This window comes from Nocardioides sp. Root1257 (assembly GCF_001425175.1).
Taxonomy (GTDB): Bacteria; Actinomycetota; Actinomycetes; order Propionibacteriales; family Nocardioidaceae; genus Nocardioides.
The window spans coordinates 900,312-1,011,734 of sequence record NZ_LMDV01000008.1; the positions used below are offsets into that span (position 1 = coordinate 900,312).

114 protein-coding genes (2 of these 114 running past the window's edge) are annotated in these 111,423 nt (G+C 72.1%); 70 read left to right on the plus strand and 44 right to left on the minus strand.

The genetic code is table 11. The features are described 5' to 3' along the window. A protein-coding gene (locus ASC77_RS12345) for an alpha/beta hydrolase (protein WP_056152879.1) crosses the window boundary here: on the plus strand, positions 1–184 show its end. It extends 1,484 nt beyond the left edge of the window; the window shows 184 of its 1,668 coding nt (coding positions 1,485–1,668); its start codon lies off the left edge, out of view; its stop codon occupies positions 182–184. Here ASC77_RS12345 and ASC77_RS12350 read toward each other — a convergent pair. After that, positions 174–1,625 carry an MFS transporter gene (locus tag ASC77_RS12350; RefSeq protein ID WP_056152882.1) on the minus strand — a complete coding sequence of 484 codons (1,452 nt, stop codon included), beginning with the start codon at positions 1,623–1,625 and terminating at the stop codon, positions 174–176. The genes ASC77_RS12345 and ASC77_RS12350 overlap by 11 nt on opposite strands. 90 nt (positions 1,626–1,715) lie before the next feature. Between ASC77_RS12350 and rlmC the strand changes: the two genes are divergently transcribed. Together rlmC and ASC77_RS12360 are read left to right on the plus strand one after the other, a co-directional pair. Further along, positions 1,716–2,858, plus strand: coding sequence for a 23S rRNA (uracil(747)-C(5))-methyltransferase RlmC (rlmC, locus tag ASC77_RS12355; RefSeq protein ID WP_056152886.1), 1,143 nt, complete (start codon positions 1,716–1,718; stop codon positions 2,856–2,858). Next, on the plus strand, positions 2,855–3,211 hold the full coding sequence (locus tag ASC77_RS12360) for a TraR/DksA family transcriptional regulator (protein WP_056152889.1): 357 nt from the start codon (positions 2,855–2,857) through the stop codon (positions 3,209–3,211). The genes rlmC and ASC77_RS12360 overlap by 4 nt, the downstream gene beginning before the upstream one ends. Here the strand turns inward: ASC77_RS12360 and ASC77_RS12365 are convergent. Next, on the minus strand, positions 3,180–3,512 hold the full coding sequence (locus tag ASC77_RS12365) for a TfoX/Sxy family protein (protein ID WP_056152892.1): 333 nt from the start codon (positions 3,510–3,512) through the stop codon (positions 3,180–3,182). The genes ASC77_RS12360 and ASC77_RS12365 overlap by 32 nt on opposite strands. Positions 3,513–3,570: 58 nt before the next feature. On the opposite strand from ASC77_RS12365, the gene ASC77_RS12370 reads away from it, so the two are divergent. The 4 genes from ASC77_RS12370 (at position 3,571) to ASC77_RS12385 (ending at position 7,447) form a co-directional block, all read left to right on the plus strand. Continuing rightward, entirely contained in the window at positions 3,571–4,407 is an 837-nt protein-coding gene (locus ASC77_RS12370) for a methyltransferase domain-containing protein (RefSeq protein ID WP_056152895.1), read from the plus strand. Positions 4,408–4,496: 89 nt separating this feature from the next. Next, a complete protein-coding gene (locus tag ASC77_RS12375; RefSeq protein ID WP_056152897.1) occupies positions 4,497–5,129 on the plus strand; it encodes a hypothetical protein in 633 nt (210 codons plus the stop codon). Beyond that, positions 5,129–6,304 carry a PrsW family intramembrane metalloprotease gene (locus ASC77_RS12380; RefSeq protein ID WP_056152900.1) on the plus strand — a complete coding sequence of 392 codons (1,176 nt, stop codon included), beginning with the start codon at positions 5,129–5,131 and terminating at the stop codon, positions 6,302–6,304. The genes ASC77_RS12375 and ASC77_RS12380 overlap by 1 nt, the downstream gene beginning before the upstream one ends. Before the next feature lie 141 nt (positions 6,305–6,445). Next, positions 6,446–7,447, plus strand: a complete 1,002-nt coding sequence (locus ASC77_RS12385) for an aldo/keto reductase (protein WP_056152903.1) — start codon at positions 6,446–6,448, stop codon at positions 7,445–7,447. 29 nt (positions 7,448–7,476) lie between these two features. Here the strand turns inward: ASC77_RS12385 and ASC77_RS26635 are convergent, their stop codons facing one another. Next, positions 7,477–7,635, minus strand: a complete 159-nt coding sequence (locus ASC77_RS26635; protein ID WP_156391053.1) for a hypothetical protein — start codon at positions 7,633–7,635, stop codon at positions 7,477–7,479. 160 nt (positions 7,636–7,795) lie between these two features. On the opposite strand from ASC77_RS26635, the gene ASC77_RS12390 reads away from it, so the two are divergent. Further along, entirely contained in the window at positions 7,796–10,909 is a 3,114-nt protein-coding gene (locus ASC77_RS12390; protein ID WP_235547614.1) for a heavy metal translocating P-type ATPase, read from the plus strand. Positions 10,910–10,916: 7 nt separating this feature from the next. On the opposite strand, the gene ASC77_RS27210 is transcribed toward ASC77_RS12390, so the two are convergent. Beyond that, complete coding sequence (locus ASC77_RS27210; RefSeq protein ID WP_056152906.1) at positions 10,917–11,339, minus strand: SHOCT domain-containing protein; 423 nt, start codon at positions 11,337–11,339, stop codon at positions 10,917–10,919. A gap of 30 nt (positions 11,340–11,369) precedes the next feature. On the opposite strand from ASC77_RS27210, the gene ASC77_RS12400 reads away from it, so the two are divergent. Continuing rightward, positions 11,370–11,795 (plus strand): hypothetical protein, encoded by a 426-nt coding sequence (locus ASC77_RS12400; protein WP_056152909.1) that lies wholly within the window; start codon positions 11,370–11,372, stop codon positions 11,793–11,795. 115 nt (positions 11,796–11,910) lie between these two features. Here ASC77_RS12400 and ASC77_RS12405 read toward each other — a convergent pair whose 3' ends face one another. Next, the gene (locus ASC77_RS12405; RefSeq protein ID WP_056152911.1) at positions 11,911–12,540 is read right to left on the minus strand and encodes a maleylpyruvate isomerase N-terminal domain-containing protein; all 630 of its coding nucleotides are present in this window, start codon (positions 12,538–12,540) and stop codon (positions 11,911–11,913) included. A 185-nt stretch (positions 12,541–12,725) separates the two neighbouring features. Here ASC77_RS12405 and ASC77_RS12410 point away from each other — a divergent pair, with 185 nt between their 5' ends. The 8 genes from ASC77_RS12410 to ASC77_RS12445 all read left to right on the plus strand — a co-directional run bounded on the left by ASC77_RS12410 (position 12,726) and on the right by ASC77_RS12445 (position 23,037). After that, the gene (locus ASC77_RS12410) at positions 12,726–13,706 is read left to right on the plus strand and encodes a LacI family DNA-binding transcriptional regulator (RefSeq protein ID WP_056152914.1); all 981 of its coding nucleotides are present in this window, start codon (positions 12,726–12,728) and stop codon (positions 13,704–13,706) included. After that, positions 13,703–14,983, plus strand: coding sequence for a sugar ABC transporter substrate-binding protein (locus tag ASC77_RS12415; RefSeq protein WP_056152917.1), 1,281 nt, complete (start codon positions 13,703–13,705; stop codon positions 14,981–14,983). Before ASC77_RS12410 ends, ASC77_RS12415 begins: the two co-directional genes overlap by 4 nt. A 1-nt stretch (position 14,984) precedes the next feature. After that, entirely contained in the window at positions 14,985–15,887 is a 903-nt protein-coding gene (locus tag ASC77_RS12420) for a carbohydrate ABC transporter permease (protein ID WP_056152920.1), read from the plus strand. 5 nt (positions 15,888–15,892) lie between these two features. Then, entirely contained in the window at positions 15,893–16,789 is an 897-nt protein-coding gene (locus tag ASC77_RS12425; RefSeq protein ID WP_082574662.1) for a carbohydrate ABC transporter permease, read from the plus strand. A 22-nt stretch (positions 16,790–16,811) separates the two neighbouring features. Continuing rightward, the gene (locus ASC77_RS12430; protein ID WP_056152922.1) at positions 16,812–18,371 is read left to right on the plus strand and encodes a glucoamylase family protein; all 1,560 of its coding nucleotides are present in this window, start codon (positions 16,812–16,814) and stop codon (positions 18,369–18,371) included. Then, positions 18,368–20,191 carry a GH39 family glycosyl hydrolase gene (locus ASC77_RS12435; protein ID WP_056152925.1) on the plus strand — a complete coding sequence of 608 codons (1,824 nt, stop codon included), beginning with the start codon at positions 18,368–18,370 and terminating at the stop codon, positions 20,189–20,191. The genes ASC77_RS12430 and ASC77_RS12435 overlap by 4 nt, the downstream gene beginning before the upstream one ends. Before the next feature lie 102 nt (positions 20,192–20,293). Then, a complete protein-coding gene (locus tag ASC77_RS12440; RefSeq protein WP_200944972.1) occupies positions 20,294–20,800 on the plus strand; it encodes a DUF4234 domain-containing protein in 507 nt (168 codons plus the stop codon). Positions 20,801–20,841: 41 nt separating this feature from the next. Then, positions 20,842–23,037, plus strand: coding sequence for a glycoside hydrolase family 15 protein (locus ASC77_RS12445; protein ID WP_056152926.1), 2,196 nt, complete (start codon positions 20,842–20,844; stop codon positions 23,035–23,037). On the opposite strand, the gene ASC77_RS12450 is transcribed toward ASC77_RS12445, so the two are convergent. Then, entirely contained in the window at positions 23,025–23,636 is a 612-nt protein-coding gene (locus ASC77_RS12450) for a hypothetical protein (RefSeq protein WP_056152929.1), read from the minus strand. The genes ASC77_RS12445 and ASC77_RS12450 overlap by 13 nt on opposite strands. A gap of 29 nt (positions 23,637–23,665) precedes the next feature. Here ASC77_RS12450 and ASC77_RS26640 point away from each other — a divergent pair, with 29 nt between their 5' ends. The 3 genes from ASC77_RS26640 (at position 23,666) to ASC77_RS26645 (ending at position 25,436) form a co-directional block, all read left to right on the plus strand. After that, entirely contained in the window at positions 23,666–23,821 is a 156-nt protein-coding gene (locus tag ASC77_RS26640) for a hypothetical protein (RefSeq protein ID WP_156391054.1), read from the plus strand. Between the two features lie 29 nt (positions 23,822–23,850). Further along, the gene (locus tag ASC77_RS12455) at positions 23,851–25,221 is read left to right on the plus strand and encodes a glycoside hydrolase family 30 protein (protein ID WP_056152932.1); all 1,371 of its coding nucleotides are present in this window, start codon (positions 23,851–23,853) and stop codon (positions 25,219–25,221) included. Between the two features lie 71 nt (positions 25,222–25,292). Further along, positions 25,293–25,436: a hypothetical protein gene (locus ASC77_RS26645; protein ID WP_156391055.1), complete on the plus strand. Its 144-nt coding sequence runs from the start codon at positions 25,293–25,295 to the stop codon at positions 25,434–25,436. 96 nt (positions 25,437–25,532) lie between these two features. On the opposite strand, the gene ASC77_RS12460 is transcribed toward ASC77_RS26645, so the two are convergent. From ASC77_RS12460 to ASC77_RS12485, 6 genes are all read right to left on the minus strand, one after another. Beyond that, positions 25,533–25,835: a contact-dependent growth inhibition system immunity protein gene (locus ASC77_RS12460; RefSeq protein WP_056152936.1), complete on the minus strand. Its 303-nt coding sequence runs from the start codon at positions 25,833–25,835 to the stop codon at positions 25,533–25,535. After that, a complete protein-coding gene (locus ASC77_RS12465; protein ID WP_056152939.1) occupies positions 25,832–27,211 on the minus strand; it encodes an RNase A-like domain-containing protein in 1,380 nt (459 codons plus the stop codon). The genes ASC77_RS12460 and ASC77_RS12465 overlap by 4 nt, the downstream gene beginning before the upstream one ends. A gap of 10 nt (positions 27,212–27,221) precedes the next feature. After that, complete coding sequence (locus ASC77_RS12470) at positions 27,222–27,512, minus strand: WXG100 family type VII secretion target (RefSeq protein ID WP_056152943.1); 291 nt, start codon at positions 27,510–27,512, stop codon at positions 27,222–27,224. Continuing rightward, complete coding sequence (locus ASC77_RS12475) at positions 27,512–27,799, minus strand: WXG100 family type VII secretion target (protein WP_162249823.1); 288 nt, start codon at positions 27,797–27,799, stop codon at positions 27,512–27,514. Before ASC77_RS12475 ends, ASC77_RS12470 begins: the two co-directional genes overlap by 1 nt. A 78-nt stretch (positions 27,800–27,877) precedes the next feature. Beyond that, complete coding sequence (locus ASC77_RS12480; protein WP_056152949.1) at positions 27,878–29,020, minus strand: acyl-CoA dehydrogenase family protein; 1,143 nt, start codon at positions 29,018–29,020, stop codon at positions 27,878–27,880. Positions 29,021–29,029: 9 nt separating this feature from the next. After that, positions 29,030–30,205, minus strand: a complete 1,176-nt coding sequence (locus ASC77_RS12485; RefSeq protein WP_056152952.1) for an acyl-CoA dehydrogenase family protein — start codon at positions 30,203–30,205, stop codon at positions 29,030–29,032. Positions 30,206–30,410: 205 nt separating this feature from the next. Between ASC77_RS12485 and ASC77_RS12490 the strand changes: the two genes are divergently transcribed. The 4 genes from ASC77_RS12490 to ASC77_RS12505 are packed head-to-tail and all read left to right on the plus strand — an operon-like array spanning position 30,411 to position 33,985. Continuing rightward, positions 30,411–31,658 carry a hypothetical protein gene (locus ASC77_RS12490; protein ID WP_056152955.1) on the plus strand — a complete coding sequence of 416 codons (1,248 nt, stop codon included), beginning with the start codon at positions 30,411–30,413 and terminating at the stop codon, positions 31,656–31,658. Between the two features lie 10 nt (positions 31,659–31,668). Beyond that, positions 31,669–32,166 (plus strand): gluconokinase, encoded by a 498-nt coding sequence (locus ASC77_RS12495; protein ID WP_056154097.1) that lies wholly within the window; start codon positions 31,669–31,671, stop codon positions 32,164–32,166. Then, positions 32,166–33,557, plus strand: a complete 1,392-nt coding sequence (locus ASC77_RS12500; RefSeq protein WP_056154100.1) for a GntP family permease — start codon at positions 32,166–32,168, stop codon at positions 33,555–33,557. Before ASC77_RS12495 ends, ASC77_RS12500 begins: the two co-directional genes overlap by 1 nt. 47 nt (positions 33,558–33,604) lie before the next feature. Then, on the plus strand, positions 33,605–33,985 hold the full coding sequence (locus ASC77_RS12505) for a DUF427 domain-containing protein (protein ID WP_056152958.1): 381 nt from the start codon (positions 33,605–33,607) through the stop codon (positions 33,983–33,985). On the opposite strand, the gene ASC77_RS12510 is transcribed toward ASC77_RS12505, so the two are convergent. After that, complete coding sequence (locus tag ASC77_RS12510) at positions 33,970–34,638, minus strand: hypothetical protein (protein ID WP_056152961.1); 669 nt, start codon at positions 34,636–34,638, stop codon at positions 33,970–33,972. The two genes, ASC77_RS12505 and ASC77_RS12510, sit on opposite strands and share 16 nt — an antisense overlap. Positions 34,639–34,667: 29 nt before the next feature. On the opposite strand from ASC77_RS12510, the gene ASC77_RS12515 reads away from it, so the two are divergent. Beyond that, positions 34,668–35,936: an MFS transporter gene (locus ASC77_RS12515; protein ID WP_056152964.1), complete on the plus strand. Its 1,269-nt coding sequence runs from the start codon at positions 34,668–34,670 to the stop codon at positions 35,934–35,936. Positions 35,937–36,027: 91 nt separating this feature from the next. Here ASC77_RS12515 and glgA read toward each other — a convergent pair whose 3' ends face one another. Continuing rightward, on the minus strand, positions 36,028–37,215 hold the full coding sequence (gene glgA / locus ASC77_RS12520) for a glycogen synthase (RefSeq protein WP_056152967.1): 1,188 nt from the start codon (positions 37,213–37,215) through the stop codon (positions 36,028–36,030). 37 nt (positions 37,216–37,252) lie between these two features. Between glgA and glgC the strand changes: the two genes are divergently transcribed. After that, on the plus strand, positions 37,253–38,494 hold the full coding sequence (glgC, locus tag ASC77_RS12525) for a glucose-1-phosphate adenylyltransferase (RefSeq protein WP_056152970.1): 1,242 nt from the start codon (positions 37,253–37,255) through the stop codon (positions 38,492–38,494). 8 nt (positions 38,495–38,502) lie between these two features. Here the strand turns inward: glgC and ASC77_RS12530 are convergent, their stop codons facing one another. Together ASC77_RS12530 and ASC77_RS12535 are read right to left on the minus strand one after the other, a co-directional pair. After that, the gene (locus ASC77_RS12530; RefSeq protein WP_056152973.1) at positions 38,503–39,411 is read right to left on the minus strand and encodes an NAD-dependent epimerase/dehydratase family protein; all 909 of its coding nucleotides are present in this window, start codon (positions 39,409–39,411) and stop codon (positions 38,503–38,505) included. Between the two features lie 23 nt (positions 39,412–39,434). Next, the gene (locus ASC77_RS12535) at positions 39,435–40,013 is read right to left on the minus strand and encodes a mismatch-specific DNA-glycosylase (protein WP_056152977.1); all 579 of its coding nucleotides are present in this window, start codon (positions 40,011–40,013) and stop codon (positions 39,435–39,437) included. A 37-nt stretch (positions 40,014–40,050) separates the two neighbouring features. Here ASC77_RS12535 and ASC77_RS12540 point away from each other — a divergent pair, with 37 nt between their 5' ends. Further along, positions 40,051–40,488 (plus strand): hypothetical protein, encoded by a 438-nt coding sequence (locus tag ASC77_RS12540; protein WP_156391056.1) that lies wholly within the window; start codon positions 40,051–40,053, stop codon positions 40,486–40,488. A gap of 9 nt (positions 40,489–40,497) precedes the next feature. On the opposite strand, the gene ASC77_RS27440 is transcribed toward ASC77_RS12540, so the two are convergent. Beyond that, positions 40,498–41,727: a phosphodiester glycosidase family protein gene (locus ASC77_RS27440; RefSeq protein WP_056152983.1), complete on the minus strand. Its 1,230-nt coding sequence runs from the start codon at positions 41,725–41,727 to the stop codon at positions 40,498–40,500. A gap of 70 nt (positions 41,728–41,797) precedes the next feature. Between ASC77_RS27440 and ASC77_RS12550 the strand changes: the two genes are divergently transcribed. Beyond that, positions 41,798–42,994 (plus strand): site-specific DNA-methyltransferase, encoded by a 1,197-nt coding sequence (locus ASC77_RS12550; RefSeq protein ID WP_056152986.1) that lies wholly within the window; start codon positions 41,798–41,800, stop codon positions 42,992–42,994. Here ASC77_RS12550 and ASC77_RS12555 read toward each other — a convergent pair. After that, positions 42,975–43,844, minus strand: a complete 870-nt coding sequence (locus ASC77_RS12555) for a LysR family transcriptional regulator (RefSeq protein ID WP_056152989.1) — start codon at positions 43,842–43,844, stop codon at positions 42,975–42,977. The two genes, ASC77_RS12550 and ASC77_RS12555, sit on opposite strands and share 20 nt — an antisense overlap. 83 nt (positions 43,845–43,927) lie before the next feature. Between ASC77_RS12555 and ASC77_RS12560 the strand changes: the two genes are divergently transcribed. Then, the gene (locus tag ASC77_RS12560) at positions 43,928–44,818 is read left to right on the plus strand and encodes an EamA family transporter (protein ID WP_056152991.1); all 891 of its coding nucleotides are present in this window, start codon (positions 43,928–43,930) and stop codon (positions 44,816–44,818) included. On the opposite strand, the gene ASC77_RS12565 is transcribed toward ASC77_RS12560, so the two are convergent. Next, the gene (locus ASC77_RS12565; protein WP_056152994.1) at positions 44,762–46,171 is read right to left on the minus strand and encodes a WS/DGAT/MGAT family O-acyltransferase; all 1,410 of its coding nucleotides are present in this window, start codon (positions 46,169–46,171) and stop codon (positions 44,762–44,764) included. The genes ASC77_RS12560 and ASC77_RS12565 overlap by 57 nt on opposite strands. 88 nt (positions 46,172–46,259) lie before the next feature. After that, positions 46,260–47,603: a serine/threonine-protein kinase gene (locus ASC77_RS12570; protein WP_056793431.1), complete on the minus strand. Its 1,344-nt coding sequence runs from the start codon at positions 47,601–47,603 to the stop codon at positions 46,260–46,262. 143 nt (positions 47,604–47,746) lie between these two features. Between ASC77_RS12570 and ASC77_RS12575 the strand changes: the two genes are divergently transcribed. From ASC77_RS12575 to ASC77_RS12595, 5 genes are all read left to right on the plus strand, one after another. Then, positions 47,747–49,624, plus strand: a complete 1,878-nt coding sequence (locus ASC77_RS12575; RefSeq protein ID WP_056152999.1) for a hypothetical protein — start codon at positions 47,747–47,749, stop codon at positions 49,622–49,624. A gap of 101 nt (positions 49,625–49,725) precedes the next feature. Continuing rightward, a complete protein-coding gene (locus tag ASC77_RS12580; protein WP_056154104.1) occupies positions 49,726–50,379 on the plus strand; it encodes an HNH endonuclease family protein in 654 nt (217 codons plus the stop codon). A gap of 149 nt (positions 50,380–50,528) precedes the next feature. Beyond that, a complete protein-coding gene (locus ASC77_RS12585; RefSeq protein ID WP_200944973.1) occupies positions 50,529–50,858 on the plus strand; it encodes a hypothetical protein in 330 nt (109 codons plus the stop codon). Positions 50,859–50,883: 25 nt separating this feature from the next. After that, positions 50,884–51,984 (plus strand): FUSC family protein, encoded by a 1,101-nt coding sequence (locus ASC77_RS12590; protein ID WP_082574664.1) that lies wholly within the window; start codon positions 50,884–50,886, stop codon positions 51,982–51,984. Continuing rightward, positions 51,981–53,069: a DNA polymerase IV gene (locus ASC77_RS12595; RefSeq protein ID WP_056153002.1), complete on the plus strand. Its 1,089-nt coding sequence runs from the start codon at positions 51,981–51,983 to the stop codon at positions 53,067–53,069. The genes ASC77_RS12590 and ASC77_RS12595 overlap by 4 nt, the downstream gene beginning before the upstream one ends. Here ASC77_RS12595 and ASC77_RS12600 read toward each other — a convergent pair whose 3' ends face one another. Beyond that, complete coding sequence (locus ASC77_RS12600) at positions 53,070–54,197, minus strand: glutamate--cysteine ligase (protein ID WP_082574665.1); 1,128 nt, start codon at positions 54,195–54,197, stop codon at positions 53,070–53,072. 20 nt (positions 54,198–54,217) lie between these two features. Beyond that, entirely contained in the window at positions 54,218–54,757 is a 540-nt protein-coding gene (locus ASC77_RS12605; RefSeq protein WP_056153004.1) for a DUF402 domain-containing protein, read from the minus strand. 38 nt (positions 54,758–54,795) lie between these two features. Between ASC77_RS12605 and ASC77_RS12610 the strand changes: the two genes are divergently transcribed. Further along, a complete protein-coding gene (locus ASC77_RS12610; protein ID WP_082574743.1) occupies positions 54,796–56,151 on the plus strand; it encodes a threonine/serine ThrE exporter family protein in 1,356 nt (451 codons plus the stop codon). 4 nt (positions 56,152–56,155) lie between these two features. Here the strand turns inward: ASC77_RS12610 and ASC77_RS12615 are convergent, their stop codons facing one another. Continuing rightward, positions 56,156–56,992, minus strand: coding sequence for an SDR family NAD(P)-dependent oxidoreductase (locus ASC77_RS12615; RefSeq protein ID WP_056153010.1), 837 nt, complete (start codon positions 56,990–56,992; stop codon positions 56,156–56,158). After that, a complete protein-coding gene (locus ASC77_RS12620) occupies positions 56,989–58,494 on the minus strand; it encodes a flavin-containing monooxygenase (RefSeq protein WP_056153013.1) in 1,506 nt (501 codons plus the stop codon). Before ASC77_RS12620 ends, ASC77_RS12615 begins: the two co-directional genes overlap by 4 nt. Positions 58,495–58,543: 49 nt before the next feature. Between ASC77_RS12620 and ASC77_RS12625 the strand changes: the two genes are divergently transcribed. Further along, a complete protein-coding gene (locus ASC77_RS12625) occupies positions 58,544–59,143 on the plus strand; it encodes a TetR/AcrR family transcriptional regulator (protein ID WP_235547618.1) in 600 nt (199 codons plus the stop codon). Here ASC77_RS12625 and ASC77_RS12630 read toward each other — a convergent pair. Together ASC77_RS12630 and ASC77_RS12635 are read right to left on the minus strand one after the other, a co-directional pair. After that, the gene (locus ASC77_RS12630; protein ID WP_056153017.1) at positions 59,094–60,539 is read right to left on the minus strand and encodes a sensor histidine kinase; all 1,446 of its coding nucleotides are present in this window, start codon (positions 60,537–60,539) and stop codon (positions 59,094–59,096) included. The two genes, ASC77_RS12625 and ASC77_RS12630, sit on opposite strands and share 50 nt — an antisense overlap. After that, positions 60,536–61,246: a response regulator transcription factor gene (locus tag ASC77_RS12635; protein ID WP_056153020.1), complete on the minus strand. Its 711-nt coding sequence runs from the start codon at positions 61,244–61,246 to the stop codon at positions 60,536–60,538. The genes ASC77_RS12630 and ASC77_RS12635 overlap by 4 nt, the downstream gene beginning before the upstream one ends. Before the next feature lie 117 nt (positions 61,247–61,363). Between ASC77_RS12635 and ASC77_RS12640 the strand changes: the two genes are divergently transcribed. Beyond that, the gene (locus ASC77_RS12640) at positions 61,364–61,666 is read left to right on the plus strand and encodes a hypothetical protein (RefSeq protein WP_056153023.1); all 303 of its coding nucleotides are present in this window, start codon (positions 61,364–61,366) and stop codon (positions 61,664–61,666) included. On the opposite strand, the gene ASC77_RS12645 is transcribed toward ASC77_RS12640, so the two are convergent. Beyond that, positions 61,663–63,198 (minus strand): FAD-dependent oxidoreductase, encoded by a 1,536-nt coding sequence (locus ASC77_RS12645; protein ID WP_056153026.1) that lies wholly within the window; start codon positions 63,196–63,198, stop codon positions 61,663–61,665. The genes ASC77_RS12640 and ASC77_RS12645 overlap by 4 nt on opposite strands. A 145-nt stretch (positions 63,199–63,343) precedes the next feature. On the opposite strand from ASC77_RS12645, the gene hrpA reads away from it, so the two are divergent. From hrpA to ASC77_RS12665, 4 genes are all read left to right on the plus strand, one after another. Continuing rightward, entirely contained in the window at positions 63,344–67,093 is a 3,750-nt protein-coding gene (gene hrpA, locus ASC77_RS12650; RefSeq protein WP_056153029.1) for an ATP-dependent RNA helicase HrpA, read from the plus strand. A gap of 10 nt (positions 67,094–67,103) precedes the next feature. Then, on the plus strand, positions 67,104–67,700 hold the full coding sequence (locus ASC77_RS12655) for a hypothetical protein (RefSeq protein WP_235547620.1): 597 nt from the start codon (positions 67,104–67,106) through the stop codon (positions 67,698–67,700). 129 nt (positions 67,701–67,829) lie between these two features. Further along, complete coding sequence (locus tag ASC77_RS12660) at positions 67,830–68,264, plus strand: type II toxin-antitoxin system PemK/MazF family toxin (RefSeq protein WP_056153036.1); 435 nt, start codon at positions 67,830–67,832, stop codon at positions 68,262–68,264. A gap of 73 nt (positions 68,265–68,337) precedes the next feature. Further along, positions 68,338–69,711, plus strand: coding sequence for an ABC transporter substrate-binding protein (locus ASC77_RS12665; RefSeq protein ID WP_056153039.1), 1,374 nt, complete (start codon positions 68,338–68,340; stop codon positions 69,709–69,711). 90 nt (positions 69,712–69,801) lie between these two features. On the opposite strand, the gene ASC77_RS12670 is transcribed toward ASC77_RS12665, so the two are convergent. From ASC77_RS12670 to ASC77_RS12680, 3 genes are read right to left on the minus strand one after another with little or no spacing between them, the layout of a single operon-like run. Next, a complete protein-coding gene (locus tag ASC77_RS12670) occupies positions 69,802–70,158 on the minus strand; it encodes a YciI family protein (protein ID WP_056153042.1) in 357 nt (118 codons plus the stop codon). Between the two features lie 49 nt (positions 70,159–70,207). Continuing rightward, entirely contained in the window at positions 70,208–71,476 is a 1,269-nt protein-coding gene (locus ASC77_RS12675; RefSeq protein ID WP_056153044.1) for an HRDC domain-containing protein, read from the minus strand. A gap of 4 nt (positions 71,477–71,480) precedes the next feature. Further along, complete coding sequence (locus ASC77_RS12680; protein ID WP_056153046.1) at positions 71,481–72,119, minus strand: DUF3000 domain-containing protein; 639 nt, start codon at positions 72,117–72,119, stop codon at positions 71,481–71,483. Positions 72,120–72,189: 70 nt separating this feature from the next. On the opposite strand from ASC77_RS12680, the gene hemE reads away from it, so the two are divergent. Further along, a complete protein-coding gene (gene hemE / locus ASC77_RS12685; RefSeq protein WP_056153049.1) occupies positions 72,190–73,233 on the plus strand; it encodes a uroporphyrinogen decarboxylase in 1,044 nt (347 codons plus the stop codon). On the opposite strand, the gene ASC77_RS12690 is transcribed toward hemE, so the two are convergent. Together ASC77_RS12690 and ASC77_RS12695 are read right to left on the minus strand one after the other, a co-directional pair. Beyond that, positions 73,190–74,164 carry a DUF4349 domain-containing protein gene (locus tag ASC77_RS12690; RefSeq protein ID WP_056153052.1) on the minus strand — a complete coding sequence of 325 codons (975 nt, stop codon included), beginning with the start codon at positions 74,162–74,164 and terminating at the stop codon, positions 73,190–73,192. The genes hemE and ASC77_RS12690 overlap by 44 nt on opposite strands. Then, complete coding sequence (locus ASC77_RS12695) at positions 74,161–75,108, minus strand: LysR family transcriptional regulator (protein ID WP_056153055.1); 948 nt, start codon at positions 75,106–75,108, stop codon at positions 74,161–74,163. The genes ASC77_RS12690 and ASC77_RS12695 overlap by 4 nt, the downstream gene beginning before the upstream one ends. Before the next feature lie 219 nt (positions 75,109–75,327). On the opposite strand from ASC77_RS12695, the gene sfnG reads away from it, so the two are divergent. The 7 genes from sfnG to ASC77_RS12730 all read left to right on the plus strand — a co-directional run bounded on the left by sfnG (position 75,328) and on the right by ASC77_RS12730 (position 82,042). After that, on the plus strand, positions 75,328–76,443 hold the full coding sequence (gene sfnG, locus ASC77_RS12700; RefSeq protein WP_056153056.1) for a dimethylsulfone monooxygenase SfnG: 1,116 nt from the start codon (positions 75,328–75,330) through the stop codon (positions 76,441–76,443). Then, on the plus strand, positions 76,440–77,648 hold the full coding sequence (locus ASC77_RS12705) for an SfnB family sulfur acquisition oxidoreductase (RefSeq protein WP_056153059.1): 1,209 nt from the start codon (positions 76,440–76,442) through the stop codon (positions 77,646–77,648). The genes sfnG and ASC77_RS12705 overlap by 4 nt, the downstream gene beginning before the upstream one ends. 57 nt (positions 77,649–77,705) lie before the next feature. Next, the gene (locus tag ASC77_RS12710; protein WP_056153062.1) at positions 77,706–78,863 is read left to right on the plus strand and encodes an LLM class flavin-dependent oxidoreductase; all 1,158 of its coding nucleotides are present in this window, start codon (positions 77,706–77,708) and stop codon (positions 78,861–78,863) included. Further along, positions 78,860–79,393, plus strand: a complete 534-nt coding sequence (locus ASC77_RS12715) for an NAD(P)H-dependent oxidoreductase (protein ID WP_056153065.1) — start codon at positions 78,860–78,862, stop codon at positions 79,391–79,393. Before ASC77_RS12710 ends, ASC77_RS12715 begins: the two co-directional genes overlap by 4 nt. After that, positions 79,390–79,884 (plus strand): flavin reductase family protein, encoded by a 495-nt coding sequence (locus ASC77_RS12720; protein WP_056153068.1) that lies wholly within the window; start codon positions 79,390–79,392, stop codon positions 79,882–79,884. The genes ASC77_RS12715 and ASC77_RS12720 overlap by 4 nt, the downstream gene beginning before the upstream one ends. A 26-nt stretch (positions 79,885–79,910) precedes the next feature. After that, on the plus strand, positions 79,911–81,251 hold the full coding sequence (locus ASC77_RS12725; protein ID WP_056153072.1) for a protoporphyrinogen/coproporphyrinogen oxidase: 1,341 nt from the start codon (positions 79,911–79,913) through the stop codon (positions 81,249–81,251). A gap of 98 nt (positions 81,252–81,349) precedes the next feature. Continuing rightward, entirely contained in the window at positions 81,350–82,042 is a 693-nt protein-coding gene (locus ASC77_RS12730) for a hypothetical protein (RefSeq protein ID WP_056153074.1), read from the plus strand. 53 nt (positions 82,043–82,095) lie between these two features. On the opposite strand, the gene ASC77_RS12735 is transcribed toward ASC77_RS12730, so the two are convergent. Next, positions 82,096–82,995, minus strand: coding sequence for an aminotransferase class IV (locus ASC77_RS12735; RefSeq protein WP_056153076.1), 900 nt, complete (start codon positions 82,993–82,995; stop codon positions 82,096–82,098). Next, positions 82,992–83,717: a sulfotransferase family protein gene (locus ASC77_RS12740; protein WP_082574668.1), complete on the minus strand. Its 726-nt coding sequence runs from the start codon at positions 83,715–83,717 to the stop codon at positions 82,992–82,994. The genes ASC77_RS12735 and ASC77_RS12740 overlap by 4 nt, the downstream gene beginning before the upstream one ends. 62 nt (positions 83,718–83,779) lie before the next feature. Here ASC77_RS12740 and ASC77_RS12745 point away from each other — a divergent pair, with 62 nt between their 5' ends. The 6 genes from ASC77_RS12745 (at position 83,780) to ASC77_RS12770 (ending at position 89,592) form a co-directional block, all read left to right on the plus strand. Further along, the gene (locus ASC77_RS12745) at positions 83,780–84,484 is read left to right on the plus strand and encodes a hypothetical protein (RefSeq protein WP_200944974.1); all 705 of its coding nucleotides are present in this window, start codon (positions 83,780–83,782) and stop codon (positions 84,482–84,484) included. A gap of 10 nt (positions 84,485–84,494) precedes the next feature. Then, complete coding sequence (locus ASC77_RS12750; protein ID WP_056153081.1) at positions 84,495–86,516, plus strand: sensor histidine kinase; 2,022 nt, start codon at positions 84,495–84,497, stop codon at positions 86,514–86,516. Then, positions 86,513–87,166, plus strand: coding sequence for a response regulator transcription factor (locus tag ASC77_RS12755; RefSeq protein WP_235547622.1), 654 nt, complete (start codon positions 86,513–86,515; stop codon positions 87,164–87,166). The genes ASC77_RS12750 and ASC77_RS12755 overlap by 4 nt, the downstream gene beginning before the upstream one ends. 20 nt (positions 87,167–87,186) lie before the next feature. Further along, positions 87,187–87,894, plus strand: a complete 708-nt coding sequence (gene hemQ / locus ASC77_RS12760; RefSeq protein WP_056153084.1) for a hydrogen peroxide-dependent heme synthase — start codon at positions 87,187–87,189, stop codon at positions 87,892–87,894. Positions 87,895–87,930: 36 nt separating this feature from the next. After that, positions 87,931–88,536 (plus strand): hypothetical protein, encoded by a 606-nt coding sequence (locus ASC77_RS12765; protein WP_056153087.1) that lies wholly within the window; start codon positions 87,931–87,933, stop codon positions 88,534–88,536. Positions 88,537–88,653: 117 nt separating this feature from the next. Then, a complete protein-coding gene (locus tag ASC77_RS12770) occupies positions 88,654–89,592 on the plus strand; it encodes a hypothetical protein (RefSeq protein WP_056153090.1) in 939 nt (312 codons plus the stop codon). Between the two features lie 72 nt (positions 89,593–89,664). Here the strand turns inward: ASC77_RS12770 and msrB are convergent, their stop codons facing one another. Continuing rightward, positions 89,665–90,066: a peptide-methionine (R)-S-oxide reductase MsrB gene (msrB, locus tag ASC77_RS12775; protein WP_056153094.1), complete on the minus strand. Its 402-nt coding sequence runs from the start codon at positions 90,064–90,066 to the stop codon at positions 89,665–89,667. Positions 90,067–90,143: 77 nt separating this feature from the next. Here msrB and ASC77_RS12780 point away from each other — a divergent pair, with 77 nt between their 5' ends. The 8 genes from ASC77_RS12780 to ASC77_RS12815 all read left to right on the plus strand — a co-directional run bounded on the left by ASC77_RS12780 (position 90,144) and on the right by ASC77_RS12815 (position 96,165). Beyond that, positions 90,144–91,232: a ferredoxin reductase gene (locus tag ASC77_RS12780; protein WP_056153096.1), complete on the plus strand. Its 1,089-nt coding sequence runs from the start codon at positions 90,144–90,146 to the stop codon at positions 91,230–91,232. 53 nt (positions 91,233–91,285) lie between these two features. Further along, positions 91,286–92,494 carry a fatty acid desaturase family protein gene (locus ASC77_RS12785; RefSeq protein ID WP_056153099.1) on the plus strand — a complete coding sequence of 403 codons (1,209 nt, stop codon included), beginning with the start codon at positions 91,286–91,288 and terminating at the stop codon, positions 92,492–92,494. Next, the gene (locus ASC77_RS12790; protein WP_056153101.1) at positions 92,491–92,772 is read left to right on the plus strand and encodes a hypothetical protein; all 282 of its coding nucleotides are present in this window, start codon (positions 92,491–92,493) and stop codon (positions 92,770–92,772) included. Before ASC77_RS12785 ends, ASC77_RS12790 begins: the two co-directional genes overlap by 4 nt. 38 nt (positions 92,773–92,810) lie before the next feature. Continuing rightward, a complete protein-coding gene (locus ASC77_RS12795; protein ID WP_056153104.1) occupies positions 92,811–93,209 on the plus strand; it encodes a DUF6855 family protein in 399 nt (132 codons plus the stop codon). A 1-nt stretch (position 93,210) separates the two neighbouring features. Beyond that, positions 93,211–94,293: a DNA polymerase domain-containing protein gene (locus ASC77_RS12800; RefSeq protein WP_056153106.1), complete on the plus strand. Its 1,083-nt coding sequence runs from the start codon at positions 93,211–93,213 to the stop codon at positions 94,291–94,293. Positions 94,294–94,303: 10 nt separating this feature from the next. Further along, complete coding sequence (locus tag ASC77_RS12805) at positions 94,304–94,825, plus strand: DUF664 domain-containing protein (protein ID WP_056153109.1); 522 nt, start codon at positions 94,304–94,306, stop codon at positions 94,823–94,825. 213 nt (positions 94,826–95,038) lie between these two features. Continuing rightward, entirely contained in the window at positions 95,039–95,683 is a 645-nt protein-coding gene (gene tsaB, locus ASC77_RS12810) for a tRNA (adenosine(37)-N6)-threonylcarbamoyltransferase complex dimerization subunit type 1 TsaB (protein ID WP_056153111.1), read from the plus strand. Continuing rightward, positions 95,680–96,165: a GNAT family N-acetyltransferase gene (locus tag ASC77_RS12815; RefSeq protein WP_056153113.1), complete on the plus strand. Its 486-nt coding sequence runs from the start codon at positions 95,680–95,682 to the stop codon at positions 96,163–96,165. The genes tsaB and ASC77_RS12815 overlap by 4 nt, the downstream gene beginning before the upstream one ends. On the opposite strand, the gene ASC77_RS27220 is transcribed toward ASC77_RS12815, so the two are convergent. Both ASC77_RS27220 and ASC77_RS12825 read right to left on the minus strand, forming a co-directional pair. Further along, positions 96,153–97,961: an HAD family acid phosphatase gene (locus tag ASC77_RS27220; protein ID WP_056153116.1), complete on the minus strand. Its 1,809-nt coding sequence runs from the start codon at positions 97,959–97,961 to the stop codon at positions 96,153–96,155. The two genes, ASC77_RS12815 and ASC77_RS27220, sit on opposite strands and share 13 nt — an antisense overlap. 77 nt (positions 97,962–98,038) lie before the next feature. Beyond that, positions 98,039–98,449: a DUF2000 domain-containing protein gene (locus ASC77_RS12825; RefSeq protein WP_056153120.1), complete on the minus strand. Its 411-nt coding sequence runs from the start codon at positions 98,447–98,449 to the stop codon at positions 98,039–98,041. 50 nt (positions 98,450–98,499) lie between these two features. Here ASC77_RS12825 and ASC77_RS12830 point away from each other — a divergent pair, with 50 nt between their 5' ends. Together ASC77_RS12830 and tsaD are read left to right on the plus strand one after the other, a co-directional pair. Then, the gene (locus tag ASC77_RS12830) at positions 98,500–99,297 is read left to right on the plus strand and encodes an AraC family transcriptional regulator (protein ID WP_056153123.1); all 798 of its coding nucleotides are present in this window, start codon (positions 98,500–98,502) and stop codon (positions 99,295–99,297) included. 17 nt (positions 99,298–99,314) lie between these two features. Next, complete coding sequence (tsaD, locus tag ASC77_RS12835) at positions 99,315–100,361, plus strand: tRNA (adenosine(37)-N6)-threonylcarbamoyltransferase complex transferase subunit TsaD (RefSeq protein ID WP_056153127.1); 1,047 nt, start codon at positions 99,315–99,317, stop codon at positions 100,359–100,361. A gap of 75 nt (positions 100,362–100,436) precedes the next feature. Here tsaD and ASC77_RS12840 read toward each other — a convergent pair whose 3' ends face one another. The 6 genes from ASC77_RS12840 to ASC77_RS12865 all read right to left on the minus strand — a co-directional run bounded on the left by ASC77_RS12840 (position 100,437) and on the right by ASC77_RS12865 (position 106,765). Next, positions 100,437–102,596, minus strand: a complete 2,160-nt coding sequence (locus ASC77_RS12840) for an MMPL family transporter (protein WP_056153129.1) — start codon at positions 102,594–102,596, stop codon at positions 100,437–100,439. Between the two features lie 60 nt (positions 102,597–102,656). Further along, positions 102,657–103,823, minus strand: a complete 1,167-nt coding sequence (locus ASC77_RS12845; protein WP_056153132.1) for a hypothetical protein — start codon at positions 103,821–103,823, stop codon at positions 102,657–102,659. Continuing rightward, on the minus strand, positions 103,820–104,326 hold the full coding sequence (locus ASC77_RS12850; protein WP_056153135.1) for a SigE family RNA polymerase sigma factor: 507 nt from the start codon (positions 104,324–104,326) through the stop codon (positions 103,820–103,822). Before ASC77_RS12850 ends, ASC77_RS12845 begins: the two co-directional genes overlap by 4 nt. A 70-nt stretch (positions 104,327–104,396) precedes the next feature. Further along, the gene (locus ASC77_RS12855) at positions 104,397–105,098 is read right to left on the minus strand and encodes a hypothetical protein (protein ID WP_056153138.1); all 702 of its coding nucleotides are present in this window, start codon (positions 105,096–105,098) and stop codon (positions 104,397–104,399) included. A 39-nt stretch (positions 105,099–105,137) separates the two neighbouring features. Beyond that, positions 105,138–106,289: a hypothetical protein gene (locus ASC77_RS12860; protein ID WP_056153141.1), complete on the minus strand. Its 1,152-nt coding sequence runs from the start codon at positions 106,287–106,289 to the stop codon at positions 105,138–105,140. Continuing rightward, the gene (locus ASC77_RS12865) at positions 106,286–106,765 is read right to left on the minus strand and encodes a SigE family RNA polymerase sigma factor (RefSeq protein WP_235547626.1); all 480 of its coding nucleotides are present in this window, start codon (positions 106,763–106,765) and stop codon (positions 106,286–106,288) included. Before ASC77_RS12865 ends, ASC77_RS12860 begins: the two co-directional genes overlap by 4 nt. Before the next feature lie 98 nt (positions 106,766–106,863). Between ASC77_RS12865 and ASC77_RS12870 the strand changes: the two genes are divergently transcribed. The 3 genes from ASC77_RS12870 (at position 106,864) to ASC77_RS12880 (ending at position 109,298) form a co-directional block, all read left to right on the plus strand. After that, a complete protein-coding gene (locus ASC77_RS12870; protein WP_056153144.1) occupies positions 106,864–107,964 on the plus strand; it encodes an S-(hydroxymethyl)mycothiol dehydrogenase in 1,101 nt (366 codons plus the stop codon). Further along, positions 107,964–108,572 (plus strand): MBL fold metallo-hydrolase, encoded by a 609-nt coding sequence (locus tag ASC77_RS12875; RefSeq protein ID WP_056153146.1) that lies wholly within the window; start codon positions 107,964–107,966, stop codon positions 108,570–108,572. The genes ASC77_RS12870 and ASC77_RS12875 overlap by 1 nt, the downstream gene beginning before the upstream one ends. 129 nt (positions 108,573–108,701) lie before the next feature. Beyond that, the gene (locus ASC77_RS12880) at positions 108,702–109,298 is read left to right on the plus strand and encodes a hypothetical protein (protein WP_056153150.1); all 597 of its coding nucleotides are present in this window, start codon (positions 108,702–108,704) and stop codon (positions 109,296–109,298) included. Between the two features lie 92 nt (positions 109,299–109,390). On the opposite strand, the gene ASC77_RS12885 is transcribed toward ASC77_RS12880, so the two are convergent. Then, complete coding sequence (locus tag ASC77_RS12885) at positions 109,391–110,548, minus strand: THUMP-like domain-containing protein (RefSeq protein WP_056153153.1); 1,158 nt, start codon at positions 110,546–110,548, stop codon at positions 109,391–109,393. A gap of 196 nt (positions 110,549–110,744) precedes the next feature. Between ASC77_RS12885 and groES the strand changes: the two genes are divergently transcribed. Both groES and groL read left to right on the plus strand, forming a co-directional pair. Further along, entirely contained in the window at positions 110,745–111,038 is a 294-nt protein-coding gene (gene groES / locus ASC77_RS12890; RefSeq protein ID WP_056153156.1) for a co-chaperone GroES, read from the plus strand. A 130-nt stretch (positions 111,039–111,168) separates the two neighbouring features. Next, positions 111,169–111,423, plus strand: partial view of a chaperonin GroEL gene (gene groL, locus ASC77_RS12895; RefSeq protein ID WP_056153159.1) — the 5' portion only. 1,365 nt of this gene lie beyond the right edge of the window; the window shows 255 of its 1,620 coding nt (coding positions 1–255); it begins with the start codon at positions 111,169–111,171; its stop codon lies off the right edge, out of view.

Below are 111,423 nucleotides of genomic sequence, written 5' to 3' on the forward strand. Positions count from 1 at the left end.
CGACTACCTGCTCACCGGCGCGCTGCCGGACCGGGTGCGCGGCAACCGCTCCGACGTGCAGTGCGAGCCGGTGCCGCCGCCGGACGCGACGGCACCCGCCGCCGCGGCACGCAGGTCGGTCACCGGTCAGGACCGGCTCGGCACGCTTCGTGACCTGATCACGAACGCACAGCTCAAGCGGTAGTCGTCGCCACCGCGTCGTGCTCGGCCTCCGCCTGGGGGCCGGGCACGACGTGCGTCGCGGCCTTGACGACCGGCACCAGCACCGAGACCACGGCCGCGGCCGTCGAGGTGATCGCGAGCAGCAGGAAGCCGTGGGTGTAGCCGGACTCGGTCGGCACGCCGATCGGCAGCAGGTTGCTGGTGACGACCGTGGCGATGACCGCGGACCCGATGGCGCCGCCGACCGTGCGGATGTTGGTGTTCATGCCGCTCGCGACACCGGTCTGGCTCTGCGGGACCGCGGCGACGACCAGGTTGGACATCGCGGCGAACGCGAGGCCGAAGGCCAGGCCGAGGATCGAGGTCTCGATGATCACCATCCAGAGCTCGCTGTGCGCGAACGCCATCCCGAAGGTGCCGACCGCGGTCAGGGTGGCGCCGACGACGAGCAGGGCCTTGGAGCCGAAGCGGGCGGCGAGCCGGCCCGCCGCGATGCCGCCGATGAAGGTCGCGACCGTCTGTGGCAGCAGCAGGAGTCCAGATTCGCTCACGCTGACGCCGAAGCCGTAGCCCGCCACCTCCGGGGTCTGCAGGAACTGCGGCACGAAGGCGAACATCGCGTACATGCCCATGCCGAAGAGCAGGGCGACCAGGTTGACGGTCCAGACGGTGGGGATCCGCATCATCTGCATGTCGATCAGCGGCTCCTTGCTGCGGGCCTCGGCGATGACCCAGACGGGCAGCATGACCGCGGCGACCACGAACAGGCCGATGACCTTGCCCGACGTCCAGCCCCAGTGGTGGCCCTGGCTGACGCCGACCAGCAAGGCGACCAGCCACGTCGACATGAGGAACGCCGTGGCGACGTTGATCCGACCCGGCGTGCGCTCCGGGGACTCGGGGACCCAGACCGCAGCGGCGATCGCGGCGAGGATGGTCATCGCCATCGGGATCCAGAACAGCCAGTGGTAGCTGAGTGCGTCGACCAGCGGGCCGGCGATCACGAGGCCGACGCCGCCGCCGACGGCGAGCAGCGCGGCCGCCATGCCGATCGCCGAGGCGACCTTCTCGCGGGGGAACTCGTCACGGATGATGCCGAAGGTCAGCGGCAGCACGCCGCCTCCGATGCCCTGGATGACCCGGGCGGCGATCAGCACGCCGATGGTGCCGGCGACCGCGGCCAGCAGCGAGCCGACGGCGAGCGCGCCGAGCGCGACGACGAGCATCCGCTCCTTGCCGACCTTGTCGCCGACGCGGCCGATGATCGGGGTGAAGATCGAGGCGGACACGAGGTACGCCGTCAGCACCCACGTGACGGTCGCCTGGTCGGTGTGGAGCGCGGCCTGGATGGTCGGCAGCACCGGGTTGACCATCGACTGGAGCAAGGAGAAGGACGCGACACCGACGCACAGCACCAGGAAGGTGAGGCGGTAGTCGGTACGGCGTTCGAGGGCGGACGTCATGCCGTAGGCAACCCCACGCCGGACTGGTTGATTCCGACAACCGTCGATGGATCTGTGTGACCTGGCTCGCGCCCGTAGCCTGGGCAGGCCATGACCGCGACCCTCTGCCACCACTTCGACGCCCGTCGGTGCCGCTCGTGCAGCTGGTTGGGACTTCCGTACGACGTGCAGCTGGAGGACAAGCAGCGCCAGGTCGCGGCGCTCGTCGGCACTGATCTGGCCTGGGAGGCACCGGTCGCGAGCGCCCAGCTGGGCTTCCGCAACAAGGCGAAGATGGTCGTCACCGGCACGGCCGACGAGCCGGTCCTCGGCATCCTCCGCGTTGATCGGGACGGGGCTGCCGGCGGCGGGGTCGACCTGCGGGACTGCCCGCTGCACACCCCGGGCATCCAGGCGGCCCTCCCGCTGCTGGCCGACTTCGTGCGCACGGCCGCGCTCACGCCGTACGACGTGCCGGCGCGACGCGGCGAGCTCAAGCACCTGCTGGTGACCGAGTCGCCCGACGGTGGGCTGATGGTGCGCTTCGTGCTGCGCTCGCAGGAGCCGGTCGCCCGGATCCGCAAGCACCTGGCGGGGCTGCAGGAGGCGCTGCCCGCGCTGGTCGTGGCGTCGGTCAACCTCCAGCCCGAGCACAAGGCGGTGCTCGAGGGCGAGCGCGAGATCGTGCTGACCGAGCGGGAGACGCTGCTGATGCGGGTCGCCGGTCTCGACCTGCACCTGCGGCCGCAGAGCTTCTTCCAGACCAACACCGCGATGGCCGCCGAGCTGTACGAGCGGGCCCGCGCCTGGACCGGTGAGCTGGCGGCGGCGTCGGTCTGGGACCTCTACTGCGGCGTCGGCGGCTTCGCACTGTCGCTGGCGCGGCCGGGCGTCGCCGTGACCGGCATCGAGGTCAGTCGCGAGGCGGTGGCCAGCGCGTCGCTCACCGCGGCCGAGGCAGGCCTGGCGGACGTGCGCTTCGAGGCCGGCGACGCGACGGCGTACGCCCTGGGTGCGGCGACGCCGCCCGACCTGGTGGTCGTGAACCCGCCGCGACGGGGGATCGGGCCGGACCTCAGCGGCTGGCTCGGGTCGTCGGACGTCGACCACGTCCTCTACTCGAGCTGCAACGCCGCGACGCTGGCGACGGACCTCGCCGCGATGCCGTCGCTGCGACCGGTGCGCGCCCAGCTGCTCGACATGTTCCCCAACACGAGCCACTACGAGGTGCTCGTGCTGCTGGAGCGTCGATGAGCGCCCGGGACCGGCTGGCGGAGGAGCGCCGGCGGGCGGTGTCGCGGCTGGCGGCGCTGCGTGCCGACCACCGTGGCTTCGTCGAGGCGTCGCGGGACACGAACGCCGACGACGAGCACGACCCCGAGGGCGCGACGATCGCCTTCGAGCGGGCGCAGGTCGGTGCGCTGGTGCGCCAGGCCGAGGAGCACCTGGCCGCCGTCGACGCCGCGCTCGCCCGCGTCGCCGCGCGGACCTACGGGGTGTGCACGACCTGCGGGACGATGATCCCGGAGGGCCGGCTCGAGGTCCGTCCGACGGCGGCGACCTGTGTCGCGTGCGCTACTTCGGCGGGAGGGCCGCGGCGTGGCTGAGTCCGATCTGCGCCCACCGCTCGACGTCCGCCGGCGTCGTCAGGCCCGGCGGATCGACCCGTAGCCAGCCGGCCATCGCCCGCTCGCGCATCACGAACTCGTCGGTGTGCGGCTCACCCAGCAGCTCCTCGGTGCGCTCGGGCGGCACCCGCAGCAGCAGCCCGCCGGTGCTGCTGGCCGCGACGGCCATGTTGCCGTGCACCAGGAAGGCCAGGCCGCCGAACATCTTCTTCTCGCTGATGCCCGGCAGGCCCGTCGTGATCTCGCGGAGCTCGTCGGCCAGCGCCTCGTCGTACGCCATGGATCGATGGTGACCCCTGGCGCCGACATCCGTCGAGGAGGAACCTCGGAGGATGAGCATGGGTGAGGTCAGCGGCACGTCCTTCACGCTCGGGACGGCCTTCCGGCCCGGGACCGTCGACGCGGACGCCGTGCACGCGATGGTGAGTGTCCTCGACGCCCAGGACGCGGCGCCGTCGATCGAGCGGCTGCGGGCCTGGGCGCTGGCCGCGGCCGACGTACGCCGGGGGGACGCCTGCGTCGACGTCGGCTCGGGCACCGGGACGATGACGCGGCGCCTGGCCCGGCTGGTGGGCCCGGACGGGCGGGTGCTGGGCATCGAGCCCAACGGGATGCTGCGCCGGGTCGCGGAGGAGCGGTGCGCGGCGGCGGGGATCGACGTGGAGTTCTGCCAGGGGCTCGCGACCGAGCTGCCGCTGCCCGACGCGAGCGTCGACGTGGTCTGGTGCGAGCGGGTGCTCCAGCACGTGCCCGACGCGCAGGCGGCCGTCACCGAGATCGCCCGGGTGCTGCGGCCCGGTGGCCGGGCGCTGCTGCTCGACTCCGACCACGCGTCGCGCGTCGAGTCGGACATCGACCCGGCCGTCGGTCGCGTGATGCTCGACGCGTTCATGTCCCAGGTCGCGAACCCGACCGCAGCGCGCCACCTGCCCCGGCAGGCGATCACGGCCGGCCTGGAGGTCGATCCCGACGTCGGCTCGTCGGCGCTGGTCTACCCGCAGGAGGTGCTGATGGGGTCGCAGATGGCGCGGCTCGCTGCCGAGCAGGCCGTCGCCGACGGGACCCTGTCCCGCGAGCAGGCCGAGGAGGCGCTGCGCAGCCAATCGGCGGCGGCCGAGGCGGGCTGGGCGTTCTCGGCGGTCACCGTCTTCGGCTTCGTGTGCCGCAAGCCCTGACATCGCGCGTTCCTCACCCGTTTCGTGTGACCGGCCGGCAGTGATCGCTTGCCACGGTTGAGTGCCAACCGACACGAGGAGCAGCCTCCATGCCGATTGACGCTCGATCCCGGGTCGAGGACCTGCGCGTCCCCGCTGAGCATCGTCTGCTCGGCCTGGACAAGCGGTCCTTCCCCTACGCGCTCTTCGTCGTCGGGGTCTTCATCCTCGCGACGGTCGTGATCCCGCGCATCGACAAGGCGATCGACTGGGACGACCCGGTGCGGGCGGGCGACCAGCTGGCGTTGCCCGCGGGCATCGTCCTGACCCCGGCTGTCGGCTGGCAGGTCGAGAGCGGCCAGCGGGTGGCGGACGACCCCGAGGTCGGCAAGACGGCCCAGATCGTCCTGGTCGACGACGGCGTCACCTTCGCGGTCTCGGCCGACGCCTTCGACGGTACGCCGGCCGAGCTGATCGACCAGGTCGACAAGGTCACCAGCGGCACGAGCGATCCGTCCTTCGAGGTCTCGGGCGACCCGTCGACCGTGACCACGACGGCTGGGAACGTCGGCGTCATCCAGGGTTACAGCAGCGTGCGCGGCGACGGCGTGGTCGCAGCCTTCGTCATCGACGGCACCGGCCTGAAGATCACGGCGTACGGGCCTCCGGCCGAGCTGGCCGACGCGAACGAGGAGATCGACGCGATGATCGCCAGCATCGGCGTCCCGGACGGGAGGCCGTGATGACCAGCCAGACGATCGACCCACGGACGGTCCAGGCGGAGGCGCTCGAGCTCTCGGCCTGGGGTGAGCGCTTCCGGTTCGTGCAGCCGCACAACCTGTGCTTCTGGGTCTACCTGTGGCTGAGCGGGGTCGGGATCTTCCAGGCCTGGTCCTTCTTCGACCCCGAGATCGGCTTCTACGCCGACGCGTTCGCGATCTCGGCCGTGCTGTGCACGCTCTTCGGCGCCGCGTGGTGGGCGTGGCTCCGCCACATCGACCGCTGGGAGCGGCAGCCGGTCGGACTCGTCGTCGCCGGTGTCGTCTGGGGCGCGATCGCGGCCACCTTCGGCTTCGCGATGACGGTCAACACCGCCATGCTCAGCATCTACGCCAAGCTGTTCGGCCAGGACTGGGCGACCAGCTGGGCCGCCGGCGCCACCGCCCCCTTCACGGAGGAGGCGGCCAAGCTCTGCGGGTTCGTCCTCCTGATGGGTCTCGCTCCGCGCCTGGTGCGGACGGCCAACGACGGCCTCGTGATCGGTGCCTTCATCGGGCTCGGCTTCGCCGCCTTCGAGGACTTCCTGTATGCCGCCAACTCGGCCAGCGACGCCTTCGGGACCGATCCGGTCGTGCACGCCGTGCAGATCTCCTTCACCCGCTTCGGCGTCGGCTTCATCTCGCACCCGCTCTTCAGTGCGCTGGTCTGCAGTGGTGCCGTCTACGTGATCGGCACCGCAGCCCAGCCGCGCCGCGTGCTCCGCGGGCTCGGGTTCATCCTCGCGGGGATGTTCCTCCACTTCACCTGGGACGACGCCGGCGGTCTGGGGCAGGGCAACGGCCTGCTGCTGCTGGCGGTGATGGCCCTCTCCGCTGCGACCGGGTTCACGATCCTGGCCGTGGCCTTCCGTGCGGCCGGGCCCCGGGAGCACCAGTTCGTCCGGGACATCCTGGCTCCCGAGATCGCGGCGGGGACCGTCACGTCCGAGGAGGTCGAGGCGGTCGTCGACAGGGTCGAGCGCAAGCGCTTCACGAAGGCCGCCCCCAGCCATCGCGCCAAGAAGGCGCGCAAGCACCTGCGACGCGCGATCCTCGACCTCACCCACGACGTGGCCGAGGCGGACGGTGCCGACACGCCGAAGGTCCAGCACGCCCGGGCCGAGGTGGCACGTATCAGGACGCTCGCGGCAGGCTCCTGAGCGACATGCAGACCACCGCGGACCGACGTCACGCCTGGCGCACCCTCTCCCTCGCCGAGAAGCAGCGCCGGCTCGCCGGGTTGCGCCAGCGTCAGCAGCAGCAGGTCGCTCGCGACGTGCGGGTGCTGACAGACTTGGCCCATGGAGCAACGACGCCTCGGTAGGACTGACCACGACGTCTCGGTGATCGGGCTCGGCACCTGGCAGCTCGGCGCCGACTGGGGTGACGTCTCCGAAGGCGACGCCCTGGCCGTGCTCGAGGCCTCGGTCGAGGCCGGCGTGACCTTCTTCGACACCGCCGACGTGTACGGCGACGGGCGCAGCGAGCAGGTCATCGGGAAGTTCCTCACGACCACTCGCTCATCGGGGGCGAGCATCACGGTCGCGACCAAGATGGGCCGCCGGCTGGACCAGGTGCCCGAGAACTACTCGCTCGACAACTTCCGCGCCTGGACCGACCGGTCGCGGCGCAACCTCGGTGTCGACGCCCTCGACCTGGTGCAGCTGCACTGCCCACCGAGCGCGACCGTCGACGCGGACGCGACGTACGACGCCCTCGACACGCTGGTCGCGGAGGGCGCGATCGCGGCGTACGGGCTGAGCGTCGAGACCTGCGACCAGGCGCTGTCCGCGATCGCGCGACCGCACGTCGCGTCGATCCAGATCATCCTCAACGCGTTCCGGCTCAAGCCGCTCGACGCGGTGCTGCCGGCGGCGCAGGAGGCCGGGGTCGCGATCATCGCGCGGGTGCCGCTGGCCTCCGGGCTGCTGTCGGGCAAGTACGACGAGCACACCACCTTCGCCGCCGACGACCACCGCGCCTACAACCGCGACGGCAGTGCGTTCGACGTGGGCGAGACGTTCTCGGGGGTGGACTACGCGACCGGGGTGCGGGCGGCCCGCGAGTTCGTGGAGCTCATCGACGAGGCCGGGCCCACCGGGCTCAGCCCCGCCGAGGTCGCGCTGGCCTGGGCGTGGCAGCAGCCGGGTGTCACCACGGTGATCCCGGGTGCCCGCAACGGCGGCCAGGCGCGGGCCAACGCCGCCGCCGGCGACGCCGACCCGCTGCCGGAGCCGCTGCTCGAGGGCGTCCGCCGCATCTACGACGAGCACTTCCGAGCAGCGGTCCACGGTCGCTGGTAGGGGACGTTCCAGCGACCGTGGATCACGGATCAGGCCAGCTGCTTGCGCAGTCGCGCGTGCCGCTGGAAGCGGCGCTGGCGGCGACGCAGGTCGCTGCGCCGTCCGCGGACCGCGCCGTACTGGTCCACGTCGAGGGCGGCGAGCATCAGGGCGGCAGTCGGGTCGGCGATCGAGATCGAGGCGATCATCGTCATCACTCCTTGGTGTGTCAGTGACCCCAAGGTGCTCGTCTGAGGCACCTCGCCACATCGGACGTACGGCGTAGATCACGCCCGCACGCCCCGACCCAGGTACCTCAGAGCGACCCGCGGGGTTGAGTCATATACCCCCAGGGGGTACCTTGGCCGGGTGAGCGAGACACAGACCGAGTCGACCCTCGACATCGAGGGCATGACCTGCGCCTCCTGCGTCAACCGCGTCACGAAGGCGCTGACGAAGGTCGACGGCGTGGTCGACGCCTCCGTCAACCTGGCCACCGAGAGTGCCGCCGTCACCTACGACCCGCGGGCCGTCGACGCGGCCGCGCTGACCGCCGCCGTCGAGAAGGCGGGGTACGCCGGGACCCTGCGCCGGCAGGTGCGACCCGACGCGCCCACCGAGGCGCCGGTCGACCCGATCGCGGCGCTCGACGCCCGCCGGGACACCGAGATCGCGAAGCTGCGTCGCCGTTGGCAGGTCGCGCTCGTGACCGGCCTGGCGTTCATGGCGGTCATGTACCTGCCGCTCTACATCGACACCATGGACTGGCTGATGCCGCTGCTGCTCGTGGTGGCGACGGTGGTCCAGTTCTGGGCCGGCCAGGACATCTACCGCCAGGCCTGGGTCAACCTGCAGCACCGCACGACGAGCATGGACACGCTGGTCGCGCTCGGCACCGGCGTCGCCTACGGGTACGGCGCGTTCGTGACCCTGTGGCCCGGCCTGGCCGAGCGGTGGGGGCTGCCGCTGCACCTCTACTTCGAGAGCGCCCTGATCGTCGTCGCACTGATCCTGATGGGGCGCTGGCTGGAGCTGAAGGCGAAGAAGCGCACGGCGTCGTCGCTGCGCGCGCTGGTCGACCTCGCCCCGGCGACCGCACGGGTCGTCCTCGGCGACTCGGAGGTCGACGTACCTCTCGAGCAGGTCGCGGTCGGCGACCTGGTGCGGGTGCGGCCGGGGGAGAAGGTGCCGATCGACGGCGTCGTCACCGACGGCCGGTCGGCGATCGACGAGTCGATGCTGACCGGCGAGAGCGTGCCCGTCGACAAGACCGTCGGCGCCACGGTCATCGGGGCCACGGTCAACACCACCGGGTCCCTCGTCGTGCGCACCACCGCCGTCGGCGCCGACAGCACGCTGGCCCAGATCGTGCGCCTGGTCGAGGAGGCCCAGGCATCGGCGCCGCCGATGCAGCGGCTCGCCGACCGCGTCTCCGCGTGGTTCGTGCCGGCAGTGCTGCTCGTCGCGCTCGTGACGTTCCTGGCCTGGCTGGCCTTCGGGCCCGAGGGGCAGCGCCTGACCCTGGCGATCGGTACGACGGTCGCGGTGCTGATCATCGCCTGCCCCTGCGCGCTCGGGCTGGCGACGCCGACCGCGGTCATGGTGGGCACCGGTCGCGCGGCCGAGCTGGGCATCCTGATCGGCGACGGGCTGGCGCTCGAGACCGCCCGCCGGATCACCGCGCTCGTGCTCGACAAGACCGGCACGATCACCCGCGGACGACCCACGCTGGTGGGCGTCACCGCCGTCGGCGGCTGGCACCCCGACGACCTGCTCGTGCTGGTCGCGGCGGCCGAGGTCGGCAGCGAGCACCCCGTCGGCGAGGCCGTCGTGCGTGGCGCCCGCGACCGTGGCCTCGACCTGCCGAGCGTCTCGGGCTTCGACTCGACCCCGGGTCACGGCGTCGTGGCCGAGGTCGACGGGCGCACCGTGGTCGTCGGCAACTCGGCCCACCTGGCCGCCCACGGCGTCGACACCGGGGAGGCCGGCATCCTGGTCGCGGTGGACGGTGCGTACGCCGGCAGCGTCGAGGTGGCGGACACCGTCAAGCCGACCTCCGCCGCCGCGGTCGCCGCCCTGAAGGACCTCGGGCTCGAGGTCTGGATGGTGACCGGCGACCACGAGAGCACGGCCAGCACGGTCGCGGCCGAGGTCGGGATCGACCACGTGCTCGCCGACGTACGCCCCGCCGACAAGGCCGCCCGGGTCGCCGAGCTGCAGGCCGCCGGGCACGTCGTGGCGATGGTGGGCGACGGCGTCAACGACGCCCCGGCGCTGGCCCGGGCCGACCTCGGCATCGCGATCGGGACGGGGACCGACGTCGCCGTGGCCGCCTCCGACGTCACTCTCGTCGGCGGGGACCTGGGCGGCGTCGTCTCCGCGATCGAGCTCTCCCGGCGCACCGTCACGACGATCAAGCAGGGCCTGGTCTGGGCGTTCGCCTACAACGTGCTGCTGGTCCCCGTCGCCGCCGGCGCCCTCTACTGGTGGGACGGACTGCTCCTCGACCCGGTGCTCGCAGGGGCCGCGATGGCGATGAGCTCGGTCAGCGTCGTCACCAACGCGCTGCGGCTGCGCCGGCCCTCGCGGGGACGGATCGCGGACGGCGCCTACCTGGCCGGCATCGCGGTGCTGGCGATCGCCGTCGGGGTCGGCTTCACCTGGCTCAGCCGCACCGACCAGGCCGAGCGCGGCATGAACGGCGTACTCGCCTTCCAGGAGGGCATGGGCATGCCGATGCACCCGCAGATGAGCGTGCTCGAGGAGACGGACATCCCGCCGGTGACCGCGCGCGACGCCGGCCTCACCCTGTCGTACGACGTGCCCGCCGACGCGCGTCCGGGCGAGCCGACGAAGGTCCGGGTCACGGTGACCGGTGGCGACCTGGTCCGCACCCACCAGGTCTGGATGCACCTGATCGTCACGCGGTCCGATCTCGGCACGTTCGCGCACCTGCACCCGGAGCCGACGGGACAGCCCGGAGTCTTCGAGACCGAGATGACCTTCCCGACCGCGGGCACCTACGCGCTGCACGCCGAGGTCCGCGAGCAGGGCCAGCTGGCCGACGTGCTCGACGAGCACGACGTGACGGTGGCCGGCTCGGCCCCGGCCGCGGTGGCGGTGCCGACCGGCGACGTGCGCAGCGCCACGGTCGACGGCGTCCGGATCACGCTCGACGGCGACGCCCGGGTCGGCGACACCAGCGACCTCACCCTGCACGGTCCCGACGACCTGCAGCCCTACCTCGGTGCGGCCGGGCACGTCGTGGTGATGCGCGCGGACGGCGAGGACTTCCAGCACCGGCACGCGGAGACCTACGACGACCGCGGACGACCGGTGCAGGCGCTGCCGGGCACGACGTTCGGGCCGGACCTGGACCTGCACGTGCGCTTCGACGTACCCGGTGCCTACCGGCTGTGGGCGCAGCTGCGGCTGGCCGACGGGAGCGTGGTCACGGCGCCGTTCGTGGTGCACGCCCGATAGGAACGACTCAGAGGCGGTCGAGCAGCTTGCGCTTGGCCTCGTCGAACTCGGCGGGGCTCAGCACGCCGGCGTCGCGCAGGCGGGCGAGCCGCTCGAGCTCCTCGAGCGGCGTCGGCGCGTGCCCCTCGGCGGGCGGCTCGTCGGGGGCGGGCTCGGCGCGCGCCACCAGGGTGCGCAGCGCGTCGGCCATCGGCCGGACGTCGGCCTTCGGGATCCGGGAGAAGACCAGCCGGTCCTCGCCGATCGAGACGGTGAGGTAGCCGGTCATCAGGCCGACCTGCTCCTCGACCTGGGTGATCCGGTGGAACGGCACGTCGTGGCGCGGCACGGCCTCGTCGCCGATCCGGACGACGAGCCTCTCGTCGGTGAGCTCCAGGTGGGCCGGCATGCCGTCCAGGCTGCCGGTCGCCGTACGACTCTCCTCGTCCACGTCCGAAGCCTACGGCTACTCTTGGAGGCGATGAGCGAGCCGGAGTACTGCGACCTGTGTGACCTCCCGCGGAGCACCTGCATCCACGGCAACCCCCCGCCCCCGCCTCCCCCCGCTGCCTCCCGCGCGAGCACGCCGCGGGCGACGCCGGTGACCCGCCGCAAGGTGGCCCCGACGAGCGAGCCGGCCCGCGCCGTACCCCGCAAGTGGACGCCGCCGGACGCCTTCAGGCTCGTGATCCTCGAGGTGCTCGGGGAGCACGGCGGCAGCCTCGACCAGGACGACCTCTTCGAGGCGCTCGAGACGGCGATGGGGGAGCGGCTGACCACGGCCGACCACGACAAGACCCCCGAGGGCGAGCTGCGCTGGCGCTACGCCGCCCGCCGGGCCCGCCAGGCGCTGGTCTCCGAGGGCGTGATGACCAAGGGTCAGCCGGGCGTCTGGTCCCTGGCCTGATCCCTGGCCTCGAGCCCGCGCTCCGGCTGTAACGCCGGGTTATGTGCTGTTCCCACGGTGTTGCAACCGGGTGGGAACAGTCTGTAACCCGGCGTTACAGCTGACGGCGCCGGCCTCACGGGACGACCGAGGAGCCCTCCGGGAGCGGTTGGCGGCCGGTGAGGGCGAGCAGCACGTCGACGCCGAGCCCCTGTCGCAGGGCGCTGGCGCTGGCGAGGGCCAGGGTGTCGGCCAGGGCATCGGTCGGCGGCGCGAAGTCGAGGCCCGTGGCGCGGGCGATGTCGAGGCAGTGCACGGTCAGCTCGAAGGTGCGCGTCGGCAGGTAGTCGCTCACGCGCATCCCGCCGCCCGCGGTCGTGACCACCGCGTCCTCGCCCTCCAGCATGTCGAGGGCGAGCAGCGCCTCCTCGCGCTGGCCGCGCAGCGCCGCCACCGGGTCAGCGCCCAGGGCAACGCCCGCCTCGATGCCGCGCTGGTGGATCGCGTCGCGCGCCGCCCCGTGGGCCAGCAGGCTCACGACGGCGAAGTAGTCGGCCGCGTCCTCGGTCTCGACCGCCTCGGCCCGGGTGGTCAGGTACGTCGCCACGGTGACCAGCGAGCGCCCGGTGTGCCCGATCAGCGCGCGCAGGTCCCAGGTGCCGAGGCCCGCCTCGGCGTACCTCTCGAGCGGCACCCGGGCGGCCAGGTCGAGGAAGGCGTCGACCGCCAGCTCGTACGTCGCGCGGGTCTCCTGAAGTCGGGTCATGCCTCCATCGTCGGGGTAGTCCCTGACGGAACGGCCCGGTTTCTCGCTCAGCGAGAGCCATTCCGTCAGGGACTACCCCGGAGCCGCGGCCGAAGGTAAAGCCTGAAAGTCGTAGGTGTGACGGCGGTAACACCCGGGTATGGAGGTCCTGTAACCGGTTTCATCACTCGGGAGGTGACGAACGGATGCGGGCTACGATCCGCGATGTCGCACGTGAGGCGGGCGTCTCGATCGCCACGGTCTCGCGGGTGATGCGCGACTCCGCCGCCGTCCGGCCGGCCACCCGCGACCGGGTCCGGGCCGCGGCGGACGCGCTCGAGTTCGTGCCGAGCCAGCTCGGCCGCCAGCTCGCGGAGCGCCGCCACGCCGCCAACGGCATCGTCTTCCCGGACCTGTCGGGTCCCTACTACGCCGAGGTCGTGCTCGGCTACGAGACCGTCGCCGCCGAGCTCGGCCGGTCCGTCCTCATCCTCTCGACGCGCGGCCGCGACGACGCGGACGACGCCGTCCACGCGATGGCCGAGCGCTGCGACGGGTTGGTGATCCTCGGCCGCACCGTCTCCGACGCCAGCGTCGAGCGGCTCGCCGCCCGCGGCGCCAACGTCGTGCTCGTCGCCCGCCCGCCCGTCGGCGGTGTCGACTCCGTCAACGCGGAGAGCCGCACCAGCGCTCGCGCGCTCACCCAGCACCTCCTGGACCTCGGCGCCCGCCGCCTGGTCTTCGTCGGGGACCCCTCGACCTCCCCCGACGTGGCCGAGCGCTTCGCCGGGGTCCAGGAGGTATCACAGGAGGTTGAGCTCCACCACGTCGACGACCTCGACGAGACCGCGGGCGCGCACCTTGTCGGTGACTACCTGACCCGCGCCCTGCCCGACGCCTTCGTCTGCGCCAACGACGAGCTGGCGCTGGGCATGCTCGGCCGGCTCCAGGCCGCCGGCGTCGACATCCCCGGCCGGGTCAAGGTGACCGGCTGGGACGACGTGATGGCCGCGCGGTACGCCGGCCTCACCACCGTGCGCCAGCCGATGCGCGAGCTCGGCGCCACCGCCGCCCGGCTCCTCGACGAGCTCATCTCGGGCAGCCGCACGCAGCCACGTCACGACGAGCTCCCCACGGAGCTCGTGATCCGCCGCACCACCACCCTCGGGAAGGAACCACTTTCATGAAGCGCACCACCGCCACCATCGCCGGACTCGCCGTCGCCGGCCTGCTCCTGACCTCCTGCGGACGCAGCGACGACGCGGGCGCCGGAGGTGAGGCGCAGAGCACCGCGATCGCCGACGGCAAGGCGAAGGGCACCATCGAGGTCTGGGCGATGGGCACCGAGGGGGAGAAGCTCGGCGACTTCGTCGACGCGTTCGAGGACGCCAACCCCGACGCCGACGTGAAGGTCACGGCGGTGCCGTGGGAGTCGGCGCACGACAAGATCTCCACCGCCATCGCGGCCGGCAAGGGCCCCGACGTGAGCCTGATCGGCACCACCTGGATGGGCGAGTTCGCCGAGGCCGGCGGGCTGATGCCGACGCCCGAGGGCCTCGTCGACGAGGCGGACTACTTCCCGGGCGCCTGGCAGTCGACCGAGGTCGGCGGCACGTCGTACGGCGTGCCGTGGTACGTCGAGACCCGCGTGCTCTTCTACCGCAAGGACCTCGCGAAGAAGGCCGGCTGGGCCGAGGCGCCGACGAGCTGGGACGACCTCAAGAAGTTCGCCGAGGACCTGAAGTCCAAGGGCGGCGCCAAGTACGGCCTCAACCTCCAGCCCGGCCAGACCGGCTCCTGGCAGAGCTACCTGCCGTTCGCGTGGTCGGACGGCGCGACGCTCACCAACGACGACGGCACCGAGTACACGATCGACTCGCCCGAGATGGCCGAGGCGCTCGACTACTACACGTCGTACTTCGACGACGGCCTCTCGATGACCCGCACGCTCGACCCGGGCGAGCTCGAGGGCGGCTTCGCCGACGGGAGCATCGGCTCGTTCATCTCCGGGCCGTGGCACACCGGCCTGGTCGAGGACGCCGGTCTCGATGACAGCCAGTACGCCGTGGCACCGCTGCCCGGCAAGGACGACGGCATGGGTACGTCGTTCGTCGGTGGTGGCGACCTCGCCGTCTTCAAGGACACCGACAACGCCGACGGGGCCTGGAAGTTCGTGCAGTGGCTGAGCCAGCCCGACGTCCAGCAGGACTTCTACGACGAGGTCGGCGACCTGCCGTCCGTCCAGTCCGCCTGGGACACCGGCGAGCTCTCGACCGACCCGCAGCTGAAGGTCTTCGGTGAGCAGCTCAAGGAGGCGCAGTCGCCGCCGGCCGTCCCGACCTGGGAGCAGGTCGCGGCCTCGATCGACGGGCTCGTCGAGCAGGCCTCGCGCGGCGACCTCTCCGGTGAGGACGCGGTGAAGCAGATGCAGTCGGACGCGCAGTCGATCGGCACCGGGCTCTGACATGTCCGCATCGACAGGTGTCGTGGATCCGACCCGGCGCGGCCAGGCCGTCGCCGGGTGGATCCTCGCGTCGCCGTTCGTGGTGCTCTTCCTGGTGTTCACCGCGGGCCCCGTGCTCGCCAGCCTCGGGATGAGCTTCACCGACATGCGCAGCACCGACCTGCGCTCGCCGTTCGCGGTGCAGTTCGTCGGGCTCGACAACTACGTCGACCTGGTGCAGGACCCGCTGTTCCGCAAGGTCACGCTCAACACGCTGCTCTACCTGGTGCTCGGGGTCCCGCTGACGATGGGCGTGGCGCTCGCCGTCGCGGTCGGCCTCAACGGGCTGAGCCGTTCCCGCGGCTTCTTCCGGGTCGGCTTCTACCTGCCGGTGGTGACCAGCATCGTCGCGGTCTCGGTGGTGTGGAAGTACATCCTGCGCGACGAGGGCGGCCTCCTGAACGCCGCGCTCGGCTGGGTCGGGATCAACGGGCCGGCCTGGCTCGACTCCACCTCCACGGCCCTGCCGTCGCTGGTGGTGATGGCTGCCTGGCGCAACTTCGGCACGCTGATGGTGATCTTCCTGGCCGGCCTCCAGACGGTGCCGCGCGAGCAGGTCGAGGCCGCCGAGGTCGACGGCGCGTCGGCCTGGAGCCGCTTCCGCTTCATCACCCTGCCGGCGCTGCGGCCGGTGCTGCTGTTCGGCGCGGTCATCACCGGCATCGGCTACCTCCAGTTCTTCGAGGAGGCCTTCGTGATGACCAAGGGCGGACCGCTGGACTCCACCCGGTCGGTCACCTTCTTCACGTTCGACCAGTTCGGCTACGGCAACTACGGGTACGCCGCCGCCGCCAGCTACCTGCTGTTCCTGGCGATCGTGCTCCTCACCTTCTTCCAGTTCCGCCTGCTGCGGACCAAGGACTGATCGCCATGACACAGACACTCGAGAAGCCCGCGGGCACGGCCACCCCGGTCGACACCAAGCCGCCCAAGCAGCGGCGCAACGCCGACGGCATCCGTACGCCGGGCTGGCTGTACGTCGTGATGGCGGTCGGCCTCTTCGTGGTGGTGGTCCCGTTCCTCTGGATGATCGTGTCGTCCTTCAAGCCGGAGTCCGAGGTGCGCGCGATCCCGCCGACCTGGTGGCCGCACGAGGTGACGACGGAGAACTACGACCAGCTCTTCACCCGGCTCGACTTCCCGACGTACTTCCTGAACTCGGCGATCGTCGCGCTGGCGGTGACGCTCGGCAACGTCGTCTTCTGCTCGATGCTGGGCTACGCCCTGGCGAAGCTGGAGTTCCCGGGCAAGCGGCTGCTCTTCATCCTCGTCCTGGGCACCCTGATGGTGCCGGGCGTGGTGACCTTCGTGCCGCTCTTCGTGCTGACCACCAACCTCGGGCTCACCAACACGCTGCCCGGCATGATCCTGCCGTTCCTGGCCGGCCCGTTCGGCGTGTTCCTGATGCGGCAGTACATCCTCGGCCTGCCCGACGAGCTGATCCAGGCCGCCCGCGTCGACGGCGCCGGCGAGCTGACGATCTTCGCGCGGGTGATCATGCCGCTCTGCGGCCCGGCCGTCGCGACCCTCGGGGTGCTGACGTTCCTGACCTCGTGGAACAACTTCCTGTGGCCGCTGGTGGTGGCCACTTCGGAGGACAAGTACACGCTGCCCGTCGCGCTCGCGCTGTACGCCGTCGGCCAGAACGCCACCCAGTACGGCCTGCTGCTCGCCGGCTCGGTCGTCGTCGTCATCCCCGTGCTCGTCGTCTTCCTGCTCCTGCAGCGCTACATCATGCAGGGCGTCGCCATGACCGGCATCAAGTAACCCACCCCGTCAAGGAGATCCCATGCGCAACTCGGTGCGCACCGTCCTGGTCGCGCTGCTCGCGACCGTCCTGCTCGTCCCCGCCACCGCCGCCCGGGCGGACCTGGAGACCGAACGCCGCGGTCACGACCGCACCCTGGAGAGATACGCCGCGGACACCTGGCGCTCCGTGGCGGCGATGGTGGTGCCCCGGACCGGGCTGCCCGCCGACAACGTGGGCGGCGGTCTGTCGCCCGGCTCGCGGGCGGCGTACACGTCCCCGACCAACATCGGGGCCTACCTGTGGAGCACCGTCGTCGCCCGCGACGTCGGTCTGATCAGCGACCGCGCCGCGCACCGCCGGCTGGCGCGGACCGTCCACACGGTCGCCGGGCTCGAGCGGCACGACGCGTCCGGCATGTTCTACAACTGGTACAGCCCGACGACGGGGGAGAAGTTGCTGACCTTCCCCACCGACGGCAGCACGATCAAGCCGTTCCTCTCCAGCGTCGACAACGGCTGGCTGGCCACCGCACTCCTGCTCGTCTCGCGCGCCGACCCCAGCCTGCGGTCGCAGGCGAACGCGATCCGCGACGGCATGGACTTCGGCTGCTACTACAACCCCGCCGAGGGCAACGGCGGCCCGACCCCGGGCGGTCAGATCCGCGGCGGGTTCTGGGACCAGGACCCGCAGGACCCGGCCGCCGTCACCGGCGACTACTGCGGGATGGGCGCCGACGTCTGGTACACCGGCCACCACTACGGCGCCTTCAACACCGAGCCGCGGATGGCGTCCTACCTCGGCATCGCGAGCGGCCAGATCCCGGCGAAGCACTACTTCGGGACGTTCCGGACCTTCCCCAACGACACGTGCGACTGGTCGTGGACCGAGACCAAGCCCGTCGGCCAGTGGCGCACCTACTCGGTCGGTGGCGAGGACATGGACGTCTTCGAGGGCGCGCTGCCCTACCGCGGCACGAACATCGTGCCGACCTGGGGCGGCAGCATGTTCGAGGCGCTGATGGTGCCGCTCTTCGTGCCCGAGGAGACCTGGGGCCCGCGGTCCTGGGGCCGCAACCACCCGGCCTACGTGCGCGGCCAGATCGAGCACGGGCTGCGGGAGGCGAAGTACGGCTACTGGGGCTTCTCGCCGTCCAACAACCCGGCCGGCGGCTACCGCGAGTACGGCGTCGACCAGCTGGGGCTGGACGGTCCCGGCTACACATCGGACCAGGAGCGCACCACGGTCGACCAGCCGTTCGACGGCTGCCGCGCGGGCTCGCCCGCGCCGACGTCGTACGGCGACGGCGTGGTGACCCCGCACGCCTCCTTCCTCGCGCTGCGCTACGCGCCGAAGGCGGCGCTGCAGAACCTGGCCAAGCTGGCCCGGCACTTCGACGCCTACGGCAAGGGCGGCTTCTACGACGCCGTGGCCGTGCGCAGCGGGCAGGTCTCGAAGCACTACCTCTCGCTCGACCAGGGCATGGTGATGGCCGCGCTCGGGAACGCGTTGGCCGACGACGACATGCGGCGCTACGTCGCGAAGGGCGCGCTCGAGCAGAGCCTGCGCCCGCTGATGAAGCAGGAGGTCTTCGCCCGATGACGGACGCACGCACCGATTGGAACTCCCGCATCGGGATCCGCACCGGCGTCTCCTTCGCCGGCAACGCCCCGGAGCTGGTCGCACCCGACGGCCTGGTCGCCGTCGCCGGCGGCGCGCAGGTGACCCTGGACTGGAAGCCGGTCGACGGTGCGGTGGGCTACCAGGTCCACGTCGCCGAGAGCGCCGACGGCCCGTGGTCCGAGCTGGACCACGCCGGCCGCGACGTGCTCGCGGTCCCGCACCCGCCGTACGTCGACACGACCGGGACGCCGGGCGAGGAGCGGTGGTACGCCGTCGCGTCGCTCTCCGACGTCCACGTCGAGGGCGCGCTGTCGGCGCCGGTCTCGGCCGTGCCGCTCGCGTCCGCCGGCACCGTGACGGTGTCGGTGGACACCGGCTCCGACCTCGGCGAGCTGGACCGCCCGTGGCGACCGATGATCGGCTCGGAGCACCTCTCCCACGCGCTGTCGACGGACACGACCGGCGGCCGCGTGGTCGGCGAGGAGCTGTCGACGGCGCTGCGCGCGGCGCACGAGGAGCTCGGCGTCACCCACGTGCGGGCGCACGGCATCCTCTGCGACGACCTCGCGGTCTACCGCGAGGTGGACGACGAGCCGGTCCACGACTTCACGGGCGTGGACCGGGTCTACGACCACATCCGCTCGCTCGGGCTCTACCCGGTCGTCGAGGTGTCCTTCATGCCGCACGACCTCGCGAGCGACCCGTCCAAGACGGTCTTCGACTACGACGCGATCGTCTCGCCGCCCAAGGACTGGGGCCGCTGGCACGACCTGGTGCGCGACCTGACGGCCCACCTCGTCGAGCGGTACGGCGACGAGGTCGTCGAGCACTGGTCGTTCGAGGTCTGGAACGAGGCCAACCTGGAGGTGTTCTGGTCGGGCACGCCCGAGGAGTACCTCCGGCTCTACGACGTGACGGTGGCCGCCGTCCGCGCGGTCGACGACCGGCTGGTCGTCGGCGGTCCCTCGTCGGCCGCGGCCGGCTGGGTCGAGGAGCTGCTCGCCCACGCCGAGGAGACCGGCGTACCGGTCGACTTCGTCTCGACGCACACCTATGGCTCGCCGCCGCTGGACTTCCGGCCGACGCTCGCGCGCTACGGCCGGGAGGGGACGCCCATCTGGTGGACCGAGTGGGGGGTGACGCCGACGCACTTCAACGAGGTGAGCGACGCGGTCTTCGCCGGGACCTTCCTGCTGCGCGGGATGGCGTCGTCGATGGGCCGGATCGAGGCGCTCTCCTACTGGGTCGTCTCCGACCACTTCGAGGAGCTCGGCCGACCGCCGGCGCTGCTGCACGGCGGCTTCGGGCTGCGCACGGTCGGCGAGCTGCGCAAGCCGCGGTGGTGGGCGCTCGCGATGCTGGAGCGGCTCGGCCCGCGGCGGCTCGCGACCTCGCTCACCGGCGACGGCGCCGGCTCCCTGGTCGAGGTGATCTCGACCCGGGACACCGGGATCACCACCCTGCTCTGGAACCTGACGCTCGACCAGACCAAGGCGGCGGGCTCCGACGAGCTCGCCCGCGACGTCCGGCTCGAGGTCACGGGCCTCGAGCCGGGCGCGACGTACCAGCTCGTCCACGAGCGCGTCGACCAGCTGCACTCCAACGTCGCCGCGGCGTGGGGACGACTGCGCGAGGACGGCCAGGACTGGCCGACCGAGGAGCAGTGGGCACAGCTGCGGGCGGCGGACCGCCTGGAGGAGGCGGAGCCGGCGGGGGCGTTCGTGGCGGACGCCGCCGGGACGGTGAGCATCGAGCTGACGCTGCCGATGCCGGCGATGAGCCTGCTGACCCTCTCGTGACCCTGTCCTGACCACCGGCGGGGGTTTTGTCCGAAATGCACGACGGGGCGTTGCCTCGGTCCTAGCCTCAGGTGTCTGTCCCACCAACCTGAGGACTGTGTCATGACCGAGAGCAACGACCCGACTCCCGTTTCGGACCCGGCGGCCGCCCCGCCGCCGTACGGCACTCCCGCCCCCGGCGGTGGTGTCCCCGCTCCCGCGATGGCCGGCGGCCCGCTGGCCCCGATGGCTGGCCCGGCCGACGGGCCGATCGGCAAGGTCCGCAGCACCGGCACCTGCGTGCTGCTGACGATCGTCACGCTCGGCTTCTACACCTGGTACTGGTACTACAAGACGCACGACGAGATGAAGCAGCACACGGGCAACGGCATCGGCGGCCCGATCGCGCTGATCCTGGCGATCCTCGTCGGCATCGTGATGCCGTTCCTCACCCCCAACGAGGTCGGCGGGCTCTACGAGCGCAAGGGTCAGCCGAAGCCGGTCGGCGCCGCCACCGGTCTCTGGTACCTGCTGCTGGGCTGGTTCTTCCTGGTCGGCGCCATCGTGTGGTTCGTGAAGACCAACGGCGCGCTCAACGAGTACTGGAAGTCGCAGGGCGCCACCGCCTGACGGCTCCGTTTGTGTCGTAGGTCACCGGGTACGGGACCTGCATGCACAAGCGTCTGTGTGTCGCGGCCGCGGTGCTGAGCACCGCGGCCGCCGGCACGATCCTCGTCCCGACGACCGCCGACGCCAGGTCGGCGCCGCCGCCATCGACGGCGGTCTCGGCGGCGCCGACCGCGAAGTCGACCTGGACCGAGGCCGACAAGACGGGCTTCGGGACCTCCCGCACGCGCGGCAGCAACGTCTGGTTCACGCTGCAGGGCGGCCGGGTGAGCGAGGTCTTCTACCCGGACCTCTCGACGCCGAGCGTGCGCACCCTCGAGCTGGTCGTCGTCGGCCCCGACTTCGTCGACCGCCCCTCGGCGAGGGCCGCCGTCAGTCGCCCCGACCCGCAGAGCCTCCGGTTCGCGCAGTCCGGCAACCGGCACCCCGGCCGCTACCGGCTCACCCAGCAGGTCGTCACCGACCCCGCTCACGACACCCTCGTGGTGCGTGCCCACCTGGAGTCCCTCGACGGCGGGCGCTACCGGCTGTTCGCGCTCTACGACCCGGCGCTGGGCAACGACGGGATGGACGACCGGGGCACCAGCACGGCTCACGCGCTCAGCGCGACCGACGGAGCCGTCGCCACGACGCTGCGGTCGAGTCCCGCGTTGATGGAGACGTCCAGCGGCCTGGTGGGCTCCGACTTCGACCCCTGGCCCGACCTGCGCGCGGACGGCGATCTCGACCACACCTACCGCACCGCGGGCCCCGGCAACGTGGTCCAGGTCGGCCGGATCGGTGGTGTCGCCCGACCCGCCCGCGCGCTGGACGCGACGCTGTCCCTCGGGTTCGGCGCCGGGCCGCGGCAGTCCGCGCGAGCAGCCGGTGCCACCGCAGCGACCGGGTGGTCGCGGACGGCGACGCAGTACGACGCCGGCTGGCGCCGCTACCTGGCCGGCCTGCGGAGCGTGCCGGCGAGCGCGGCCTCCGTGCGCGACCAGTACCTCGCGTCCGAGCTGGTCCTCGCCGCCGCCGAGGACAAGGTGCACCGCGGCGCGTTCATCGCCTCGCCCTCCGCGCCGTGGGTGTGGGGCGACGAGGTCCCCGACCTCTCCTCCCCGTCCGGCGCCTACCACCTGGTCTGGTCCCGCGACGCGTACCAGTTCGGCACCGCCCTGTGGGCGATGGGGGACCGGGCCGCCTCCCGACGGATGGTCGACTGGCTCTTCGGCACCCAGCAGAAGAAGGACGGCTCCTTCCCCCAGAACTCCGACGTGTCGGGCAAGCCGGTCTGGGGAGACCTCCAGCTCGACGAGGTCGCGCTGCCGATCGTGCTCGCCCACCTCACCGGCAAGCGGGACGCCGCGACCTGGCGCGGGGTGCGCAAGGCGGCGCACTTCCTGGTGACCTTCCGCGACGACGAGAGCGGCCGCCGCGCGCCGTACAGCCCGCAGGAGCGCTGGGAGAACCAGTCGGGCTACTCACCCAACTCGATCGCCGCGCAGATCGCCGGGCTCGTCGCCGCGGCCGACCTGGCGCGGACGAAGGGCCACCCCGACCTGGCCCGGAGGTGGCTGGCGGTCGCGGACCGGTGGCAGGCCGCGGTCAAGCGCTGGACCGTGACCCGCACCGGCGCGCTCTCGGACGGTCCCTACTTCCTGCGCCTGACCAAGGACGGCCGACCCGACCGCGGCACGACGTACGCGATGGGCGACGGCGGCCCGAAGAAGATCGACCAGCGGCGCGTCGTCGACCCGAGCTTCCTCGACCTGGTGCGCCTCGGGATCCTGCCCCCGAACGACCGGGCCGTCCGCAACAGCCTCGACGTGGTGGACCAGCAGCTGAAGGTCGAGACGCCGAACGGCCCGTTCTGGCACCGCTTCACGCGCGACGGGTACGGCGAGACCCGCACCGGCGGCGAGTGGGTCATCACCGACCCGGGTGCCCATCGCACCTTCGGGCGGGGCTGGCCGATCCTCACCGGTGAGCGGGGCGAGTACGCCGTCGCCGCTGGAGGGGACGCCTCGGCGTACCTCACCACCATGGCGTCGGCAGCCGGACCCAGCGACATGCTCGCCGAGCAGGTCTGGGACCGCCGGGCGCCCGGCGGACGGGCGTGCTGCCCGGTCGGCGAGGGGACGCGGTCGGCGACGCCACTGGTGTGGTCGCACGCGGAGCTGGTGCGACTGGCCTGGTCGATCCAGCGCGGTCGACCGGTCGACCAGCCGGCGATCGTGGTCGACCGCTACGTGCGCTGAGTGTCGACGGCGACCTCGCCGCCGAGGCGGGCGCCGCCGAGGAGCTCGAGGTCGTCGCCGGACCAGAACCTGCCCGGGTCGTAGTAGTTCGTCGGGCGGTCGCTGCCGAGCAGGCCCATGGCCTCGTACGTCGCCGCGACCACCTCGGCGCAGTAGGTCAGCTCGGCGGAGGCGGCGCGCCGTACCCGGCCCCGCGCCCAGCGGCCGACCAGCTTCGCGGTCGAGGGGAACGGCGTCCCGTCGAGGCGCGCGATCGTCCTCATCACCGCGTCCTCCATCTCCCGCGTGACCGTCGCGTCGAGCTGGCGGAGCCACGCCTGCTGCTCGTAGCGCCCGGTCCACTGGACCACGGCCTCGCGCAGGTCGTGCAGCTGGACGCCGCGGTGGTGGCTGTCGGTCCACACGTCCCGCAGGCCCTTGCCGAGCTCGGCGTGCCACATCAGCGGCGGCAGGTCGTCGATCACGACCGCCATCCCGACGTGGTTGACGGGCGCGTTGGTCACGACCCGGATAGCGTGGTCGGCAGCCGACCTGCCGCGGAAGAGCCAGAGGTCCCCGGTACGCGTCAGGTCGACCGCCTGGTCGAGCGCCAGGGTCATGCGTGGTCCAGGGTCATGGAGGAGTCCTCGTGAAGCTGTGGAAGGTGCTCGGGCTGGCCGGGCTGGCCGGAGTGGCCGCGTCCGGGGCCATCATCGCGCGTGACCAGCGCAAGCGGACGCAGCTCTCGCCGGAGCAGGTCCGCGACCGGCTCCACGAGCGGCTCGCCGAGAGCGAGTCGGACTGATCCGCCGGGGCCTGGCCTGGGTCGTCCTGGTGGTGGCACTCGCCGCCTGCAGCTCCGACCCCGCGCCGGCACCGGCGCCCTCGCCGTCGGCGTCACCCACGCCGTCGGCGACGAGCACCCCGGAGCCCGAGCAGGGAGCCTGGGTGACCTCGCCGACCGACCCGACCCGGAGGCTGCTGCCGGTCGGGCCCGTGGACGACCCGGGGCCGGCGAACGTGGTGCTGGACCCGTCCGTCGAGCGCCAGACCTGGTGGGGGACCGGCGCCGCGCTGACGGACGCCTCACGCTCGTTGCTGTCCGGGCGCGGTGACCTCCTGGACCTCCTGTTCTCGCCGACATCGCCGAACGGCGCCCGCCTCACCCTGCTCCGGCTGCCGCTGTCGGCGACGGACTTCTCGCCCTCGTTGTGGACCTGGGCGTGGGACGGCTCCAGCGCGGTGCCACCGGAGCAGGCGGTGGCGGCGGCCGACCTCGTGCGCGACGAGATCCTGACCCTCCGGCCCGACCTGCGGGTCGTCGGCGCCCCGTGGACCGCCCCGTCGTCGATGAAGGACGGCGGCTCGCTGCGCGGGGGCGCGCTCTCCGGCGCCGCGGAGGCGTCGTACGCCGACCTGCTGGTCGCGCAGGCGTCGTGGCTGCGCGACCACGGCGTACCTCTCGCGGCGACGACGCTCGGCAACGAGCCGGGGCTCGGCCTCGACTACGCGTCGATGACGATGAGCGACGACCAGCTGGCACGGCTGGGTGCCGCGGTCGGCCCGCGCCTGCACGAGCTCGGCACCGAGCTGTGGGCGCTGGACCACAACTGGTCGGACCGGCCGCGGGTCGACGCCGTGCAGGCCGCCTCGGGCGGCTTCGACGCGGCCGCGTTCCACTGCTACCAGGGCTCGCCGTCCTCGATGGCCGGCCTGAGGGTCCCGCGCTTGGTGACCGAGTGCAGCGGCACGACCGACGACCCGACCGCGACGTTCGCCTACGACGCGAGGGTGCTGGTCGCCGAGGCGGTCGCGGCCGGCTCGTCGGGGCTGATGATGTGGAACCTCGCGCTCGACCCCGCGCACGGGCCGCTCGACGCCGGGTCGCAGTGGGGGTGCAAGGACTGCCGCGGGCTGCTCACCGTCACCCCGACGTCGGCCGTGGCGGAGCCGGAGTTCTGGACACTCGCGCACCTGTCCCGCGCGGCCTCGCCCGGCGCCCGTGTGATCGACGTGCGGGCACCGGCCGGGGTCGACGCGGCCGCCTTCGCCGACCCCGACGGCACGCTCGGCCTCTTCGCCCACAACGACACCGGCGCGGCGGTCACGCTGCGCGTCGGCGTGGCCGGCGGAGCCGTGCGCGCGTACGTCGTACGACCGGGTGAGCTCTTCACCGTCCGGGGGCTCCCAGCCGGCTCCCAGTGACCTCCAAGAACGGGCACGCAGGATGAGCGTGCTCGCCAGGGTGGCGGGCACCAACCCGAGAGGAACCCGCCATGAAGGTCATGAGGAACGAGCGGCGCCAGGCCTGGCGCGCGCTGTCGAGCGAGGACAAGCACCAGCGACTCCAGGCGATGCGCGAGCGGCAGCAGAGCCAGGTCCAGTTCGAGATGCTGCGCCTGCACTCGCACGTGCGATGAGCTGCGCTGTGTCTTGTGCACACCCGGGTCCGGGACGTCATACGAATCGTGGTCTCTGCACCACCGTTGGTATGACCTCCCGGACCTGGCTGCGTTTCAGGCGGTCGCCGCGCGCACTCGGTCGGCGATGCGGGTGAGCCACTCGCGGTAGGTGAGGTTGTCGGGGGCTCGCACCTGGCAGCCAAGGTCGTCCACGAAAGCCTCGAGCGCAGCTTCGGTGGGCAGCGCTCGAAGCGCACGGTCGATTTCGGAGGGCAGGGCAGGTGCGAGATCAGGGGAATCGACGACGAAGAGGTCGATGTTCTCGTCGATCGTGCCGAAGGCGTCGAAGTCCTGGTGAAGGTAGGCACCCATGAGATGCCACAGGGCAGGCCACTCTGCCTCGCTCGCGGCAGTCACGGCTGGGGGAATCCGGTGATGAGTCTCCAGCCGCTCGGCATCCTCGAGTCAAGCTCGAGCACGGCCCTTACCCCGGTGACGTCGGAGATCGCGCCCGTCTTGTTCATCGTCTGCCCCGTTGTGTAGCCCATGTCTCCATCCAGTCGAATCCGCTTTGCCGAACCCGAGAGCCACGCCCGAATTTGACCTTGGTGCGCCTCGATCAGATTAGACAGTGTGCCTTCTGCCGACTCGACATCCGGGAAGGTCGAGGCACTCTTCTTCCCGCGAACCTCGATCTGAAAGCGCAGGTCGGAGCGGGACTGCCCTACGTGGTCGCCGACCGTGTGACTCCCCGAGTGCTCGTTGCGGGCTAGCCATCCGGGCCGCTGCTGCATTACTCGACTGGTCGAACGCGCCTCCGTCATCAAGATCCGCGCACCGTTGACCCGCTCGGTGGTGACGGCGACCTCGCCAGCGGTCACGGCGACCGGGCGTGCGGCGAGTGCCGAACCGCCCGTCAGCACGCGCAGGGATTCGAGGATGCCGCGGGCCCTGGCGCTGGCGGAGGCGAGGCGGGCGGCGCCGGCGCTGCCGGCGATACCAGCCGCGGTGCCGCCGGAGAAGAAGGTGAGGCCGCCGGCGAGGATGGCGCCGATCGCGAGCTCCTCGACGAGGTCCTCCAGGAGAGAGCGGAGCTCGGAGCGCTTGGTGTCGACGTGGTCGGCGTACTCGTAGCAGGCCGAGCCGAGGGCGCCGAGCTGGCCGGCGAGGTCGAGGACCTGGCTGCGGATGTCACCGACCACGGCGACGGCCACCGGGATCTCGGGGGAGCGCTCGCCGTCGAGGGCCGCGAGCGCGGAGCCGCAGTGTGCCTCGAGAAGGCCGACGGCCTCGCCGGCCGCGGTCCAGGCGGCGCCGGCGGCGCGGACGCGGTCGGTGTCGGCGTTGGGCCAGAACACGTCGGCCAGCAGGTCGAGCACCATGCCCGCGGGCCCGCCCGGGCCGCCGTCGTCGGCACCGAGCGAGGACGGCGGGGGAGCGAGGCGTACGCCGACGGTGCGGTCGGCCACCGTCGGCGGGCCGACCACGGCGCGCGCCCAGCCGGGCAGCGTCGATTGCGCATCCGCCCGGGCATGGTTGGCGAGTGACGCCTCGACCATCCGGCCCAGCACGCCGAACGCGCCGACCGTCGACTCCAGTGCCGCGATCGACGCCGTCGCCGCCTCGTCGTACGACGACGCGAAGTCGGTCGCGGTCGAGTCGTCACCGGCCATCCCGCCGTAGGTCCGCAACCGTCCCGCCAGCCGGGTCGCGGCCTGGGCGGCCAGCTCGTTGCCGCTGACCAGCGCCTCGACCGCGGACGCGTAGCCCTGCTCGTGGACCGCCAGCCTCATGACGGCAGCCTCATGAGACCTGCTCCCACATCCGCAGGTTGGTCGAGGCGGCGTCGACGTAGTTGCCGTGCGCCAACCGGCCCGCGGTGCCCATCGCGGCCAGCGCCTCGCACATCTCCCGAAAGCCGGTCTCCCACTCCGTCTGGGCAGCGGCGTGGGCGTCGGTCGCCGCTCCACTCCAGACGACGTGCAGCTCCGTGACCCGGCGCTCGACCTCGTCGAGCCGCTCGTCGAGCGCGGCGGCGCACCGCGCGAGCGACGCGATCGTCTCGTCGAGCAGGTCGAGGTCGACGGCGAACATCAGCCCAGCCTCGCCGTGAGTCGGCCGACCGCCGCGGCGCCGTCGCGGTCGGTGGTCACGAACGACCGCTCCACGCCCCGCAGCAGGTCGGTCATCGCCTCCAGGCCGTCGAGCACCCGATCGGCTCCGGCCTGCCAGTCGGCCCAGCCTTCGTCGTACGCCGTCGCAGCGGCACCGCTCCAGCCGCCGTCGAGCAGCGTCTCCACCTGCCTCGATGCGCGGTCGCGGTCGGCGTGGAGCCGGGCTGCGATCGCCCCGAGCTCGGTGACGAGGTCCTGGAAGGCCATGAACAGCAGCATCCCCGGGCCAGAGGCCCGGGGACACCACCGTTCGTCGATCTGTGGATAACTCTCGCCGTACGGCGACTACGGCAGCGGGTCGACCTCGTCGTACCCACCGACGCCGGCGGCGAGCAGCCCCAGGTGGTGGTTGCCGTCGCCCAGCAGGTGGTCGAGGGCAGTGAGCCGGCTGGTGTAGGTGCCGATGCTGTACTCCGCCGTCATGCCGATGCCGCCGTGCAGCTGGATCGCCTCCTGGCCGATGTGCCGGCCGGCGCGGCTGACGCCGAGCGACGCCCGGGCCGCGGCGGTGGACGCCTCTTCGCCGGAGCCCTCGGCGAGCACCATCGACGCCCAGGTCGCGAGGCTGCGGGCCAGCTCGAGCGACACGTACATGTCGGCCGAGCGGAAGTTCAGCGCCTGGAACGTGTTGAGCGTGACGCCGAACTGCTTGCGGCTCTTGAGGTACGCCGTGGTGTTCTCGAGCGCTACCTCCATCAGCCCGATCGCCTCGTTGCAGGCGGTGATCCGGGCGATGTCGAGCACCCGCCCGATCACGCCGGCCCGGTCCGCGGCGTCCCCGAGGGGCGTGGCGGGGGTCTCGGACAGCGTGACCTTCGCGGCCCGGCCGCCGTCGTGGGTGGCGTAGCCGTCGCGGGAGAGCCCGGACGCGTCGCCGGCGACCACGAACAGGCCGGTGCCACCGTCGGGCAGGGCCGCGCTGACGACCAGCACGTCCGCGCGTACGCCGTTCGGCACCGGCTCCTTGACGCCGGAGAGCGTCCACCCGTCGCCGGCCTCGGTGGCGGTGACGCCCGAGGCGGTCGGCTGCCAGCGCGAGCCGGGCTCGGCGTGCGCGAACGTCGGCACCAGCTCGCCGCCCGAGAGGGCGCCGAGCAGCTCGGTCTTCTGCTCCTCCGAGCCCGTGGCGGCGATCAGGCCGCCGGCGAGCACGACGGAGGTCAGGAACGGCTCGGGCGCGACGACCCGGCCGATCTCCTGGGCCACGATGCCGACCTCGATCGCGCCGGCGCCCATGCCGCCGTACTGCTCGTCGAACGGGAGGCCGAGGATGCCCATCTCGGCGAGCTGGGTCCAGACCTTCTCGCTGAAGCCCGGGTCCTCGGCCGCCGTGCGACGCCGGTTCTCGAAGTCGGAGTAGGCCTTGCCGACCAGGCCGCGCACGGCCTCGCGCAGCGCCTGCTGCTCCTCGTCATAGGTGAAGTCCATCAGTCCCCCTCAGAGTCCCAGGATCGTGCGGGCGATGATCTGGCGCTGCACCTCGTTGGAGCCGCCGTAGATCGATGCCTTGCGGAAGTTCAGGTAGACCGGCACGGAGTGCGTGGCCCACCAGGGCAGGTCGGACTCGTCGCGGGCGCCGCTCGCGGCCGAGGCCGGCCCGGCCAGGTCGACGATCAGCTCGGTCACGGCCTGCTGGAGCTCGGTGCCCTTGAGCTTGAGCACCGACGACGCCGGGTGCGGCTTGCCGTCGGCGGAGTTGGCCACCACGCGCAGAGCGGTGAGCTCGAGGGCGAGCAGCTCGTTCTCGAGCTCGGCGATCCGGGTCGAGACCAGCGGGTCGTCGCGCAGGGTGGTGCCGTCGCCGGTCGAGATCGTCGCCGCCCACTCCTTGGCCTGCGCCAGGGAGCTCTTGGTGGCGCCCACCGGGGCGACGCCGACGCGCTCGTTGCCGAGCAGGAACTTGGCGTAGTCCCAGGCCCGGTTCTCCTCGCCGACGAGGTTCTCGACGGGCACGCGGACGTTGTCGAACCAGACCTCGTTGACCTCGTGGCCGCCGTCGATCAGCTCGATGGGGCGTACGTCGACCCCCTCGGAGGTCATGTCGATCAGCAGCAGCGAGATGCCGGCCTGCTTCTTCACGTCCGGGTTGGTGCGCACCAGCGTGAAGATCCAGTCGCCGTACTGGCCGAGCGTGGTCCAGGTCTTCTGGCCGTTCACGACGTACTCGTCGCCGTCGCGCACGGCGCTGGTGCGCAGCGACGCGAGGTCGGAGCCGGCGTCGGGCTCGGAGAACCCCTGGGACCACCAGATGTCGAGGTTCGCGGTCTTCGGGAGGAAGCGCTCCTTCATCTCCTGCGAGGCGAACTGCGCGATCACCGGGCCGATCATCGAGGCGTTGAACGCCAGCGGGGTCGGGACGTACGCGCGCTGCATCTCCTCGTGCCAGATGTGCCGGCGCAGCGGGGTCCAGTCCTGGCCACCCCACTCGACGGGCCAGTTGGGCACGGCCAGCCCGGCCTCGTTGAGGATCTGCATGCTCTGGACGAACGCGTCCTTGCCGAGCTCGCGGCGGTCGCGTACGGCGTCGCGGATCTCCTGCGGGATCTTCGTGGTGAAGAACTCCCGCATCTGGTCGCGGAACTCGGCGTCCTCCGCCGACAGCGCCAGCTGCATCTGGGCACCTCCTGGTGGCTCCTAGTGAACAGACACATCATGCCGCGTCGACGAAGCGACCGCTCAGTAACCTCCCGTCGCGAGCACAAAATCGGGTAGTTCACCGGCCCGTCCGCAGTGATTTTGCATTCCGTCGGCCACCCTCCTGGATCCGACGTAGCCTGTCTGAAGGATCTCGGGGAGAAGGATGAGACTGGGGAGCAGAGTGCGTCGGGCAACCAAGGTCGTGGCCGGCGCGGCCGCGGCCTTGACGGTCGCCGCTGCGCTCGTGCTCCCGGGCGCCGAGGCGTCGGGCGACACGACGATCGTCGTCCACGGATCGACGCTCCCGACCGGCGGTCGCTCCCAGCTCAACCTGGTCGGCTGCTCGTCGGTCTTCGGGCGCTCGGCCGAGGCGGTCGCGCCGATGATCGGCATCGCCCCCGACGGCCCGGGCGGTCCCGACGGCAAGCGCAGCCTCGCCTTCGACCTCGCCGGCGGGAACGCCGTCGGCCCGGTCAGCTACGTCGACCACCTCGGCGCGGTCACCGACGCCGGCGTCTCGATCTACGCCCCGAACGGGACGACCGGGGTGGCGTACGTCGGCTACCAGGCCCCCGAGGACGCCGGGACCACCCTGATGTGGATCGGCCGCGCGGACCTCTCCGCCGGCGCCGGGATGTGGACCTCGGTCGACGTGCGCGGACTCGGGTACGTCTGGACCCAGTACGACATGTCGACGCACACGCAGGTCGCCTCGGTCGGTGCCTCGGGCGTCCCGGCGTTCGTGCAGGCGATGGGCGGCGACGGCGCGGGCTTCTACGCGATCGGCTTCGGCTGCGACGGCAACCCGTTCAACACCGACGGGTGGAGGATCGGCACCTCCGACGGCACCACGACGTACGACTTCGAGGGCTTCACGACGAAGGTCACCGGCGGCCGGGACCAGACGATCGCCCCCGGCGAGACCGTCAAGCTCGAGGCGCACGTCACCTCGGGCGACGGCGCGGCGCTCGGTGCGACCCGGATCGTGCTGGAGCAGCGGACGGACGACGGCTGGGCGGCGGTCCAGGACCGCACCGGTCCCGACGCCACGGTGGCGGTGCACCCCGCCCGGGACACGACGTACCGCTGGAAGGTCTACAGCACCGCGATGGTCGAGGGCGACGAGTCCGCGCCCTTCACGGTGACCGTCGCGGCCCCCGACGACCCGACCGCGCCGCCCTCGAGCGACCCCACGACCCCGCCTGCGGACCAGCCGTCCGACCAGCCGACGGAGGAGCCCGCCGCCCCGGCCTCGTCGGAGGCGCCGGCGGACCCCGCACCCGCGACCGAGTCCACCCCGCCCGTGGACACCCCGACCGTCGACGCGACGCCCGAGACGGTCCAGCAGCAGGCCGAGCCGCCCGCGGACGCTCCCGCCGACGAGCAGGCCGCCACGCCCGCCGACGCCGCGGAGGCGCCCACCGGCTAGCGTGCTCGACATGCGTCCCCTCGTGGTGATGGGTGTCTCGGGCTCGGGCAAGTCGACGGTCGGCGCGGCGATCGCGCAGCGGTTCCGCGTGCCGTTCGAGGATGCCGACGACCTCCATCCGTCCGCCAACATCGCCAAGATGAGTCGGGGGGAGGCCCTCGACGACCACGACCGCTACCCGTGGCTCGAGCTGGTCGGGGAGTGGCTCGCCGTCCACGAGGACGGCGGGGTGATGAGCTGCTCGGCGCTGAAGCGGAAGTACCGCGACCAGATCCGAGGGATCGCCCCGACCGCCCGATTCCTGCTCCTGGAGGGCACGCCGGAGGTGATCGCCGCCCGGCAGGCCGCCCGGCCGGGTCACTTCATGCCGGCGTCGCTGCTGCACTCGCAGTTCGCGACGCTCGAGGCGCTCTCGCCGGACGAGGACGGGTTCGTGCTGGACGTCGACCAGAGTGTGGACGCGATCGTGCAGGGGTACGTGGACCTGGTGAATCGAGCCGACTCGTGATGCCCGTGCTGCCCGTCCTGCCGTTGGAGACGTCGTCGGACCTCGTGAAACCGGTCGCCGGGGGTGCGCACCTGGTCATCGCGGCCCTCGTCGGCATCGCGGTGATCGTGGTCCTGATCACGCTGGTCAAGCTGCACCCGTTCCTGGCGCTGACGCTCGGCGCCCTGACCGTCGGCATCCTCGCCGGTCAGGACGTCAACGACGTGCTCACGTCGTTCACCACCGGCTTCGGCACCACCGCCGCGGGTGTCGGTGCCCTGATCGTGCTGGGCGCGATGTTCGCCAAGCTGCTCGCGGACTCCGGAGGAGCCGACCAGATCGTCGACACCATCGTCGGCCGCGCGTCGGGGCGGATGCTTCCGTGGGCGATGGCAGCGGTCGGCGCGATCATCGGCCTGCCGATGTTCTTCGAGATCGGGCTGGTGCTGCTGATGCCGGTCATCTACCTCGTGTCCCGCCGGGCCCAGGTCTCGTTGATCACGGTCGGGATCCCGGCTCTCGCCGGCCTCTCGGCGATGCACGGCTTCGTCCCGCCGCACCCGGGTCCGGTGACCGCCATCGACCTCCTGGGCGCCAACCTCGGGGTCACGCTCGGGCTCGGCATCCTGGTCGCGATCCCGACGATCATCGTGGCCGGCCCGCTGTTCGGCGCCGTCGCCGGCCGCTGGGTCGTCGTCGAGGCGCCCACGACCTGGGAGACCGAGGAGCGCGACGACTCCACGCGCCCGTCGTTCGGCGTCACCATCGCGACCGTGCTGCTGCCGGTCGTGCTGATGCTCGGCAAGGCGATCGTCGACATCGTCATCGACGACGAGCACAACATGGTCCAACGCGTCGGCGACGTGATCGGCAACCCGTTCGTGGCCCTACTGATCGCCGTGATCGTCGCGATGTTCACCCTCGGTCTCGGCAGCAAGATGGACAAGCAGACGATCTCGGACACGATCACCGACGCGCTGCCGCCGATCGCCGGGATCCTGGTGATCGTCGCGGCCGGCGGTGGGTTCAAGCAGGTGCTCGTCGACACGGGCATCGGCACCCGGCTCGCGGAGTGGGCCCAGGACGCCAACGTCTCGGTGCTGCTCCTCGCGTGGGTGCTGGCGGTGCTGATCCGCCTCGCCACCGGGTCGGCCACGATCGCCACGATCACCGCGTCGTCGCTGATGGTCGCGCTGGTGGACGGCCTGTCGACGGGGGAGACCTCGCTGGTGGTGCTCGCGGTCGGTGCCGGCTCGCTCTTCTTCTCGCACGTCAACGACGCGGGCTTCTGGCTGGTCAAGGAGTACTTCGGGATGACGGTCGGGCAGACCGTGAAGACCTGGTCGATCATGGAGACGGTCCTGTCCGTGACCGGCCTGGTGGTCGTGCTGATCCTGGGGATCTTCGTCTAGCGACGTCGCGCTGGAATCCTGTCCGGCGGGGTGGTGTTGTGGTCGGTATGAGCGAGAAGCTGGTGCTGGTGCCCGATGACTCCCACCCGATCACCATCACGCCCAACCCGGACCGCGTCGTGGTCACCCTGGGTGAGCAGACGATCGCGGACACGACGTCGGCGTTGACGCTGCAGGAGGCGACCTACCCGGCGGTCCAGTACGTGCCGCTCGCCGACGTGGATCCCGCCGTGCTGCAGCGCACCGACCATGCGACGTACTGCCCCTACAAGGGCGACGCGTCCTACTACAGCCTGGCGGTGGACGGCTCCGTGCACGACAACGCGGTGTGGACCTACGAGGCGCCGTACGACGCGGTCGCGCCGATCGCCGGCCACGTCGCGTTCTACCCGAACGTGGCCGACGTGCGGGTCTACCCCAGCTCGTAGAGGTAGCGGCTGGTCGGCACCAGGTCGATCTGCCGGTCGGCGCCGATCCGGGCGACGCTGGTCATCAGCACGTCGATCCGGCGGCCGAGCTCGGCGTCGTCCCCGCCGCTGCCGTAGAAGGCGTGGATGTCGGTCACCGCGGCGCTCGGGAAGAGCTCCTCGACAATGCCGTCGATGCGGGGCGCGTCGGCGGTGAGCTGGTCGAGCACGATGTTCTGCTGGTAGCCGAAGGTCGCTTGGGTGCGGATGCCGACCGCCGTGTGGTCGACCATCCAGATCCGGAGCCACTCGGCCTGGTCGAGCTCGTCGGGGCGGCGCAGCACCGCGACGTTGGCGAGCGCGTCGGCCCGGCTGCCGTCCCAGGCCTCGGGCGGGTCGAGACGTCGGCGCTCGTCGACGGCGTAGCCGTGCACCGCGGTCGTCACCGTGCGCAGCACCTCGGCGACCGGCTCGGGGTCCGCGTCCCACACGGTCACGAAGCCGGCGATCGGGTCGTCGAGGTGGTCGATGCGCATCGCTCCCGCGACGTGCTCGTCCTCGACGTTGACCTGGAGGCGGCGTACTCCGGCCGCTGCCAGCCGATCGTGCAGGGCCGGGTCCCGGAGCGTCGTCGCGAGGTTGTCGCCCCACACCGCGAAAATAACCTTGGTCACGGGGCCACACGGTAGGGCATCCTGCGGCCGTGACGTGGGGGATCCGGCTGCCGGCGGTGCTGCTCGAGGAGCCGCAGTACCGGCTCCTCTTCGGCAGCCAGGTGCTCTCCGTGCTCGGCGACCGGGTCACGATGGTGGCGCTGCCCTTCGCGGTGCTCGCGACCGGCGGTGGCGTCGCGGAGGTGGCGCTGGTGTCGGCGGCGCAGTTCCTGCCGTTCGTGGTGCTCGCGCTTCCGGCGGGCGTGTGGGCCGACCGGTGGGACCGCAAGCGGATCCTGGTCGCGTCGGACGCCGTACGCCTCCTCTGCCAGGTCGTCGCCGCCGCGCTGCTGCTCACCGACACCGCGCAGGTCGCCCACCTCGCGGTGGTGGCCGCTGTGTACGGCGCCGCCGACGCCTTCTTCGCGCCGGCCTTCAGCGGGCTGCTGCCGACCACGGTCGCGGCGCCGAACATCCAGCCCGCCAACGCCCTGCGCGGGCTGACCTACTCGGTCGGCTCGATCGTCGGGCCGGTCGTCGCGGGTCTGCTGATCGCCTTCGCCGGAGGCCCGGGCGGGGCGCTGCTCTTCGACGCGGCGACGTTCGCGGTCTCGATCGCGCTGCTGCTGCCGCTGCGGCCACGGGTCGTGGACGCTGTCGTGGCCGCCGAGGACCCGGTCGCGACGACCGACCACTTCTGGACCTCGCTCCGAGAGGGCTGGGGGGAGGTGCGCTCACGGTCGTGGGTGCTCGCCTTCCTGGGCGGCTTCGCGGCCTACCACGTGGTCGTGCTGCCCGCGATCTTCGTCATCGGCCCGGTGCTGATGGAGGAGGAGCTCGACGGTGCCCGGTCGTGGGCGATCATCACCGCGTGCTTCGGTGTCGGCGCCGTGCTCGGCGACCTGCTCGTGCTGCGCTGGCGCCCGACGTACGCCCTGCGGGTCGCCGCGGTGCTGCTGGTCGGCGCTTCCTGCCAGGCGGCGTTCATCGGCAGCGGGCTCGGGACGTGGGGGATCGGGGCCCTCGAGCTGCTGGCCGGGATCTGCGTCACCGGAGCCTTCACGCTGTGGGAGACCTCGCTGGGGGAGCACATCCCGTCGACCGCACTGTCCCGGGTCTCGTCGTACGACTACCTGACCAGCGCCGGCATGATCCCGCTCGGCAACCTGCTCGCCGGCGCCGTCAGCGCGTCCCTGGGGCTGCAGCCCACCCTCGTGCTGATGACGGTGCTCGGCGTCGCCGCGGCGTTGTGCGTGGTCGCCGTGCCGGGGGTGCGGGGGTTGGGGCGGGGTGGGGCTGTCCCAGGGATACCCGGTTGACCGGGTATCCCTGAACTTGTGGGCCTCTGCAAGGCCCGACAAGTTGACGAAGTGCCCTCGGAGTACGGCGCCGGAGGCCGGCGAGCGCCCCTCAGAGCACCGAGCGGTAGACCTCGACGGTGCGCTCGGCGATGGCGTCCCAGGAGAAGTCGGCGATCGCGCGCTCGCGGCCGGCACGGCCCATTTCCGCGGCCCGGGCCGGGTCGGAGACGACCTTGATCAGCGCCTCGGCGAAGTCGGCGACGTACTGGTCCGGGTCGAGGGGGGTGCCGGTGCCGTCGCCGGCCTGGAGGATCGGCACCAGGAGGCCGGTCGAGCCGTGCACCACGACCTCGGGGATGCCGCCGGTGGCGGTGGCGACGACCGCGGTCTCGCAGGCCATCGCCTCGAGGTTGACGATGCCGAGCGGCTCGTAGATCGAGGGGCAGGCGAACGCCGTCGCGGCGGTCAGCAGCGCGGTCACGTCGTGCCGCGGCAGCATCTCCGCGATCCAGACGACGCCGTTGCGCGAGGCCTGCAGCCCCGCGACGAGACCCTCGACCTCCGCCATGATCTCCGGGGTGTCGGGGGCGCCCGCGCACAGCACGATCTGCACCTCCGGAGGCAGCTCGGCGCAGGCACGCAGGAAGAGCGGCAGGCCCTTCTGCCGGGTGATCCGGCCGACGAACACCACCGACGGCCGGTCCGGGTCGACCCCGAGCTCGCGCACCCGGTCGGGGTCTGTGGTTGGTGACCAATCGTCGGTGTCGATGCCGTTGTGGACGACGTGCACCCGCGCGGGGTCGATCGCGGGGTACGACGCCAGCACGTCGTCGCGCATGGCTGCCGAGACCGCGATGACGGCGGCGGCCGCCTCGTACGACGTCCGCTCGACGTACGACGAGATCGCGTAGCCGCCGCCGAGCTGCTCGGCCTTCCACGGTCGCAGCGGCTCGAGGGAGTGCGCGGAGACGACGTGCGGCACGCCGTGCAGCAGCGAGGCCAGGTGGCCGGCGAAGTTGGCGTACCAGGTGTGCGAGTGCACCAGCTCGGTGCCGGCGCACGCATCGGCGATCGCCAGGTCGACGCCGAGGGTGCGCAGCGCCGCGTTGGCGCCGGACAGCTCGGCCAGGTCGGCGTACGACGAGGTCAGCGGCTCGTCGCGCAGCGCCCCGAAGGCGTGCACGTGGGCCTCGACGTCGGACCGGGCGCGGAGGGCTCGCACCAGCTCCGCGACGTGCACACCGGCGCCGCCGTAGACCTCGGGCGGATATTCACGGGACAGGACGTCGACTCGCACGATGCCGAACCTACTCGGGTGCGGCTACGTTGGGCACATGCCTCCCAGCTCCCGGAAGAAGGTCCTCGCGATCGTCCTCGCGGGAGGTGAGGGCAAGCGCCTGATGCCGCTGACGGCCGACCGCGCGAAGCCCGCCGTGCCGTTCGCGGGCATCTACCGGCTGATCGACTTCGCGCTCTCCAACGTGGTCAACAGCGGCTACCTGCAGGTGGTCGTGCTGACGCAGTACAAGTCGCACAGCCTCGACCGCCACGTCACGCAGACCTGGCGGATGTCGACCATGCTCGGCAACTACGTCACGCCCGTGCCGGCGCAGCAGCGGGTGGGGAAGCACTGGTACCTCGGCAGCGCCGACGCGATCTACCAGTCCCTCAACCTGATCAAGGACGAGAAGCCCGACATCGTCGTCGTGGTCGGCGCCGACCACGTCTACCGGATGGACTTCCACCAGATGGTGAAGGCGCACGTCGCCAGCGGCGCCGCCTGCACGGTCGCCGCGATCCGGCAGCCGATCGCGATGGCCGACCAGTTCGGCGTCATCGACGTGCACCCCGACGAGCCGTCGAAGATCCGCGAGTTCCTCGAGAAGCCGACCGACCCGGTCGGCCTGCCCGACAGCCCCGGTGAGGTGCTCGCCTCGATGGGCAACTACGTCTTCGACGCCGACGCGCTGGTCGAGGCCGTCACTCGCGACGCGACCGAGATCGGCTCCAAGCACGACATGGGCGGCGACATCGTCCCGTCGTTCGTACGCCGCCAGCAGGCCGCGGTCTACGACTACAAGGACAACGACGTGCCGGGGTCGACCGACCGCGACCGCGGCTACTGGCGCGACGTCGGGACGCTCGGGTCCTACTACGCCGCGCACATGGACGTCGTCTCGCCGCTGCCCGTCTTCAACCTCTACAACTTCAGCTGGCCGATCTACACGTCCTACGGCCCACAGCCGCCGGCCAAGCTCGTGAAGGGCGCGGCCGGTGAGAAGCCGTTCGTCGACGAGGCGGTGCTGTCGCCGGGTGTCGTCGTCACCGGCGGCAGCGTGCAGAGCTCGGTGCTGTCCCCGGCGGTCCGGGTCGGCGCCGGCGCCGAGGTCACCGGCTCGGTGCTGATGAACGGCGTGCAGGTCGGCGACGGCGCCGTCGTGCGCAACGCGATCCTCGACAAGAACGTCGTCGTCCCGCCCGGTGCGCGCCTCGGCGTCGACCCCGAGGAGGACCGGGCCCGCGGGTTCGTGGTCGAGGACGGTCTCACCGTGCTGGGCAAGGACCAGACCTTCTAGGCCATCCGTCAGCCCAGGCCGGCGCGGATCTCGGCCAGGGCGTCGTCGAGCGCGATCCGAGGCGTCCAGCCCCAGGACCGGGCCCGGTCAGCGACGATCCTGCCGGTCCACGCGGGGGTGTCGAGCCACTCCGGCTCGACGCCGAGCGCGCCGGTGACGGTGGTGTAGTAGTCGCGCTGCGTAGCTCTCTCGGCGGCGACGTTGACCGGTGTGCAGGCACCCGTGACCGGCCCAGCGGCCGCGTCCTCGGCGTCCGCGACCCGTCCCGTCGCGAGGTCGGCGAGGAGGGCCGCGAGGTCGTCGACGTGCACCCACGCGAAGGTGCCCTCCGGCGGGGTACGACGCTCGGTCGGGTCGTCGCGCATCTCGTCCGGCCGGAGGGTGTTCCACACCGAGGTGTCCCCGGCGCCGAGGATCGCCGGTGGCCGCACCAGGACCCGGGTCAGCCCGTCCACCGTGGCGATCGCCGCGTCGGTGTCACGCTTCGTCACCGCGTAGTCGTTGCCGCCGTCGCCGACCAGCGCTGACGACTCGTCGACGTCGCCGGCGGCCGGTGAGCGGTCGTAGACGGCGGCGGTCGACACGTGCACGAGCCGGTCGACACCCGTGCTCGCGGCCGCACGGGCGAAGGCGGCGGTCGCCTCGACGCCCACCCGCTGCTGGGTCGCCCGGTCGCTGCCCATCGGGTGCACCGTCGTCACGGCCGCGCCGGCGCCGGCCAGCACGGTCGCCGCGAAGATCGTGTCGCCGAAGTCGCCGACGTGCTCCTCGACGCCCGGCAGGACGGGCGCGGTGCCGGCACGTCGTACGACCGCGCGGACCGTGGCGCCACGCTCGACGACGGCGGCGCACGCGCGGGCTCCGACGAAGCCGTTGGCGCCGGTGATGACGACGGGGCCGGAGACGGGATCAGTCATGCCCCAACCCTGGCACGCCGCTCCTAGACCACGCCCGCCGCCCGCGCGGCCTCGGCGTACGCCGTCGCCAGCGACGCGACCGTCTCGTGGGCGTTGAGCCCGCTGGGGTTCGGCACGATCCAGAGCTCGGCGCCCTCGAACGGGTCCGGCTGCCGGCCGGGCACGGCACGGCGTTGCCCGAACGCCGTCCGGTACGCCGTGATGCCGGCGATCGCGACCACCCGGGGCGCCGTACGACGGACCGTGGCGGCGAGCTGGACCCCGCCGGCGCGGAGCTCGTCGTCGGAGAGCTCGGAGGCCTTCGCGGTGGCCCGGCGCACGACGTTGGTGATGCCGATGCCGCGGGCGCGCAGCCGAGAGCGGTCGGCGTCGGTCATGCCGGCCGAGGGGCTGATCGGCTCGGTGATGATCCCGGCCTCGAGCAGCGCCGGGTAGAAGCGGTTGACCGGGTGCGCGAAGTGGGTCTGTGTCGCGGCGGTCCACAGCCCCGGGTTGATGCCGACGAAGAGCAGCCGCAGCGCCGGGTCGTCGGGTCCGGGCAGCAGGTCGGGGACCTCGGCGTCGCGGTAGGACTCCAGCTCGGCGCGGGTGAAGCGGGGCACCCCGGAACCGTACGGCAGCGGCTACCGTCCCATGATCATGCGACGAACTCTCGGGCTCCTCCTGCTCCTGCTCACCCTGGCCGGCTGCGGCGAGAAGGGCCACACCGACGGCGGGCTGAAGGCCGACCCGTCGGTCGAGGTCACACAGGTCGCGCTGCTGACCGGTACCTCCGCCGGCGGTGAGGTGACGACGGAGCCGACACCCATCGCCGACAAGGCGGCGGCGCAGGAGTATGCGCAGAGGTTCCGCAACGATCACCTGCAGGGGGAGATCGTCAACGCCGTGGCGGGCGCCGAGGTCCCCGGGGGTCAGCAGCTGGCCGCGGCGGTCGTCGCCATCGGGTGCGAGGTGCCGACGAAGGTGGTCGGCACGGGCACGGCCGACGGCATCGTGCTCCGGGCCGTGCTGCCGTCGCCGACCAAGGAGTGCTTCGCGCCGATCACCACGGTCGCGCTGGTGCTGATCCCGTCGTGAGGGGCGCGCCTACTTCGGTGCGCGGTAGGTGATCTCGAGGGCGTTCGCGACTCTCCTGAGGAAGCCGTCGGACGGCGTGTTGACCACCCGGTTGCGCCCCGCGGTGCCGCGGGCGACCATCGTCGACGATCCGCCTCCGTCGAGGTTGAGGGCCTGGTCGGCGCCCAGGTCGACCATCAGGTTGGCCAGCTCGAGCATCGTGTAGCCCCGGCTGCCGGCGCTGCGGCCGTCGACGACGAGGATCAGCACCTCGCCGGTGTCGCGGTCGATGCCCACCGCCGTGCGCGGGTGCATCACCCGGTTGTCGACCACGTTGACGACGCCGTCGTCGACGAGCAGGTGGTTGCCGGTGATCGCCATCCGCGGGTCACCCTGGAGCCGCGCGCGGACGACGACGCGGTCGCCGATGCGCAGCGACTTCAGCTGTCGTGCGCCGGCGCCGCGGCCGATCAGCATGCTGCCGCGCAGCGGCTTGCCGGGCTTGAGCTTCGTCGTCTTGCGGATGACCCGGTGGTTCTTGACCCAGACGGCGACGACGCCCTTGCGCTGGCCCTGCGTGACGGCGTACCCGGACGTCAGGCCCCAGCGGGGTGTGTAGAAGCCGACGCCGCCGACCGGGACGACGGGGGAGTTGTAGTGGGTGAGGGTGATCTCGGGGTGCTTGCGCACGCGGAGCACGAGAGGCAGCTCGCCGATCGTGGGCCGGCCGCGGTGGTCGAGGTAGAAGGCGGAGTTCCAGCCGCTCGTCCGACCGTGCAGGACGCCGTGCTTGAGATCCTTGCCGAGCCCGAGCGGCGCCCCGGTGCGGCCGATGTCGTAGAAGTCGCCGTTGACGCCTGCCACGGCGCCGTCGACGGCCAGGATGTCGGGGACCGTCGCGACCCCCTTCACCGTGCCGGTGTCGGCGTAGTCGATCCGCAGGCCCGGGGTCCGCGGGTTCACGGTGAGCAGGTGCGCCTGGATCGGGCCGCGCGCGTCGGTCTGGGTCCACTGCGTGTAGGTGACCCCCGGGACGACCTCGCGGGTGACGTCGCCCTCCCGGCGCACCGGCGCCCAGCGCCCGGTGATGGTGGGGGCGATCCAGCCGGGCTCGTTGCCGGACGTGTGCTTCGGGTGCAGGACGCGCTGGTGCTTCGCCGGCTGCTGGGCAGCAGGGGAGGAGTCCTCCGCGAGAGCGGGGGCGCCGGCCACGAGGGCGCAGGTCAGGACTCCGACGAGGGCAGTGATCCGAGTGCGCACCCGCCCCAGGGTAGGTCGGTTCCGGCGCGGTTCGGTCACGGGCACCCCGCGTGTCTTCTAGTGTCGGCTCGTGGGCGAGGCGCAGAACGTGTTCGTCGAGGGCGACAACCTCGACGTCCTGCCCACGCTGCCGGCGCTCCTGGGGGCCGCGGTCGACCTGGTCTACATCGACCCGCCGTACAACACCGGCAACGACTTCGCGTACGTCGACGACTTCCGCTCGGACGGCTCGCGGCGCAGCCGGCACCAGGCGTGGGTGGCGATGATGCGGCCTCGGCTGGGCGCCGCGCGTGACGTGCTCGCCGAGACCGGCGCGATCTTCGTGAGCATCGACGACAACGAGGTCGCGCACCTGCGCCTGCTGATGGACGAGGTCTTCGGCGAGGAGAACCTGCTGGCCCAGGTGGTCGTCAACCTGAACCCCAAGGGCCGCCAGCTCGGCAAGGGCTTCGCGACCAACCACGAGTACGTCCTCGTCTACGCCCGCGACGCCCGGCGCACGGTCCTCGACGCGAGCAGCCCGGACGCCGTCGACGAGCGCGACTTCCCGCTGACCACGCCGGACGGTCGGCGCTACCGGCACCTGCCGCTGCGCAACACCAACAAGAAGTTCAACCCGCTGACGGCGCGCACCCTGCACTTCGCGCTGTGGGGCGACCCCGGGAGCGGTCGGGTGAGCACCGCGCCCTTCGACGGCGCGGTCGAGATCGAGCCGGTGTTCGGTGACGGTCGGCCGGCGGTGTGGCGGTGGAGCCGACCGCTGATAGACGAGCGCCCCGACGACCTGGTCTGCCGGGTGGTGAAGGCGCGCGCCGGCGACCGTATCGACGTCTACCAGCGCGACTGGCTGCAGCGCGACGTCCCCGGCGGCCGGCGCAAGAAGCTGCGGACGATCTGGCTGGCCGAGGAGGTCGGCTCGACCGACACCGCGGTCGCCGAGCTCAAGGAGCTGGTCGGCCACGTCTTCGAGTCGCCGAAGCCGACCGGGCTGGTCCGCCGCATCCTCGGCACCATGCCGGACGACGCGCTCGTCCTCGACTTCTTCGCCGGCAGCGGCACCACGGGGCACGCCGTCGCCCTGCAGAACGCAGCCGATGGCGGCACCCGCCGGTGCGTGAGCGTCAACTCGGCCGAGCCGACCCGGCCGGGCTCCAACGCCCACAGCGCCGGGCTGCTCACCGTCGCCGACATCACCCGCGCCCGGCTCCAGGCCGTCGCCGACACCGTCGGCGGCGGCTACGAGGAGCTCAGCCCTCCCCGGCCGTGAGCCGGTCGAGCAGCGCGCGGAGCGGGGGCCACCGGTCGCGGCCGCGGCGGGTTACGGCGTACGCCCGCATCGTGACGCGGGGGTCCCGGAGAGGCAGCACCCGGATGCCCCGGCGGGAGGCGCGCCCGTGCGGGAGCAGACCGATGCCGCGCCCGTCGACGATCAGGTCGTCGACCAGCTCCAGCGCGTCGATGCGGTGCACCACGCGCGGGGTGAACCCGGCCATCGAGGCGAGCGTGCGCAGCACCTCCTCGTCGGCGGTGTTGCGGGAGTTCACGATCCAGTCGCGCTGGGCGTACGACGCGAAGTCCGCCCGCCGCTCGCGCGCGGGCACGCCGAGCCCCCAGTCGACGCTCCAGAGCTCGGCGACCTGGTGGTCGCTGCGCCACGACGCCGGCGCGAGCGTGTAGTCGTAGGTCAGCGCGAGGTCGATGTCGTCGCGACCGAGCAGGTCGAACGCCTCCGTCGGCTCGTGCTCGTGGATCCGGACCTCGATGTCGGGGTGGATCCGGGCCAGGTCGTCCATGGCCGGGAGCAGCGAGCGCCTGATCGCGGTGGCGAACCCCGCCACCCGCACCACCCCGGCGGGCTTCGCGGCCGGGTCGAGGTCGAGCCGGGCCGCGTCGACGGCTGCGAGGATCGTGACCGCGTGCTCGGCGAGCCGGTGGCCGGCCGGGGTGAGCCGGACCCGACGCCCGTCCGGCTCGACCAGGGGCGTCCCCGCCTCGCGGGCGAGCGCGGCGATGCCCTGGGACACCGCGGACGTCGTGGTGCCGAGCTCGGCCGCCACCTCGTGCATGGAGCCCAGGCGGGACAGCTCGAGGAGCAGCCGCAGGCGCCGTACGTCCATCGGGTCATCGTTCAGGGTTGGTGAACGGTTTGTCCAGCAAAGTCACGTGGACGTGGACGGTCGGTGCGGTCTCTACTGGCGACATGAACACCAGGAGCGGCGCCTCGATGGCGATGATCTCGATGTTGTGCGTCCAGCTCGGCCTGGCCGTCTCGGTCGGCCTGATCGACCAGATCGGTGCCGAGGGCGCCGCGTGGCTCCGACTGGTCTGGGCCGGCGCGCTGATGCTGCTGATCGTGCGGCCGCGACCGTCGTCGTTCAGCCGCGAGGCGCTGCGGGCGGGGATCGCGCTCGGCGTGGTCACCGCCGGGCTGACCCTGCTCTTCATGGCGGCGGTCGCGCGGCTGCCGCTGGGCACGGCCAGCGCGCTGGAGTTCCTCGGGCCGCTCGGGGTGGCGGTCGTGCGCAGCCGGGGGACCGGCCGGCTGTGGGCGCTGCTCGCCGCCGTCGGCGTGCTGTGCCTGACCGAGCCGTGGGCGGGCAGCGCCGACCCGGTCGGCGTCGCCTACGCGCTGGGCGCGGCCGCCTGCTGGGCGGCGTACATCCTGCTGACCCAGCGGGTCGGGGACCAGGTCAGCGGCATCGCCGGACTGGCGGTCTCGATGCCGGTCGCGGCGCTCGTCGCAACGGTCGTCGCCGGGCCGGGCGTCGTGGGGCGCCTGACGCCCGAGCTGCTGCTGGCCGGCCTGGGCCTCGCGATCCTGCTGCCCGTGGTGCCCTTCACCCTCGAGCTGCTCGCGCTGCGGCGGCTCACCGCCGGCGCCTTCGGCACGCTGATGGCCCTCGAGCCGGCGTTCGCGCTGGTCATCGGGTTCGTGGCGCTGCAACAGGTCCCGCACCTGCTCGGCGTCGTGGGCGTCGGCTTCGTCGTCGCCGCCGGCATCGGCGCCGAGCGCAGCGGGTCGCGCGAGGAGGCCTCAGACGCCGGCGGCGCGCTCGAGGGCCGTGACCTCGTCGTCCAGGTGCATCAGTAGCCGCTGCAGGTGCGGCACGGTCCGGCGGCAGCCGATCAGCCCGAAGCCCAGGTTGCCGTCGTACGAGATGCAGGTGATGTTGAGCGCCATCCCGTTGATCGGGATCGACAGCGGGTAGTGCCCGACCAGCTTGGCGCCGTTCCAGTACTGCGTCGCGCGCGGTCCCGGGACGTTGCTGATGATCAGGTTGTACGGCGGCCGCACGAGCCCCGACATCCGCAGCATCGGCGCGGCGATCGCCGGTGCCTGGCCGAGCGCGCTCATCGCCATGATCTGCAGGGGCGTCATCGTGGACAGCGCCTCCTTGCCGTCGAGCATGGCGGCGTGGATGACGGTGAGCCGGTCGGCCGGGTCCTCGAGGTCGGTGCCGAGCTGGCACATCACCGAGCCGACGGCGTTGCCGCCCTCGGTCGAGGCGATGTGGGACTCCTTGGCCTTCAGGCCGATCGGCACCATCGCGACGAGCGAGGTCTCCGGGAGGGCGTCGAGCTCCAGCAGGTAGCGGCGTACGGCGCCGCCGCACATCGCCAGCACGACGTCGTTGATGGTGGTGCCGGTCGCCTTGCCGATGGCCTGCAGGCGGGCGATCGGCCAGTCCTGCGCGGCGAAGCGGCGGGAGCCGGTGATCTTCTGGTTGAAGATCGTGCGCGGTGCGTAGAGCGAGAGCGCCGACGTCTCGTTGCGCACGCCCTTGGTGATCGTCTTGATGAGCGCGCCCGGCATGCCGGCGGCCTCGGCGGTGATGCCGAGTGCGGAGCGCAGCGCCTGGGTGGGGATCTCGGTGAGGCCGCCGCTCTCCGTGTCCGGCTTCGGCGTGCGCGGGCGGTCGCGCCGGGTGCGCGCGTCCCACGGGGGCGGCATCTCGCGCAGGTCGGGGTCGGGGGTCAGCGTGCTCTGCACCAGCCGCATCGCCGAGACGCCGTCGACCAGGGCGTGGTGGACCTTCGTGTAGAGCGCCACCCGTCCGTCGCGCAGGCCCTCGATCACGTGCGCCTCCCACAGCGGGCGCTCCCACGCGAGCCGGGTCCCGTGCAGGCGGCCGCTCAGGTCGAGCAGCTCACGGATCCGGCCCGGCTGCGGCAGCGCGCTGTGCCGGATGTGGTGGTCGATGTCGAACTGCTCGTCCTCCACCCAGGTCAGCTGGGCAGCGGTCGAGAGGGAGCGGTGCGGCCGCTTGAGGAAGAGCGGCGCGATCTCGTCGACGTCGCGCATCGAGTCGTACATCTCGCGTCCGTAGCCGCGCCCCGCGCCCTCGGGCTTCTCGAAGAGCTGGAGCCCGCCGACGTGCATCGGCATCGAGCGGTTCTCGACGAGGAGGAATGCCGTCCCCGTCGGATCGATCAGCGAGCCCACGTCGCCCCTCACGTTTGGTGTGGCGTCGAGTGTGGCGTGCCGTGACCGTCGCCACAAGGAGGTAGCGCGTTCTGGTCGTGCGCCTGCCTCAGGGCTTCGTCTTGCCCGGCTTGTGGCCCTTCGCCTTCTGGGGGCCGTGGGCCTTCGGCGGCTTCGGGCCCTTCGGGTGCGCCTTCGGCTTCGGGGCGGGGTGCTGGGTGCTGGGCGGAGGAGGAGTGGTCACGGCGACGGTCGGGGACGGCGTCGGCGTGGTCGCGACCGGTCCCGTGGAGACGCGCAGCACGACCGTGGGAGGGTCGGCGCCGTCGTACGAGCCGGGTCCGGGGGACTGGCGCAGCACGACACCGCGAGCGGCGGTCCCCTCCACGGGACGGCGTACGACGGTGAAGCCCGCGGCCTCGAGCTTCCGCGTGGCGGCAGCGACCTGCTCGCCGCGCACGGACGGCACGGCGAGGTCGGCGGACGCGGCGGTCGGGGTCGTCGGGTCGCCCGTGAGGACGGCGGCGACCCCGCCGACCGTGAGGAGGAGGACTGCTGCCGCGGCGATCCCGGCGAGACGACGCCGGTCCCACCGTCGCGGTGTCGTCGGGGCCGACAGCAGGACCGTCGGCTCCTGGTCCAACGTCGCAACGGCCGCAGTGACCTCCGCCGCCGTCGGGCGGTCGGCGGGCTCCGTGGCCATCATCCGGGTGACCAGCATCCGCAGCGGGGCGGGCACCTCGGCACCCAGCGGCGGCGGCTCGTCGTGGAGGCGGGCGAGCAGGGTCGCCGCCTGGGTCTCGCGCCGGAACGGCGACGTCGCGCTCAGGCACTGGTGGGCGACGATGCCGAGCGCAAAGATGTCGGAGGCGGCGGTGGCCCGTTGCCCGCGCACCTGCTCGGGGCTGAGGTAGTCGGCCGACCCGATGATCTGGCCGGTCTCGGTCAGCGGCTCCATGGTGTCGGAGCGGGCGACCCCGAAGTCGACCAGCACGGCCCGGCCGCTGCTGGTGACGAGGATGTTCGACGGCTTGAGGTCGCGGTGCACGATGCCCGCCGCGTGGGCGACGACGAGCGCCTGCGCGACGTCGTCGAGGAGCGCGCCGACCGTCGCGGCGGGCAGCGAGCCCCGCTCGCGCAGCACCCCGGAGAGCGGCGTGCCCTCGACGTACTGCATGACGACGTACGGCGTCGGGCCGCCCTCGCCGGGCTCCTCGCCGTAGTCGAAGACCTGGACGATGCCGGGATGCTGCAGTGCACCCGCGAACCGGGCCTCGGCCTGGAGTCGGGCGCGGGTGACGTCGTCGACCTCGCGACCCTGGTGGAGCAGCTTGACGGCGACCGTCCGATCCAGGCGGAGGTCGTGGGCGCGGTAGACGGCACCCATGCCGCCCGACCCGATGTGGTCGGTCAGCTCGTACCTGCCGTCCAGCAGGTCTCCGGGCGCGCGCATCGTCACGTCTGGCCGTGTACCCACTCGGCGGGCGCGCCGAACGACCCGCAGGGGTGTAACGCTGTGGCGGCCGTGAACGCTGAGGGAGGTAGTGCCCATGCGTCCCACCAGTCACGGTGGGACCTGACCCTCGGGGGAGATCCATGCGTCCACGGACGTCACGCACCGCCGTCCTCACCACCGTCGCGCTCGCCGCGACGCTCCTGGCATTCACACCTCCGGCGTCGGCCGCGCCGACCTGGGTGGACACGCCCGACATCGTCGGCACCGGCGACCAGGTCCGCCAGCTGCACGCGTCCGGGACCAGCCTGGCCTGGGTCGACACCGCGAACGACGACGTCGTCGAGGCGGTCCGCAAGCCGGGCGAGGCCTGGTCCGCCCCCATCGTGCTCGCGAGCCCGGGCGCCACGCCTCGCATCGAGATGACGGACGGCTCGACCGTCTACTTCCGCGTCGGCACGTCGCTGCGGAGGGTGACGCTGGACCCGTCGACCCTCGCGCCGACGGCTCCCACCGAGATGACGGCGTCGTACGTGCCGGGGACGCTCGCCTCCTTCGGCGACCTGCCCACGTGGGCCGAGGACCTCGGGGGTGGGCAGCAGCGGATCGTCGCCCAGAACGGCTCGACCCTGCAGGTCGTGCGCCCGGCCGCCGCGGTGACCTACCGCGAGGTCGTCGGTGGGTTCGCCCCCGGTGACCACGGCCAGCTGGCCTGGGTCGAGGAGGCAGCAGGCGGCGCCCAGCAGCTCTTCACCGAGCACTGGAACGGCCAGCCCGCGCTGCTCGGGGACACCGGGTCGACGTACGCCGACCTCGACTTCAGCAGCTCCGGCGACCTGACCTGGGTCCAGACGACCGGCGCGACGCCGGCACGAGTGCGCGCCGCCCAGGTCGCGTCCGACGGCGTGGCCTGGACCGCGGTGGACGTGCCGGGCGGACCGGGTGCGGCGGCGGACCCGTCGGTCGGTCGGTTCGCCAACGGCGGCCGCGTGCTCGTCTGGCGCGAGCAGGACGGCGGCACCTGGTCGGTGCGGTCCTCCACCGCGCCGGCGCGCGGTGGCAAGTGGGCCGCCGCGGCCACACTGGCGACCGGATCGGGCTCGCTCGCGCCCGACACGTACTCCTCGGGCTCCGGCTACACCGGTCAGCTCGCGTCCTGGTGCCGCCCGGACACGACCGGCTGCACGATGCAGGGGGCGTTCCGTGCTCCCGGCTCTGCCGGCGCCTGGGGTGCGGTGACCGACCTCGGCACCGTCGCCGACGCTGCCGACGCCCGCCTGGGGCGCCTCGCGGACGAGTCGTCCCCGACTGCCTGGACGGGTGCCGGTGACGACATCCGGATCAGCGTCAACGACCACACCGCACCGGTGACGACGTCGCAGGGCTCGACCGCCGTGGCCCTGGACAACGTGCTGCCCGCGACGTGGTCGGCCGTCGACGACTGGAGCGCGGTCGCGTCGTACCGGCTCCAGGTCGCCGACGTCGGTCCCCGCGACGACAGCGGTCGGCTGAGCTGGCGCGACGCGTCGGCGGCCACGACCGCGACCGAGCGCAAGCTCCGGGTCGCGCGGGGAGCCACGCGGTGCTACCGGGTGTTCGCCACCGACGCAGTCGGCAACGCCGAGTCGGGCGCCGACGAGCACTGCACGACGGCCCCGCTGGACGACCGCGACCTGCGCCGCTCCACCGGGTGGGAGGCGGTCAGCGACGCCAAGAGCTACCGGAGCACTCTGATGCGCACCAAGCAGCGCGGGGCGAAGCTGGCGTACAGCAACTACCCGTTCAACAGCGTGAAGCTCCTCTTCCGTCGGTTCCCCCGCGGTGGGACGGTCGAGATCCTGCTCTCCGGTCAGCACGTGCGGACCCTGAGCACGGCGGGCGCCGCGATGCGTGAGGTCGCGCTGCCGGCCAGCCGGCCCGACCTGGGCAACCGCGACCGCATCCTGCAGATCCGGGTCGTCTCGAAGGGACGCCTGGTGCTCATCGACGGGGTCATCCCGCCGACCAACCCGCAGCGGTGACCGGCCCGACCTCCTGATGCAAGGGGTTTCACCGTTGCGGTGAGACCGGCTCCCGGGATGGGGTCGAGGTGACCAACCTCGGCCTCATCTCGGGAGATCCCATGGCTCGTCGTCTGCTCTTGTCCGCTGTCTGCGCCGTGCTCGCCTCCGGCGCGGTCGTGGGCGTTCCGTCCGCTGCCCACGCCGCGACGTACTCCGCCCCGCTGAGCCAGGCCGTCGCCTCGCTGCCGGTCGCGAGTGAGGTGCGCACCGGCTACGACCGCGACCTCTTCACGCTCTGGACCGACGCCGACGGCGACGGGTGCAACACCCGCAACGAGGTGCTGATCGCCGAGGCGGAGGAGGCGCCGAGCGTCGGCTCGGGCTGCGCGCTGACGGGCGGACGCTGGTTCTCCTACTACGACGGCGTCTCGCAGTACGCGCCGGCGGACCTGGACATCGACCACATGGTGCCGCTGGCCGAGGCCTGGGACTCCGGTGCTCGCAGCTGGTCGAGCGCGAAGCGGACGTCGTACGCCAACGACCTGGGCGACTACCGCACGCTCGTGGCGGTCACCGACTCGGTGAACCAGACGAAGAGCGACCAGGACCCGGCCGAGTGGCTGCCCGCCCAGCAGCAGTGCCGCTACCTGCGGGAGTGGGTCGCCGTGAAGCACCGATGGGCGCTCAGCGTCGACAGCGCCGAGAAGAGCGCCCTGACCTCGCTCGCCGCGGGCTGCAGCGACGTGACGATCACGGTCGAGACGGTGTCGTAGCCGGCCGACTGCGCGCCACCTTCCGTCCACAGGGCGGTCTCCGACGCCCGCCTCCACAGGAGCCCGTCGTCGTCGCTCCCGATGTCCTCACCCGCTCCTAGCGTCAGCGGCGCACCGGATCGGCCGGTGCCCGACCTCTCGGGAGCACCATGAGACACCTGACCGTCCTGATCGTCGCCTCCGTCGTCGCCCTCCTGGGCTGCGGCACCGGCGTGGCCGCGCTCGCCGCCGGCCCGCCGGGCGTCGCGGCCCCGCCCGGCGACACGGTCGTCGAGGTCACCGGCGACGCCGCCAACGGCTTCGAGATCCGTCACTACGACGGGACCGCGCTCTACCCGCCGACCGACTCCGAGGCGCGTGCGGAGTGCGGTGAGTACGACACCCGGGTCGCCCGGGTGCGCTGCCGGGTCGAGGTGCGCACCTGGTACCGCGACCTCGCCGATCTCCAGCAGGCGCTCGACTGGGCGCACTCCCGGTAGGCCGCGCCATGGCAGGATCGGCCTCGTGGAGGCCGGACCGCTCGATCGGATGTGGCACGTGGGCCGCACGTCGGTCCGGGCGCGGGTCAAGCGGTGGGAGTCCAAGCGCTGGCAGATCGGCCAGTGTGCGGTCGCCGCGGGCGTCGCCTGGTTCGTGGCCGCCGACCTGCTCGGTCACCAGACCCCGTTCTTCGCCCCGGTCGCCGCCGTGGTCGCCCTCGGCACCTCCTACGGGCAGCGGCTGCGCCGGGTCGCCGAGGTCACCATCGGGGTCGCCGTGGGCGTCTTCCTCGCCGACCTGCTGGTCGCGTGGCTCGGGTCGGGCGGCTGGCAGATCGCCCTGATCGTCGCCCTGGCGATGTCGGCGGCGTTCCTGCTCGACGGCGGCCAGCTCTTCGTCACCCAGGCAGCCGTGCAGTCGATCGTGATCGCCGGCCTGGTCGCCGATCCCGATCAGGCGTTCACGCGATGGACCGACGCGGTCGTCGGCGGCCTGGTCGCCCTGGTGGCCGCGACGGTCGTCCCGGCTGCACCGCTGCGCCGCCCTCGCGAGCAGGCGGCGGTGGTGATGCACAAGATCTCGGAGCTGCTGCGGGCGGCGGGGGAGGTGATGGTCGACGGGGAGCTCGACCGCGCGATGGCCCTCCTGGCCGATGCGCGGACGACGGACTCGCTGATCCGCGAGCTCAAGGACGCAGCCGACGAGGGTCTCTCGGTGGTCGAGTCATCACCCTTCCGGGTCCGGCACAAGGGGGACCTGCGCAAGATGGTCGACCTGGTCGACCCGCTCGACCGGGCCCTGCGCAGCACCCGCGTGCTGGTGCGGCAGACGGCGGTGGCGGCCTACCACCGGCGTCCGGTGCCGGGCTCCTACTCCCTGCTCGCCCTCGACCTCGCCGACGCCGCCGACGTCGCCGCGGAGGAGCTCGCCTCGGACCGGATGGCGGTCGCGGCTCGGGACGCCCTGCTGGCGGTGGGTGACGCGACGGGCCGCGTGGAACGGACCGACGTGCTCGCGGCGGAGGCCGTCCTGGCCCAGATCCGCTCCGTCGTCGTCGACCTGCTCATGGTGGCCGGGCTCAGCCAGCTCGAGTCGACGGACGCGCTCCCGCCACCGCCGCGATGAGCACACCCGAAGCTCGGCGGTGGGTGCTGCACGTGGACCTCGACCAGTTCCTGGCGGCGGTGGAGGTGCTGCGGCACCCGGAGCTGGCGGGCCTGCCGGTGGTCGTGGGGGGCCGGGGCGACCCGACCGAGCGCGGGGTGGTGTCGACGGCGTCGTACGAGGCCCGCGCCTTCGGCGTCGGCTCGGGGATGCCGCTCCGGGTGGCGGCGCGCAAGTGCCCCGACGCGGTCTTCCTGCCCGTCGACCGGGAGGCGTACGACGCGGCCTCCGAGCAGGTGATGTCCGCGCTGCGCTCGCTCGAGTGGAGCGGTGCGCCGGTGGTGGTCGAGGTGCTCGGGTGGGACGAGGCGTTCCTGGCCGCCGGACCGGGTCACGGAGAGCTCGGCGACCCCCGGACGTTCGCGGAGCACATTCACGCCGAGGTGCTGGCCGCCAGCGGCCTGCACTGCTCGGTCGGCATCGGCGACAACAAGTTCCGGGCCAAGATCGCGACCGACTTCGGCAAGCCGCGCGGGATCTGGCAGCTGACGGCCGACAACTGGGACGAGGTGATGGGGGACCGGCCGACCTCCGCGCTGTGGGGGATCGGGCGCAAGACCGCGGCCCGGCTCGCCGGGCTCGGCATCGACACCGTCGCCCAGCTCGCGCGCTCGGACGTCCGGGTCCTGGCGGCCGAGGTCGGGCCGTCGACCGGTCCGTGGCTGCACCGGCTCGGCCGTGGTGAGGACTCGAGCCCGGTCGATGCGACGCCCTGGGTGCCGCGGGCGCACGGGCGCGAGGAGACCTTCCAGGTCGACCTGGAGGACTGGGCCGAGGTGGCCGACGCCGTACGCCGGATCACCCGCCGGGCGGTCGAGGACATCGACCGCGAGGGCCGCCCGGCCGCCCGGGTCGGGCTGAAGATCCGGCTCAAGCCGTTCATCACGCTGAGCCGCAGCCTGACCCTGCCCGAGGCCACCAACGACCCCGACGTGCTCGCCGAGGCCGCCGTCTCGCTGCTCGACCGGGTCGACCAGGACCGACCGGTCCGGCTCCTCGGGGTTCGGCTCGAGATGGTCGAGCCCGACGGTGGCTACGCCCGCTAGCTAGAGGCTCTCGCGGAGCTCCCGCACCACGGAGTCGACGACGGCGACGAGGTCGCCCTCGTGCTCGGCGGCGACCGCGCGCTGACGCTGGTAGGACGCGCCCCGGCGCGGCACGTCGAGGACCGACGCCAGCTCGGTCGAGCAGCCCAGGCGGTCGGCGACCGGAGCGAGCCGCTCGACCAGGTCGGCGAGGTCGTCGGTGACGAGCCGCTCGCTCGACGCGGCGTCGGTGATGACGATCGCGTCGAGCCCGTAGCGGGCGGCGCGCCACTTGTTCTCCTGGACGTGCCAGGGCGGCAGCACGGGCAGCTGCTCGCCGTTCGCGAGGCGGGTGTCGAGGTCGACCACGAGGCAGTGCGTCAGCGCCGTCAGCGCGGCGAGCTCGGAGACCGTGGAGACGCCGTCGCAGATGCGGTTCTCGAGGGTGCCGAGGTGCGCGGCCGGACGGACGTCCCAGCGGATCTCGTTGAGCTCGTCGATGACCCCGGTGGTGAGCTGGTCGCCGACGAACGACTCGAACTCCGACCACTCGCTGAACTGGAACGGCAGGCCCGCGGTCGGCAGCTGCTGGAACATCAGCGCCCGGTTGGACGCGTAGCCGGTGTCAACGCCGGCCCAGATCGGGGACGAGGCCGACAGCGCCTGGAGGTGCGGGTGGTAGTTGAGCAGCGCGGAGAGCACCGGCATCACCCGCTCCTGGGCGGGCAGGCCGACGTGCACGTGCACGCCCCAGATCAGCATCTGGCGACCCCACCACTGGGTGCGGTTGATCAGCTCCTCGTAGCGATGTCCCTCCGACAGCTGCTGCACGGTCCAGGACGCGAAGGGGTGGGTGCCGCCGCCGAACAGGTCGATGTCGAGCTCGTCGCCGGCCGGGACGACCCTCTCGAGGGTGCCGCGGACGTCGTCCATGGCCTCGCCGACCGTGTGGCAGATGCCGCTGACGACCTCGACGGTGTTGCGCAGCAGCTCCTTGTGCAGCTTGCCCGGGTCGGCCAGCCGCGGCTTGGCGCGCGCGAAGAGGTGGGTGGCGTCGTTGCGCAGGTCGCGGGTACGCCGGTCGACCAGCGCCAGCTCCCACTCGACGCCGAGCGTGGGCTCGGAGGACCCGTGGAAGTCGATGCGCACACCGCACAGCGTTCCACAGCTCAGTGCGAGAGCAGGTCCCCCAGTCGGGCGAGCCAGGCAGCGGCGCTGCCGTCGTACGGCGCGCGCTCGCCGCGGACCGCTGCGTGCACGAGGTCGCAGGAGTCCATCGCCGCGCGGGCGAGCTCGTCGGGATAGGCGAACCGCACCCGGTGGTCGGCGAACTCGTCCTCGTCGTCGATCCAGACGCGCCCGGTCGGGCCGCACACGACGTCGAGGTCGAGGTCGACCGCCCGCACGACAGCGCCGTCCCACACCGGGGGCGTGGCGATGTCGACGTACACGCGCACCGGTCCGCCGACGTCGTGGAACGTGGCGAGCCAGCCGCGCTCAGCCTCCGGACCGGGCGGCGGGACCAGGCCGACCTGGTTCGTCGGGGCGACGTACGTCGCCCCGGGCCGGCTCATCCGGGTGCCGGCGGCGATCCCGAGCCAGTCGCCGTGCTCGTCCGTGCCGAGGAGCCGGCAGTCGAACTCCCAGTGCGGCCGCTCACCCCACTTCGTCATCACCACGCGGACGGCATCGCCGGGGAGGACAGGCACATCGACCTTCCTACCAGGGAACTGCCACCATGGCGGCCATGCTGGAGGCACGCGAGCTCAACCTGACGCTCGACTTCTGCCTGCGCGTGGGCGAGCTCCTGCTCTCCTCGGGCGCCGGCGCCGCGGACGTCACCTCGGCGATGCAGTCGCTGTCGTGGCAGCTGGGTGCCCGCAACCCGGAGGTGGACGTCACCTTCACGTCCCTGTCGATGAGCTACCAGGCCGACCCCGAGGAGCCGGCGTTCGTGCTGATCCGGCAGGTCAAGCAGCGCGACATCGACTACGAGCACCTCACCCAGGTCGACCACCTGATGCGCGACGTGCTGAACGGGGAGTGCGACCTCAAGGAGGCCCGCACCCGGCTGGCCCGGATCGTCTCGTCGGGCCACACGCTGCCGCGCTGGGCGGTGACCCTCGGGTGGGGCGCGATGTGCGCCGGCGTCGGCCTGCAGCTCGGTGGTGACGCGATCGTCGTGGCGATCGCGTTCGTCGCCGCCGTCTGCATCGACCGGGTGCAGATGATGCTGGCCCGGCGGCGCGTGCCGTTCTTCTACCGGCAGGTCGCCGGCGGCGGCGTCGCCACGCTGATCGCGGTGGGAGTCGCCGCGCTGCCTCCGGTCGACCTCGACCTGTCACTGGTGGTCAGCGCCAACATCGTCATGCTGCTCGCCGGCATCGGCTTCATGGGCGCCCTGCAGGACGCGCTGTCCGGCTTCCACGTGACAGCCGGGGCCCGGTTGACCGAGGCGCTGCTTGCGACCGCCGGCATCATCGCCGGGGTCAGCGGCGGCCTCCAGATCGGCGACTACTTCGGGGTCGCGGTCGGCCGGCTCGACCCCGGCACCGGGGCCGACCTCAAGGGCGTCTCCCTGATGGCGGCGGGCGCCGCGGTCTGTGCGGCATCCTTCGCGTTCGCGGCGTACGCGCCCCGTCGTTCGCTGGTCGTGATCGGTGGGGTTGCGGCCGTCGCCATGGTCATCTCCCAGTCCGGCAACGCCACCGGGTTCGGACGCACCTGGCCGATCGCGACGGCGGCGTTCTTCGTCGGCCTGGTCGCCTACCAGCTCGCCGCGCGGCTCCGGGTGCCGCCGCTGGTGCTGGTGGTCCCGGCGGTCGTGCCGATGCTTCCCGGTCTGTCGATCTACCGCGGCCTGACGCTGCTGACGGAGGGCGGCGACCAGGCCTCGGAGGGGCTTCTCGCGATCATCACGGCCGCGTCCATCGCGCTGGCGCTGGCCTCGGGCGTGATCCTGGGTGAGTTCGTCGCCCAACCGCTGCGCCGCGAGGCGCGCAAGCTGGAGAACCGACTGGCCGGCCCGCGCCTCGTGGGACCGCTGCGGGCGCGACCGACCCGGGCCAACCGACGCGAACGGCGCGAGCGCCAGGACGGGTGAGCGGTCAGACGACCTTCGTCGGCGCGAGCTTCTTGGCGCGGTTGGCGACGACGTCCTGGTAGCGGGAGCCGAGCAGCTTCGCGATCTGGTGGACGGCGTGGGCGTCGATCCCGACCAGCACGCGGGCCTTGTCGGTCTCCACGCCCTTGAGGATGATCTCGGCGGCGCGCTCGGGCTCCATCCGGGCGAGCTTGGCGTCGAAGAACCTCGCGCTCTCGGCGCCGTCCTCCTTGTCGGAGTAGCGGGCGCTGCGGGCGATCGCGGTCTTGATGCCGCCCGGGTGCACGACGGTCACGCCGACCGGGTGACCGGCGACCAGCATCTCCTCGCGCACCGCCTCGGAGAGGCCGCGGACGGCGTACTTCGCCGCGTTGTACATGCTCTGGCCGGGCATCGAGACCAGCCCGAAGAGCGACGAGATGTTGACCAGATGGCCGTCGCCGGAGGCGATCAGGTGCGGCAGGAACTCCTTGGTGCCGTGGACGACACCCCAGAAGTTGATGCCCATGATCCAGTCCATGTCGGGGTACTCGAGGTCGACCAGGTCACCGGCGAGCGCGACGCCCGCGTTGTTGACGACCAGGTCGACCTGCCCGAAGTGCTCGACGACCTGCTCGGCGTACGCCGCGAACGCGGCCCGGTCGGCCACGTCGAGGTGGTCGGAGCGCACCTCGCGCGCGCCGGCGTTCTTGACCAGGTCGACCGTCTCGGCGAGCCCCCGGTCGTCGACGTCGGAGAGCGCCAGCCGGGCACCCCGGCCGGCGAGGTCGAGCGCGAGGGCGCGGCCGATGCCGGAGCCGGCGCCGGTGATCACGGCGACCTTGGAGTCGAGGTTCTTCATGCGAGGACGTCCTCTCGGGTGGTCGTCGGGCGGCGTACGTCGTAGGCGTCGGCGTCGAAGCTCGCGAGCTGACGCCGGAAGGTGATCGTGGACTTCGGCCACAGCGTCGTGTTGCGGCCGTGCTCGTCGAGGTACCAGCTCGAGCAGCCGCCGCGGGTCCACACGGTGCGCTTCATCCGGCGCTGGAGGTCGGCGTTCCACCGACGCGTGGCCTGCGGACGCGGCTCGACGGATGCCCAGCCGCGGTCGCTCATGGTGCGGATCGCGTCGCGCACGTAGGCGACCTGGGACTCGATGATGAAGACCATGCTGGTGTGGCCCTGGCCGGTGTTGGGACCGACCAGCATGAAGAGGTTGGGGAACCCCGGCACGGTCGTGCCCTTGTACGCCGCCATGCCGGTCTCACGCCAGACGTCAGCGAGGGTTCGGCCCGCGACGCCGGTGATGTGCTCGGTGACCGGCAGCTCGGTCGTGTAGAAGCCGGTGGCGACGACCAGCACGTCGACGGGCCGCTCGACGCCGTCGGAGGTGACGACCGCGTCGCCGGTGACCTTCGCGATCCGCTCGGTGACCAGCTCGGTGTTGTCGGCCGCGAGCGCGGGGTAGTACGTGTTGGACCGCAGCACGCGCTTGCAGCCGAACTCGAAGTACGGCGTGACCTTGGCGCGCAGCGCGGGGTCCTTGATCCCCTTGGCGATGTTGGCGGCCGCGGCCTTCTTGGCCGGCGCCGCGAACTTCGGCTCGATGGTGAACGCCGGCACGTAGCCCTCGTGGGCCCAGTAGATGCCGGTGCGGTAGAGCCGGCCGAGCGCCGGCAGACGTCGCAGCGCCTCGCGCTCGAGCCCGCCGTACACCCGGTCGTTGCGAGGGATCACCCACGGGGCGGTGCGCTGGTAGACGTCGAGGTGCCCCGCCACCGCCTGCATCTCCGGGACGATCTGGATCGCCGAGGCGCCGGTACCGATCACGGCGACCCGCTTGCCGGTCAGGTCGACGGAGTGGTCCCAGCGCGCCGAGTGGAAGAGGTGGCCCTGGAAGTCCTCGATGCCCTCGATGTCCGGCAGCTTGGGCTCGGAGAGCCCGCCGGCGCCGAGGATCAGGGTCGTGGCGGTGAGGGTGCGCGTACCCTGCGGACCGGTGACCTGCACCGTCCAGCGTGCGGCCGCCTCGTCCCACGTGGCGTCGTCGAAGCTGGTGTCGAAGACGAAGCGGTCGAGGGTGCCGGACCGCTCCGCGACGCCTCGGATGTAGTCCTGGATCTCCGGGCCGGGGGAGTAGGAGCTGCTCCACTCCGGGTTGGGCGCGAACGAGAACGAGTAGAGCTGGCTGGGCACGTCACAGGCCGCGCCCGGGTAGGTGTTGTCGCGCCAGGTGCCGCCGACGTCGGAGGCCTTCTCGACCACCAGGTAGTCGCGCTCGCCGTCCTCCTGGAGCTTGATCGCGGCGCACAGTCCCGCGAACCCGGCGCCGACGATGAGATGGTCGACGTGCTGGACACTCATGCCCCGACCGTACTTCCGTTATTGAACGAGCGTCAATAGAGTGAGGATCGTGACGACCACCCCGCGCACCCGGCTCTCGCCCGAGCAGCGCCGCGAGCAGCTGCTCGACCTCGGCGTCCGGCTGCTGGCGCACCGATCGCTCGACGAGCTGTCGATCGACCTGCTGGCCGAGGAGGCCGGCATCTCCCGGGGCCTGCTCTACCACTACTTCGGCAGCAAGCAGGCGTTCCACGAGGCCGTTGTCCGGCACGCGGCCGACGACCTGATCGCGCAGACCACCCCGCCGACCGGCGGCGAGCCGATGGAGCGGCTGCTGGCCTCGGTCACGGCGTACGTCGACTACGTGATCGACAACCACGAGGGCTACGTCTCGCTGGTGAAGGCAGCGGCCGGCGGCAACGAGAGCCTGCGGGCGATCTACGAGGACGCCCGCTCCGCGCTCAACGGCCGGATCTTCCGTGAGGACACCGCGGGCCAGATCCTCACCGACACCCCGCTCGCGCGGCTCGTGGTCCGCGGCTGGTCCGCGATGACCGAGGAGCTCGTGCTCGCCTGGATCGACGACCCGCACGACATCGGCCGCGACGACCTGGTCGCGATCATCGTGGAGTCGTTGCCCGCGGTGGTGGCGGTGCTCCCGGCAGACTGACGTCGATCGTGGTGTCACCCGGGACGGACCGCAGCGTGACCCGGCCGCGGTGCGCACTGATGATCGCGTCGACGAGCGAGAGGCCGAGGCCGACGCCGACCTCCTGACCGCGGGTCCGCGCCGCGTCGCCGCGGGCGAACCGCTCGAACGCGTGGTCGACGAGGTCCGGGGCGAAGCCGGGACCGTCGTCGTGCACCGCGAAGCCGTCGCGCCGCACGGTGACGGTCACCGTGGTGCCGGCCGGGGTGTACTTCCGGGCGTTGGTCAGCAGGTTGGTGACCACCTGGTGCAGCCGGAGCTCGTCGCCGACGACGAGCGCGGGGGAGTCGACCAGGTCGTCGGGCAGGTCGACCCGCCACCGGTGCCCGGCGTCGATGACGCGGGCGTCCGAGACCGCCTCGACCAGCAGCCGCGTCAGGTCGACGGGCTCGCGCTCGAGCGGCCGGCCGGCGTCGAGGCGGGCCAGCAGCAGCAGGTCCTCGACCAGCGACGTCATCCGGTCCGACTCCTCCTCGACCTTGTCGAGGGCGGTGCCGAGCATCGCGGGGTCGTCGGGTCGCTGCCGGGCGAGCTCGGTGTAGCCGGCGATCGTCGCCAGCGGGGTGCGCAGCTCGTGGGAGGCGTCGGCCACGAACTGGCGCACCTGCTGCTCGCTGCGGTGCCGCGCCGCCAGCGAGGTCTCGACGTGCTCGAGGAGCGTGTTGAGCGCCGAGCCCACCTGGCCGACCTCGGTGCGCTCGTCGGTGAGGTGGTCGGGCACCCGCTCGGTCAGGTCGATGTCGCCCTCCGCCAACGGCAGCTCCGACACGGCGTGCGCGGTCGCGGCCACTTCTCGCAGCGGCCGCAGCTGACGGCGTACGACGACCAGCGCGGCGGCGCCGGCTCCTGCCACCGCGACCAGGGCGAGCACGATCTCCCACCGGATCAGGTTGGAGACGACGTCGTCGACGTCCTCGGTCGGCAGGCCAACGATCAGGGTGCTCGTAGTGAGTTCCGCGGCCACGACGCGGTAGGACGCGCCGTCGACCTCGACCTGATGCACCTCTTGGTCCGTCGGCACCGCGTCGAGATCGTCCAGAGTCGCGCTCGAGAGGGAGGTGGGCGCCGCCCCGCGCTCGCCACTGATGATCTCGCCCTGCGACGTGTCGCCCACGACGGCGATGAGGGTCCCGGGCGCCTGGTTGCCGACGTCGAAGCCCGAGCCTGGAGGCCCGCTGGGCCGCGTCACCTGGCGGAAGGCCGCGTGCACGTCGGAATCCAGCTGACGCGTCAGGTAGCTGCTCACGGCGAAGGTCGTGGCTGTGCCGATCAGGACCGAGACCAGCAGCACCAGGGTGATGGTCGTCAGGACCAGGCGCGACGTGAGCGACCGCAGCTGGTCGCGGACCCTGATCACGATGCCGGCTTGAGCACGTACCCGGCGCCGCGCATCGTGTGGATCATCGGCTCGTGGCCGGCGTCGATCTTCTTGCGCAGGTAGGAGATGTAGAGCTCGACCACGTTCGCCTGGCCGCCGAAGTCGTAGTTCCAGACGCGGTCGAGGATCTGGGCCTTGCTCAGAACCCGCCGCGGGTTGCGCATCAAGAAGCGGAGCAGCTCGAACTCGGTCGCGGTCAGCATGACGTCCTGGCCGCCGCGGCGTACCTCGTGGCTGTCCTCGTCGAGCTCGAGGTCGCCGACGGTGAGGACCGACGACGTGACGGCCTGCTGGGCGCCGGCGCGGCGCATCAGGGCGCGCAGCCGGGCGACAAGCTCCTCCAGGGAGAACGGCTTCGTCACGTAGTCGTCGCCGCCGGCCGTGAGACCGGCGATCCGGTCCTCGACCGCGTCGCGGGCGGTCAGGAACACCACCGGCAGGTCGGGCTGGGTGGCGCGCATCCGGCGCAGCACCTCGAGGCCGTCGAAGTCCGGCAGCATCATGTCGAGCACCACGGCGTCGGGCTTGAGCTCCTTCGCCGCCGCGACCGCCTTGGAGCCGGTGTGCGCGGCACGCACGTCCCAGCCCTCGTAGCGCAGTGCCATCGACACCAGCTCGGCGATGTTCACCTCGTCGTCGACGACGAGCACGCGCAGGGGGGTGCCGTCCGGTCGGGTCAGGTCCATGGCTGACACCTTGCCGACAGTACCTGTGCCTTTCCTGTGAGCGTCCTGTGCTGATCTCAGGTGCTGCTCATCGCTCGGGCACAGGTTCAGCACAGGTCCGGGCGGGAGGGTCGCCCCATGAACGATGCGCACGACCCGACCGCGACCCTCCCGACCCCGCCGCCGCCCCCGCTCGCCGAGCCGGCCCCTCCCGCCGAGCCGAAGGTGCGCCGTACCCTCGGCCTCCCGGTCGTCGGCGCCGTCGCCGCTGCCGCCCTGCTGATCGGCGGCCTCGCCGGCGGCATCATCGGGTACGCCGTGCACTCGGACTCCGACGGCGGCCGACCCGACTTCGGCACCCGTCAGGGTGGCCCGGGTCAGCAGTTCCAGCAGGGCGGCCCCGGCAACGGACAGCAGCCCCAGCCGCCCAGCAACGGCTAGGCCAGGAGGTCCCGCACGGCCAGCGACGCGAACACCATCGCCGAGCCGAGCGGGGCGCCCGGTCCCGGGTAGCGCGGACCGAAGACCGACGCCGCGCTGTTGCTGGATGCGTAGAGCCCGGCGATCGCCGACCCGTCCTCGCGGAGCACCCGGCCGGCGCTGTCGGTGACGAGGCCGCCCTTGGTGCCGAGGTCCGACAGCACGAACCGGGCGGCGTAGAACGGCGCCTGGTCGCACGGTGCCGGCGCCGCCCCGCCGGTGAAGAACGAGTCGTACTCGTCCTGGCCGCGGCCGAAGTCCTCGTCGACGCCGGACGCGCAGAAGCCGTTGAAGCGCTCGACGCTGGCGACCAGCGCGTCGGCGGGTACGCCGATCCGCTCGGCCAGCTCGCCGATCGTGTCGGCCTGCACCCAGGTGCCGGCGGCGAGGTGCTCGGCCGGGTCGCCCTCGGGCATCGCGATCGCGGGGAGCCGTCCGCCCTCACGGGAGTCGAAGACGAACCAGGACGGGATCCGGCCTGCCGATCCCTGGGCTGCCTCGGCCATGATCCGGCCGAACCGGTCGTAGGGCAGGGCCTCGTTCGCGTACCGGTTGCCGGTCGCGTCGACCATCAGCCCGGACCGGAAGCCCAGCGTGAACGAGCCGCCGCCGTCGGGCTGCTCCAGGCCGGGGCAGAACCAGCCAACGCCGCGGTAGTCGGCGGCCGCACCGATCGCGACGCCGGCCGCGATCGGCTCGCCGGTGTTGGTGCCTCGGGGCGCCATGGTCCAGGAGACATCACCGGGGACGCCGTGCGACGCTCGCTCCTCGGCGTTGCCCTCGAAGCCGCCGGCCGCGATCAGCACGCCCCGCCGGGCCCGGATCTCGACCGGACCCTCGGGCGTCATCGCCGCGACGCCGGCGACCCTGGTGTCGGTGCCGTCGCCGTCCAGGACCAGACCGGTCATCGGCAGGTCGGTCAGCACGGTCCCGCCCGCGCCCACGAACCCCTCGAGCAGCCGGGCGATCAGCGCCTGCCCGCCGGACAGCGTGTTGCGGCCACCCTCGCCGGCGCGGTCGCGCTCGACGGGCGGCCGGACCAGCGCCGCGACCTCGGGCGTCAGGTCGCCGCGCTTGATGCTGGTCGGCTGGATGGAGCGGCCCATGGCCACCCGACCCGGCGCGTCGTAGTACTCCGAGAACGGCAGCCACTCGAAGGGGATGCCGGCCTCCTCGAGCTCGGCCACCAGCTCGGGGGAGTGCGTCAGGAACGCCTCGACCCGCTCCTGGTCCGGCGTCCAGTCGGGGTCGGCGAGCACGGCCTCGAGGTAGGCGCGGGCGCCGTCGGTCGAGTCGCTGATCCCGGCCCGCTGCTGCACCTGGCTGCCGGGCAGCCAGCAGGCGCCGCCGGAGTACGCCGAGGTGCCGCCCACGAGCGGGGTCTTCTCGACCACCACGGTCGACAGCCCGGCCCGCTGGGCGAGGAAGGCGCCGGTCATGGCCCCGCCCCCCGAGCCGACCACCACGACGTCGTACACCTGAGCCTCGGTCATGAGCGCGATACTAGAACAGGTTTCAGTTGGGTGGTTTCGAGACAGGACTTCGTCCTTCCTCAACCACCGACGACGGTGGTTGAGGAAGGCGCCCTGGCGCCTGTCTCGAAACCACCTCGACGCCACCCGGCACAATGGTCCAGTCATGACCGAGCTCCAGATCACGTATCCGCCGGAGCTGCCGGTCACCCAGCGTCGCGACGACATCGCCGAGGCGATCCGCGAGCACCAGGTCGTGATCATCGCGGGGGAGACCGGGTCGGGGAAGACCACCCAGCTGCCCAAGATCTGCCTCGAGCTCGGTCGCGGCACGGCGGGCCTGATCGGCCACACGCAGCCGCGCCGGATCGCGGCACGCTCGGTCGCGGAGCGGATCGCCAGCGAGCTCGGCACCGAGCTCGGCGACCTGGTCGGCTACCAGGTCCGCTTCACCGACCGCACCTCGAAGAGCAGCCGGGTCAAGCTGATGACCGACGGCATCCTGCTCGCCGAGCTCCAGCGCGACCGGCAGCTGCGCAAGTACGACACGATCATCATCGACGAGGCGCACGAGCGCAGCCTCAACATCGACTTCCTGCTCGGCTACCTCAAACGGCTGCTGCCACGCCGGCCGGACCTCAAGCTGATCATCACGTCCGCGACGATCGACGTGGACCGCTTCGCGAAGCACTTCGACGCACCGGTGGTCGAGGTGTCGGGGCGCACGTACCCGGTCGAGGTCCGCTACCGACCTCTCATGGAGCTCCCGGAGAACGACGACGAGGGTGAGCCGATCGTCCGCGACCAGACCGAGGCCATCGTCGACGCGGTCACGGAGCTCTCGGCCGAGGGGCCGGGCGACATCCTGGTCTTCCTCCCCGGTGAGCGCGAGATCCGCGACACCGCAGACGCGCTGCAGGACCTGCCCCGCACGGAGATCCTCCCGCTCTACTCGCGGCTCACCGCCGCGGAGCAGCACCGGGTCTTCAGCTCGCACGGCAACGCCGTACGCCGCGTCGTGCTCGCCACCAACGTCGCCGAGACCTCGCTGACCGTCCCGGGCATCCGATACGTCGTGGACACCGGCGTCGCCCGGATCAGCCGCTACTCGGTGCGCACCAAGGTGCAGCGGCTGCCGATCGAGCCGATCAGCCAGGCCTCCGCCAACCAGCGCTCGGGCCGGTGCGGCCGCGTCGAGGCGGGCATCGCCGTACGCCTGTACTCGGAGGAGGACTTCGAGGGCCGTCCGGAGTTCACCGACCCCGAGATCCTGCGCACCAACCTCGCGAGCGTGATCCTGCAGATGGCCAGCCTCGGGCTGGGGGACATCGCGCGCTTCCCGTTCGTCGAGCCGCCGGACAAGCGCAACGTCTCCGCCGGCGTGCAGCTCCTGGAGGAGCTCGGGGCGCTCTCGACGCAGGACGCCCGGCTGACGAGGCTGGGCCGTCGGCTCGCCCGGCTGCCGATCGACCCGCGGCTCGCGCGGATGATCCTCGAGGCCGAGCGGCTCGGCTGCGTGCGCGAGGTCATCGTGATCGCCGCCGCGCTGTCGCTGCAGGACCCGCGCGAGCGGCCCGGCGCCGACCGCCCGAAGGAGCAGGCGCAGGCCGACCAGCTGCACGCGCGCTACAAGGCAGAGGGCAGCGACTTCCTGACCTGGCTCAACCTCTGGCGCTACATCAAGGAGCAGCAGAAGGAGCTCTCCTCCTCGGCGTTCCGCCGGATGTGCAAGCGCGAGTTCCTCAACTACCTGAGGGTCCGCGAGTGGCAGGACTTCGAGTCCCAGCTGCGCCAGGTCTGCAAGGAGATGAAGATCCAGGTCGGTCACCCCGCGGACAACCCCGACAGCGACGGGATCCACCAGGCGCTGCTGTCGGGGCTGCTCTCGCACATCGGCCTGCTCGAGGAGCGCGAGAAGGAGAAGGCCGGGGGCCGTCGGCCGATGCGCGAGTACCTCGGCGCCCGCGGCGCCAGGTTCGCGATCTTCCCGGGCAGCGGCCTGGCCAGGAAGCAGCCCCAGTTCCTGATGGCCGGCGAGCTCGTCGAGACCAGCCGGCTCTGGGCGCGCCAGAACGCCGCGATCAAGCCCGAGTGGGCCGAGCGGCTCGCCGGCGACCTCGCGAAGCGCACCTACTCCGAGCCGCACTGGAGCAAGAAGCGTGCGGCCGTGCTGGCGCACGAGCGCGTCACGCTGTACGGCGTACCGCTGGTCGCCGACCGTCTCGTGTCCTACGGCAAGGTCGACGTGCCGCTCTCGCGGGAGCTCTTCATCCGGCACGCGCTGGTGTACGGCGAGTGGCACACGAGGCACCGTTTCATGGAGACCAACCGCCGGCTGCTCGAGGAGGCCGAGGAGCTCGAGCACCGTGCTCGGCGGCGCGACATCGTCGTCGACGAGCACACGCTCTTCGACTTCTACGACGCGCGCGTCGGGCCGGCCGTCGTGAGTGGCGCGCACTTCGACCAGTGGTGGAAGCAGGAGCGCCGCGAGCGTCCGGACCTGCTCACCTTCGACCTGGCGATGCTCACGCACGACAGCGCCGACGAGGTGTCCGCCGCCGACTACCCGGAGCAGTGGGCATCGGAGGGCCTCACCTTCCCGATCAGCTACCACTTCGAGCCCGGCGCCGCCGACGACGGAATGACCATCGACGTGCCGGTCGCGACGCTCAACCGGGTCGAGGCCGACGACTTCTCCTGGAACGTGCCCGGCCTGCGCGAGGAGCTGGTCACCAGCCTGATCCGCAGCCTGCCCAAGAACCTGCGGGTCACGTTCGTGCCGGCGCCCAACAAGGCGCGGGAGTTCCTGGCTGCGGTACCGCCCGGTGAGGAGCCGCTCCTCGACGCCCTGGAGCGCTGGTGCCGGTCCACGACCGGCGTCGTCGTGCCGCGGGAGGCCTGGGACTGGGCCAAGGTCGCCGAGCACCTGCGCCCGACGTACCGCGTCGTCGACGAGGACGGTCGCGAGCAGGCGCGCGGCAAGGACCTCGAGGCGCTCAAGGAGCCGCTGCGGCCGCAGTTCGCCGCCGCGATCGCCGAGGTCGCGACCGACAGCGGGCTGGCGCGCAGCGGCGAGACCACGTGGGCGTTCGACACCATCGAGGAGTCCTTCGAGCAGGTGCGCGCCGGCCACCAGGTGCGGGTCTTCCCGGCGCTCGTCGACGAGGGCGCGACGGTCGGCCTGCAGGTCTTCGGCACGGCCGAGGAGCAGGAGGCGCGGCACCGACTCGGGGTCCGTCGACTGCTCCTCCTCGCGGTCCCGTCGCCGGTGTCGTCGATCCTCCGCGACCTGACCAACGCCGAGAAGCTCGGGCTCGCCGGCTCGCCGTACCCCAGCGTGGCCGAGCTGCTCGAGGACTGCCGGGCTGCCGTCGTGCAGGCGGTCGTGGACGCGCGGCCGGTGGTGCGCGACCGGACGGCGTACGACGCGCTGCTCGCCGAGGCCGCCCGGGACCACGAGGCCCACCTGCGCGCCACCATGGCCGACGTCATCCGGGTCCTCGGCACGTGGCGGCAGGCCGAGAAGGCGCTGAGCGGTCGTGCCGAGATGCTGATGCTGCCGGCCCTCACCGACATGCGTGCCCAGCTCGCGCGGCTGGTGCACGACGGGTTCGTCGGCGAGGCCGGTGCCGCCCAGCTGAGCCGCTACCCGACCTACCTCGCCGCGCTGGAGCAGCGTCGCGAGCGCCTCGAGTCCCAGCTCGGCCGGGACCGCCAGCTGATGGACCAGGTCGCCGACCTCCAGGACGCCTACCTGCACCAGGTCGACGCGCTGCCCGCCGGCCGGCCGCCCGGCGCGCACCTGCGGCAGGTGCGGTGGATGCTGGAGGAGTACCGGGTGTCGCTGTGGGCCCAGCAGCTCGGCACGCCGTACCCGGTCAGCGATCAGCGCATCCGACGCAGCCTCGCCCCGTAACCTGTGGGGCGTGACGTCCCGCCCCCACCACCGCCCGATGACGCCGGGCGGCAACTTCTTCGAGGCGCTCGTCGGTGGCACCGACCCGGCCCTGGTGAGCGAGGCGGCCGACCGCGCCGCCCAGCTGCTCGTCCGGGGGACGAAGGACGCGGCCGACGCCGCGGTCGCCGAGCGGCTACTGCACCTCGCCGACACCGAGGGCATCGAGACGATCGCCGAGGTCTGGTCGGGGTCGCCGGCGGACTCGCTGGCGGGCTGCCTCTGGCGGCTCTACCTGCTGCGGTCCTGGGTGTACGCCGACCCGCTGGGGGTGTCGCGGCAGTTCGACGCCGGGCGGCGCAGCGCCCAGGTCGCGCGGGTCGTCGCCGGGGTGGCGGACCCGCCCGGCCCGGAGCAGCTGAAGGCCATGATCGACGAGGTCCTGCGTGGCATCGCGGGCAGCGACTTCGCCGACGTGCTGCTGCGCGCCGCCGCCTTCGCACGGGTGGTCGCCACCGGCCGCGCGTCGCTGAGTGGTTCGACCGAGGAGGACGTCCAGCGGATGCTGGTGCTCTCCGAGCAGCTCGAGGCGGCCGGTCACCTCGAACTGGAACAAGGGCTGGCCTGACCCGGTTAGACTCTGCGAGGAGTACGCCGGACCGCGGCAGCCCCGGGTCCCAAAATTAGCCGCCACGAGCGGCCACGCGCCGTGAGGCGCTCCCGGTCCGGCGTACTCCTCTTCTTCTAGGCTCGCCCCATGCGACTCCTGCGGCGGCTCTTCCGCCGACCTGCCACGTCCGCACCCGGTGGTATCTCCTACGCGCCCCGCGCCGACGGTCGTCCGGACCCGGGCGAGGTCGTCTGGGCCTGGGTGCCGTTCGAGGAGGATCCGAAGCAGGGCAAGGACCGGCCGGTGCTCCTCATCGGAGCGCACGGTGGCCAGCTCCTGGGTCTGATGCTGACCAGCAAGGACCACGACCGCGACGCCGCGCAGGAGGCGCACTGGGGGCGGCACTGGATGGACGTCGGAACCGGCGGCTGGGACCGTCGGCGTCGTCCGAGCGAGGTCCGGCTGGACCGGCTCATCCTGCTCGCGCCCGACGCCGTACGCCGTGAGGGCGCTGCGCTGGACCGCGCGACCTTCGACCGCGTGGTGGCCGCCGCGCGCCGCTTCCATCCGCTGGGTCGATAGGGTGGGCGAGGCCCGGGTGACCCCCCGGGCATGTGTGTGGATAGAGCGTTGCATGCAGGTCTGAGGAGGTCAGGTGTCGGTACGTCGGGGACTGCTGGCGTGCGTTGCCGTCGCGGCGGTGCTGACCACCGCCGCCTGCACGAGCGACTCCTCCTCGGAGCCGTCGCCGCCCACTCCCACGCCGACCACGACGGCACCGCCCGAGCAGCTCACCTTCGGTGTCGTCGGGCCCCGCGACGTGCAGCGGGCCTTCCGGGCCACCGTCGACGCCTGGAACCTCGACCCCGACCACATCGACGTCGAGATCCAGAGCTGGCCGACCCAGGCCGCGATGCGCTCCGCGATCGAGGCGGGCGCCAGCGTGCCCGACGTGTTCATGTCCTCGCGCCGCGACCTGGCCTGGCTGCTGGAGAACTCCTACACGCAGCCGGTCGACGAGCTCCTCGACGACCGGGGCGTGCAGTTCGGTGACACCTACTCGCGCGAGGCCCTCGAGGCGTTCAGCACCGCCGACCACCTCCAGTGCATGCCCTACGGCGTGACCCCGACGGTCATCTACTACAACAAGCGGCTGGTCAACTTCGACCGGATGCGGGCGCGCGGCCTCGACGTGCCCGACGAGGACGCGACCAGCTGGTCCTTCGACCAGTTCGCGACCGCAGCGGAGTTCGCCAGCCGACCGGCGCGCGGCTCGAAGGGCGTCCACATCGACCCGACGATCGAGGGTCTGTCGCCGTTCATCCAGTCCGGCGGCGGCACCGTCTTCGACGATCCCGACCAGCCGAAGTCGCTGTCGTTCTCCAGCGACAGCAGCAAGGGCGCACTGGAGCGCACCCTCGAGCTGCTGCGCAACCCGCAGGTCACGCTGGACGAGTCGCAGCTCGACGAGCGGTCGGCGGTCGCGTGGTTCCAGCGCGGCAAGCTCGGCATGATCGCCGGCGACCGGTCGCTGACGCCGATCCTGCGGCAGAAGAGCAACCTCGACTTCGACGTGATGCCGATGCCGCGCCTCGACAGCTCGGCGACCGTCGGCGACGTCACGTCGCTGTGCATGTCGGCGCAGACCGCGAGCACCAGCCTCGCCGCGGACTTCATGGTCCACGAGATCTCCGCCGACTGGGTCGGCCTGGTCGCGAGCACCGGCTACCTGCAGCCCGCCAACGTCGAGGTCGCGCTGTCCGACGACTTCCTGGAGCCCGGCCGCAAGCCCGAGCACGCCGCGTTCTTCAACACCAGCGTCCGCTCGATGTCCGTGCCGCCCCTCATCGACACGCTCCCCGAGCTCGAGGACGCCGTCGCCCCGAGCCTGGAGCAGCTGGTCTACGGCGTCGGCGTGCTGGACCTCGACACCCTCACCACCCAGATCGACGACGAGTCCAAGCCGGTCCTCGACCCCGAGTCCGTCTCCGACTCCGCCTCCCCGTCGGAGTCGCCGTCCTCGGAGTAGCACCGGGCGTGGACGACCCAGGACGTCATACGGATGGAGCAACCGCTTGCTCCATCCGTATGACGTCAGGCGACGGCGCGGGCGGCGCGGCTAGAACTCCGCGACCGGCCGGATCTCGACGACCGGATGCGCGCGGACGAGCACCTCGGCGGCCTCCACGAGCGCGTCGTAGTCGTCGCAGGTGACCATGAAGAAGCCGGAGATCTGCTCGACGGTCTCGACGTAGGGGCCCTCGGTCACGAGCGGCTGCGCCTCGGGTCCGCGCCGGATCGTGCGCGTCTGGCTGCTGGGCGTCAGGCCGGCACCTCCGGTCACGGCACCGCCGCGGGCGGCGAGACGCTGGCCGAACTCGTAGTCGGTGTCGAAGGTGGCCTGGCGGTCCGCGGCGGAGCGGGACTCCCAGTCCGCCTCGCTGTCGGCGGGGAACAGGACGACGTAGTCGGGCACGGTGATTCCTCTCGGCGATGACGTGACACCCCGATGACGGGCGAGACCCTCAGACTTCGACAGCAGGCGGCGCTTCGGGCTCGACGTCGGCGGTCAGGATCGCGTCGACGAGGACCGGGGCGGCGAGGTCGATCTGCCACGGGCGGGCGCCGTACCCGGCGAGCTGCTCGGCGACGGCGGTGGCGAGCAGCTCCGGCGAGCGGGTCGCGGGCGGCGTCCAGAGGGTACGGCGCAGGTAGTCGGGGGTGAGCACGTTCTCGACCGGGAGGTTCTGCTCCTCGGCGAGCGTGGCCAGCGCCTCACGGGCGACGGAGAGCCGGCGGGCGGCGACCGGGTCCTTCTCGGCCCAGGCGCGCGGCAGCGGCGGGCCGTCGCCGCGCGGTGCCCGGGTCGGCAGCTGGTCCTCGTCGAGCTCGGCGGCGCGCGCCAGCGCCGCGACCCAGCGCGACGAGTAGCGCTCGGCGCCGCGGCCGTGGAAGCCCTTGGTGGCGAGCAGGGCGTCGCGGTCGGTGGGCAGCGCCTGGGCGGCGACGACGATCGCGGCGTCCGGAAGGATCCGGCCGGGGGTGACGTCGCGCTGCTCGGCGATCTCGTTGCGGGTCTCCCAGAGCTCGCGTACGGCGGCCAGGGCCCGCCGCCCGCGGACTCGGTGCACGCCCGACGTACGCCGCCACGCGTCGATGCGGACCGCCGGCTCGAACGTGCGCAGGTAGTCGAACTCCTGCCGCGCCCACTCGTCCTTGCCGGTCTCGACGAGCTCGGCGGCGAGCAGCTCGCGCAGCTCGAGCAGCACCTCGACGTCGAGCGCGGCGTACTCGAGCCACGGCACCGGCAGCGGGCGGGTCGACCAGTCGACGGCGGAGTGCTCCTTCGCGAGCCGGAAGCCGAGGAGCGTCTCGACCAGGGTCGCCAGCCCCACGCGCGGGTAGCCGAGCAGGCGGCCGGCCAGCTCGGTGTCGAAGAGCGCCGTCGGGTAGAGCCCGACCTCGTTGAGGCAGGGCAGGTCCTGGGTGGCCGCGTGCAGGATCCACTCGGTCCCGTCGAGGGCGGCCTGCAGCGGCTCGAGGGACTCGAAGCCGATCGGGTCGACCATGAACGAGCCGGCGCCCTCGCGGCGCAGCTGGATCAGGTAGGCGCGGGAGGAGTAGCGGTAGCCGGACGCGCGCTCGGCGTCGATGGCGACCGGACCGGTGCCGGCGGCGAGCTGCTCGCACATCTCGGCGAGCGCGGGGGCCGTCTCGACCAGCGGCGGCATGCCGTCGCGCAGCGTCAGGAGCGGAGGTGGGGGAGGGGCAGCGGGAGTGTCTTCGTCGGACATCGGGTCAGAGTCCGCCGCCCCGCTGGCCGCGGCGGCTGGGCATCACTGCCACGCCGTCGGGCACCGGCGGAAGTCCGGCTGAGGTGCAGAGCAGCTCTCCCCACGCCTCGACGTGCGGGGCGAGGTCGAGCGGGGCGAGGTCGGGAGCGTCCTCGGGGGTCACCGGCGTCCAGGACGCGCGGATCTCGATCTGGGCGGTGCCGCCCTCGTCGGCCATCCCGCCGAAGCTCTCGGTCGCGACCCGGGTGACGGTGCCCGAGGCCGCGACGTACGCCGCGTGGTGCTCGTCGAGCGCCTCGGTGAGCCAGGTCCAGCCGACCATCGCCAGCATCGGGTCGGTGATCAGCTCGAGGTCGACCTCGGCGCGGGCGTAGGCCACGCAGCGGAAGGTGCCGGACCACGCCTCGTTGCCGGCAGGGTCGTGGAGCAGGATGATCCTGCCGGTCCCGACGTCGACGCCGTCGACGGTGACGTCCGCGGACAGGGCCGAGGCCCACGGGGCGATCCGCTGCGGTGCGGGCATCTCCTCGCAGAGGATCTCCGGGCGCAGGCGGGCAGCGTGCATGGTGGCCACGGCCTCGCGGAACTCGGCCGGAGCCGCGCCCGCACCCGTTGCCGGGTGTGTCTCCTGACCGACCACCATGTGCTCACAGTAAGTCGGGTCACGCGCTGCCGATGTGCGAACACGCCGACTGACCTGCGAGGCTTCGCTCATGCCCGACCCGCACGACGACCTCCAGCACAGCGCCTTCCTGAAGGCCGTCCGGGGGGAGGCGGTGCCCCACACCCCGGTCTGGTTCATGCGCCAGGCGGGTCGCTCGCTGCCGGAGTACCTCGCCATCCGCGAGGGCGTCGGCATGCTCGAGTCCTGCATGGACCCGGCCCTGGTCGTCGAGATCACCCTCCAGCCCGTCCGGCGGTACGGCGTCGACGCGGCCATCTTCTTCTCCGACATCGTGCTGCCGCTCAAGGCGGTCGGCGTCGACCTCGACATCAAGCCCGGCATCGGCCCGGTCGTCGCGAAGCCGGTGCGCACCCTCGCCGACGTCGCGGCGATCCCGGACCTGACGCCCGAGCACGTGCCGTTCATCAGCACCGCCGTGGGCAACCTCGTCGCCGAGCTGCGCGGCACCCCTCTCATCGGCTTCGCGGGCGCCCCGTTCACGGTCGCGTCGTACCTCGTCGAGGGCGGTCCCTCCAAGGACCACGCGAAGACCAAGGCGATGATGTTCGGCGCCCCGGACGTCTGGGACGCGCTGATGCGCAAGATCGCCGGCATCTCGGCGGCCTACCTCGAGGTGCAGGTCGGGGCGGGTGCCTCGGCGGTCCAGCTCTTCGACTCGTGGGCCGGCGCGCTCACCCCGCGCGACTACCGCGAGCACGTGCTGCCGCACTCCGCCCGGGTGCTGCAGCGGGCCGGGGCCCTCGGCGTCCCGCGCATCCACTTCGGCGTGGGTACGTCGAACCTGCTCGGCCTGATGGGCGAGGCCGGCGCCGACGTCGTCGGCGTCGACTGGCGCACGCCGCTCGACGAGGCGATCACCCGGGTCGGCGACCGGGCGGTGCAGGGCAACCTCGACCCGACCCTGGTCTTCGCCCCGACCGACGTGCTGACCGCCCGCGCCGCCGAGGTCATCGAGGCAGGTCGCGCGGCCCGCGGCCACGTCTTCAACCTGGGCCACGGCGTGCTGCCGTCGACCGACCCCGACCAGCTCAAGCGGTTGACTGAGTTCGTCCAGTCCTACCCGCTCGGCTGATCCGCCGCGACCGCACCAGCAGCAGGACCGGCACGCCGACGATCGCGACCACCACGAGCCAGGGCAGCAGGGCTCCGGCGGCCGTCGCCAGGCCGACCGCGAAGGTCGACAGCGCGCCCCAGCCGGCGCTGAGCCCGGCGACGAAGCCGGTCTCGTCGTCCTTCTTCGGTGCCGGCTTCTTCTTCTCGGGGATCTGGTCGATGCTCACGACGATCGTCGAGAGCGACGTCTGGTTCGCGAGGTAGGCCGCCTGCTGCTCCAGCGCCTCCAGGTCCGCCTGCCGCTGCGAGAGCTCCGACTCGATCGCCATCACGTCGCGGATGCTCTCGGCCCGCTGGAAGAGGACGGTGATCCGCGCGATGCTGCGCTTCTGCACCTGCAGGCGGGTCTTCACGTCGATCACCTGGGTGGTGACGTCGTCCTGGTTGGTGTTGGCCGACTCGAGCTCCGCGACGCCTTTTAGCTGCTCGATCGCCCGGTCGAAGTCGTCGGAGGGGATCCGCAGCACCATCCGGGTGTACGCCGGGCTGCCGTCGTCGTCGGACTGCGTCTTCTCGTCGGTGACCTGACCGGCGTAGCGGTCGACGACCTTGTGGACCTCGATCTGGGCACGACCCACGTCGTCGGCGCGCAGCGCGACGTTGCCCTTGCGGATCAGGGCCTGCTCCTGGCCGGTGAGCTCGTCGGGGGCGACGTCGGCCTTCCCCGGCACGGCCTTCGCCGGCGCAGCCGCGACGTCGTCGGACCCGCCGGCGGCATCGCCGAGCTCCGCGAAGTCCTCGGTGTTCCGCTCCGGCGCCCTCGCCGCGGGCGCGCCCGCGTCGGCGCTCCCGCTCGCCCCGGAGTCGCCGTCGCCGCCGGAGCACCCGGTGAGGGCGAGCGCGGCGATCAGCAGGGTCGGGACCAGGAGACGAGCAGGTGTCTGGGTCATGCCCGCTCGGACGTCACCGGCTCCCGTTCGGTTCCCGCCCGCCCGGGGCGGTGCGCCCGGGCGAGGGTCAGCAGCGCCGACTCGAGGTCGCGGACGGCCCGCGGCACGTGCTGCTGGCGACGCTGCCGCAGCACGAGGTTGACCGAGGTGCGGTCACCGGCGAGCGGGCGGTAGGTGATCAGGCCGGCGCGCTCCATCGGGTCCCCGGCGACGCTGTAGTCCGGGAGCACCGTCGGCCCGAGCCCCTCGGCGACCATCAGCTTGCCGAGCTCCGCTCCGTCGGTGCTGTAGGACACGGACGGCATCTCGGTCCCGAACAGGCGGTGCACGAACCGGTGCATCAGGTAGCCGGCCCGCATCGCCACGAACGGCTCCGCCCTCAGCTGGTCGGCGCTGACCTCGTCGTACGCCGTGAGCGGGTGGTCGGCGGGCAGCACGGCCACCGGGCGACCGTGCACCAGCGTGGTGCTGACCAGGTCGGTCGGCGGGTCGTCACCGGCGAGGGTGTTGACCAGTCCGAGGTCGAGGGAGCCCTCGCGCAGGCCCTGGTCGATCTCCGCCTGCTGGAGGTTGAGCACCTCGACCGTGCTGTCGCCGTGGGCAGCGCGGAACTCGCGCACGGCCGGCACCAGGAGGGTCGAGGTCGCGGTGCTCACGGTGCCGACCCGGATGACCGGGTGGCCGGCCTGCTGGTCCCCTGCAGCGGTGCGCAGCCGGTCGACGGCGGCCAGGACCTCCACCATGTAGGGCTGGAGCTCGCCGCCGCGGTGGCTGATCCGGGCCCCCGAGCGCCGCCGGTCGAGGAGGGTGACCCCGAGCTCGTGCTCGAGCTTCGTGACGGCCTCGCTCAGCGCGGGCTGCGAGATGTGCAGCTGCTCGCTGGCCCGCCGCAGCGACCCGTGCTGGGTCACCGCGGCGATGTACTCGAGCTGTTCGATGCGCACTCGGGCTCCTCTTGATCTGATCCGTTTGTCGAGTAACTTGGTTGACAAAGATGAGCCACACCCTACGCGCGGTCACGAGCCGGTGACAGGTAGCGCCTATCGCCCCGTCGCCCGAATCACCCGCCCGCTGTGTCGTTTCACCTTGCATGTGGTGGGCATAGTCAAGCAATCTAGTCGACATACAGTTGTTGAGAGACAGCGTCGAGCAGAGGAGTCCCCGTGACTGCATCGCCCCTCCCGGTCCGCGAGCCCCTGAAGTTCGCCTACTGGGTGCCCAACGTCAGCGGCGGCCTGGTCGTCAGCAAGATCGAGCAGCGCACGGACTGGGGCTACGACTACAACGTCGAGCTGGCCCGGCTCGCCGAGAACAACGGCTTCGAGTACGCCCTCTCCCAGGTCCGCTACATGGCGTCGTACGGCGCGGCGTACCAGCACGAGTCGACGAGCTTCAGCCTGGCGCTCGCCCTCGCCACCGAGCGGCTCAAGGTCATCGCCGCCGTGCACCCGGGGCTCTGGCAACCCGGCGTGCTGGCCAAGCTCGTCGCGAGCGCCGACCAGATGACGGGCGGTCGGATGGCCGTCAACGTCGTCAGCGGCTGGTTCAAGGACGAGTTCACCCAGCTGGGCGAGCCGTGGCTCGAGCACGGGGAGCGCTACCGCCGCTCGGAGGAGTTCATCCGCTACCTGCGCGAGATCTGGACCTCCGACAGCGCTGAGCTGAGCGGTGACTTCTACCGGCTCCACGACTTCGACCTGAAGCCCAAGCCGGTCGACGTGCCCGGACGTGCGCACCCGGAGATCTTCATGGGCGGCAACTCGACCGACGCCCGCGGCATGGGCGGTCGGGTCACGGACTGGTACTTCATGAACGGCAACACGCCCGAGGGCATCAGCGAGCAGGTGCAGGACGTCAGCGACGTCGCCACCGTCCACGGCCGGACCGTGAAGTTCGGCGTCAACGGGTTCATGGTCGCCCGCGACAGCGAGGCCGAGGCGCACGCCGTGCTCGACGAGATCATCGCGAAGGCCGACGTCGAGGCCGTGGAGGGCTTCGGCGGCGCGGTCAAGCAGGCCGGCCAGTCGACCGGCGACAAGAAGGGCATGTGGCAGGACTCGGACTTCAAGGACCTGGTGCAGTACAACGACGGCTTCCGCACCGGCTTGATCGGCACGCCCGAGCAGGTCGCGTCGCGGATCCTGGAGTACAAGAAGGTCGGGGCCAACCTGATGCTGCTCGGCTTCCTGCACTTCCAGGAGGAGGTCGAGTACTTCGGGCGCAACGTCCTTCCGCTGGTGCGCGAGCTGGAGGCCGCCGAGCTGGAGCGCGTCGGATGAGTGCCGCACTCGAGCTCGACCACGCCGTACCCGTCCTCGACGCCGTGACGGCGGTCTCGACCGCTGCGTCGGTGGCGGCCGAGCTGGCCGTCGGCGCCGCCGAGCGGGACGCGCAGCGGATCCTGCCGTCCGAGCAGATCGCCGCCCTCTCGGCCTCCGGCCTCCTCGGCATCACGGTGCCGCGGGAGTACGGCGGCGCCGACCTCGGCGCCGGTGCCGTGGCGGAGGTGTTCCGCCTGCTGGCGATCGGCGACCCCAACGTCGCGCAGATCCCGCACAGCCACTTCGTCTACGTCAACGCGCTGCGGCACCGCGGCAGCCGCGCGCAGCAGTCCTTCTTCTTCGGCGAGGCGCTGGAGGGCAAGCGGTTCGGCAACGCGCAGTCCGAGGTCGGCACCAAGCACGTCCGGGACTACCGGACGACGCTGCGCGAGCAGTCCGAGGACCAGTGGGTGCTCGACGGCGAGAAGGGCTACAGCACCGGCGCCCTCTTCGCGGACTGGATCCCGGTCCTCGCCCACCTCGGCGAGGGCGGGCCGATGCACGTCGCGTGGGTCGACCGCCGCGCCGACGGCGTCAGCGTCATCGACGACTGGGACGGCATGGGCCAGCGGACCACCGCCAGCGGCACGGTCCGGCTGCGCAACGTGAGCATCCACGCGTCGCGCATCACGCCGTACCACCTGACCTTCGAGGGCCCGCAGACGTACGGCGCGTTCGCGCAGCTGCTGCACGCCGCGATCGACGTCGGCATCGCGCGGGCGGCGCTCGACGACGCCGCGGCGTTCGTGACCACCTCGAGCCGCCCCTACCCGGACGCCGGTGTCGAGCGGGCCGCCGACGACCCGCTCGTCGTGCACGCCTTCGGGCAGATGGAGCTCGAGGTGCGCGCCGCCGAGGCGCTGCTCGCCGAGGGCGGCCTCGCCGTCGAGCAGGCCGACCGCGACCTGTCCGCGCAGACGGCGGGCGAGGCGAGCCTCGCCGTCGCCGCCGCGCGGGCGTCCAGCACCCGCGCCGCGGTCGAGGTCGGCAGCCGCCTCTTCGAGGTCGCCGGCACGCGGTCCGCGCTGGCCTCGCTGAACCTCGACCGGCACTGGCGCAACGCACGCACCCACACGCTGCACGACCCCGCGGCGTGGAAGGTCCAGCACCTCGGGCGGTACGCCGTCGACGGCGTGCTGCCCCCCAACCACGGCCAGCTCTGACTCTCGATACACCCGCTCGTACCTCGCGGGCACTCGACCACCGAACACGGAGGAAAGATGTCGAACCTGAAGTTCCACTGGTTCCTGCCCACCAACGGCGGTGACGGCCGCCAGGTCGTCGGCGGCGGCCACGGCGTCGAGGCCGGCGCCGCCGGCCGGCCGGCCTCCGTGCCCTACCTCGGCCAGATCGCCCGCAGCGCCGAGCAGCTCGGCTTCGAGGCCGCGCTGACCCCGACCGGTGCCTGGTGCGAGGACGCCTGGGTCTCGACCGCGATGCTCAGCCAGGTCTCCGAGCGGCTCAAGTTCCTGGTCGCGTTCCGGCCGGGGCTCACCTCGCCGTTCATCGCGGCGCAGATGGCGGGCTCGTTCCAGAACCTCTCCGGAGGCCGCCTGGCGCTCAACGTCGTGACCGGCGGCGAGAGCAAGGAGCAGCGGATGTTCGGTGACTTCCTGGACAAGGACGGCCGCTACGCCCGCTGCGACGAGTTCCTCACCATCGTCCGCAGGCTCTGGACCGGTGAGCCGGTGACCTTCGAGGGCGAGCACCTGCACGTCGAGGACGCCGTCCTGACCCAGATCCCCGACCCGCTGCCGGAGATCTACTTCGGCGGCTCCTCGCCGGCCGCCGGCCGGGTCGCGGCCAAGCACGTCGACGTCTACCTGACGTGGGGCGAGCCGCCGGCCGCCGTGGCCGAGAAGGTCGAGTGGGTGCGCAAGCTCGCCGCCGAGGAGGGTCGCGAGGACCAGATCCGGTTCGGCATCCGGCTGCACACGATCGCCCGGGACACCGCCGAGGAGGCCTGGGCGGAGGCGGACCGGCTGCTCGCCGGCATCTCCGAGGAGGAGATCGCCCGCGTGCAGTCCGGGCTGAAGCAGAGCGAGTCCGTCGGTCAGTCCCGGATGCTCGAGCTGAACGGCGGCTCCAAGGACGGCCTGGAGATCCACCCCAACCTCTGGGCCGGCGTCGGCCTGGTCCGCGGCGGCGCCGGGACCGCGATGGTCGGCAGCCACACCGAGATCGCCGACCTGATCGAGCAGTACCAGGCGGTCGGCATCGACGAGTTCGTGCTCTCCGGCTACCCGCACCTGGAGGAGTCCTACCGGTTCGGCGAGGGTGTGCTGCCCGAGCTGACCCGCCGCGGGCTCTGGGAGCACCCGGCTCCGGTCGCGTCGACGGCGTCGGTCCCGTTCGGCCAGAAGGCGGCCGCGTCGTGACCGCCCCGTCCGGCAGCAGGGTCGCCGTCGTCGTCGGCAACCCCAAGCCGCAGAGCCGCACGCTCGAGGCCGCGACGTACGTCGCCTCCGAGCTGTCCGGCCGCGAGCCCGACCTGGTCGTCGACCTCGCCCAGCTCGGCGCCCGCCTGCTCGACTGGCAGGACGAGATGGTCACCGAGATCGTGGCCGAGGTCGGGGCCGCCGACCTGGTCGTCGTCGCGTCGCCGACCTACAAGGGCACCTACACGGGACTGCTCAAGCTCTTCCTCGACCGGTTCGCGTCGGGCCCGGAGGGCGGGCTGCGCGGCGTCGCCGTACCGCTCATGCTCGGCGGCGGCCCGGCCCACGCCCTGGCGCCGGAGCTGACGCTGCGCCCGGTGCTGACCGAGATCGGCGGCACCGTCGTGAGCCCCGGGCTCTACGTCGTCGACTCGGCGTACGACGACCCGTCGGCGTACGCCGGCTGGCTGGCGCGCTCGGCCCCCACGATCACGGCTCTCCTCGAGAGCAGGACAGGAGTCTCCGCATGACCCTGACGACGAACCAGGACCTCGACCCGACCCGCCTCCGCGAGGCGTTCGGGATCTTCCCCAGCGGCGTCGTGGCGGTGGCCGCGGAGGTCGACGGCGAGCTGGTCGGGCTGGCGGCGAGCTCGTTCACCTCGGTCAGCCTGGACCCGCCGCTGGTGCAGTTCTCGATCGCGAACACGTCCAAGACCTGGCCCGACCTGCGCCGCTCCGACCACCTCGGCGTCACCATCCTCGCCGACCACCACGGTGTCGTCTGCCGCCAGCTGGCCGGTCCCGTCGAGCACCGCTTCGACGACATCGAGGTCAGCGCGAGCGAGGACGGCGCGGTCACGATCGACGACGGGCTGGCGCGCTTCGACTGCTCGATCTACCGCGAGGTGGAGGCGGGGGACCACACGATCGTGCTGCTCGAGCTGCACGCCATCGAGCACGCTGACACCTCGCTGCCGCTGGTCTTCCACCGCAGCGGGTTCGGCCGGCTCGCTGGGTGACCGGCCTGGTCTGAGACAGTGGACCCGTGGTCAGCGTGGTCGTGGTGGGAGCCGGCGTCGCCGGCCTGACCGCAGCCCGGGACCTGGTCGGCGCAGGGCACGAGGTGCTCGTCCTCGAGTCGTCCACCCGCGTCGGCGGCAAGCTGCTGCGCACGTCGGTCGCGGGCGTGACCGTCGACGTCGGCGCCGAGGCGATGCTCAACCGGCGCCCCGAGGGCGTCGACCTGGCGCGCTCGCTCGGCCTGACCATCGAGCACCCGACGATCGCGTCGTCGCGGATCTGGACGCGCGGCGCCCTGCGGCCGCTGCCCCGCTCCCTGATGGGCGTCCCGCTCGACCTCGACCAGCTCGCCGCGTCCGGGGTGCTGTCGCCGGACGGGCTGGAGCGGTTCCGCTCGGCGGTCGCTGTGCCCGTGCCGGTGGACGAGGACGTCTCCGTGGGCGACCTCGTGGACGCCCGCTACGGCGCCGAGGTCACCGACCGCCTGGTCGAGCCGTTGCTGGGCGGCGTCTACGCGGGCGACTCGCGCCGGCTGTCCGTGCGCGCCACGGTGCCCCAGCTGGTCACCCTCGCCGACGGCGCGTCCCCCGCCCCGACGTACGACGGGCCCGTCTTCGCGGGCCTGCCCGGCGGGATGGGACAGCTGCCCGAGCGGCTGGCCGAGGGGCTGGAGGTCCGCACCGGCACGACGGTGCGGGAGCTGGTGGCGACCGAGGCCGGCTTCGCGCTGACCGTTGGTCCGACGACGGCGCCCGAGCTCGTCACGGCGGACGCCGTGGTGCTGGCGACGCCGGCCGCGCCGACCGCCCGGCTGCTCGGGGCGCTCGCGCCCGTCGCGGCCGCCGAGCTGGCCGGGATCGAGTCCGCGTCGATGGCTATCGTGACCTTCGCGTTCGACGCTGCGTCGGTGCCCGACCTGGCCGGCACCGACTCCTCGGGCTTCCTGGTGCCGCCGGTCGACCGGCGCCGCATCAAGGCCGCGACGTTCTCGTTCGCCAAGTGGGGCTGGGTGCGCGCAGCGGGCGACGGGCTGCTCCTGCTGCGCACCTCGCTCGGCCGCTACGGCGAGGAGACCGCCCTCCAGGGGAGCGACGAGGAGCTCGTCGCGTGGTCGCTGGCCGACCTGCGCGACGCCACCGGCGTCTCGGTCGCCCCCGTCGACACGCACGTGCAGCGCTGGGGCGGTGGTCTGCCGCAGTACGCCGTCGGCCACCTCGGCCGGGTGGCACGGATCCGGGCGGCCGTGGACGCCGTACCCGGCCTCGCCGTCTGCGGCGCGGCCTACGAGGGCGTCGGCATCCCCGCGGTGATCGCGTCCGCGCACCGGGCGGCCGCTCGGATCGGTGGGGCACCCGTCCGTTCCTGAGAAGACCCTGTGAGGTCGGGCCGCGCCCCATCCGCCGGGTCGGTGGTGGCGAACCCCTTCCGTCAAGAGAACGAGACTCTCAACGGAAGAAGCCTCCCATGAGCACCACCACGAAGTTCACCGCCAAGCGCGGCCTGGCCGCACTGGCCCTGGCGGCACTGATCGCCACCCCGCTCGCCGCGTGCAGCAGCTCGGACAGCGACTCGTCGAGTGCCAGCTCGTCGTCGAGCTCCTCGAAGTCGGCGCCGAAGCCGGTCGCCGCGATCGACGCGCTCCAGGGCAAGACCACCGCGATCAAGCTGGACCAGGGCTTCGTCGACGCCCTCACGACCCTCAAGCTCACGCCCGGCACGGTCGGTGACGCGAAGCTCCAGGACGGCTCGCTGATCTTCCCGATCACGGGCGGCAACGTGACCGTGTTCAAGCCCGGCGAGGTCTCGCCGTACGTCATCGGCCAGATCCAGCACGAGGGCTCCGGCCTGTCGCTGACCGCCGGCGGCACCAAGGTCGAGCTGACCAACCTCAACGTCGACCCGGGCGTCTCCCGCGTCTACGGCGACGTCACGGTCAACGGCAAGACCGCGGTCACCAACGCGTTCCTCTTCCAGCTCGACGGCCGGACGCTGCAGCCGCTCAAGACCGAGGGCAGCGACGCGATCCTGACCGGCACCAAGGTCGAGATCTCGGAGGACGCCGCTCCGCTGCTGAACGACACGTTCAAGACGGACGCCGTGAAGCCCGGACTGCTCGTCGGGATCGCCACGATCACCGTCGACACGCAGTCCAAGTAGCCCTCCGTTGGGCGAGGCGCCCGGGGACCTCACGGTCTCCGGGCGTTTCGGCGTCAGACGACCGAGGTCCCCTCGGCGGCCGTGCGCTCGGCGTACGCCGCCGCGAGCTTGGCGACGTAGGGCCCCGGGCGACCGGAGCCGATCTGCCGGCCGTCGACGGCGAGCACCGGGGTCACGCCGCCCATGGTGCCGGTCACGAACACCTCGTCGGCGGCGTACACCTGGGTGAGTGAGAAGTCGCCGACCTCGACGGCGATCCCGAGCGCCGTGCAGGACTCCAGGATCGTCTCCCGCGTGATCCCCTCCGGGCAGGCGCGGGTCGTCGGCGTGCGGACCACGTCGTCCTTCACGAAGAAGACGTGGGTCGCGTTGGTCTCCGCCACGAACCCGTTGTCGTCGAGCATCAGCGCGTCGTCGGCGCCGGCGACGTTGGCCTCGACCTTCGCGAGGATCGAGGTGAGCAGGTTGTTGTGGTGGATCTTGGGGTCGAGCGAGTCCGGCCGGTGCCGGCGCACCGACGAGGTGATGAGCGAGATCCCGCCGTCGTCGTAGACCGGCGACTTGAACTCCGCCAGCACGATCAGCGTCGGACCCGACTGGTTGAGCCGCGGGTCCATGCCGCTGGTGATCTTCACGCCGCGGGTCAGCGTCAGCCGGATGTGCACGTCGTCGGTCATCGCGTTGGCGGCGAGCACGTCGCGGATCCGCTGGACGATCTCCTCGTCGCAGGGCACCGTCGTGAACGCCAGCGCCTGCGCGGAGCGCCGCAGCCGGGCCAGGTGCTCGGTGAGCTTGAAGATCCGGCCGCCGTGCAGCCGCAGCCCCTCCCACACGGCGTCGCCGCCCTGCACGGCCGAGTCGAACGGGCTGATGCCCGCCTGGTCGCGGTGCACGAGCCGGTCGTCGATCCCGACGACCAGGTCGCGGTTGCGCTCGTCGTACTCCTGCTTCATCGCGTCTCCTCGCGGCGCAGGCGGTAGGGCGCCAGCGCGTCGTAGTAGGGACGGCACCGCTCGAGCAGCGGCGCCAGGTGGTCGGGCAGCGGGTCGCCCGCGCCGGGGGAGTACGGCGCGAAGGCGGTCGAGGCCTCGACGCCGGCGTACCAGTGCGGTGCCCAGACGCCGTCCGTCTCGCGCGGGCCGGCGGGCCACGACAGCATCGCGTCGTCGAACCGGATGCCGAGCTCGGCGCAGAGCAGCCCGAGCGTCCCGGCCGGGTCGCGGAGCACGTCGGCCGCGTCGACCACCGGGCCGCCGTACGTCTCGAAGAGCTCCAGCTGCTGCGGCAGCCCGAGGTCCTCGAGGGTCGGCTCCTCGCGGACCTTCGCGTACGACGTGAGCACGCGCTCCGGGTCGCGGACCAGGAACGCGTGGGTCAGCGCACCGAGCGCCGACCGGTCCATCGCGGGGAGCAGGTGGTGGGTCATGTGCTTCTGGTACTGCACCGGGGTCGTCACCCCGCCCGTCGCCAGCTCGCCCAGCACCACGGCCGCGTCGGTCGGCTGCGACGCGATGACGTCGTCGCGGCCCGGATGGTCGAGGCCCGTCGCGGCCAGGTAGGCGGCGTACAACGGCTCGTCGACCACCGAGCAGTCCGCGCGGTTCTCGAAGCTGCGCATCATCGCCGTGGACAGGTTGCGCGGTCCTGACCACATGGCGATCCGGGTGACAGTCATCGAGGACGAGTCTGCCCCGTTGTCCCTGGGCCGTGGGACCTCCGGCCCGAGAACGTCCTCCCATGACCACTTACTCCACACATCCCCAGCCGGCCCGGACCGACGTCCCGGCCCCCACCCCCATCACTCCTCGCGCCAGCCGCTCCTGGGCGCTCGCCGGCGTCGGCGCCGGCCTCGCCGGCATCGGCACCATCGTCACCTCGGGCATGGTGAACGCGGTGTACGACGAGGACCTCCAGGGCGACTCCGCCGGGATCGCCGCGAAGCTCGCCGACCAGACCACGCCGATGTTCGCCTTCCACACGTTCGCCCTGGTCGGCGCGGTGCTCCTGGTCGTCTTCGCCGCGGGCCTCTTCCGCCGCCTGCACGCCACCCTCGGCTCCGGGGCGATCGCTCCGCTCGTCGCGTTCGGCGGCCTGCTCGGCACCGCGGTCGTGTCCGTCATCGGCACCGGCCTCGACACCGAGTTCATCATGGGATTCGTCGGCGACCAGGAGATCGACCCGGCCAACGCCGTCATGTACAACCACTGGATCGGCACCGTCCCGTGGTGCTGGGTGCTGGCCGGTCTGGCGGGCCTCGCGGTGTTCACCGCCAGCCGGGCGAAGGCGGCTCCGCGCTGGATCGGCCTCGTCGGTCTCGTCCTCGGCGGCGTGACCCTGCTGCTCGGCATCTCCCCGCTGCAGTACATGGCCGGCATGACCGGTCCGCTGTGGCTCCTGGTGACCGCGACCGGTTTCTTCCTCGGCGACCGCGCGCAGCGGTGATGATGTGCCGGTGAGCCCTCGGACCGCGGACGTGCAGCGGCCGGCCCCGTGGCCGGTCGCTGCCGTCTTCCCGCTGCTGTCGCTGCTCTGCGTCGTCGGCATCGGCCTGCTCGAGCTCCGGACGTACGGCGACCCGCTGATCTGGAGCTTCGGGCGGGGCATCGAGGTCGGTCACGGCATCGGCACCGGCCTGGTCGGTCTGGTGCTCGGTGGCCTCGCCGCGATCGTGCTGCGCCACGCCGGGCACCGGGGGGTCGGCCTGACCCTCGGCGCCACCGGCCTGTTCTGGTCGCTGGACGGGCTGTCGGAGTCCTTCGTCCGCTTCGGGATGGTCACCGACCACGCCGTCACGGGCATGACGTTCGCGGTCTGGTTCCTGGCCCGGTTCACCGCGCTGCTGCCGGCCACGATCGTCGTCCTGCCGCTGCTCTTCCCCGAGGGACGGTTCCTGCGCGGGGCGTGGGGCGTCGCGAGCTGGACCTGCATGGGCGCGATGGTCCTCGGTGCGCTGGCCGTGACGGTCGCGCCGTACGACGAGCAGGGCGCGCGCCTGCCACCGGGTGTCGACGCCGACCCCACCACGATCTGGGCGCTGGAGGGCGCCTCGGACGTGCTGGTCGACGGGTTGCAGGCGCTCACGCTGCTCGCGCTCGTGGTGCCGATCGGTGTCGTCGTGCACCGCTACCGCCGCTCCGCCGGCACCGAGCGCGACCAGATGCGCTGGCTGCTCTGGGGTGCGCTCGTGACCGCGACGATCATCGTGCTCACCGTCGTCCTCGATCTCGGTGCGCTGACCGACGTCGTGTTCTTCCTCTGCATCACCCTGACCCCGATCGCGGTGACCGTCGCAGTCGTGAACCCGCGGCTCGTCCCGATCGAGGACCTGCTCGGCCGGACCGTGCTGCTGTCCGTGCTGGCCGTGGTGCTGGTCGTCGTCGACTTCCTGGTGGTCGCCGCACTCTCGCTGCTGCTCGACGACGACATGGCCCAGTCGCAGGTGGTGCTGGTCGTGCTGATGACCACCGTCCTGCTGTACAGCCCGCTGCGGCAGCGGCTGTCCCGGTGGCTGAGCCGTCGCTCCGATCCCTACGACACGGTGGCCGGACTCGCCTCCACCCTCGAGACCACCGACGACGGTGGCGAGCAGCTCGCCGCGGTCGCCGAGGCGGTCGCGAGCGCGTTCGGGGTCGGCTACGTCAGCGTCGAGGTCGAGCGCAGCGGCGGCGAGCTCCTCGTCGCGACGTACGGCGACCGTCCGGCCGAGACCCGGGACCTGCCGATCTCCTACCGGGACGTCCGGGTCGGCCGCCTCGTGCTGCCCACGCGCGGGCTCCGCAGCCGGCTGTCCCGGCGCGACGAGGAGCTGCTCGGCGACCTGGTGCGTCAGGCCGCGATCGTGGCCCGCACCAGCCGCCTGGCCGAGGACCTGGTGTCCGCCCGCGAGGAGGAGCGCCGGCGGATCCGCCGTGACCTCCACGACGGCCTCGGCCCGGCGCTGAGCGGGGTGGTGTTCCAGCTCGAGTCCGCGCGGCTGATGGTCGACAAGGACCCGGAGACCGCCAAGACCCAGATCACCGGCGTCAGCGCTCACGTCCAGGACGTCGTCGCCGACGTACGACGGCTCGTCCACGACCTGCGTCCGCCCGCGCTCGACGACCGTGGCCTGGTGGGCGCGCTGCGCCAGCAGGGCGAGCACCTCGGCCCGGAGGTCACCGTGACCGCGGGTGAGCTGGACCCGTTGCCCGCGGCGGTCGAGGTTGCGGCCTACCGCATCGCCAGCGAGGCGATGACGAACGTCGCCCGGCACGCCGGCGCCACCCGGTGCGCCGTACGGCTCGAGGTCGTCGACAGCGCCCTGCTGGTCGAGATCGAAGACGATGGCGTCGGGGTGGCGCCCGACGCCGAGGCCGGGGTCGGCCTCGTCGCGCTGCGCGAGCGTGCCACCGAGCTCGGCGGCCGCGCCGAGGTCACCTGCCCCTCCACCGGCGGCACGGTCGTGCGCGCCCTGCTGCCCCTGAGGAGTGTCCCGTGAACGACATCCGGGTCGTCGTGGTCGACGACCACCAGATCGTGCGGGAGGGGCTGACGAGCCTGCTCGGCGCCCTCGACGGCATCGAGGTGGTCGGCACCGCCGCTGACGGCCGCGACGCGATCCACGTCGTCGCCGAGGCGGAGCCGGACGTCGTCGTCATGGACATCCAGATGCCGCAGCTCGACGGCATCGAGGCGACCCGGCACATCACCGGTCGGCAGCCGGGGGTCCGGGTCGTGATGCTGACGATGAACGAGGACGACGAGACCGTGCTCAGCGCGATCCGGGCCGGCGCGAGCGGCTACCTGCTCAAGGGCTCCGGCGCGGACGAGGTGCAGACCGCCATCCGCGCGGCGGCCGCCGGCGGCATGGTGTTCGGTGCGGCGCTGGCCGGCAAGGTCGCGTCGTACTTCTCCGGGGGGCTGAAGGCGGCGGCGCCGGAGGAGCCGTTCCCCGACCTCACCGATCGGGAGCGCGACGTCCTGCGGTTGCTCGCCGCCGGGCGGTCCAACGACGCCATCGCCGCCGAGCTCTACGTGTCCAACAAGACGGTGCGCAACGCGGTCTCGGGCATCTACACGAAGCTGCACGCTGCCGGCCGCGCCGAGGCGATCATCACCGCGCGGGAGGCGGGGTACGGCCGCGACTGACCGCGGGGGACAATGGGCTCATGGCGAGCAATGCGCAGAAGGCACGGGAGATCAACGACTCCATCCGCTACACGATGTGGTCGGTCTTCCGCCTCGACGTCACCCTCTCCGACGACGACGAGGCCGACCGCGCTGCCGAGGGCGCCGAGGTCGAGAAGCTCTTCGCCGAGCTCGCCGAGTCGGACGTCGTGGTCCGCGGCGTCTACGACGTCAGCGGCCTGCGCGCCGACGCCGACCTGATGATCTGGTGGCACGCCGCGACGTCGGAGGAGCTCCAGGACGCCTACAACCGCTTCCGCCGTACGACGTTCGGCCTCCGGCTCGGGCCCGTCTGGTCCCAGCTGGCGCTGCACCGCCCCGCGGAGTTCAACAAGAGCCACGTGCCGGCGTTCCTCAGCGACGAGGAGCCGAAGCGGCACGTCTCGGTCTACCCGTTCGTGCGGTCCTACGACTGGTACCTCCTCGAGGACGCCGACCGCCGCAAGATGCTCGCCGACCACGGCAAGATGGCGCGCGACTACCCGGACGTGCGCGCCAACACGGTCGCGAGCTTCTCGCTCGGCGACTACGAGTGGATCCTCGCCTTCGAGGCCGACGAGCTCTACCGGATCGTCGACCTGATGCGGCACCTGCGCGGCTCCGAGGCCCGGCGCCACGTGCGCGAGGAGGTGCCGTTCTACACCGGCGCCCTGGTCGGGATCTCCGAGCTGGTCGGCCGCCTGCCGTAGGCGGAACCGGCTCACCGCCGGGCACGTCGTACGTGCATGAGGATCGTGCTGGCCGCCGCCGCCCTGCTGCTGACCGTCCCGCTCGCCGCGTGCGGCAGTGACGGGGACGCGACCGCGACCGACTCGACCACGAGCAGGCCGACCCAGGTGCCCGCGGCCTCCGGGCCGGTCACCACGGCCGGCATCGTGACCGTGATGGACACCGGCTCGCCCGAGGTCTGCCTCGGCCCCGTTGCGGAGTCCTACCCGCCGCAGTGCAGCGGCCCCGCGCTGATCGGCTGGGACTGGGCCGAGCACCGGCAGATGTTCGAGACGCAGGGCGACGTCCGCTGGGGCTCGTTCGTCCTCACCGGGACCTGGGACGGCACCAGCCTGACGCCGACCGACGCCGTCCCCGCCGCGCTCTACGACCCCGCCCGGGCCGAGGAGCCGACGTACCCGAAGCCGTCGAGGCACCTCTCCGACTCCGAGCTCGAGCAGGTCCGCGCGTCGGTCGAGGACCTCCCCGGTGCCCAGAGCGCGTACGCCGATGGCACCCGCGTCCTGGTCGACGTCACCTACGACGACGGCTCGCTCCAGGAGTGGGCGGACGAGACCTACGGAGCCGGCGTGGTCGTCGTGCACCCGATGCTCGTCGAGTGACACACCACGCACCTGTCCGAGGCCGGAACTCGTGTCAGGCGTGTCATCCGACGTGGTCGTCCACAGGCTCGGCGTACGTCGGTTGCCGGTGTGGGGTGCTCCGCCGAAGGTCGGGGGATGTCCTCCGAGCTCGGTCGCGTCGCACCAGGCCCGATGGTGCGCCCGGTCCCCGTCGATCCTGACGGCCTGCTCGGCCCGACGCGCGGCGCCGCGCAGGGGCGCGGGTGGCGGCGGACCAGCCCCGGGCTGTACGTGCCCGTGTCGACGCCCGACTCCGCCGAGCAGCGGATCGTCGAGGCCGCCGGTCGCGCGGGTGACCGCGGTGCCGTCACCGGATGGGCGGCGCTGCGCCTGCACGGCGACGGGTTCTGCGACGGTCTGGCCGGCGACGGGGAGACCATCCGTCCGGTTCCTGTGGTCGAGGGTCGGGGGCGGGTCCGCGCGCATCCGTCGGTCAGGGTCTCCCGCGAGGTCCTCCCCGACGACGAGGTCGTGGTCGTCCACGGCATCCGCTGCACGACAGCCGTGCGGGCGCTCTACGACGAGGTCCGGGCGCATCCCTTGCGGTGGGCCGTCGTCCACGCCGACCGGGCGTTCGCGCCAGGGGTCGTCGACCGGGCCGCGTGGGCGGTGTACCTCGGCAGCCGCCCGTGGCACGTCCGGATCCGTCATGCCCGCGTCGTCCATGACCTCGCGGTCACGACCAGCCGCTCACCGGGTGAGACCCTGCTGCGGCTGATCTGGGTGCTCGACGGCGGCTGGCCGGCGCCGCTGTGCAACGTGCTGGTCACCGACGAGCACGGCACGGTCGTCGGGATGCCGGACCTGCTCGACGTCGACCTCGGGGTGGTGGCCGAGTACGACGGTGCCGTGCACCGCTCGCGCGACCAGCACACCCGCGACCTCGCCCGCGAGCACACGTTCCGCGGGCTCGGCCTGGAGTACGCCGCCTTCACCGGGCCCGACGTCGGCGACCCGCCACGCGTCGTCGAGCGGCTGGCTGCGGCGCGTCAGCGTGCCGCCCGCACCGAACGCCGCTGGGGCTTCGTCCGATGACACACCACGCATCGGATTCCGGTCGCCGGAGGTGCTTGGTGTGTCATTCGACGCCGAACTCGACGTCGCTGATCAGGAGTCCGCGGGCTCCAGGGTCAGGCTGATCGAGTTGATGCAGTAGCGGTCGCCGGTGGGGGTGCCGTAGCCGTCGGGGAAGACGTGGCCCAGGTGCGAGCCGCAGTTGGCGCAGCGGACCTCGACGCGCTTCATGCCGTGCGAGGTGTCCTCGATGTACTCGATCGTGTCGGTGATCGGCTGGTAGAACGACGGCCAGCCGCAGCCGGAGTGGAACTTCGTGTCCGACTCGAAGAGCTTGGCGTGGCACGCCTTGCAGGAGTAGACACCCTTGGTCTCGGTGTCGGTGTACTCACCGACGAAGGCCCGCTCCGTGCCGGCCTGGCGGAGCACGGCGTACTCCTCGGGCGAGAGCTCCTCGCGCCACTGCTCGTCGGTCTTCTGCACGTCGTATGCCATGCCCCCAATCTAGTGGGTCGGCAAAGGATCCGGAGAAAGGTTGACACATAGTGTAACTCGGTGTTGCACTTTCCCGGGTGAGGCCACGAGCACTGACCTGGGGAGGCGTACGGAGCGCCGCCGACAAGCTGACGACTCCGTTGCACCCCGACGACTACCTGCGGCTGCTCAACCCGCTGTGGAGCGAGCGCGAGCTGCGCGGGCGGGTCGAGGAGGTCCGCCCCGAGACCGACGACGCCGCCACGCTCGTGATCCGGCCGGGGTGGGGGTGGCGCTACGACCACCGGCCCGGGCAGTTCGTCGGCATCGGGGTCCAGGTCGACGGTCGCTTCCAGTGGCGCTCGTACTCCGTCAGCTCGCCGCCGCGCCGCGACGGACGGACGATCACGATCACCGTGCGGGCGATGCCGGAGGGCAAGCTGTCCGCCCACCTCGTCAACGGACTCGCGCCCGGCACCATCGTCCGGCTCGCGCTGCCCGACGGCGACTTCGTGCTGCCCGACCCGCCGCCGGCGAAGATGCTTTTCCTGGTGGGCGGCAGCGGCGTCACGCCGGTGATGGCGATGCTGCGCACGATGGACCGGCGAGGGTCGATGCCCGACGTGGTCATGCACTACTCGTCGCCCACGCCGGAGCGGATGATCTTCCGCGACGAGCTCGCCGAGCTGGAGCAGCGCCACGACGGGCTCACCGTCCACCGGCTGCACACCGACACCGACGGGATGCTGGAGCTCGCCCACCGTGATCGCGGGCTCGACGGGATCTGCCCCGACTGGCGCGAGCGCGAGACCTGGGCCTGCGGGCCCGGGCCGATGCTCGACGCGATCACGGAGCACTACGCGGCGGCCGGCCTGGAGGATCTCCTGCACCTGGAGCGGTTCTCCCTGGAGCTGGGCGGGGACGGCGGCGAGGGCGGCACGATCACCTTCCGCACGTCCGGGAAGTCGATCGAGGTCGACGGCGCGACGACCGTCCTCGAGGCGGGCGAGGCCGCCGGCGTCGGCATGCCGTACGGCTGCCGGATGGGCATCTGCCACACCTGCACGCTCACCCTCGTCGACGGCCGGGTCCGCGACCTGCGCAACGGCGACGAGTACGCCCAACCCAACGAACAGGTGCAGACCTGCGTCACCGCCGCGGTGGGCGCCTGCACCCTCGACATCTAGGGGTTTCGAGACAGGCGCCAGAGCGCCTTCCTCAACCACCGAAAGGACAAGCAATGGCCATCTCAGACGTCAAGGAGTACACCCACCTCACCGACGAGGAGGTCGAGCAGATCGGTCGCGAGCTCGACGCCATCCGCGCGGAGATCGAGGAGTCGCGCGGCGAGGCCGACGCGGCGTACATCAACCGCATCATCAAGGTGCAGCGCGGCCTGGCCACGGCCGGCCGCATCACCCTGCTCGCCGGTCTCCAGTCGAGGCGGACGCGGGTGCCGGCCTGGATCGCCGGCGCGAGCCTGCTGGGCCTGGCCAAGATCCTCGAGAACATGGAGATCGGCCACAACGTCATGCACGGCCAGTGGGACTGGATGAACGACCCGGAGATCCACTCCTCCAACTGGGAGTGGGACACCGCCCAGCCGGCCGAGCAGTGGAAGCACTCGCACAACTACGTCCACCACCAGTTCACCAACGTGCTCGGCTACGACAACGACATCGGCTACGGCATCCTCCGGATGGCGCGCGAGCAGAAGTGGTCGCCGTACAACCTCGGTCAGCCGGTCTACAACGCGCTGCTGGCCAGCCTCTTCCAGTGGGGCGTCGCCCTCCACGACCTCGACATCGAGCGGATCCGCAAGGGCGAGAAGGACCCGAAGGAGATGAAGCGGCAGCTGCGCCAGATCGCGCGCAAGGGCCGCAACCAAGTGCTCAAGGACTACGTCGTCTACCCGGCCCTGTCGGGGCGGCAGTGGAAGGCGACCCTGACGGCGAACGCGACCGCCAACGTGGCGCGCAACCTGTGGTCCTACGTGGTCATCTTCTGCGGGCACTTCCCGGACGGGGCCCTGCACTTCACCGAGGAGGAGCTCGAGGACGAGACCCGCGCGGAGTGGTACCTGCGCCAGGTGCTCGGCGCCGCGAACTTCCGCGGCGGTCCGCTGCTGCACATCCTCAGCGGCAACCTCGGCTTCCAGATCGAGCACCACCTCTTCCCGGACCTGCCCAGCAACCGGTACGCCGAGATCTCCGAGCGGGTGCAGGCGCTCTGCGAGAAGTACGACCTGCCCTACACCACGGGTCCGCTCCACCAGCAGTACGGCCAGGCCCTGCGCACGATCATCAAGCTGTCGCTGCCCAACGGGATGACCGCCTCCGACCAGCCGGAGCCGCCCAGCCCGTCGCGCGACCGCAAGCGGAGGTCCGACGCCGAGCGCCCGTCGCGGCGCACCGAGACCGGCGGCTACTACCGGAGCACGCGCGCATGACCACCGACCTGCTCGACCGGGCCTGGGTGACGCGCTGCGCGCTCAGCCGGATCTGCGGCGTCTGCTCGGAGCCGTTGGGACGCCCGATCGCCTTCGTCGGGACCGCCGACGAGGTGGGCCGCAACGCCTTCCACCTGCCGCCGATGCACGCGACCTGCGCGGAGTCGGTGCTGGACCCGTCGACCGAGGTCGTCGCGACGGCCGGCTTTGAGTTCGTCCGCCCTGCCAAGGAGGACCTCGACAGGCGGCCGACGTTCCAGCCCAACTCGCTCCTGTAGTTCTCAGGTCGACTCTCTCGCCCCGCTAGCGTGGGTCCATGGACGGATCCGGCACGAAGGACGACCCCTGGCAGCTGACCACCGCGCCCGGCAGCTCGGCGTACACGATGTGGCGCGACGAGGAGGCCGGGCTCCTGGTCTGCCAGGTCGGGTCGACCAGGCTGACCTACCTGCTGCGGGCGGTCGACGACCTCGCCGCGATGCTGCGTGAGGCCGGCGACTGGGTGCCGCTCGGCGCCGCCGACGAGAAGAAGCCGGCCGCCGAGGGGACCGTCGAGGCGTGGGGCCGGGCGGAGGACAACCCCGTCGGCGGCTGGTACGGCCAGCGCAACGGCTACCGCGGCCGGTTCGGGATGTACCTGCCGCCGCTGCTCGAGGGCCTCGGGCTGGTCGAGCTCGAGCACCAGCCCCGCAACAACCGGGTCCGGGCGGTCTGACGTGCCGAAGACACCCGCCGCCGAGGTCGATGCCGGCGGCCGCGCCGTCCGCGTCTCCAGTCCCGACCGGGTGATCTACGAGGCGACCGACAGCACGCCCGAGGTCACCAAGCTCATGGTCGCGGAGTACTTCGCGAGCGTCGACGACGGCCTGATGCGCGCGCTCCGCGACCGACCGACGGCCCTGGAGCGCTGGACGTCCGGCGTCCGTGAGGGGATGCGGCTCGCGACCGGTCCGCAGGACAAGGACGCGGACGCGTTCTACCAGAAGCGCGTCCCCAAGGGCGCCCCCGACTACCTCGAGACCGTGCAGGTCACCTTCCCGTCCGGCCGCACCGCCGACGAGATCTGCCCGACCGAGATCGCCGTGCCCGTCTGGTGCGCACACATGGGCACGCTGGTCTTCCACCCGTGGCCCGTACGCCGCGCCGACGTCGACCACCCCGACGAGCTGCGCATCGACCTCGACCCCCAGCCGGGCACGACGTTCAGCGACGCCGTCCGGGTCGCCGGCGTGGCGCGCGAGCTGCTCGAGGAGCTCGGCATCACCGGCTACCCGAAGACCTCCGGCAACCGGGGCGTCCACGTCTTCGTGCGGATCAAGCCCGAGTGGGAGTTCACCGACCTGAGGCACGCCGCCATCGGCTTCGGGCGCGAGCTCGCCCGCCGCGACGAGGGCGTCACGGTCGAGTGGTGGAAGGAGGAGCGCGGCGAGCGGATCTTCGTCGACTTCAACCAGAACAACCGCGACCGCACGATCGCCTCGGCGTACTCGCTCCGGCCGCTGCCGGGCGCCCCCGTCTCGACCCCGATGACCTGGGACGAGCTCGCCGGGGTGAAGGATCCCCGCGACTACAACCTCTTCACGGTCCCGGACCGGGTGGCCGACGGCGACCCGTGGGCGGGCATCGACGACACGGCGCACTCCCTCGAGCCGTTGCTGCAGCTCTGGGAGGAGCTGCCCGGCGGCGAGCTCAACTTCCCGCCGGACTACCCGAAGATGCCGGGGGAGCCGCCGCGCGTGCAGCCGAGCAAGAAGGTCGAGTCGCACTGGGACGCCGAGGGCAACCGCATCGATGACTGACGACCAGCGCATGGACCGCGACGACCGCGAGCCGGACAAGCACGGGCAGGCCGGTGCCGCCCGGTGGGCGGCGTACCTCGACTGGGTTCGCGAGGACCTCGCGGCCACGGTGCTCGCACTGCCCGACGACGTACGCCGCAGCAGCACGCTGCCGAGCGGGTGGACGCCGGTCCAGCTGCTCAGCCACGTGCTGCACATGGAGCAGCGCTGGTTCGTCTGGGGCTTCCTGGGGGAGCAGGTCGACGACCCGTGGGGCGACTGGACCGACGACGAGCCCTGGGGTCGCGAGGAGGCCCGCTGGGTGGTCGCCGACCACGTGAGCGCCGAGCAGCTCGCGCAGCGGCTGGCCGAGATCGGGGCGCGGACGTCGGGGATCCTGCGGGACTTCCCGCTCGACGCGACCGCCTCGCCGGGCGGCCGGTTCGCCGCCGACCCGCCGAGCCTGGAGTGGATCTGCTTCCACGTGCTGGCGGAGTACGCGCGGCACGCCGGTCAGCTGGACGTCGCCCTGGAGGTCCGTCGACCGTCCTGAAATGGCAGAAGACCCGTCCCGCCTTCAGGGCCGAAGCCAAGCGCGCGGTACGGGTCTCCTTGAACCGGCCGAGGCACTCCCCCCAGAGCCCGCGGATCCCCACGTCCCGCGTCAGCCGGTGTTACATCCAGAACACTAGGGCCCGGATTCTCACAACCGGTCAACAAGCGATCCACAAGACGGCAAGCATTCGGCAACAGTTAGATTCAGGGCGTGCTGCTCGCCTTCGACACCGCGTCCCCGCTGGTCTCCGTGGCCCTGTACGACGCCGACGGCGACGGCGTGGTGACCGAGCACGTGGCCGAGCGGCCGATGAAGCACGCCGAGCAGCTCGCCCCGCTCATCGACCTCGCGATGAGCGCCGCCGGCATCGTCCGCCAGGACCTGACGGCGATCGCCGTCGGCACCGGGCCGGGCCCGTTCACCGGGCTCCGGGTCGGTCTCGTCACGGCGCGCACGCTCGGCTTCGTGCTCGACATCCCGGTGTACGGCGTGTGCTCGCTCGACGCGCTCGCCGTCGAGGCCGTCGACACGGGCGCGGTGAGCAGCGACTTCGTCGTGGCCACCGACGCACGCCGCAAGGAGGTCTACCTCGCGCGGTACGACGCCGCCGGGACGCGGCTCGACGGCCCGCTCGTCGACAAGCCCGCCGAGCTCGCGACCGAGGCGCCGGTGGTCGGTCAGGGCGCCGTCCTCTACCCGGACGCGTTCCCGCACCGGGTCGGACCGGAGGCCCCCAGCGCTGGGTGGCTGGCGCGCTGCGTCGCCGAGGAGCGCGCCGAGCTGACCGACCCCGAGCCGCTCTACCTGCGTCGTCCCGACGCGGTCGCCGCGCACGCCCCCAAGCCGGTCTCGTGACCGTCCGGCCGGCGACGCCCGACGACGTCACCGCGATCGCCGACCTGGAGCTGGACAACCTGGGCGACGACGCCTGGTCCGAGGGCCTGGTCCGTGAGGGCGTCACCGGCAACCTGCCGACGATCAGCTACCTGGTCGTCGAGGTCGACACTCCGACCGGACGCAGCGTGGCCGGGCACGCCACCGCCAGTGTCGTCGCCGACATCGCGGAGCTCCAGCGGATCGCCGTGGACCCCGCCCACCGGCGTACCGGCCTGGCCTCGCTGCTCCTGGACGCAGTGATCGGCGCCGCCCGTGCGGGCGGCGCCGATCGGCTGCTGCTGGAGGTGCGGGAGGACAACGCCGCGGCGCTGGCCTTCTACGCGGCCCGGGGCTTCGTCGAGGTCGACCGGCGCCGTCGCTACTACCGCGACGGCACCACTGCCGTGGTGATGCGCCGCAGCCTCGGTCGAGGCTGCGGCGCATCCGATCACGGCAGGTAGTACGTCGGGTTCGGCAGCTTGTAGACCCGGTTCGCGGACCCACCGATGAGGTCGGAGAACTGGTCGCCCAGGTTGCCGACGATGTCGAAGCCCAGCTTCTCGATGTGCTTGCGGGTCTGCGACTTGTACTCGATCGTCGAGCAGGTGTTGTCCGAGCCGCAGTCGACGTACGCCGGCGGCTGTGCGCCGCTGTTCCACTTGGTGAAGTAGCGGTTGGCACGGAAGTCGGAGTAGCCGACCTTGGCCAGGTTGCCGATGGTGGCGTACTTCTGCGCGTCGCTGCGTCCCGTCAGCCCGAACACGGTGCAGCCCGCGTCCGCGACGTCGGCGACGAGCTCCGGCATCCCGGGCACGGCCGGGAAGCGCTGGTCCTGCACCCAGGTGTCCTGGAGCGCCGGCTGGAAGTTGAAGCCCATGGCCCCGTCCTCCATGTCGTAGGTCCAGAGCGTGGTGTCGTCGGCATCGAACACGACCGCCGGCTTGCCGGGCACCTTGAGCGACCGCAGCTTCTTCGCGAACCGCTTCACGGCCGCGCGGGCCTTGGCCTTGGCCTTCTTGCCGTGGGCGTGCGCGAGCTGCCGCTTGGCCTTGGCGAGGCCGGCCTTGGTCGTGGTGATCGCCTTCTTGGTGCGGACGATCACGTCGTTCCCGTGCTCGCAGGACTGCTGGATCGTGGTGCTCCAGGTCTTCTCGAGCGAGGTCAGCTCGGTGATGTAGGCGGAGCTCGAGCGGTTCGCGGTGCCGCCGCCCAGCGGAGCGCCGTAGTAGGCGCGGATCTCCTTCTTCACCGGGTCGACGTTGGGGATGTCGTCGCCGCTCGCCACGGTCGCGCCGCTGGAGCCGTCGGCCTTCATCGTGTACGACGTCGGCGGCTTCATGTTCGCGTCATCCGCCGGCGCACCCGCGATGTCGAGGCTGGCGAGGAAGTACGTCGGGTTCGGGAGCTTGACCGTGTCGTCGGCGCGCCCGCCCATCAGGTCGCTCCACTGGTCGCCGACGCTGAGCACGATGTTGACGCCGTCGGCGTCCTCGATGTGCTGGCGGGTGAACGCCTTCTTCTCGACTGTCGAGCAGCTCGTCGCGTTGCCGTCGGCGGCGCAGTCGACGTAGCCCGGCTGGCTGCCGATGGAGAACCCGGTCGTGTAGAGGTTGGCGTTGCTGAACACCGCGCCGCCACCGGTGGCCGTGAAGCCCTGCGCGGTGAGGTTGGCGATGGTGTCGGCCTGCTGGGACGTCGGCCGCCCGGTCACGCCGTACACGTCGTAGCCACGGTCGAGGAGCGTGCGCACGAGCGCCGGCATCCCGTTGACCGCGGGGTAGAGGTGGTCGGTCACCCACTGGTTGGCGACGCCGGCGTCGTAGATGTAGTGGACGGCCTCCTCGTAGTCGAAGTCGGCCAGCAGGGTGGCGTCGACGTCGAAGACCACGGCGCTGTTGGCGGGCGCGGTCGCCGGCAGGTCGGCCAGGATGCGCTGCTGGATGGCGCCCAGCTCGGTGATGTACGGCGAGCTCGTCTTGTTCGAGACCCACAGCCCGGTGCCGGCGTCCTTCGCGGCGTTGTAGTACGTCCGGACCGTCGACTTCACGGAGTCGATGTTCGGGATGTCCGCACCCGACGCGGGCGCCGGGACGCTGCCGTCGTACGGGTTCACGTTCATCGTGAACGCCGTGTGGGGCGTGAGCTTCGAGTCGTCGACGGTGCGCGCCTGGGTGGGCGCGGCACCTCCGACGACGAAGGCGAGCGCGACGGTGGTCGCGACGAGGGCGGGCGTGCCGAGGCGTCCCGGGATTCGCATAGGTGCTCCGAGGTGGTGAGAGCTGAAAGTTGACCCGGTCAACCTATGTCGGAGATTCCGCCTTGTGAAGAGCCACCTCAGGGATGCAGCCGGGCGCCCTTCACGATCTTGTCGACGGCGTTGCGGGGCGCGTGCACGGCCAGGCCGACCAGGTCCAGGTCGGCGCCCGCGACAGCGGCCACGGCGGCCCGGTTGTCGTCGTCGTTGCCGGTGCGGAAGAGGTCGGCGGTGAAGACCCCGACCGTCACGTCGCGGCGCAGCGCGCGCTCGTGGGCGGCCGTCAGGGTGGCCGCGTCGCCCTCGAAGACCAGCACCGGCTGGCCCAGCATCGCGAGGTACGCCGTGCCGTCCGCGTCGCCGTACGGCTCGCCGACGAGCTGGGGGTACGCCGCGGTCACGCCGCTCACCAGGAACGCGGTCGCGTTCAGCCGTTGCCACATCTCGAGGTCGTCGCGGAGCAGCACCGCGATCTTGGTGTCGAACGCCATGGCGCCCACGATCGCCGCCGACGTGGGGGTCGGTCTTGTACGTTCCTGACATGTCGCCGCGGCCGACCATCCGCGCCTGGCACCCTCCGGTCGCGGGGGTGTCGGAGGTGCTGCACGCGCACTTCCCGGAGCACGCCTACCCGGCGCACACGCACGACACCTGGACGCTGCTGCTGGTCGACACCGGCACGGTCCGCTACGACCTCGACCGCCACGAGCACGGCGCTCTCGGCGACCGGGTGACGCTGCTGCCGCCGCACGTCGCGCACGACGGGCGCTCGGTCGAGGCCACCGGCTTCCGCAAGCGGGTGGTCTACCTCGAGGAGGGGGTCATCGACGCGGGACGGATCGGAGCCGCGGTCGACCACCCGGGCTGGGCCGACCCGGCGCTGCGCCGCGCGGTCGACCAGCTGCACGGCGCGCTCGAGCAGCCCGGCGACGAGCTGGAGGCGGAGGTCCGCCTGGAGCTGGTCGTCGACCGGCTGCGGCAGCGGCTGACCGGGGCGGGCGTGCCCGACGCCGTACGACGGGACCCGCGGCTGGCCCACCGGCTCCGCGACCTCCTGGACGCGCGGGTGGTCGAGGGCGTGTCGCTCGCGACGGCCGCGGACGAGCTCGGCGTGCACCCGACGCACCTGGTGCGCGCGTTCGGAGCGGAGTTCGGCCTGCCGCCGCACCGCTACCTCACCGGCCGACGGCTGGACCGCGCCCGGCGACTGCTGCTGGCGGGGGAGCGGGGCGCCGACGTCGCGGTCGCGTCGGGCTTCCACGACCAGGCCCACCTGACCCGGCACTTCCGCCGACTGCTGGGGGTCACCCCCATGGCGTACGCACGGTCGGCACGCTGACTCGGCACAATGGGCGGGTGAGCACCGAACCGCTGATCCTCGGGATCGAGACCTCCTGCGACGAGACCGGCGTCGGGATCGTGCGCGGCCACACGCTGCTCGCCGATGCGATCGCCAGCAGCGTCGACGAGCACGCCCGGTTCGGTGGGGTGGTGCCCGAGGTCGCCAGCCGCGCCCACCTCGAGGCGATGGTGCCGACGATCGAGCGGGCCTGCGAGACCGCCGGCATCACGCTGGACGACGTCGACGCGATCGCCGTGACGAGCGGGCCCGGCCTGGCCGGTGCCCTGATGGTCGGGGTCGCCGCCGCCAAGGCGCTGGCCGTCGGGCTGGGCAAGCCGATCTACGGCGTGAACCACCTCGCCGCCCACGTCGCCGTCGACCAGCTCGAGCACGGCCCGCTGCCCGAGCCCTGCCTGGCGATGCTGGTCAGCGGCGGCCACTCGAGCCTGCTGCGGGTCGAGGACGTCACGACCGGCGTCGACCCGATGGGCGCCACCATCGACGACGCTGCGGGGGAGGCCTTCGACAAGGTCGCGCGACTGCTCGGGCTGCCGTTCCCGGGCGGCCCGCACATCGACCGCGCGGCCCGCGAGGGCAACAGCGTCTACGTCGACTTCCCGCGCGGCCTGACCGCGCGCAAGGACCTGGAGCGGCACCGCTTCGACTTCTCGTTCTCGGGTCTCAAGACCGCGGTCGCTCGCTGGGTCGAGGCGCGCGAGCGCGCCGGCGAGCCGGTGCCCGTCGCCGACGTCGCGGCCAGCTTCCAGGAGGCCGTCTGCGACGTCCTCACCCGCAAGGCGATCGACGCCGCTCGCAGCGAGGGCATCGAGGACATCCTGATCGGCGGCGGGGTCGCCGCGAACTCCCGCCTCCGCGCGATGGCCGAGGAGCGCGCCACCGCCGCCGGACTGCGGGTACGGGTCCCGCGACCCGGCCTGTGCACCGACAACGGTGCGATGGTCGCCGCCCTCGGCGCCGAGATGGTCGCCCGCGGTCGTACGCCGTCCGCCCTCGACCTCCCCGCCGACTCCTCGCAGCCGGTCACCAGCGTGCTGGTGTGACCGGAGGGATAGTCCCTGACGTTTCGGCCCCGATCCGCGCCCGGGAGGGCCAGAACGTCAGGGACTACCCCGCCGCTACGGCGCTGCGTCGGCGTCGGGCTGCTCGGAGAGCTCCTTCGGGGCCTTCTGGTCGCCGTGGCCGGGCCACCAGGCCGCGTGCCCGATCAGCGCGGTGAGCGACGGCGTCAGGAACATCGCCATCACGAACGCCGCGATGAAGATGCCGAACGACAGCGCGAAGCCCATCGACGTCAGCAGGCTGTTGCCGCTGAGCATCAGCGACGCGAACGTGCCGGCCAGGATGACGCCGGCGGCGGCGATGGTCGGTCCGGCGTGCTTGAGCGCCTCGGCAGCCGCAGGTCGCGGTTCCTTGCCGTCCCGCGCCTCCTCGCGCAGTCGGGCGATCATCAGGATGTTGTAGTCCGTGCCGAGTGCGGTCACGAAGAGGTAGATGTAGATCGGGAGCATGAAGATCAGGCCGTCCGCGCCGCCGATGTACTGGAAGACGATCACCGTCGCCCCGAGCGTCGCGGCGAAGCTGAGCCCGACCGCCGCCATCAGGTAGAGCGGCGCGACCAGGCTGCGCAGCAGCAGCGCCAGGATCAGCATGATGACCAGCGCGGCGACCGGGAAGACGACCTTGTAGTCACGGACCATCGCCGTCTGGAGGTCGGCGAAGATCGACGGCGTACCGCCGACGAAGGCCTCGGTCCCGTCGGGTGCGGCGCCGTGCGCGGCCTCGCGCACGGGGCCCTTGACGTCCTGGAGGGCGGCGTCCGAGGCCGGGTCCTCGTCGAGGACCACGCTGAACTGGGCGGCGGTGCCGTCCTCCGACGGTACGGCGGGGTAGACCTGCGTCACGCCGTCCGCGGCCTCGAGGTCGGTGCGGTAGGTCTCGAGCTCCGCCGGATCGAGCTTCCCGTCGTCGGAGACGAGGATGACCGGGATCGGCTCGCTGGCACCGGCGGCGAAGTGGTCCTGGAAGGTGTGCAGGGCCTCCGTCGACTCCACGTCGTCGGGCAGGCTCGAGTTGAAGTCGAACGACGGGTTGAAGCTGAACGCGAAGATCGCGAGGATCCCCAGGATCAGGCCCGAGACGATCGCGAAGCGGCCCGGCCGACGGCCGAGGGACTCGCCGATCTGGGCGAAGCGGGCCGCCTTCGGCTCGTTGCGCCACTTCTTGGACGGCCAGAACAGCGCGCGCCCGAGCACGGTGACGACCGCCGGGACCAGCGTCAGGGCGGCCACCAGCGTCACGGCGACCGCGATCGCCAGCGCGGGGCCGATCGCCTTGAAGATGCCGAGCGAGCTCAGCAGGAGGGCGAGGAACGCGACGATGACGGCGCCACCCGCAGAGGCGATCGCCTCGCCGGCGCGCTCGAGGGCGTGCACGACGGCGGCCCTCGTGTCCTCGCCCTGGCGCAGCCGCTCGCGGTAGCGGAAGAGGAAGAAGAGGATGTAGTCGGTGCCGATGCCGTAGAGGACGACGACGAGGATCGTCTCGATCGACGAGTCGGCCTTCAGGTCGAACGCCTCGTTGGCCCACCCGATCAGGCCGGTGGCGACGAAGGACACCAGCGTCACGACGACGACCGGCATCAGGCAGATGATCACGCTGCGGAAGATGATCGCGAGCAGGCCGACGATGAGCACGACGGTGGCGATACCGACGATCGCGAGCGCCCGGTTGCCCGACTCCTGGGAGTCGAGACCCTGCGGCACCGAGCCGGTGGTCTGCGCCGTCAGGTCCGTGCCGTCGGTCAGGTCGGCGAGGTCGTCCCGCATCGCCTTGGCGTCGTCGAAGGCCTGGGTGTCGAACCCGGTGGAGTCCTCGGCGAGCCCGACGATCCCGATCTGGACCTTGCCGTCCTCGGAGACGTTGGGCTTCCCGTCAGGGCTGACGGTGACGACCTGCTGGACGAAGGTGTCCTTGCCGAGCTCGGGCCCGAGCTCCTCGGCGATCGACGAGACCTTCGCCTGGTCCTCCTGGGTCAGCGCCTTCCCGTCCTCGCGCTCGAAGACGATGAGCGCGGCCGGCGTGGTGGCGCCCGGGAACTTCTCCTCCTGGAGCTTGGTCGCCTTGATCGACTCGTAGTGGTCGGGCAGGAACTCCGACTCCTCCTGGGTCGTGGTCAGCGCCGGAGCAAGCGAGACGACGGCGACGGCGAGCACCACCCACGCTGCGATGACGAACCACGGACGACGGGACGCGAGACGACCAAGGAAGGCGAACACGTCCAAAACCCTAGCGACGGTCGGCGTCCGTTTGCCTCCGACTTTTGTCTACAAAGGTCGTCAGGACCGCGGCAGCTGGAGCGGCACGTCGAGCGTGGGGTCATCGACGTGGAAGCCGTCGAGGACGGTCTCGCTCCGCCCGTCGGTGCCGATCCGCTGCAATGAGACTGCACCGTCGGCGGCAGCCACGACCGCGAGCAGGTGGTCGTCGTCCTCCCACGCCCACGACTTGATCAGGCCGTCGTCGTACGTCGCGACCGGGGCGCCGCTACGAGCGTCCCTGATCGTGAGCGAGAGCGGCCCGGCCCCCTCGGCGAAGAGCGTCATCACCAGGGCGCCGTCGGGGGAGAAGAGGAAGACGTTGTCCTCGCAGGTGTCCCACAGGAGGTCGGCGGCGCCGACGTCGTACACCCCGCCACAGGCGTGGATGTCGTCGGCGGCGATGCCCGTGATCGCGGCGAGCAGGTCGCCGTCGCTGGTCGCGTCCATCACCGCAGGAAGGGCGGTCGGCAGGTCGCGCACCCCGCCGTTGCTGGAGGCCGCCCAGCTGCCGTCGAACTCCCCCTTCCCGTCCTGGCTCCGGCCGACCACCTCGCAGTCGGTCCGACAGTCGCCGGTGATCGCCACGAGCGCGGGCATCACCCCCGGGACCCGGCCGAGGGTGCGTGGCGCGTCGCTTCCGGCCACCAGCAGCTGCGGCGATCCGTCGGTGCCCATCCAGGCGACGGCCGACCGGTCGGCGGCCACCGCGAGCGATCCGCCGGTGGTCGGGAAGTGGTCCACGCCGTTCCCGTTCTGGTCCAGCAGCGAGATCTTCGTGCCGTCGTCGTCGAGCGTCGAGATGACGAACCGGTCGGTCCACAGCGGGGTGAAGCTCATGACCCGGGCGTTCCGCGGAAGACGCACGGGGATCCGCGGCCCCTCGGGATAGATGATCACGTCGTCCTGGAGCGTGGGTACGCCGGCCGCGTTCGGGTCGACGGCGTGCGTCGGACTGGGGTTCGCCGGGCCGGGGTCCGACTTGTCCGCGCCCGCGCCGCCGAGCAGCGCGATCGGCAGCACGACGGCCGCGACGAGCGCGACCCCAGCGGCGACGCCCGCCCGCCGGCGGCGCCGGATCTGCCCGGCCCGTCCACGCACGTCGTCGAAGGTCAGCGCGGTGCCGGTCACGTCGTCGGCCCGCTCGCGCAGGGTGCGGGTCAGGTCCCCGCTGCTGTCGTGGCTCATCGTTCCTCCTCCCGGAGCTCGGGCGCGGTCTCGCGCAGTCGGGCGAGCGCGCGGCTCGTCTGGGACTTGACGGTGCCGACGGAGATCCCGAGCACCTCCGCGGCCTCGGCCTCGGTCAGCTCCTCGTAGTAGCGCAGCACCAGGACGGCACGGGCCTTGCGCGGCAGCGTCTGCACCGCCGACCAGAGCGCGAGGCTCTGCCCGTCGTCGTACGCCGGCGGTGGGCTCGCCACCTCCGGGACCGCCTCGGTCGGGTGCTCGCGCCGGCGCCAGGCGCGACGCCAGAGCGAGTTGTGCTCGTTGACCATGATCCGTCGCACGTAGGCGTCGACCGACTCGCGCTCATGCACGCGGTCCCAGGCCAGGTAGAGCTTCGCCAGCGAGGTCTGCAGGAGGTCCTCGGCCTGGTGCTGGTCGCCGGTGAGCAGGTAGGCCGTGCGCAGCAGGCGGCCCTGGCGGGCCTGGAGGTACGCCGTGAAGTCGGCGTCCCGGTCCGTCGTCATCGCAGCTCCCGCTTCTGTCACCACCACACGCCCTAGACGCAGGTCGGTGCCCGATGGTTGCAATCCTCGCTCAGCGACCCGGACCGAGCACGAACCCGAGGTCCGCGCCGTGCTGCCGGACCGGTTCGGTCGCGAGCTCGCGACGCCCCGCATCGTCGACGCGCACGACCGCCGTCCAGCCACGTCGGGTGCGGACGGCGAGACGGTGGTGTGCATCTTCGGGGACCCACGTCGGCACGGGCGCGACCCGGTCCAGGTAGCGCCCGATCCGCACGAACATCGCCACACCCGGCTCGGGCCGGAAGACGCGGCGGGTGTGCTCCCTGCCGTCCGGCCGAGCCCGGTGCACGACCGTGCGCGCGAGGTCGCCCGCGAGGGACTCGGGGCAGAATGCCGTCACCCACCACACCCAGCCGTCGACCCTACGCGTCGCGCCGGTCGAGCAGCCCAGGTCGCGGGCCGAGTGCTCGGTCACGAACCAGAGCCCGACCGATCCCTCGAAGTAGCGGGTGTCCGCGACCAGGAAGCCTCCGGCGTACGGCGTGATCGAGCTGATGCCGAACGTGGTCGGCAACTTCGTGCGGGTGCCGTCGGGCGCGACCCAGGTGTCGCCGTCGGCGTACCCGATGCGCGGCGGGTCGCCACGGGGGAGGTCGACGAGGGTCGACGGGCTCGACGCCTGCGGCGCCGGCACGACGACCGGAGAGCCCGCGGATCCGGTGCACCCGCTCGCCAGCGCTGCGGTCACCAGGAGCGCGAGGAGGGTCTTCACCTCCGTTCCACGCGCGCGGCGGGCGCTCGGTTGTCCGGGCTACGGCGCGAGGTGGACGGTGGTCCCGCCGCCGCTCGGATCCCAGCTCGTCGCCTTCGACGCCAGCTGGACCGCCCCGTCGAGAGTGGTGCGCAGGATGGCCTCGGTGCGGTCCTGGAAGGCCGCCAGCAACAGGTGGTCGTCGTCCTCCCAGGCGATGCCGCTGAACTTCAGCCCCACCGGCAGCGCGAACTCGTGCAGCCGCTTGCCGGTCGCGCTGTCGAAGACCGCCCACCCGCCCTGGTCGACGGAGGTGGACGCGCCGACCACGAGAGAGCCGTCCGGGCTGAACGAGAGGAGCTGCCAGCCAGGAGCCCGCCACTTCTCGGCGCCGCTGGTCACGTCGAGTACCACGCCGGTGGCCTGCGCGCGGGCGCCTCCGGCGAGCTGGCCTGCGACCAGCCCGCCGTGCTCGTCGACCGCGGAAGCGTAGGCGAGGGTCCCGATCGGCGTGGGCGTGCCGTCGAAGTCGACCAGCTTCGGCTGCTCCTCGACGGGGGAGCTCGTGACCACCCGGCCACCGAGGATGCCGACCGGGTCCGCCAGCGCGAGCGGCATCGTCTCGGTCTGCTCCTCGCCGACCCCGTCGGTCGGGCCGAGCGTGAGCGTCGTCCGGGTGCTGCGGCAGTCGCCGGCGGCGTACGCCGTCCGCGTGCGGTCGTGGTCGACGACGAGGCGGGGCTGCCCACAGCGCTGCCACACCTCGTCCAGCTGGCTGTCGAGGAGGGTGAGGCGGGGACCGTTGCCGCCGACGACGAGGAACCCACCCCGGTACGGCGTCGCGGTGAGGACGTTGCGGATCGGGAGCCTGGTCCGGGTGCCGTCGGCGGCCACGTAGACGTTCCCGTCGAGCCACGGAACGGACGGAGCCGTTCCCAGAGCGACATCGGCGAGCCGGAAGTGCGGCGCCGGGGTCGGCCCGGGCCGGTCGACCGGGCCCGTGCTGCTCCGGACCTGCCGGGCGGCGTCGATCACGAACGGCGTGGCGAGCACGGCGACGACCACCGTCGCGACGGCGGCGTACCGGACCCGGTGGCGACGCCGGATCCGCCCGGCGGCCGACACCACGTCGCTCATCGGGGTCGCCGGGACGGTGCGGTGGTCGACGCGCTCGTGCAGCGTCCGGGTCAACAGGTCCTCCGGGCCGGTCATGGCTGCTCCTGGGGGAGACGGGTGCGCAGGGCCGCGATCGCCCGGCTCGACTGGGACTTCACGGTGCCGACGGAGATGCCGAGGAGGTCGGCGATCTCGGACTCGGTGAGCTGCTCGTAGTAGCGCAGCACGATGACAGCGCGCTGCCGCGGAGGGAGGGACGCGACGAACTCCCACACGGCCTCGCGACTGCCGTCGTACTCGATCTCCGACCTGGCCACGTCCGGCGGCGATGCCGTGACCACCTCGCGACGCCGCCACGGCCGACGCCATGCGGTGCGGTGCTCGTTGACCAGGATGCGGCGCGCGTAGGCGTCCACGTTGTCCCGGTCGTCCAGGCGGTCCCAGGCCAGGTAGAGCTTGGCGAGGCTCGTCTGCACGAGGTCCTGGGCGGCGTGCTCGTCGTGCGTGAGGAGCAGCGCGAGCCGCTGGAGGGCGGGCTCGCGCGCCGCCAGCCAGGACTCGAAGTCCGTCACGTCGATGCTCCCCGATCGCCTCTCGTGCACACCCCCTACACGAGGCGGGCCCGCATACGGTTGCATGAACCCGAGACGTTTCCACGAGAGGGAGTCGCATGCAGCAGGTCAAGGCGGTCGTAGCCCGCGCCAAGGGTCAGCCGGTCGAGCTGACGACGATCAACGTGCCGGACCCAGGCCCGGGCGAGGCGCTGGTGCAGGTGCAGGCCTGCGGGGTCTGCCACACGGACCTGCACTACCGCGAGGGCGGCATCAACGACGACTTCCCGTTCCTGCTCGGCCACGAGGCCGCGGGCGTGGTCGAGGCCGTCGGACCCGACGTCACCGGCGTCGCGCCGGGCGACTTCGTGATCCTCAACTGGCGCGCGGTCTGCGGTGAGTGCCGGGCCTGCAAGCGCGGCGACCTGCAGTACTGCTTCAACACCCACAACGCCACCCAGAAGATGACCCTCGAGGACGGGACCGAGCTGTCGCCGGCCCTGGGCATCGGCGCGTTCGCCGAGAAGACCCTGGTGGCCGCCGGACAGTGCACGAAGGTCGACCCGTCGGCCCGGGCGGCGGCCGTCGGCCTCCTCGGCTGCGGCGTGATGGCCGGCATCGGTGCCGCGATCAACACCGGCGCCGTCACCCGCGGCCGGTCGGTCGCGGTCATCGGCTGCGGTGGCGTGGGTGTGGCCGCGATCGCGGGCTCCGCGCTCGCGGGCGCGTCACCGATCATCGCCGTGGACATCGATGCGAAGAAGCTCGAGAAGGCCAAGGCCATGGGCGCCACCCACACCGTCGACTCCTCGTCGGTCGACCCGGTCGAGGAGATCAAGCGGATCTGCGCCGAGACCTACGACGGCGCCGACGGTGCCGACGTCGTGATCGAGGCCGTCGGTCGTCCCGAGACCTGGAAGCAGGCGTTCTACGCCCGCGACCTCGCGGGCACGGTGGTTCTGGTCGGCGTACCCACGCCCGACATGAAGGTCCCCGACCTGCCGCTCATCGACGTCTTCGGCCGCGGCGGCGCGCTCAAGTCGAGCTGGTACGGCGACTGCCTGCCGACCCGCGACTTCCCGATGCTGGTCGACCTCTACCAGCAGGGCCGGCTCGACCTGGACGCGTTCGTCACCGAGGAGATCGGCATCGGTGACATCGAGGCGGCGTTCGAGAAGATGCATCACGGCGACGTGCTCCGCTCGGTCGTGATCCTCTGATGACGGCCCGCGTCGACCACGCGGTCTCGTCCGGCACCTTCAGCCTCGACGGCGAGACCTTCGACGTCGACAACAACATCTGGGTCGTCGGCGACGACAGCGAGTGCGTCGTGATCGACGCGCCGCACAGCGTCTCCGACATCCTGGCCGTCGTGGGGGACCGCAAGGTCAAGGCGATCGTGTGCACCCACGCGCACGACGACCACGTGCGCGTCGCTCCGGCGCTGCGCGAGGAGGTCGTCGCGCCGATCATGCTGCACCCGGACGACAAGGTGCTCTGGGAGCTCACCCACGCCGACTACCTGTGGGACCTGGACCTCGCAGACGGCGTGACGATCGAGGTGGGCGGTACGACGCTGCAGGTGCTGCACACGCCGGGTCACGCGCCGGGTGCGGTCTGCCTGTACGCGCCCGATCTCGGCTGCGTCTTCACCGGGGACACCCTCTTCAACGGTGGGCCCGGCGCGACCGGCCGCTCGTACTCCGACAGCGACCTCATCAAGGAGTCGATCCGGGCCCGGCTGTTCGCGTTGCCCGACGACACCGTCGTCCACACCGGGCACGGCGACGACACCACGATCGGCGCCGAGAAGGCCCTGCTGGGTTGATGTCTGGCCGGCGGGACCAAGGTCCCGCCGGCACCCTCCTTCGGGCCCTGCCCGCCTCGCCCGCGAATTCCTAACGTCGTAGGTGAAGCGAGGACGAAGGGAATCCCCGCCGGAAGAGGGAGACGCATCATGCGCTCGGCATTCGACAAGCTCATCTCGTGGACCGGCCTGGCACTCGCCGCGGTCCTGCTCGTGGCCGGCGGGCTGCTCACGTGGGCGAACACGTTCATCGGCGACCAGGTCCACGACCAGCTCACCATGCAGGGCATCACGATGCCCGAGGGCGACGCACTGTCATCGCTGCCCGCGGACGACGCCGCCGCGCTGAAGCCGTACGCCGGCAGCCCGCTGGACACCGGGCCCGAGGCCAAGGCGTACGCCGACCACTACATCCTCGTGCACATGAACGCCGCGTCCGAGGGCAAGACCTACTCCGAGGTCAGCGGTGAGTACGTCGCGATGACGCCCGAGCAGCAGGCCTCGCCCGACGGCCAGGCGCTGGCCGGCCTCCGCCAGACGCTGTTCATGGGCAACACCCTGCGCGGCCTGCTCCTCTACGGCTACGCGTTCGCCACGATCGGCACCATCGCCGGCATCGCCGCGATCGCCGCCTTCGCCGGAGCAGCCGTCCTGCTGGCGCTCTTCGCCCTCGGCCTGTGGCACTCCCACCGGGCCCGGGTCGCCGAGGCGGCCGGCACCCCGCAAGCGGTGCCGCAGCCGGTCTGACGCAGGACCTGTCAGCCAGGACCCGCACGGCACGCCGATTCCCATCGGCGTGCCGTGCGGGTTTCACCGGCTGGCCGCCGAAACCCGCACCCTCAGAAGGGCGCCACGAGGAACGCGGTCCCCGCGCCGGCGACCCGGGTCAGCACCAGGGTCGCCTCCTGCTCGCCGTGCAGGTCGAGCCGCTTGCGCAGCTGCTCGGGCACGACGTCGACGCCCCGCTTCTTGATCGTCAGCCGCCCGATCCCGCGCTCGCGCAGGGCGGCGCGCAGCTGCTTCTCGCGGTAGGGGACCTCCTCGAGGACCCGGTAGCCGCGGGCGAACGGCGTACGGAACGACTCGTCGGACGTCACGTAGGCGATGTGCTCGTCGAGCAGGCCGCCGCCGACGCCGGCGGCCACCGCGGTGACGAGGCCCGCGCGGATGACGGCGCCATCGGGCTCGTAGAGATAGGCGCCCACGGGGCGCGCCTCCCCGCCGGGGTCGGCCTCGTCGGTCAACGTCGCGAGCCCCGACTCTCCGATCACCGTCGCGCGCCGCGCGGTGGTCGCCAGCCGGCCGGACCACAGCGCGGCCTCCTTGACCTCGCCGCGGTCGCTCACCCACTCCGCCTCGACGCCGGTGGGGACCAGGTCGTGGGGGATGCCGGGCGCGACCTTCACGCACGAGTCGCGGGCGAGCAGCCCCTCGACGAACGACCACGGAGGAGTCCAGTCGTCCACGTCGAAGGACCGGCCCCGGGCACCCCGGCGGGCGGGGTCGGCGAAGGCGACGTCGAACGGCGTCGGGTCGACGGTCGTCGCGTCGGTCACCGACACGGCGCCGGGCAGCCCGAGGGCGTCGAGGTTGGCCTGCGCCACCGCGACCCGGACCGGGTCCAGGTCGACGCCGGCGCAGATCAGGCCGGCGCGGGCCGCGGCGACGAGGTCGCCGCCGATCCCGCAGCCGAGGTCGATCATCGTGTCCGCCGACGACGCGACCAGGCGCGCGGCCCGGTGCTCCGCGACCCGGAGGCGGGTGGCCTGCTCGAGGCCCTCGGACGTGAAGTACATCCGGTCGGCGAGCTCGCCGAACTTGGCGCGCCCCTTCACCCGGAGCACGGCCTGGGTGACGGCGGTCGCGACCTGCGCGGGCTCCGCCGTACGCCGCAGCCGCGTCTGCGTGGCCAGCGAGTCGTCGCCCGCGTCGACCGCGGCGGCGAGCAGCCGTTGTCCGTCGTCGGTCAGCAGCCACCGGAAGGCGTCGAGGTCCACGGGCCGATCCTGTCAGCCCGGGGGTGCTCTGGCACTCCGTTGGGCAGAGTGCTAGTTTCTGAGTTGGCACTCTCCCCGCGAGTGTGCCAGCGCCTGCGTCCCGGTCCGACCCCCGCGACGGCGTACCTGAAGCGCAGGCGCCAGACGTGCATCACCCACCAGCCACGAAGTACCAGAAAGTGGAGGTTGATCAGAAGTGTCGGTCAACATCAAGCCCCTCGAGGACCGGATCGTTGTCAAGGCCCTCGAGGCCGAGCAGACCACGGCTTCCGGCCTGGTCATCCCGGACACCGCCAAGGAGAAGCCCCAGGAGGGCGAGGTCCTGAGCGTCGGTCCCGGTCGCATCGACGACAACGGCAACCGCGTTCCGCTCGACGTGAGCGTCGGCGACAAGGTCATCTACAGCAAGTACGGCGGCACCGAGGTCAAGTACGCCGGCGAGGAGTACCTCATCCTTTCCGCCCGCGACGTCCTCGCGATCGTTTCCTGACGAACCTGGCATCCCGGCTGGCGGCATTGCCGCCACTCGACGACCGCTTCGCTCCAAGGTCGCCTTCGTGGCGGCGCCTTGCCAGCCGGGCGCCAGGCCCGTCAGGCCTTTTGCTTTCTAGAGGAGAAAAATGCCCAAGATCCTGGAGTTCGACGAGAACGCCCGCCGCAGCCTCGAGCGCGGCGTGGACAAGCTCGCCAACGCCGTCAAGGTGACGCTCGGCCCCAAGGGCCGCTACGTCGTCCTCGACAAGAAGTGGGGCGCGCCGACCATCACCAACGACGGTGTCACCGTCGCCCGTGAGATCGAGCTCGACGACCCCTTCGAGAACCTCGGCGCGCAGCTGACCAAGGAGGTGGCCACCAAGACCAACGACGTCGCGGGT

Excerpts from the sequence above, each read along its gene's own strand:
- ASC77_RS12350 (WP_056152882.1), bottom strand. The coding sequence starts at position 1,625 with ATGACGTCCGCCCTCGAACGCCGTACCGACTACCGCCTCACCTTCCTG.
- rlmC (WP_056152886.1), top strand. The coding sequence starts at position 1,716 with ATGACCGCGACCCTCTGCCACCACTTCGACGCCCGTCGGTGCCGCTCG.
- ASC77_RS12360 (WP_056152889.1), top strand. The coding sequence starts at position 2,855 with ATGAGCGCCCGGGACCGGCTGGCGGAGGAGCGCCGGCGGGCGGTGTCG.
- ASC77_RS12365 (WP_056152892.1), bottom strand. The coding sequence starts at position 3,512 with ATGGCGTACGACGAGGCGCTGGCCGACGAGCTCCGCGAGATCACGACG.
- ASC77_RS12370 (WP_056152895.1), top strand. The coding sequence starts at position 3,571 with ATGGGTGAGGTCAGCGGCACGTCCTTCACGCTCGGGACGGCCTTCCGG.
- ASC77_RS12375 (WP_056152897.1), top strand. The coding sequence starts at position 4,497 with ATGCCGATTGACGCTCGATCCCGGGTCGAGGACCTGCGCGTCCCCGCT.
- ASC77_RS12380 (WP_056152900.1), top strand. The coding sequence starts at position 5,129 with ATGACCAGCCAGACGATCGACCCACGGACGGTCCAGGCGGAGGCGCTC.
- ASC77_RS12385 (WP_056152903.1), top strand. The coding sequence starts at position 6,446 with ATGGAGCAACGACGCCTCGGTAGGACTGACCACGACGTCTCGGTGATC.
- ASC77_RS26635 (WP_156391053.1), bottom strand. The coding sequence starts at position 7,635 with ATGATCGCCTCGATCTCGATCGCCGACCCGACTGCCGCCCTGATGCTC.
- ASC77_RS12400 (WP_056152909.1), top strand. The coding sequence starts at position 11,370 with ATGAGCGAGCCGGAGTACTGCGACCTGTGTGACCTCCCGCGGAGCACC.
- ASC77_RS12405 (WP_056152911.1), bottom strand. The coding sequence starts at position 12,540 with ATGACCCGACTTCAGGAGACCCGCGCGACGTACGAGCTGGCGGTCGAC.
- ASC77_RS12410 (WP_056152914.1), top strand. The coding sequence starts at position 12,726 with ATGCGGGCTACGATCCGCGATGTCGCACGTGAGGCGGGCGTCTCGATC.
- ASC77_RS12415 (WP_056152917.1), top strand. The coding sequence starts at position 13,703 with ATGAAGCGCACCACCGCCACCATCGCCGGACTCGCCGTCGCCGGCCTG.
- ASC77_RS12420 (WP_056152920.1), top strand. The coding sequence starts at position 14,985 with ATGTCCGCATCGACAGGTGTCGTGGATCCGACCCGGCGCGGCCAGGCC.
- ASC77_RS12425 (WP_082574662.1), top strand. The coding sequence starts at position 15,893 with ATGACACAGACACTCGAGAAGCCCGCGGGCACGGCCACCCCGGTCGAC.
- ASC77_RS12430 (WP_056152922.1), top strand. The coding sequence starts at position 16,812 with ATGCGCAACTCGGTGCGCACCGTCCTGGTCGCGCTGCTCGCGACCGTC.
- ASC77_RS12435 (WP_056152925.1), top strand. The coding sequence starts at position 18,368 with ATGACGGACGCACGCACCGATTGGAACTCCCGCATCGGGATCCGCACC.
- ASC77_RS12440 (WP_200944972.1), top strand. The coding sequence starts at position 20,294 with ATGACCGAGAGCAACGACCCGACTCCCGTTTCGGACCCGGCGGCCGCC.
- ASC77_RS12445 (WP_056152926.1), top strand. The coding sequence starts at position 20,842 with ATGCACAAGCGTCTGTGTGTCGCGGCCGCGGTGCTGAGCACCGCGGCC.
- ASC77_RS12450 (WP_056152929.1), bottom strand. The coding sequence starts at position 23,636 with ATGACCCTGGCGCTCGACCAGGCGGTCGACCTGACGCGTACCGGGGAC.
- ASC77_RS26645 (WP_156391055.1), top strand. The coding sequence starts at position 25,293 with ATGAAGGTCATGAGGAACGAGCGGCGCCAGGCCTGGCGCGCGCTGTCG.
- ASC77_RS12465 (WP_056152939.1), bottom strand. The coding sequence starts at position 27,211 with ATGAGGCTGGCGGTCCACGAGCAGGGCTACGCGTCCGCGGTCGAGGCG.
- ASC77_RS12470 (WP_056152943.1), bottom strand. The coding sequence starts at position 27,512 with ATGTTCGCCGTCGACCTCGACCTGCTCGACGAGACGATCGCGTCGCTC.
- ASC77_RS12475 (WP_162249823.1), bottom strand. The coding sequence starts at position 27,799 with ATGGCCTTCCAGGACCTCGTCACCGAGCTCGGGGCGATCGCAGCCCGG.
- ASC77_RS12480 (WP_056152949.1), bottom strand. The coding sequence starts at position 29,020 with ATGGACTTCACCTATGACGAGGAGCAGCAGGCGCTGCGCGAGGCCGTG.
- ASC77_RS12485 (WP_056152952.1), bottom strand. The coding sequence starts at position 30,205 with ATGCAGCTGGCGCTGTCGGCGGAGGACGCCGAGTTCCGCGACCAGATG.
- ASC77_RS12495 (WP_056154097.1), top strand. The coding sequence starts at position 31,669 with ATGCGTCCCCTCGTGGTGATGGGTGTCTCGGGCTCGGGCAAGTCGACG.
- ASC77_RS12500 (WP_056154100.1), top strand. The coding sequence starts at position 32,166 with ATGCCCGTGCTGCCCGTCCTGCCGTTGGAGACGTCGTCGGACCTCGTG.
- ASC77_RS12505 (WP_056152958.1), top strand. The coding sequence starts at position 33,605 with ATGAGCGAGAAGCTGGTGCTGGTGCCCGATGACTCCCACCCGATCACC.
- glgC (WP_056152970.1), top strand. The coding sequence starts at position 37,253 with ATGCCTCCCAGCTCCCGGAAGAAGGTCCTCGCGATCGTCCTCGCGGGA.
- ASC77_RS12530 (WP_056152973.1), bottom strand. The coding sequence starts at position 39,411 with ATGACTGATCCCGTCTCCGGCCCCGTCGTCATCACCGGCGCCAACGGC.
- ASC77_RS12540 (WP_156391056.1), top strand. The coding sequence starts at position 40,051 with ATGCGACGAACTCTCGGGCTCCTCCTGCTCCTGCTCACCCTGGCCGGC.
- ASC77_RS12555 (WP_056152989.1), bottom strand. The coding sequence starts at position 43,844 with ATGGACGTACGGCGCCTGCGGCTGCTCCTCGAGCTGTCCCGCCTGGGC.
- ASC77_RS12560 (WP_056152991.1), top strand. The coding sequence starts at position 43,928 with ATGAACACCAGGAGCGGCGCCTCGATGGCGATGATCTCGATGTTGTGC.
- ASC77_RS12570 (WP_056793431.1), bottom strand. The coding sequence starts at position 47,603 with ATGCGCGCGCCCGGAGACCTGCTGGACGGCAGGTACGAGCTGACCGAC.
- ASC77_RS12575 (WP_056152999.1), top strand. The coding sequence starts at position 47,747 with ATGCGTCCACGGACGTCACGCACCGCCGTCCTCACCACCGTCGCGCTC.
- ASC77_RS12580 (WP_056154104.1), top strand. The coding sequence starts at position 49,726 with ATGGCTCGTCGTCTGCTCTTGTCCGCTGTCTGCGCCGTGCTCGCCTCC.
- ASC77_RS12585 (WP_200944973.1), top strand. The coding sequence starts at position 50,529 with ATGAGACACCTGACCGTCCTGATCGTCGCCTCCGTCGTCGCCCTCCTG.
- ASC77_RS12595 (WP_056153002.1), top strand. The coding sequence starts at position 51,981 with ATGAGCACACCCGAAGCTCGGCGGTGGGTGCTGCACGTGGACCTCGAC.
- ASC77_RS12610 (WP_082574743.1), top strand. The coding sequence starts at position 54,796 with ATGCTGGAGGCACGCGAGCTCAACCTGACGCTCGACTTCTGCCTGCGC.
- ASC77_RS12615 (WP_056153010.1), bottom strand. The coding sequence starts at position 56,992 with ATGAAGAACCTCGACTCCAAGGTCGCCGTGATCACCGGCGCCGGCTCC.
- ASC77_RS12620 (WP_056153013.1), bottom strand. The coding sequence starts at position 58,494 with ATGAGTGTCCAGCACGTCGACCATCTCATCGTCGGCGCCGGGTTCGCG.
- ASC77_RS12635 (WP_056153020.1), bottom strand. The coding sequence starts at position 61,246 with ATGGACCTGACCCGACCGGACGGCACCCCCCTGCGCGTGCTCGTCGTC.
- ASC77_RS12640 (WP_056153023.1), top strand. The coding sequence starts at position 61,364 with ATGAACGATGCGCACGACCCGACCGCGACCCTCCCGACCCCGCCGCCG.
- ASC77_RS12645 (WP_056153026.1), bottom strand. The coding sequence starts at position 63,198 with ATGACCGAGGCTCAGGTGTACGACGTCGTGGTGGTCGGCTCGGGGGGC.
- hrpA (WP_056153029.1), top strand. The coding sequence starts at position 63,344 with ATGACCGAGCTCCAGATCACGTATCCGCCGGAGCTGCCGGTCACCCAG.
- ASC77_RS12660 (WP_056153036.1), top strand. The coding sequence starts at position 67,830 with ATGCGACTCCTGCGGCGGCTCTTCCGCCGACCTGCCACGTCCGCACCC.
- ASC77_RS12675 (WP_056153044.1), bottom strand. The coding sequence starts at position 71,476 with ATGTCCGACGAAGACACTCCCGCTGCCCCTCCCCCACCTCCGCTCCTG.
- ASC77_RS12680 (WP_056153046.1), bottom strand. The coding sequence starts at position 72,119 with ATGGTGGTCGGTCAGGAGACACACCCGGCAACGGGTGCGGGCGCGGCT.
- hemE (WP_056153049.1), top strand. The coding sequence starts at position 72,190 with ATGCCCGACCCGCACGACGACCTCCAGCACAGCGCCTTCCTGAAGGCC.
- ASC77_RS12690 (WP_056153052.1), bottom strand. The coding sequence starts at position 74,164 with ATGACCCAGACACCTGCTCGTCTCCTGGTCCCGACCCTGCTGATCGCC.
- ASC77_RS12705 (WP_056153059.1), top strand. The coding sequence starts at position 76,440 with ATGAGTGCCGCACTCGAGCTCGACCACGCCGTACCCGTCCTCGACGCC.
- ASC77_RS12710 (WP_056153062.1), top strand. The coding sequence starts at position 77,706 with ATGTCGAACCTGAAGTTCCACTGGTTCCTGCCCACCAACGGCGGTGAC.
- ASC77_RS12720 (WP_056153068.1), top strand. The coding sequence starts at position 79,390 with ATGACCCTGACGACGAACCAGGACCTCGACCCGACCCGCCTCCGCGAG.
- ASC77_RS12730 (WP_056153074.1), top strand. The coding sequence starts at position 81,350 with ATGAGCACCACCACGAAGTTCACCGCCAAGCGCGGCCTGGCCGCACTG.
- ASC77_RS12735 (WP_056153076.1), bottom strand. The coding sequence starts at position 82,995 with ATGAAGCAGGAGTACGACGAGCGCAACCGCGACCTGGTCGTCGGGATC.
- ASC77_RS12740 (WP_082574668.1), bottom strand. The coding sequence starts at position 83,717 with ATGACTGTCACCCGGATCGCCATGTGGTCAGGACCGCGCAACCTGTCC.
- ASC77_RS12745 (WP_200944974.1), top strand. The coding sequence starts at position 83,780 with ATGACCACTTACTCCACACATCCCCAGCCGGCCCGGACCGACGTCCCG.
- hemQ (WP_056153084.1), top strand. The coding sequence starts at position 87,187 with ATGGCGAGCAATGCGCAGAAGGCACGGGAGATCAACGACTCCATCCGC.
- ASC77_RS12765 (WP_056153087.1), top strand. The coding sequence starts at position 87,931 with ATGAGGATCGTGCTGGCCGCCGCCGCCCTGCTGCTGACCGTCCCGCTC.
- ASC77_RS12770 (WP_056153090.1), top strand. The coding sequence starts at position 88,654 with ATGTCCTCCGAGCTCGGTCGCGTCGCACCAGGCCCGATGGTGCGCCCG.
- msrB (WP_056153094.1), bottom strand. The coding sequence starts at position 90,066 with ATGGCATACGACGTGCAGAAGACCGACGAGCAGTGGCGCGAGGAGCTC.
- ASC77_RS12785 (WP_056153099.1), top strand. The coding sequence starts at position 91,286 with ATGGCCATCTCAGACGTCAAGGAGTACACCCACCTCACCGACGAGGAG.
- ASC77_RS12790 (WP_056153101.1), top strand. The coding sequence starts at position 92,491 with ATGACCACCGACCTGCTCGACCGGGCCTGGGTGACGCGCTGCGCGCTC.
- ASC77_RS12795 (WP_056153104.1), top strand. The coding sequence starts at position 92,811 with ATGGACGGATCCGGCACGAAGGACGACCCCTGGCAGCTGACCACCGCG.
- ASC77_RS12805 (WP_056153109.1), top strand. The coding sequence starts at position 94,304 with ATGGACCGCGACGACCGCGAGCCGGACAAGCACGGGCAGGCCGGTGCC.
- ASC77_RS27220 (WP_056153116.1), bottom strand. The coding sequence starts at position 97,961 with ATGCGAATCCCGGGACGCCTCGGCACGCCCGCCCTCGTCGCGACCACC.
- ASC77_RS12825 (WP_056153120.1), bottom strand. The coding sequence starts at position 98,449 with ATGGCGTTCGACACCAAGATCGCGGTGCTGCTCCGCGACGACCTCGAG.
- ASC77_RS12830 (WP_056153123.1), top strand. The coding sequence starts at position 98,500 with ATGTCGCCGCGGCCGACCATCCGCGCCTGGCACCCTCCGGTCGCGGGG.
- ASC77_RS12845 (WP_056153132.1), bottom strand. The coding sequence starts at position 103,823 with ATGAGCCACGACAGCAGCGGGGACCTGACCCGCACCCTGCGCGAGCGG.
- ASC77_RS12850 (WP_056153135.1), bottom strand. The coding sequence starts at position 104,326 with ATGACGACGGACCGGGACGCCGACTTCACGGCGTACCTCCAGGCCCGC.
- ASC77_RS12860 (WP_056153141.1), bottom strand. The coding sequence starts at position 106,289 with ATGACCGGCCCGGAGGACCTGTTGACCCGGACGCTGCACGAGCGCGTC.
- ASC77_RS12870 (WP_056153144.1), top strand. The coding sequence starts at position 106,864 with ATGCAGCAGGTCAAGGCGGTCGTAGCCCGCGCCAAGGGTCAGCCGGTC.
- ASC77_RS12875 (WP_056153146.1), top strand. The coding sequence starts at position 107,964 with ATGACGGCCCGCGTCGACCACGCGGTCTCGTCCGGCACCTTCAGCCTC.
- ASC77_RS12880 (WP_056153150.1), top strand. The coding sequence starts at position 108,702 with ATGCGCTCGGCATTCGACAAGCTCATCTCGTGGACCGGCCTGGCACTC.